Source organism: Lacticaseibacillus huelsenbergensis (assembly GCF_029726355.1).
GTDB lineage: Bacteria > Bacillota > Bacilli > Lactobacillales > Lactobacillaceae > Lacticaseibacillus > Lacticaseibacillus casei.
Window position 1 is genome coordinate 2306858 of sequence record NZ_CP120687.1, and the last position, 115343, is coordinate 2422200.

General features: G+C 47.7%; 105 protein-coding genes, 2 tRNA genes and 2 pseudogenes (2 of these 109 running past the window's edge). 51 read left to right on the forward strand and 58 right to left on the reverse strand.

The window, feature by feature from the left end; genetic code table 11:
* On the forward strand, nt 1-657 hold the 3' end of the coding sequence (locus tag LHUE1_RS10650) for a DUF2252 domain-containing protein (protein WP_049173034.1). Its footprint begins 720 nt before the window's first position; only the last 657 of its 1377 coding nucleotides appear in the window; its start codon lies beyond the left edge, outside the window; the stop codon is at nt 655-657.
* Nucleotides 658-792: 135 nt separating this feature from the next.
* Nucleotides 793-1794 (forward strand): YihY/virulence factor BrkB family protein, encoded by a 1002-nt coding sequence (locus LHUE1_RS10655; RefSeq protein ID WP_277848248.1) that lies wholly within the window; start codon nt 793-795, stop codon nt 1792-1794.
* A gap of 77 nt (nt 1795-1871) precedes the next feature.
* On the opposite strand, the gene LHUE1_RS10660 is transcribed toward LHUE1_RS10655, so the two are convergent.
* The gene (locus LHUE1_RS10660; protein ID WP_049173038.1) at nt 1872-2333 is read right to left on the reverse strand and encodes a flavodoxin; all 462 of its coding nucleotides are present in this window, start codon (nt 2331-2333) and stop codon (nt 1872-1874) included.
* A gap of 200 nt (nt 2334-2533) precedes the next feature.
* Here LHUE1_RS10660 and map point away from each other — a divergent pair, with 200 nt between their 5' ends.
* Together map and LHUE1_RS10670 are read left to right on the forward strand one after the other, a co-directional pair.
* A complete protein-coding gene (gene map / locus LHUE1_RS10665) occupies nt 2534-3358 on the forward strand; it encodes a type I methionyl aminopeptidase (protein ID WP_025013679.1) in 825 nt (274 codons plus the stop codon).
* A gap of 188 nt (nt 3359-3546) precedes the next feature.
* Nucleotides 3547-4593 (forward strand): glycosyltransferase family 2 protein, encoded by a 1047-nt coding sequence (locus tag LHUE1_RS10670; protein WP_049173040.1) that lies wholly within the window; start codon nt 3547-3549, stop codon nt 4591-4593.
* Nucleotides 4594-4901: 308 nt separating this feature from the next.
* Here the strand turns inward: LHUE1_RS10670 and LHUE1_RS10680 are convergent, their stop codons facing one another.
* Together LHUE1_RS10680 and LHUE1_RS10685 are read right to left on the reverse strand one after the other, a co-directional pair.
* Complete coding sequence (locus LHUE1_RS10680; RefSeq protein WP_010489103.1) at nt 4902-5135, reverse strand: DUF2922 domain-containing protein; 234 nt, start codon at nt 5133-5135, stop codon at nt 4902-4904.
* A gap of 20 nt (nt 5136-5155) precedes the next feature.
* The gene (locus tag LHUE1_RS10685; RefSeq protein ID WP_049173042.1) at nt 5156-5365 is read right to left on the reverse strand and encodes a DUF1659 domain-containing protein; all 210 of its coding nucleotides are present in this window, start codon (nt 5363-5365) and stop codon (nt 5156-5158) included.
* Nucleotides 5366-5575: 210 nt separating this feature from the next.
* Here LHUE1_RS10685 and LHUE1_RS10690 point away from each other — a divergent pair, with 210 nt between their 5' ends.
* The 8 genes from LHUE1_RS10690 to LHUE1_RS10725 all read left to right on the forward strand — a co-directional run bounded on the left by LHUE1_RS10690 (nt 5576) and on the right by LHUE1_RS10725 (nt 25273).
* Entirely contained in the window at nt 5576-6466 is an 891-nt protein-coding gene (locus LHUE1_RS10690; protein ID WP_049173044.1) for a glycosyltransferase, read from the forward strand.
* 202 nt (nt 6467-6668) lie between these two features.
* Nucleotides 6669-7742, forward strand: a complete 1074-nt coding sequence (locus tag LHUE1_RS10695; RefSeq protein ID WP_049173046.1) for a phosphomevalonate kinase — start codon at nt 6669-6671, stop codon at nt 7740-7742.
* Nucleotides 7743-7904: 162 nt separating this feature from the next.
* Entirely contained in the window at nt 7905-8819 is a 915-nt protein-coding gene (gene galU, locus LHUE1_RS10700) for a UTP--glucose-1-phosphate uridylyltransferase GalU (protein ID WP_049173056.1), read from the forward strand.
* Between the two features lie 559 nt (nt 8820-9378).
* Nucleotides 9379-10965 (forward strand): glycosyltransferase family 4 protein, encoded by a 1587-nt coding sequence (locus tag LHUE1_RS10705; protein ID WP_049173048.1) that lies wholly within the window; start codon nt 9379-9381, stop codon nt 10963-10965.
* A 10-nt stretch (nt 10966-10975) separates the two neighbouring features.
* Nucleotides 10976-12541: a glycosyltransferase gene (locus LHUE1_RS10710; RefSeq protein ID WP_049173050.1), complete on the forward strand. Its 1566-nt coding sequence runs from the start codon at nt 10976-10978 to the stop codon at nt 12539-12541.
* Nucleotides 12542-12544: 3 nt separating this feature from the next.
* Nucleotides 12545-21853, forward strand: coding sequence for an LPXTG cell wall anchor domain-containing protein (locus LHUE1_RS10715; protein WP_277848249.1), 9309 nt, complete (start codon nt 12545-12547; stop codon nt 21851-21853).
* A gap of 349 nt (nt 21854-22202) precedes the next feature.
* Complete coding sequence (locus LHUE1_RS10720) at nt 22203-23723, forward strand: glycosyltransferase (protein WP_049169417.1); 1521 nt, start codon at nt 22203-22205, stop codon at nt 23721-23723.
* Nucleotides 23720-25273: a glycosyltransferase gene (locus tag LHUE1_RS10725; RefSeq protein WP_049169418.1), complete on the forward strand. Its 1554-nt coding sequence runs from the start codon at nt 23720-23722 to the stop codon at nt 25271-25273. The genes LHUE1_RS10720 and LHUE1_RS10725 overlap by 4 nt, the downstream gene beginning before the upstream one ends.
* 59 nt (nt 25274-25332) lie before the next feature.
* Here LHUE1_RS10725 and LHUE1_RS10730 read toward each other — a convergent pair whose 3' ends face one another.
* The 4 genes from LHUE1_RS10730 to LHUE1_RS10745 form a co-directional block, all read right to left on the reverse strand.
* Nucleotides 25333-26238 (reverse strand): glycosyltransferase family 8 protein, encoded by a 906-nt coding sequence (locus tag LHUE1_RS10730; RefSeq protein ID WP_049169419.1) that lies wholly within the window; start codon nt 26236-26238, stop codon nt 25333-25335.
* A 30-nt stretch (nt 26239-26268) separates the two neighbouring features.
* A complete protein-coding gene (locus LHUE1_RS10735; protein WP_049169420.1) occupies nt 26269-27168 on the reverse strand; it encodes a glycosyltransferase family 8 protein in 900 nt (299 codons plus the stop codon).
* Nucleotides 27169-27257: 89 nt separating this feature from the next.
* Nucleotides 27258-28181, reverse strand: coding sequence for a glycosyltransferase family 8 protein (locus LHUE1_RS10740; RefSeq protein ID WP_049169421.1), 924 nt, complete (start codon nt 28179-28181; stop codon nt 27258-27260).
* Between the two features lie 103 nt (nt 28182-28284).
* The gene (locus tag LHUE1_RS10745) at nt 28285-28473 is read right to left on the reverse strand and encodes a hypothetical protein (RefSeq protein ID WP_049169422.1); all 189 of its coding nucleotides are present in this window, start codon (nt 28471-28473) and stop codon (nt 28285-28287) included.
* 88 nt (nt 28474-28561) lie between these two features.
* Between LHUE1_RS10745 and secA2 the strand changes: the two genes are divergently transcribed.
* The 8 genes and pseudogenes from secA2 to LHUE1_RS14390 form a co-directional block, all read left to right on the forward strand.
* The gene (secA2, locus tag LHUE1_RS10750) at nt 28562-30952 is read left to right on the forward strand and encodes an accessory Sec system translocase SecA2 (protein ID WP_049169423.1); all 2391 of its coding nucleotides are present in this window, start codon (nt 28562-28564) and stop codon (nt 30950-30952) included.
* 95 nt (nt 30953-31047) lie between these two features.
* Nucleotides 31048-32271 carry a preprotein translocase subunit SecY gene (locus LHUE1_RS10755; protein ID WP_049169424.1) on the forward strand — a complete coding sequence of 408 codons (1224 nt, stop codon included), beginning with the start codon at nt 31048-31050 and terminating at the stop codon, nt 32269-32271.
* Between the two features lie 13 nt (nt 32272-32284).
* The gene (gene asp1 / locus LHUE1_RS10760) at nt 32285-33922 is read left to right on the forward strand and encodes an accessory Sec system protein Asp1 (protein WP_049169425.1); all 1638 of its coding nucleotides are present in this window, start codon (nt 32285-32287) and stop codon (nt 33920-33922) included.
* Nucleotides 33912-35546 carry an accessory Sec system protein Asp2 gene (gene asp2, locus LHUE1_RS10765; protein ID WP_049169426.1) on the forward strand — a complete coding sequence of 545 codons (1635 nt, stop codon included), beginning with the start codon at nt 33912-33914 and terminating at the stop codon, nt 35544-35546. The genes asp1 and asp2 overlap by 11 nt, the downstream gene beginning before the upstream one ends.
* Before the next feature lie 15 nt (nt 35547-35561).
* Nucleotides 35562-36326, forward strand: a complete 765-nt coding sequence (gene asp3, locus LHUE1_RS10770; RefSeq protein WP_049169427.1) for an accessory Sec system protein Asp3 — start codon at nt 35562-35564, stop codon at nt 36324-36326.
* A 14-nt stretch (nt 36327-36340) separates the two neighbouring features.
* Nucleotides 36341-37783, forward strand: coding sequence for a glycosyltransferase (locus tag LHUE1_RS10775; RefSeq protein ID WP_217774578.1), 1443 nt, complete (start codon nt 36341-36343; stop codon nt 37781-37783).
* Nucleotides 37773-38633: a hypothetical protein gene (locus LHUE1_RS10780; protein WP_049169428.1), complete on the forward strand. Its 861-nt coding sequence runs from the start codon at nt 37773-37775 to the stop codon at nt 38631-38633. Before LHUE1_RS10775 ends, LHUE1_RS10780 begins: the two co-directional genes overlap by 11 nt.
* A gap of 494 nt (nt 38634-39127) precedes the next feature.
* A pseudogene (locus tag LHUE1_RS14390) lies at nt 39128-39283 on the forward strand (KxYKxGKxW signal peptide domain-containing protein); the annotation flags it as partial.
* A 71-nt stretch (nt 39284-39354) separates the two neighbouring features.
* Here LHUE1_RS14390 and LHUE1_RS10785 read toward each other — a convergent pair.
* The 29 genes from LHUE1_RS10785 to LHUE1_RS10925 form a co-directional block, all read right to left on the reverse strand.
* On the reverse strand, nt 39355-39558 hold the full coding sequence (locus tag LHUE1_RS10785; RefSeq protein ID WP_279280245.1) for a hypothetical protein: 204 nt from the start codon (nt 39556-39558) through the stop codon (nt 39355-39357).
* A 3831-nt stretch (nt 39559-43389) separates the two neighbouring features.
* Nucleotides 43390-43731: a hypothetical protein gene (locus LHUE1_RS10790; RefSeq protein ID WP_279280246.1), complete on the reverse strand. Its 342-nt coding sequence runs from the start codon at nt 43729-43731 to the stop codon at nt 43390-43392.
* Nucleotides 43732-43830: 99 nt separating this feature from the next.
* Nucleotides 43831-44184 (reverse strand): hypothetical protein, encoded by a 354-nt coding sequence (locus LHUE1_RS10795; RefSeq protein WP_279280247.1) that lies wholly within the window; start codon nt 44182-44184, stop codon nt 43831-43833.
* A gap of 33 nt (nt 44185-44217) precedes the next feature.
* Nucleotides 44218-45033, reverse strand: a complete 816-nt coding sequence (locus LHUE1_RS10800; RefSeq protein ID WP_279280248.1) for a hypothetical protein — start codon at nt 45031-45033, stop codon at nt 44218-44220.
* 6 nt (nt 45034-45039) lie between these two features.
* Nucleotides 45040-45318, reverse strand: a complete 279-nt coding sequence (locus LHUE1_RS10805) for a hypothetical protein (RefSeq protein WP_049169019.1) — start codon at nt 45316-45318, stop codon at nt 45040-45042.
* A 111-nt stretch (nt 45319-45429) separates the two neighbouring features.
* Nucleotides 45430-45858 (reverse strand): hypothetical protein, encoded by a 429-nt coding sequence (locus LHUE1_RS10810; protein ID WP_049169020.1) that lies wholly within the window; start codon nt 45856-45858, stop codon nt 45430-45432.
* Between the two features lie 255 nt (nt 45859-46113).
* Nucleotides 46114-46284, reverse strand: coding sequence for a hypothetical protein (locus LHUE1_RS10815; protein WP_217774574.1), 171 nt, complete (start codon nt 46282-46284; stop codon nt 46114-46116).
* 189 nt (nt 46285-46473) lie between these two features.
* Nucleotides 46474-46980: an MSCRAMM family adhesin SdrC gene (locus tag LHUE1_RS10820; RefSeq protein ID WP_217774573.1), complete on the reverse strand. Its 507-nt coding sequence runs from the start codon at nt 46978-46980 to the stop codon at nt 46474-46476.
* A 537-nt stretch (nt 46981-47517) separates the two neighbouring features.
* On the reverse strand, nt 47518-47862 hold the full coding sequence (locus tag LHUE1_RS10825; RefSeq protein ID WP_217774572.1) for an MSCRAMM family adhesin SdrC: 345 nt from the start codon (nt 47860-47862) through the stop codon (nt 47518-47520).
* Nucleotides 47863-47874: 12 nt separating this feature from the next.
* Nucleotides 47875-48144: a hypothetical protein gene (locus tag LHUE1_RS10830; protein WP_217774571.1), complete on the reverse strand. Its 270-nt coding sequence runs from the start codon at nt 48142-48144 to the stop codon at nt 47875-47877.
* A 27-nt stretch (nt 48145-48171) separates the two neighbouring features.
* Complete coding sequence (locus LHUE1_RS10835; protein WP_279280250.1) at nt 48172-48372, reverse strand: hypothetical protein; 201 nt, start codon at nt 48370-48372, stop codon at nt 48172-48174.
* Nucleotides 48373-48990: 618 nt separating this feature from the next.
* The gene (locus LHUE1_RS10840; protein WP_049169859.1) at nt 48991-49209 is read right to left on the reverse strand and encodes a hypothetical protein; all 219 of its coding nucleotides are present in this window, start codon (nt 49207-49209) and stop codon (nt 48991-48993) included.
* A 459-nt stretch (nt 49210-49668) separates the two neighbouring features.
* Nucleotides 49669-50013 carry an MSCRAMM family adhesin SdrC gene (locus LHUE1_RS10845; RefSeq protein WP_217774570.1) on the reverse strand — a complete coding sequence of 115 codons (345 nt, stop codon included), beginning with the start codon at nt 50011-50013 and terminating at the stop codon, nt 49669-49671.
* 339 nt (nt 50014-50352) lie between these two features.
* Complete coding sequence (locus LHUE1_RS10850; protein WP_160312079.1) at nt 50353-50523, reverse strand: hypothetical protein; 171 nt, start codon at nt 50521-50523, stop codon at nt 50353-50355.
* 285 nt (nt 50524-50808) lie between these two features.
* Nucleotides 50809-51261 (reverse strand): hypothetical protein, encoded by a 453-nt coding sequence (locus LHUE1_RS10855; protein WP_279280251.1) that lies wholly within the window; start codon nt 51259-51261, stop codon nt 50809-50811.
* A gap of 495 nt (nt 51262-51756) precedes the next feature.
* Nucleotides 51757-52101, reverse strand: a complete 345-nt coding sequence (locus LHUE1_RS10860) for a hypothetical protein (RefSeq protein WP_152902754.1) — start codon at nt 52099-52101, stop codon at nt 51757-51759.
* 12 nt (nt 52102-52113) lie between these two features.
* Nucleotides 52114-52305 carry a hypothetical protein gene (locus tag LHUE1_RS10865; RefSeq protein ID WP_049171004.1) on the reverse strand — a complete coding sequence of 64 codons (192 nt, stop codon included), beginning with the start codon at nt 52303-52305 and terminating at the stop codon, nt 52114-52116.
* Between the two features lie 135 nt (nt 52306-52440).
* The gene (locus LHUE1_RS10870; protein ID WP_217774568.1) at nt 52441-52611 is read right to left on the reverse strand and encodes a hypothetical protein; all 171 of its coding nucleotides are present in this window, start codon (nt 52609-52611) and stop codon (nt 52441-52443) included.
* 618 nt (nt 52612-53229) lie between these two features.
* Entirely contained in the window at nt 53230-53448 is a 219-nt protein-coding gene (locus LHUE1_RS10875) for a hypothetical protein (protein WP_049169579.1), read from the reverse strand.
* Between the two features lie 519 nt (nt 53449-53967).
* Nucleotides 53968-54435: a hypothetical protein gene (locus LHUE1_RS10880; protein WP_279280252.1), complete on the reverse strand. Its 468-nt coding sequence runs from the start codon at nt 54433-54435 to the stop codon at nt 53968-53970.
* Between the two features lie 540 nt (nt 54436-54975).
* Complete coding sequence (locus LHUE1_RS10885; protein WP_049172297.1) at nt 54976-55170, reverse strand: hypothetical protein; 195 nt, start codon at nt 55168-55170, stop codon at nt 54976-54978.
* 435 nt (nt 55171-55605) lie between these two features.
* Nucleotides 55606-55752: a hypothetical protein gene (locus LHUE1_RS10890; RefSeq protein ID WP_217774565.1), complete on the reverse strand. Its 147-nt coding sequence runs from the start codon at nt 55750-55752 to the stop codon at nt 55606-55608.
* Between the two features lie 1098 nt (nt 55753-56850).
* Nucleotides 56851-57021 (reverse strand): hypothetical protein, encoded by a 171-nt coding sequence (locus tag LHUE1_RS10895; protein ID WP_217774564.1) that lies wholly within the window; start codon nt 57019-57021, stop codon nt 56851-56853.
* Between the two features lie 492 nt (nt 57022-57513).
* A complete protein-coding gene (locus LHUE1_RS10900) occupies nt 57514-57693 on the reverse strand; it encodes a hypothetical protein (RefSeq protein WP_049172295.1) in 180 nt (59 codons plus the stop codon).
* Between the two features lie 9 nt (nt 57694-57702).
* Nucleotides 57703-57957, reverse strand: a complete 255-nt coding sequence (locus LHUE1_RS10905) for a hypothetical protein (protein WP_049172292.1) — start codon at nt 57955-57957, stop codon at nt 57703-57705.
* A gap of 861 nt (nt 57958-58818) precedes the next feature.
* Nucleotides 58819-58989 carry a hypothetical protein gene (locus LHUE1_RS10910; protein ID WP_217774562.1) on the reverse strand — a complete coding sequence of 57 codons (171 nt, stop codon included), beginning with the start codon at nt 58987-58989 and terminating at the stop codon, nt 58819-58821.
* A 141-nt stretch (nt 58990-59130) separates the two neighbouring features.
* Nucleotides 59131-59340, reverse strand: coding sequence for a hypothetical protein (locus LHUE1_RS10915; protein ID WP_049172289.1), 210 nt, complete (start codon nt 59338-59340; stop codon nt 59131-59133).
* 840 nt (nt 59341-60180) lie between these two features.
* Entirely contained in the window at nt 60181-60423 is a 243-nt protein-coding gene (locus tag LHUE1_RS10920; RefSeq protein ID WP_217774560.1) for a hypothetical protein, read from the reverse strand.
* Nucleotides 60424-60576: 153 nt separating this feature from the next.
* Nucleotides 60577-60927, reverse strand: coding sequence for a hypothetical protein (locus LHUE1_RS10925; protein ID WP_049172285.1), 351 nt, complete (start codon nt 60925-60927; stop codon nt 60577-60579).
* On the opposite strand from LHUE1_RS10925, the gene LHUE1_RS10930 reads away from it, so the two are divergent.
* Complete coding sequence (locus LHUE1_RS10930) at nt 60911-61132, forward strand: LPXTG cell wall anchor domain-containing protein (RefSeq protein ID WP_049172283.1); 222 nt, start codon at nt 60911-60913, stop codon at nt 61130-61132. The genes LHUE1_RS10925 and LHUE1_RS10930 overlap by 17 nt on opposite strands.
* Before the next feature lie 313 nt (nt 61133-61445).
* Here the strand turns inward: LHUE1_RS10930 and LHUE1_RS10935 are convergent, their stop codons facing one another.
* The 4 genes from LHUE1_RS10935 to LHUE1_RS10950 form a co-directional block, all read right to left on the reverse strand.
* Nucleotides 61446-62897: a glycoside hydrolase family 1 protein gene (locus tag LHUE1_RS10935; RefSeq protein ID WP_277848252.1), complete on the reverse strand. Its 1452-nt coding sequence runs from the start codon at nt 62895-62897 to the stop codon at nt 61446-61448.
* 14 nt (nt 62898-62911) lie between these two features.
* Nucleotides 62912-64759, reverse strand: coding sequence for a beta-glucoside-specific PTS transporter subunit IIABC (locus LHUE1_RS10940; RefSeq protein WP_049172280.1), 1848 nt, complete (start codon nt 64757-64759; stop codon nt 62912-62914).
* A gap of 41 nt (nt 64760-64800) precedes the next feature.
* Nucleotides 64801-65631 (reverse strand): PRD domain-containing protein, encoded by an 831-nt coding sequence (locus tag LHUE1_RS10945; protein ID WP_049172278.1) that lies wholly within the window; start codon nt 65629-65631, stop codon nt 64801-64803.
* Nucleotides 65632-66063: 432 nt separating this feature from the next.
* On the reverse strand, nt 66064-68703 hold the full coding sequence (locus LHUE1_RS10950) for a YfhO family protein (protein ID WP_049172277.1): 2640 nt from the start codon (nt 68701-68703) through the stop codon (nt 66064-66066).
* Nucleotides 68704-68969: 266 nt separating this feature from the next.
* On the opposite strand from LHUE1_RS10950, the gene LHUE1_RS10955 reads away from it, so the two are divergent.
* Nucleotides 68970-70709, forward strand: a complete 1740-nt coding sequence (locus LHUE1_RS10955) for a membrane protein (RefSeq protein ID WP_049172276.1) — start codon at nt 68970-68972, stop codon at nt 70707-70709.
* Between the two features lie 70 nt (nt 70710-70779).
* On the opposite strand, the gene LHUE1_RS10960 is transcribed toward LHUE1_RS10955, so the two are convergent.
* Nucleotides 70780-71709 (reverse strand): glycosyltransferase family 2 protein, encoded by a 930-nt coding sequence (locus LHUE1_RS10960; RefSeq protein WP_049172274.1) that lies wholly within the window; start codon nt 71707-71709, stop codon nt 70780-70782.
* Between the two features lie 47 nt (nt 71710-71756).
* The gene (locus LHUE1_RS10965) at nt 71757-72395 is read right to left on the reverse strand and encodes a YkyA family protein (protein ID WP_025013170.1); all 639 of its coding nucleotides are present in this window, start codon (nt 72393-72395) and stop codon (nt 71757-71759) included.
* A 135-nt stretch (nt 72396-72530) separates the two neighbouring features.
* Between LHUE1_RS10965 and LHUE1_RS10970 the strand changes: the two genes are divergently transcribed.
* The 8 genes from LHUE1_RS10970 to purB all read left to right on the forward strand — a co-directional run bounded on the left by LHUE1_RS10970 (nt 72531) and on the right by purB (nt 79891).
* Entirely contained in the window at nt 72531-73496 is a 966-nt protein-coding gene (locus LHUE1_RS10970; protein ID WP_010489006.1) for an aromatic acid exporter family protein, read from the forward strand.
* 164 nt (nt 73497-73660) lie between these two features.
* Nucleotides 73661-73861, forward strand: a complete 201-nt coding sequence (locus LHUE1_RS10975; RefSeq protein ID WP_003566521.1) for a cold-shock protein — start codon at nt 73661-73663, stop codon at nt 73859-73861.
* Nucleotides 73862-74118: 257 nt separating this feature from the next.
* Nucleotides 74119-74604, forward strand: coding sequence for a GNAT family N-acetyltransferase (locus LHUE1_RS10980; protein WP_217774557.1), 486 nt, complete (start codon nt 74119-74121; stop codon nt 74602-74604).
* 6 nt (nt 74605-74610) lie between these two features.
* Entirely contained in the window at nt 74611-75246 is a 636-nt protein-coding gene (locus LHUE1_RS10985) for a glycoside hydrolase family 73 protein (protein ID WP_049172267.1), read from the forward strand.
* Between the two features lie 190 nt (nt 75247-75436).
* On the forward strand, nt 75437-76015 hold the full coding sequence (locus LHUE1_RS10990) for a xanthine phosphoribosyltransferase (RefSeq protein WP_047106314.1): 579 nt from the start codon (nt 75437-75439) through the stop codon (nt 76013-76015).
* Between the two features lie 8 nt (nt 76016-76023).
* Nucleotides 76024-77352, forward strand: a complete 1329-nt coding sequence (locus LHUE1_RS10995; protein ID WP_049172265.1) for a nucleobase:cation symporter-2 family protein — start codon at nt 76024-76026, stop codon at nt 77350-77352.
* Between the two features lie 20 nt (nt 77353-77372).
* Entirely contained in the window at nt 77373-78482 is a 1110-nt protein-coding gene (locus LHUE1_RS11000) for an ATP-grasp domain-containing protein (protein WP_010488961.1), read from the forward strand.
* A gap of 113 nt (nt 78483-78595) precedes the next feature.
* Nucleotides 78596-79891, forward strand: a complete 1296-nt coding sequence (gene purB / locus LHUE1_RS11005) for an adenylosuccinate lyase (protein WP_049172263.1) — start codon at nt 78596-78598, stop codon at nt 79889-79891.
* Between the two features lie 106 nt (nt 79892-79997).
* Here the strand turns inward: purB and LHUE1_RS11010 are convergent, their stop codons facing one another.
* From LHUE1_RS11010 to LHUE1_RS11020, 3 genes are all read right to left on the reverse strand, one after another.
* Nucleotides 79998-80567: a hypothetical protein gene (locus tag LHUE1_RS11010; RefSeq protein ID WP_049172261.1), complete on the reverse strand. Its 570-nt coding sequence runs from the start codon at nt 80565-80567 to the stop codon at nt 79998-80000.
* Nucleotides 80568-80576: 9 nt separating this feature from the next.
* Complete coding sequence (locus tag LHUE1_RS11015) at nt 80577-81323, reverse strand: hypothetical protein (RefSeq protein WP_049172259.1); 747 nt, start codon at nt 81321-81323, stop codon at nt 80577-80579.
* A gap of 75 nt (nt 81324-81398) precedes the next feature.
* Nucleotides 81399-83657, reverse strand: a complete 2259-nt coding sequence (locus LHUE1_RS11020; RefSeq protein ID WP_049172257.1) for an LTA synthase family protein — start codon at nt 83655-83657, stop codon at nt 81399-81401.
* A 468-nt stretch (nt 83658-84125) separates the two neighbouring features.
* Here LHUE1_RS11020 and LHUE1_RS11025 point away from each other — a divergent pair, with 468 nt between their 5' ends.
* The 3 genes from LHUE1_RS11025 (at nt 84126) to LHUE1_RS11035 (ending at nt 87286) form a co-directional block, all read left to right on the forward strand.
* Nucleotides 84126-84731 (forward strand): VanZ family protein, encoded by a 606-nt coding sequence (locus tag LHUE1_RS11025; protein ID WP_049172256.1) that lies wholly within the window; start codon nt 84126-84128, stop codon nt 84729-84731.
* A gap of 162 nt (nt 84732-84893) precedes the next feature.
* Nucleotides 84894-85751, forward strand: coding sequence for a GRP family sugar transporter (locus LHUE1_RS11030; protein ID WP_049172254.1), 858 nt, complete (start codon nt 84894-84896; stop codon nt 85749-85751).
* A gap of 194 nt (nt 85752-85945) precedes the next feature.
* Nucleotides 85946-87286: a glucose-6-phosphate isomerase gene (locus LHUE1_RS11035; protein WP_049172252.1), complete on the forward strand. Its 1341-nt coding sequence runs from the start codon at nt 85946-85948 to the stop codon at nt 87284-87286.
* Nucleotides 87287-87426: 140 nt separating this feature from the next.
* Here LHUE1_RS11035 and LHUE1_RS11040 read toward each other — a convergent pair.
* A pseudogene (locus tag LHUE1_RS11040) lies at nt 87427-87723 on the reverse strand (tyrosine-type recombinase/integrase); the annotation flags it as partial.
* A 398-nt stretch (nt 87724-88121) separates the two neighbouring features.
* Here LHUE1_RS11040 and LHUE1_RS11045 point away from each other — a divergent pair.
* Together LHUE1_RS11045 and LHUE1_RS11050 are read left to right on the forward strand one after the other, a co-directional pair.
* Complete coding sequence (locus tag LHUE1_RS11045) at nt 88122-88784, forward strand: type II toxin-antitoxin system death-on-curing family toxin (RefSeq protein ID WP_049172250.1); 663 nt, start codon at nt 88122-88124, stop codon at nt 88782-88784.
* Between the two features lie 20 nt (nt 88785-88804).
* A complete protein-coding gene (locus LHUE1_RS11050; protein WP_160312076.1) occupies nt 88805-88978 on the forward strand; it encodes a hypothetical protein in 174 nt (57 codons plus the stop codon).
* Nucleotides 88979-89105: 127 nt separating this feature from the next.
* On the opposite strand, the gene LHUE1_RS11055 is transcribed toward LHUE1_RS11050, so the two are convergent.
* The 6 genes from LHUE1_RS11055 to LHUE1_RS11080 all read right to left on the reverse strand — a co-directional run bounded on the left by LHUE1_RS11055 (nt 89106) and on the right by LHUE1_RS11080 (nt 94359).
* Nucleotides 89106-89954 (reverse strand): toll/interleukin-1 receptor domain-containing protein, encoded by an 849-nt coding sequence (locus LHUE1_RS11055; RefSeq protein WP_049172248.1) that lies wholly within the window; start codon nt 89952-89954, stop codon nt 89106-89108.
* Nucleotides 89955-90047: 93 nt separating this feature from the next.
* On the reverse strand, nt 90048-90680 hold the full coding sequence (locus tag LHUE1_RS11060; RefSeq protein ID WP_049172247.1) for a hypothetical protein: 633 nt from the start codon (nt 90678-90680) through the stop codon (nt 90048-90050).
* Nucleotides 90681-90861: 181 nt separating this feature from the next.
* On the reverse strand, nt 90862-91149 hold the full coding sequence (locus tag LHUE1_RS11065; protein ID WP_049172245.1) for a putative quinol monooxygenase: 288 nt from the start codon (nt 91147-91149) through the stop codon (nt 90862-90864).
* A 277-nt stretch (nt 91150-91426) separates the two neighbouring features.
* Nucleotides 91427-92278 carry a DNA/RNA non-specific endonuclease gene (locus tag LHUE1_RS11070; protein WP_080978152.1) on the reverse strand — a complete coding sequence of 284 codons (852 nt, stop codon included), beginning with the start codon at nt 92276-92278 and terminating at the stop codon, nt 91427-91429.
* Entirely contained in the window at nt 92278-93042 is a 765-nt protein-coding gene (locus LHUE1_RS11075; protein ID WP_277848253.1) for a sunset domain-containing protein, read from the reverse strand. Before LHUE1_RS11075 ends, LHUE1_RS11070 begins: the two co-directional genes overlap by 1 nt.
* A 153-nt stretch (nt 93043-93195) precedes the next feature.
* Nucleotides 93196-94359: a glycosyltransferase family protein gene (locus tag LHUE1_RS11080; protein WP_049172239.1), complete on the reverse strand. Its 1164-nt coding sequence runs from the start codon at nt 94357-94359 to the stop codon at nt 93196-93198.
* 461 nt (nt 94360-94820) lie between these two features.
* Between LHUE1_RS11080 and LHUE1_RS11085 the strand changes: the two genes are divergently transcribed.
* From LHUE1_RS11085 to LHUE1_RS11100, 4 genes are all read left to right on the forward strand, one after another.
* The gene (locus tag LHUE1_RS11085) at nt 94821-95738 is read left to right on the forward strand and encodes a Gfo/Idh/MocA family protein (RefSeq protein WP_049172237.1); all 918 of its coding nucleotides are present in this window, start codon (nt 94821-94823) and stop codon (nt 95736-95738) included.
* Between the two features lie 97 nt (nt 95739-95835).
* The gene (locus tag LHUE1_RS11090) at nt 95836-96303 is read left to right on the forward strand and encodes a nucleoside deaminase (protein WP_047105942.1); all 468 of its coding nucleotides are present in this window, start codon (nt 95836-95838) and stop codon (nt 96301-96303) included.
* Nucleotides 96304-96503: 200 nt separating this feature from the next.
* Nucleotides 96504-96575 (forward strand) — tRNA-Glu (locus tag LHUE1_RS11095).
* Between the two features lie 285 nt (nt 96576-96860).
* Nucleotides 96861-96998, forward strand: coding sequence for a hypothetical protein (locus tag LHUE1_RS11100; protein WP_010488931.1), 138 nt, complete (start codon nt 96861-96863; stop codon nt 96996-96998).
* Nucleotides 96999-97084: 86 nt separating this feature from the next.
* On the opposite strand, the gene LHUE1_RS11105 is transcribed toward LHUE1_RS11100, so the two are convergent.
* Together LHUE1_RS11105 and LHUE1_RS11110 are read right to left on the reverse strand one after the other, a co-directional pair.
* Nucleotides 97085-98278 (reverse strand): MDR family MFS transporter, encoded by a 1194-nt coding sequence (locus LHUE1_RS11105; protein WP_049171510.1) that lies wholly within the window; start codon nt 98276-98278, stop codon nt 97085-97087.
* 256 nt (nt 98279-98534) lie between these two features.
* Nucleotides 98535-99965, reverse strand: coding sequence for a C69 family dipeptidase (locus LHUE1_RS11110; protein ID WP_049171513.1), 1431 nt, complete (start codon nt 99963-99965; stop codon nt 98535-98537).
* 126 nt (nt 99966-100091) lie between these two features.
* Here LHUE1_RS11110 and LHUE1_RS11115 point away from each other — a divergent pair.
* Nucleotides 100092-100162, forward strand: a tRNA-Gln gene (locus LHUE1_RS11115).
* 199 nt (nt 100163-100361) lie between these two features.
* On the opposite strand, the gene LHUE1_RS11120 is transcribed toward LHUE1_RS11115, so the two are convergent.
* Nucleotides 100362-100547, reverse strand: coding sequence for a hypothetical protein (locus LHUE1_RS11120; RefSeq protein WP_010488926.1), 186 nt, complete (start codon nt 100545-100547; stop codon nt 100362-100364).
* Nucleotides 100540-100875, reverse strand: coding sequence for a hypothetical protein (locus LHUE1_RS11125; RefSeq protein ID WP_025012650.1), 336 nt, complete (start codon nt 100873-100875; stop codon nt 100540-100542). Before LHUE1_RS11125 ends, LHUE1_RS11120 begins: the two co-directional genes overlap by 8 nt.
* A gap of 147 nt (nt 100876-101022) precedes the next feature.
* Here LHUE1_RS11125 and LHUE1_RS11130 point away from each other — a divergent pair, with 147 nt between their 5' ends.
* The 4 genes from LHUE1_RS11130 (at nt 101023) to LHUE1_RS11145 (ending at nt 106277) form a co-directional block, all read left to right on the forward strand.
* Nucleotides 101023-101739 (forward strand): histidine phosphatase family protein, encoded by a 717-nt coding sequence (locus LHUE1_RS11130; protein WP_049171518.1) that lies wholly within the window; start codon nt 101023-101025, stop codon nt 101737-101739.
* Between the two features lie 205 nt (nt 101740-101944).
* Entirely contained in the window at nt 101945-102601 is a 657-nt protein-coding gene (locus LHUE1_RS11135) for a TetR/AcrR family transcriptional regulator (protein WP_025012648.1), read from the forward strand.
* Between the two features lie 59 nt (nt 102602-102660).
* Nucleotides 102661-104391, forward strand: coding sequence for an ABC transporter ATP-binding protein (locus LHUE1_RS11140; RefSeq protein ID WP_049169611.1), 1731 nt, complete (start codon nt 102661-102663; stop codon nt 104389-104391).
* Entirely contained in the window at nt 104391-106277 is a 1887-nt protein-coding gene (locus tag LHUE1_RS11145) for an ABC transporter ATP-binding protein (protein WP_070651947.1), read from the forward strand. Before LHUE1_RS11140 ends, LHUE1_RS11145 begins: the two co-directional genes overlap by 1 nt.
* Nucleotides 106278-106402: 125 nt before the next feature.
* Here the strand turns inward: LHUE1_RS11145 and LHUE1_RS11150 are convergent, their stop codons facing one another.
* Entirely contained in the window at nt 106403-107161 is a 759-nt protein-coding gene (locus tag LHUE1_RS11150; RefSeq protein WP_049169608.1) for a flavodoxin family protein, read from the reverse strand.
* 378 nt (nt 107162-107539) lie between these two features.
* Here LHUE1_RS11150 and LHUE1_RS11155 point away from each other — a divergent pair, with 378 nt between their 5' ends.
* Together LHUE1_RS11155 and LHUE1_RS11160 are read left to right on the forward strand one after the other, a co-directional pair.
* Nucleotides 107540-108406 (forward strand): VOC family protein, encoded by an 867-nt coding sequence (locus tag LHUE1_RS11155; RefSeq protein WP_213291545.1) that lies wholly within the window; start codon nt 107540-107542, stop codon nt 108404-108406.
* A 35-nt stretch (nt 108407-108441) separates the two neighbouring features.
* A complete protein-coding gene (locus LHUE1_RS11160; protein ID WP_049169606.1) occupies nt 108442-109455 on the forward strand; it encodes a serine hydrolase domain-containing protein in 1014 nt (337 codons plus the stop codon).
* A 106-nt stretch (nt 109456-109561) separates the two neighbouring features.
* Here the strand turns inward: LHUE1_RS11160 and LHUE1_RS11165 are convergent, their stop codons facing one another.
* The gene (locus LHUE1_RS11165) at nt 109562-110914 is read right to left on the reverse strand and encodes a Mur ligase family protein (protein ID WP_049169605.1); all 1353 of its coding nucleotides are present in this window, start codon (nt 110912-110914) and stop codon (nt 109562-109564) included.
* 127 nt (nt 110915-111041) lie between these two features.
* On the opposite strand from LHUE1_RS11165, the gene LHUE1_RS11170 reads away from it, so the two are divergent.
* The 5 genes from LHUE1_RS11170 to glyA form a co-directional block, all read left to right on the forward strand.
* Entirely contained in the window at nt 111042-111632 is a 591-nt protein-coding gene (locus LHUE1_RS11170; RefSeq protein ID WP_049169604.1) for a thymidine kinase, read from the forward strand.
* Between the two features lie 167 nt (nt 111633-111799).
* The gene (prfA, locus tag LHUE1_RS11175; protein WP_049169603.1) at nt 111800-112879 is read left to right on the forward strand and encodes a peptide chain release factor 1; all 1080 of its coding nucleotides are present in this window, start codon (nt 111800-111802) and stop codon (nt 112877-112879) included.
* Entirely contained in the window at nt 112872-113702 is an 831-nt protein-coding gene (gene prmC / locus LHUE1_RS11180) for a peptide chain release factor N(5)-glutamine methyltransferase (protein WP_049169602.1), read from the forward strand. Before prfA ends, prmC begins: the two co-directional genes overlap by 8 nt.
* A gap of 81 nt (nt 113703-113783) precedes the next feature.
* Nucleotides 113784-114806 carry an L-threonylcarbamoyladenylate synthase gene (locus LHUE1_RS11185; protein ID WP_049169601.1) on the forward strand — a complete coding sequence of 341 codons (1023 nt, stop codon included), beginning with the start codon at nt 113784-113786 and terminating at the stop codon, nt 114804-114806.
* 165 nt (nt 114807-114971) lie between these two features.
* Nucleotides 114972-115343, forward strand: partial view of a serine hydroxymethyltransferase gene (gene glyA, locus LHUE1_RS11190; RefSeq protein ID WP_049169600.1) — the start only. It continues 861 nt past the right edge of the window; the window shows 372 of its 1233 coding nt (coding positions 1-372); its start codon is at nt 114972-114974; its stop codon lies beyond the right edge, outside the window.

A 115343-nucleotide genomic window follows, 5' to 3' on the forward strand; every position in this document is an offset into this window, starting at 1 on the left:
CGGTTCAAAGACGATCCGCCGAGTTCCGTGCGGCTTGACCAAGCAACTTACCAGGCGATTTATGATGGGTTTACCCAGTATCGCAAGACCGCGCGTTCGGATATTCTGGTTTTGTTAAGCCAGTATCGAATTACGGATATTATTCACCACAGCGTTGGTATTGGTAGTTTCGGGACGAACTGCTACTTAGTTTTGCTCAGCGGCTTAGGCGGCAGTCATTTAGTCCTGCAGGTCAAGGAAGCATTACCGCCACGGCCAGAATTATTACCGCACACCGAACGCATCACGTTGCAGCAGGAAGTTAGCCAAGGACAGCGAATCATTGCCGCGCAGATGATACTTCAAAAAGCCTCTGATCCCTTTTTAGGTTGGTTTAACGTCGGCGATAAAAGTTTTTACGTCCGCCAGTTTCGAGATATGAAAGGTTCGGTGGATCTGGAGGAACTTAGCTTTACTGAATTTCAGTATTATACCCAGATGACGGCGTATCTTTTGGCCATGGCACACGCCCAAACACCCCAAGCAGCAGTCGTCACTGGTTATTTGGACAAGCATTTCGACAGTGCGGTTCAGCGGTGGAGTAAGTGGTATGTGAACCAGGTTAAAGCCGATTATGCCGCTTTTCTGCGCGCAGTTGACTCACATCTTCTGGCATAAACGGCAATGCACCATTTCGAGTGCCGTTATTATTCGATTGATTGATGAATCAAAATAAGTTTTGCTTGTTTTTACTGGATTGACTCTGGCAAAATTAAAGAGAGCTTTAATCGTTAGTAGGAGGGAGGGTAAAGCATGGCACGGAAAAAGCATCGCCAAAAGCGACCGTTGCTTTCAGCGGAACAACAGGACATGATTCGTTCAGGCCAGATGGCGTTAGCAGAGATGAAGTTGCCGCGCCGGACCAAGTTTTGGGTCTTTGTCCGCTTGGCAATGAATCGTGTGGCTGAATCCAACATCGGCCAAAGCGCGGCGGCTATCGCCTACTATGCGTTATTATCGCTCTTTCCTTTGATCTTATTTGTTGCCAACGCCTTGCCATACCTGGGGCTGACTTACAGTAGTTTAGCAACTTATTTGACACAGGCGGTGCCTTCGAATGTGATGAAGTGGCTCGATCCGGTGATTGCCAATTTATTAAACACAAGTAGTGGCGGGTTATTGGGAATCGGTGCTGTCGCCACATTGTGGGCTGCTAGCCTAGGTGTGAATGGCCTGAAGATGGGCTTTAATCAGGTTTATGGCGTAGATGCCACGCAGAATTTCATTATTCAACGGTTGTTGTCGATGCTGATGACTTTTATGCTGATTATTGTGATGGGCACGATTTTAATTGCTTTTGCATTTGGCCGCCAATTTCTCGAGTGGTTGATTCCTTTGCTACGCTTGAACGATGATTGGCTAAAAACATTTAATACCTTACGTTGGCCGGTGACGGTTACGGCATTATTCATCATCATTATGTTTCTTGATTATTTTTTACCGAATGTCAAAATCAAGATATGGACGGTGCTGCCAGGCACTGCATTCACAGTGATTGGCTGGCTTCTGATTGCCCAAGCCTTTTCGTTGTATATGCATTATTTCGGCACCCGTTACCTGTCGTATGGCACTATCGGTACGTTCATTGCCATTATGTTGTGGCTGAATTTTTCGTCATTGGTTTTATTGTGGGGTGCGGTGATCAATGCGCTGACGGCAGAGTATTTCATCGGTCGGCTTCATCGCAGTAAGGGAAAAGTCCACGACTTTGTGAAGCGGCGGGTGAAAACGCCGCGGCCAAAAGAGAAATCATAATGAATTCAATTTGCCTTCAGCGGCACAATAAAAGGCTCGCGCGACAATCTGCGCGAGCCTTTTGGGTTCAGTTTATTTTATTGCATAGATTTGAATTTTTCGACTAACTGTTTGGTGAAGGCTTCCAGATGCTTGATGTCTTCTTCTTCAGGAGAAAGATCGATTTTAACATTCTCGGCTCCCTTGGTTGCGCCGGTTTTGGCGAACGCCTTGTCGAAATCATCGACAGACGTGGCGAAGTCGTCATAGAACCGGTCGCCGCTGCCGCAACAGCCATACACTTTACCAGTCAGGTCGAGATCCTGAAGCTCTTCATAAAAATCAACTGCTTCATCCGGTAACTCGCCGTCACCAACATCCGAATAGGTGTAAGTTGCCGTCACACAAATATCAACATCTTCAAAATCGCTAGCCAAGGCTTGTGAGACTTCCGTGGTCGTGACATCGACATTCAAATCTTCAAAAGCCTCTTCAACAATACTGGCGATGTCTTCATTGTTACCGGTTAGGCTGGCATATACAATTCTCGCGCTTGCCATTATTCTAGTCATCCTCCTAAAAAACAGCTCTCGATTTTCCGATGACGGCGAGGCTGTTGTGCTTGTTCATTCGCCTGATTATAGCATAGGGTGACAGCTTCTGGGCGATTCATTCATCACAATGGCTGCACTCGCGCTCTTTTCCAATTAATGCTACACTAATTGCGAGTTAAAATCGTATTGGAAAGCAGGCAAGAAGTTTGATTACCATCAAATCAGCACGTGAAATAAAAGGTATGGCCAAGTCAGGCGCTATTTTAGCAGCGATGCATGTTGGCTTGCGCGATATTATTAAACCGGGAATCTCAAGCTGGGAAATCGAAAAGTTCGCCAAAGAGTTTTTTGAGTCTCATGGCGCTAAAGCAGAACAAGTTGGTTTTGAAGGCTACAAGTATGTGACCTGCGTCAGCATTAATGATGAAGTTGCTCATGCCGTTCCGCGTAAGGGATTGAAATTAAAAGACGGCGATGTTGTGAGTGTCGATACAGTGATCAGTTGGCATGGCTATTTTAGCGATTCCTGCTGGACATATGGTGTCGGTAAGGTCTCGGAAGCTGACCAGAAGCTGATGGATGTGACCAAGAAGTCATTATATCTGGGGATTGATGAAGCGGTCGTCGGTAATCGAATCGGTGATATTGGCGCGGCGATTCAGACCTATACAGAAGACGACAACGGTTATGGGGATGTTCGTGAGCTTGTGGGTCATGGCATTCAGCCGACGATGCATGAAAGTCCGAATGTGCCGCATTATGGCGTTCCTGGTCACGGCTTGCGGCTCAAGGCAGGCATGACCATTACGATCGAACCGATGATCACGGAAGGTACCTGGAAGATTAAGGGCAAACAGGTGCCAGGCGATACATGGGAATACTATGTTACGGCTGATGGCAGTAAATGTGCCCAGTACGAGCATACCCTTGTGATTACGGATAACGGTCCGAAGATTCTGACCTCACAAGGTGATCCGATTGACGCCAAGTATCAGTTGACCGAAGACGATCTCAAGACGCTTCCGGAATAATGGGATTCGCCGTTAGCCAGACCAAGGCATGACGAACGGTTAATCAGAACCAGCCATCACGGAACCTGTAAGCAGGAAGCAGCCATTTGTTTCCTGCTTTTGTTGTTTTATTTGGCCAAGTATATCGCTTTTAGATACCGTGCTGGCGGATAATAGACATTGCAAGTACAAGAGAAAAGAGGGACGATATGGCAGCTCAGGAAGCATTGATCTCGGTCATCATGCCGGTCTATAATGCCGAAAAGTATCTGGCTCAGGCACTGGATAGTTTGCTGGCGCAGGATTATTCGAATTTTGAGATCATTTGCGTGGACGACGGGTCAGTGGATACCAGTAAGATTATTTTAGCAGCCTATGCCCGCCAGAATGCGCGAATTCATGTTGTTCGGGTTAAAAATGGTGGCCAGGCCCGCGCGCGGCAGGTTGGCATTGAACACGCCAAGGGCTCGTTCCTCGCTTTCATGGACAGCGATGATCTGGTTCACCCCCAGTGGTTATCAACTATGGCAGAAGGGATGCAAACGCCGCGGGTCGATATGACGGTGGTCAATTACTATAACTATATTGGCGGCACTAAAATTAAAGCCCGGTCGTTTCACGCGCCTGTATTTACAATCGAAGGTGATGACAAGTATCGGTATTGGCTTGAGGACCATGATCTGCGTGGCTATTTATGGAATAAAATGTTTCGCGCCGATTTGTTCAAGGAGCCAGTGCCGGTTGCCAACTTTAATTTACTTGAAGATGCTTATTTCATCGGCCAACTCTTGCCACGCATTGATCAAATTCATTTTGTCGATCAACCGCGATATTACTACCGATTTAACGCGACCAGTAGCGTTCATGCTAAATTTCAAAAGCGCGATCTGGAAGCCATTCACCAACTGGGTGCCGTTTTCCTGACGCTTGCGCGGAAAAAACCGGAACTGACTTCGTTGGCAGTACGCCGGTATGCGGCGTTGAGTTTGTTTGTGTTATCGAAAATGTCGCCGCGGCAGTTAGTGGCTAACTGGGGCTACGCGCAGCAGTTAGGAATGGTTTTAGCGCAGTATGCCCGCGAATTTCAAGGCATTATTTCGGCCGGGGATGCCAATGCATTGGCGGCAGACAAGCCGGGGAAAGCAAGCCTTTTAGGTAAGTTGCGCGCCTGGTCGCATTTGCTGGGATTACCAACATTTGATGACTTGAATAAGTTGGCCGGTCGTGAAAGCGATGAGGCTAAGAAGGAGTCGTGATAGGTCGTTCATGTTGTGGGAGAATTTGTTGTTTTGTTGGCAAATGTGAAATCGAATTTCCGCTTTCTATAACGCGCTCACCATAATGCGTTTCCCGGCGCAGGAGCCTGCGTGTAAGGACTTTGGTCGCAATGGCAAAGGACGCGCCATCACACCCAAGGCCGCTTACACTCCGGCTCCTAACCGCACCGGCTCACGCTCACCAAAAAAGCAGCCATCGCCCTCAAAAGAAGGCAATGGCTGCTTCATATCGATTATCATGGAAAATGGGGTGCCGTGTTGGGGAAGGTCAGTTTTGACCCTTTACTTTACGCGGGCTTTTTTTCGGTGGTGAAGAGGTCGGTGCTGTTGGTTTCGGTCACTTTAGCACTGACCGGTGTGGCATACAGATTCATGCCTTCCTTTTTGAAAGCCTGTGCCTGGGCAACGGCGTCGGCGAATTGCTGCGCCTGGTCGGCCGTGATCTCAGCGTCGTATTTGTTGATCCGAATGCTTGTGGCTTTACCAGCTTCGGACTTGAAACTAAAAATCAGTGTTTTCATTAATAATCCCTCCGGTTAACTTAGGCGACGACAGCAGCTTGTTGTTGCAAGACGGTGCTGGTCAGTGTTGCGTTTGGATAAAGCTTCGCAAACGCTTGACCGATTGCCAGCAATTCTTCGTCTTTGGCATTAGGGTCAACGTTGTTCATCCGCCGTACCTGCTTGAATGCTTCGTTCTCCGGGTCGGTCAGGGTATAAACAATCGTTTGGCTCGTGATATTGCGGCTCATGGTGATTCCTCCTTATAGTGAATGACTGGTTTGTTAACGACTCGGCCGATGTCGTTTAACAGTGGCTTGGTTTGTAAGGCGGTTGTTTTGCCTTACACTGATATAAATTGCTAAGGAGGATGATTTGACAACGCGGTGAGGGAAAATTTTAACGTACAGCAGCACTGAAGGTTTGCAATCTGTGACATGACAATTATCAGAGGAGATAGAATGATAAATCGAGCAGTCGTCTTTTGTGTAAAAGGTTTACATATTATGCTGACAGCTACGGCGATAACATCTTTAATCAAGCACTATAAATCAGCCAATCCGATGAAAATACTGGTGATAATGGAGGGTGGGTATCAAGAAGATATCGACTTCATTCGCCAGATGCCCCAGTTGTTTGGCAAAGAACAAGTATCGATTGACTTTTGGACGCCGCCTTACGATATGATGGAAAAAGTCTCGGATCATTTTGAAACAGGCACAAAATTGCCGAAAATGGTCCTTTGGCGGCTGTTGCTGCCTTATTATTTCCAGGCGTATGATCAGTTGGCTTATTTGGACAATGATGTGCTGGTCACAACCGATGTAAATGAACTGTTTGATCAGCTAACACCGGAGGACATCCTTGGTGGGGTTTTAGATTACGAAGATGCCACACACCCGAATCATAATCGGGCAAAGGAATTTTTCCTGCCTAGTACGGACCAATACATCAATGCGGGAGTATTTGTGGCTAATGCCCGCGCTTATCGGGCTTTTGCGCCGTTTGACAAGATGATGGCCGCTATCAATCGGCGTAATTACCCGTATGGTGACCAAAATATTATCAACATTGTCTTTTATCAGCACATTCATCTGTTGCCGTGGCGGTTTAATCTGCAATACGATGATCGGTTACTGAATAAGTATGAACATTTGGCACCGCAACGGGTCAATGAAATAAGAAGCCAGTTGGACCGGCCGGGGATCATTCATTTTGCCTCGAATGGCTATTTTCCCATGCCGTGGGATAAATTTACGCCAACCACGCGTTGGGAAAGAATGTGGTGGCAGACGTTTGCCGAGATTAAGGAGAAACAGTTAGCGTTTTTGGATCCTGGACAGCAAAAATGATAAGCGGCTTATTTCTCCATTTCTAAGTGCTCCTGCTCCCGCTCTTGCAGAAAGTCTAATGTCTGCTAAAATAATTAAGGTATTTCTTTAAAAAGGGTAAGGTTTTTGCTGACTAACATTTTTGTCACTTAAGGTCGGCTATACTTACAGTCGGATTCCTTCTGGGGTCCTTGATTAATGAAAATTGAAGGGTTCTGATTGTGTGATAACAGCGCAGGCGCCAGGCAAACTTTATGTTGCCGGTGAATACGCGGTGGTCGAAACCGGCTTCCCGGCAATCATTGTGGCATTGGATCAATTTGTCACTGTGACGGTCGAAGCCGCGAAGCATTTCGGCAGTATCGTGTCTGAACAGTATCAAGAAAACTCGTTATACTGGCAACGCCAAGGCGACGAAATGGTTTTTGATAACCGGGATAATCCATTTCATTACATTCTCTCGGCGATTAAATTAACAGAGCAGTATGCGCGTGAATTAAATAAACCGCTTGCTTTATACAAGCTTTATATTGATTCGCAACTGGATGCCAAAGACGGAAAGAAGTATGGTTTGGGGAGTTCCGCGGCGGTAACGGTTGCAACGATCAAAGCGCTCGCCAAGTTTTATGATTTGAAGATGTCCAAAGACCAGATTTATAAGCTTGCGGCCATTGCCCACCTCGATGTTCAGGGTAATGGCTCTTTAGGTGACATTGCTGCGTCGGTTTACGGCGGGTGGATCGCTTACCGCTCGTTTGACAAAGCATGGTTGGCGGCTGCCAGAAATCAGATGTCACTGGCAGATTTGATCAACGCTGACTGGCCGGACTTGTCGATTGAGTTGTTAACGGCGCCAGCAGATATGCAACTACTGGTTGGCTGGACCGGTTCGCCAGCATCGACATCACAATTAGTCGATAAAATCACCTTGGCTAAAGCCAAAAAGCCACAACTTTATCAACAGTTTTTGACGGCAAGTCGCGAGACACTTGAGAAACTCATTACCGGCTTTAGGGAACATTCGCTCAGTCATATTCAGGCTGGCATTCGCCGTAACCGTGAGTTGTTGGACGAGTTGGCACACTTTTCGGGGGTTGCGATTCAAACGCCGGCTTTGCGGCAATTAGTGACGCTGGCTGAAGAAGCAGGTGGTGCGGCTAAATCTTCAGGAGCAGGCGGTGGTGACTGTGGAATCGTTTTGATTGATTCCCATCAGGCCATTCAGCCGTTGCTGGCGGCTTGGCGAAAGCACCATATTGAACCGCTGAAGTTCAAAGTCCATGAAATTAATGATTAACAAAAATCCCGGTCATTTTGACAATAACCGAGATTTTTTTATTTTTTTGCGATGAAGTCATGAATTCTTTCTTAGAATTAGCGGAATCGTGTACTCTTCGCAAGCGGTTTCTAGTATAGTAGAGTAGGTAGTTAAATTAGTAGAGAAGGGACTTGTATGCGTGTGAAAGTTCGTAAAGCAGTCATTCCGGCAGCCGGGCTTGGGACCCGTTTTTTGCCGGCAACAAAAGCTTTAGCTAAGGAAATGTTGCCAATTGTTGACAAACCGACGATTCAATTCATCGTTGAAGAAGCTAAAGCCAGTGGTATTGAAGATATTCTGATTGTTGAGGGTAAACAAAAACGTTCCATCGAGGATCACTTCGATTCTGCTCCTGAATTGGAACAAAATCTAAAAGAAAAACATAAAGATGCCTTGTTGCAGCTTGTTCATTCAACCACCGATATCGGGGTTAACTTGTTCTTCGTGCGCCAGCCATATCCGCGTGGCCTTGGGGATGCCGTTCGGTTAGCTAAGTCGTTTGTAGGCGACGAGCCATTCGTTGTGATGCTTGGCGATGATTTGATGAACGACAAGGTTCCGTTAACCAAACAACTCATCAATGAGTACGATAAGACCCATGCCTCGATTCTTGCCGTTAAGAAAGTTCCACATGATGAGGTATCGGCTTACGGCGTCATTGATCCTGAAAAAGAAGTCTCCAAAGGCCTCTTCAACGTGAAGAAGTTCGTTGAAAAGCCAGCAGTCGCTGATGCACCAAGCGACTTGGCAATTATCGGCCGTTACTTATTGACACCGGAGATTTTCGACATTCTTGAAAACCAAAAGCCGGGTAAAGGAAACGAAATCCAGCTGACCGATGCCATTGACACACTGAATCAAACGCAACGGGTCTTCGCCCATGAGTTTACCGGCGATCGATATGATGTCGGCAACAAATTCGGTTATGTCAAAACCAATATCGAATATGGCTTAACCCATCCAGAAGTTAAGGATGAGCTGCGGGCTTATATTCTTGATTTAGCCGCGAAATTGCAGTCAGGCAAATCTGTTGGCAAACCGGCAAATAAAAAGTAATTTGATGTAAATGAATGTCGATGACACATGAGGAGCAAAAGGGACAAGGCAAGGCTATTCGTCTTACGATGAAGTGTCCTTCCTCATGGTTATGTCAGCGGCAGCTTAAATTTAGTTTTCTATATTAGCTTCATTTCAGTCAGGAACAAGTGGCTGAAATGAAGCTTTTTTTGTGGGCGATTCCAGCTGCCATTGGTGTTAAGTCATAGTGGATACAAAACCGGTTAATAAGCTGATTGGGTATATTAAATAACTTTTGAATTATGAATACGGCTTGTGTCAAATCATTCTTGCAAGCATTTTCAGTTGCCCTTTTTAATTTAACTATAAGTTATTGAAAACGTTGAAATGACGGAACTTATAAATGATTAAACTGAAAATTGACTTAAAAAATAAACCGAGGTAATAACTGTTAAAAATTAAAACTGTCAGATATAATATAACATAAGTTTGGTTAATCCAAACATCGAGGAGGGAGATGGTACCGGAAGTCACTGAAATTTGTGTTCGTTAATGGCCGTCTAATCCAGTGGAAGCGTTGCAGGAGGATTTTACAAGTATGAATTTCTTCATAAACGCATCAATGCCCAAACAAAAGTCGGGAATTGAACATGCGGAACTGGCTCGCTTTAGACTCTTTAATGCCCATCACGTTGAGTCGCGTATCGTGATTCGTGACTGGGATCCACAACTCCACGTTCATGCCAAAGAGGCTGGGATTGCGGATCGACAGCTGATTGGCATGTTTGACTATTTTCAGGAAGCGTTGGATGTCCCTTCCAAAAAGATTGTTACGTCAGAGCTTGATTTTGGGGTCATGAATACACACGTGCAACATGAGGAGAGGCGGGATCTGGTCTTCACGGCACGCGAGCAGCTGGTTGCACGGGTTAATTTGAATAACAATAGGACAGTTCAGTCGGTTGAACTCTTTGACGGTTTCAACAATCTTTTTCGGGTCGATCACTATGACAGTCGCGGTTTTGTATCACTAAGCCAATGGTATACACCAGACAACAAAATCGGCACGGAAACTTGGCAAACGCCTGCCGGGAAGACGGTCTTGGAAACTTTTAATAAGGATGACGCGGTTGGCAAGCGCCAAAAGTCAGGCTGGCGATTGATTGATCGGGATGGAACTGTTCGTCAATTTGATACGATTGAGCGTCTGACCAAACATTTTTTTGATTTACTTAACGAGACTTTTTGGTCAGAAACGACACCGAATATTTTTGTGCTTGATCGCTCACATTTAGGGGATTGGGGCTTGCTCCATTTGAAAAGGCCAGCTTATACAGTTTTTTATTTGCACAACTCACATGCTAGCGACTCACAAGATCCGATGAATGCTATTTTGAACAACTTTTATGAGTTTGGCATGCACGCCATGAACGGTTACGATGCCGTGGTTTCAGCGACTCACCGGCAAACTCGAGACGTCGAGGCACGGTTTTCGCCGCAGACAAAACTGTTTACCATTCCTGTGGGCATTATTCCTGATCGACAGCTAGCCGAACCACGAATTCCTGTAGCAAAGCGGCAGTTTGGCAAAATGGTCGTTTTTGCCCGTATCGCTTGGGAAAAGCGACTTGATGATCTGGTGCGGGCTATTGGTATTGTGCATCGCGCGATACCTGCTGTCAGCTTAGATTTATACGGGTATGCGGATCCTTCAGAAAACTTCAAGGCGCGGCGAGCGATTGAAGCGGTGATCAAGGAGGACCACCTGGAAGAGGTTGTGAAGTTTAAAGGTTACACCACTGATGTTGCAGAAGTTGAAAATCACGCCATGATGTATGGCCTCACGTCGCGGATGGAAGGATTTAACTTAGGTATCATGGAGGCCATTTCACACGGGTTGATCGGGTTCACGTACGATGTTAACTATGGACCCAATGAAATTATTGAAGACGGAATTAACGGTCGAATTGTGGCTAATGGCGATTACAAGGCGTTGGCAGCCGCCATACTTGATGTACTGCGCGATCCGGAACTGGCACAACAATATTCGACAGGTGCTTATGATTCGGCAAAGCGGTATTCAGAAACCAATGTATGGCAAGCTTGGCAAGCGCTGCTAAAGGATGCTCAGTCACAATGGCCTAGCAAGTTGCAGGCCATGCCAGCATTAGTACACAACCAATGAGGAAAAAAGCATGAATTATTTTATCGGCAACGATATTTTCGTCATGAACTCCGGTACCGAGTTTTCCCAAGCGCAACGGGTTCACCTTTTCAAAGATATGGGCCTTCGCGCGCAGTATGTGACACGCAACTACAATCCGTTGTTAGCCCATAATCGCCTTGATTTAGGGCTACAAGCAGAAGATGTGCTCAATATGTACGATTTTTTCCAAGGAACAGTGGATGTGCAGCGGCGCGAACAAAATTTACGCCTTCTGTCGCAGATTCCTCTGGATGAATATCATTTGATTGCACATGGCCCAAACGAAACGATGATTAACGAGGCTGGTCGGGAAATTGCCAAGATTCAAGTCATGCCGGGGACTGTCGGCTTGGTTCATAGCATCACGTATTTGGATCGCTTTAACAATCCAGCGGTTAGGGAAAACTTTGATTGGCGCGGCTTCAAGTCGTCAGTCGACTATTTCCATCCGGATGGCCAGCTTGCTGTCCAGAAATTTTTAAATCTGGCAGGTAAAACGGTTCTCGAAGTAACGCATATGAATATCGAGGGCAACGTTCAGCCAACGATGTGGAAACTTTTGGATTATAAAGGGCGTAACTTTCGGTTTAATCTCGAAGACCAACTGTTTTTATTTTTCCTGAATGAACTGACGGCTGCGCATCCGCATAGCCTGTTGATTTCTGATCGGCGCGATTTGGACTATGTCGTGGCAAGTGTCCAACAAGCTGGTAGTAAGTGGGCATACCTGCATGACGTGCCGTTGCGGCGGTCGGGCAAACGTGCTGACTGGCTGCCGGCTTATCAACCGTTACTTGAAGAGCACCGCGCAGATTTTGACGGGCTCATCGTTGCCACTGTGGCGGAACAAAAAGATTTGCGCGCACGTTTGCCGGATCTGCCAGTGATCGTTGCGCCAGATACCTATGTTCCGCGCGGCCTAAAACCAATCAACGAAGCAAAACGCGATCCGCATCTGATTTTGTTTGTAGGACGACTCTCGCCAGAAAAACGTCCTGATCAGGCGATCCGCGTTTTAGCCAAAGTTCACGAAACGCTTCCCGATGCCAAGCTTGAGTTTCGGGGTTATGCGATTGATCAAGACTATCTCGAGAAGCTCAAGGACTTAGCAAAAAAAGAAGGCGTACGCGAGCAGGTGGCCTTTGCTGATTATGTCACTGGCGATCAGTTAGCAAGCGTCTATGAAAAAGGAAGCGTCATCTTGCAGACTTCCCGAAATGAGGGCTTTGGGATGAACTTGCTAGAGGCAATGAGTTACGGTGTTCCAATCGTTGCTTACGATACTCCCTATGGTGCAAGCGCATTAGTTGCGGATGGCGTCAATGGCTATCTTGCTAAAAACGGCGCCATAACGGATATGGCAGCAAAAGTGACAAAGATTTTGTCGGATCGGAAACTATGGGAACAAATGCACACTGCCGCATTGGAAAAACGAGGAGATTTCTCGCAGGCAAATGCCGAAACGGCTTGGCAAAAGGCGATGAAAGACATCCGGGAAACGGTGGGTTCTGATCGTTCGGCATCGCTGACGTCCAAGGCGTTAGGGGGGAATTAGCACATGGCTTTCATTAATTTAAAGCGAAATAAAAATGTAAAAGAAACGAATTTTAAGATGTATAAAGATGGGAAGCATTGGGTTTTTGCTTCCATGTTCGTTCTTGCTTTGGGGTTTGGCAGTGCACAAGTGAGTCAGTCGCAGCAGGTTTTGGCTGATGACAGCGTTGCCACCAGCAGTCAGGTCGCCGCACCAAATACAAAGGACGCTACCGTATCGGCGGCCAGTCAAAATACAAGTTCAACCGCTAGCTCGGCAGCTGAATCATCCGCAGCAACGCCATCTCAGCCAACGGCAACTGTGCCAACAAGTACGGCATCGGTGGCAACTTCAAGCGAGGCGCCAAGCACCGTTGATCCGGAACTAGTTAAATCGGTTTCCGCTGAGTTAGCAACCGTATCTTCCTATGCTGCTATAGCTGAGAGTTATGCTAGTCGGGCAGCTGGCAATGCCAATGCCAGTGCCGCGGCAACCAAGGCAACCCAAGCTTATAACAGTGCACTTGATGTCCAGAAGCTCGTCAATCACTATGCAACGCTGGCATCGATGTATGCTGAACAAAAGAACAACGCAGCAGCATCAACCGCCACAACAAATGCAAAAAGTGCCGCCTCGTTAATTGGCAACTATGCCGGGCTGGCTTCAACGGCCGCTCATGATGCAGCTGTAGCAGCCATGCCGAGTATTTTAGCCGCGCAAAGCAGTGCGGCAGCGGCGACAGCATCAGTTGCCGACAGAGCTAGGGGACAAGCCAGTGCGGCCACACAAAAAGTGACATCCGCCTATACTGCGACCCAGTATGCTGCGGGTAACAACGATGTGAAGGCGGCTTATTTGGCTGCTTCTTCGGCTGCAGTTAGTGCTAGTCAGGCAGCAACCGCAGCCGCACAAGCAGCAGCATCTGCAGCCACACAATATCAGGCAGCAAGTTCGGCAGCCGCTAGTGGCAACTTCGATGCTGTTGTGGCAGGGGATGCTATTTTAGCCCAGTTTAAAACGCAGGCAGATACTGCTGATGTGCAGGCTATCACTCAGTACAATGCAGCTTCTTCAAGTGCTGAGGTGGCCAACTCTTTGGCGATTGCTGATTTTCGGGCTAAAACGACTTCATCCGCAAGCCTTGCTGCCAGCACTGCGGATAGTGCAGTAAGCCTTGCTTCATCAACCGCATCTGCTGCCAAAACAGTTCAGGCAACTAGTTATGCCGGACAGTCAACGAGCTTAGCCAACCAAGCTTCCAGCGCAGCGGCCGTGGCCAGCAGCAATGCCGCCATTCAACCTGCTAGCGTTCAAGTGGCGAACTCGTTAGCTGGCGTCAATAGCAGTGTCGCCGCAGCAGCGCTTTCCTATGCGGCCGCAGCGCAAAAGGCAGCCAGTTTGGCGGCACAGTTTAACAAGGATATTTCCGGAACGCAGTCAGCTGAAAAATCAGATACCCCGGAAGCGACGTTATCCTTAGTAACGTCGACGAATGCATTAACGTTAGGCGGTACCGCAAATTTAAGTACAACAATTGGCAACTTAGGACCGAACAACAAGGTTCAAGGTACCCCAACCTATAATTGGTACGAGTCAACTGACGGTAAGAATTGGCAGAAGATTAGCAATTCAGATGCTTCACTGGCGTTTAAACCAGACTTTGCTGGCACTTACTTCTTCCAAGTAGTCGCAAGTGGAACAAGAAGTGAGTGGGGGGTTTTCACGAAAACCTTCAGTGCTGCCTCTAACACCATCACGATTCTCGTTAGTGACCCTAAAGGTTCTTACACTGAGCAAGCCCAAGCGGCCAATAGCAAAGCTGCCAATTATGCATCAGCCGCGAACACTGCGGAGCAATCAGCTAGCCAAGCCATTACGGATCTGAAAAACAACGCTGATACAAGTGGCCAAGCGGCGGCTTATTTCGCCAGTCTGGCAAATTCCTATGCTGCTATAGCAAGTGCTGCGGCCACCACCGCAAATAGTCTAGCTAAAGCAACGAGTGAAGCCGCTGTGAGTGCGTCAACGGCAGAAAGCAGTGGTCAGTACGCATCTGCTGCTTCATACGCGGCATTGGCTTCTTCAGCCGCGGTTGCTCTCAGTTCGGCAGCAGCTGAAACAAGCAGTGCTGCTGCTAAAACCGAAGAATCAGTCAATTCTGCAATGGGTGCGGCTGCAGGTGATCCGTCAAGTGTTGAACACGATAAAACCGCTGAGTACCTGACATCTAGTTATGCCACTAAGGCAAGTGCTGCTGCTTCAGCGGCTAGTCAGGCCGCCTCTCTGGCAAGTTCCGAGTATGCGGCCCTCGCTAATGCGTTCGCAACGCTTGATCCTGCGCTGACTTCAAATGCCCAGACGTATCTTTCCCAAGCCAGTCAGGCGCTTTCGTTGGCGACTAGTTCGGCAAATGATGCCTCAAGCCAAGCAGCATTGGCTAAGTCAGCTGGGAGTGATTTTACCAAGGCATCTTTGGCTGCTTTAACAGCAAACACAACGATGAGCCAAGCGTATCAGCAAGCATCAGCAGCTACTAGCGTCCGCAGTGAAGGTATTGCGAAGATTTTTGCTAACCAATCTAAGGTTTATGTCGACCAGATAACCGCAGCTACCAGTGCCGCAACAGCTGCCGAGTCAACAGCTAATTCGGTCGCCGCGGTCGCGAGTTCCGCAAGCGCACTTAAGAACACATCGCTAGCCTATGCTTATGCGAGTGCTGCTTCGAGTTTTGCCCAACAAGTTGATCTCAATCGCGGCTCAGAGTTAATTGCCGCGACGCAAGCGGTGAATCAGTTGAGTTTGGCATCCAGCGCTGTGGCGGCTAACGATTTGCTTGCGGCGAGTTCCTATGCAACGGCAGCAAGTTCTGCTGCGGTCCAAGCATCAACCTTTGCCTCTATGGCCACAAGCAATGCAGCTACAGCGTCGTCACTGGCCGAACGGGTCAAGAACTATTCGCTTGATACCACTTCGACCAAAGGAGCGGTTTCCAGCGATGCCTGGGTTCCACTTGGTATTGTCGTAGCACAAGGGAAAGGTGTATCTCCGCAAAATGTCTCCACAGTGACTGGTGGTAAAACGGTAACGTTGGCGGCAAGTTACTATATAGGCTTCAGACCTTTCGACACCACTTGGGCCGTCACTTGGTATGTGTTTGTTCAAGGAAAATGGATATCTGTTGCGGATGCGAGCCAATATATTAAAGACTTTCATGTAACGAATGCAGTGGTTAATGGTAAAGACAGCTGGTTTAATCGTAATGCTTTAAGTACATTGACTTTTAAAACGACTGACTATGCTGGATCTCTACGTTTTCAGGCATCTTTTCAGGCAGCTAGTGGATTTAACGACACGGGGTACAGCGGCGTCGGCCAAGTCGATGTCTATGAAAATGACATTCATGCAAACAGAATAACGATTGTTAACGGTGATGATTATGTTCTTGAAGGTCAGAAAGGGTCGTATACGTACGCAACGGACCCGGACAACGCTACAGGGACTGTCACTTGGAGTAGTAGTGATCAGTCTGTTGCCACAATTGATAGTACTGGTAATTTAACGGCTCGTAAGACCGGACAAACGACGATTACTGTTACGATTACAAACAGTGATGGGTCGACCCATTCAGATTCTAAGACAGTCACGATTGGCAATGGCCTTACCGATCAAACGGCCAACGTCGGCACGGATATTACGTTTATCCCGCAGACGACGCTGGATTCTGGTGATATTAAATATCAATGGTATAAAGCTAATTCAGCCAACGATTCAGGAAGTGCCATTTCCGGTGCAACAAGCAATAGCTTGACGCTGAATAATGTTGAGTTAACAGATGGTGCTTATTATTATTTGGTCGTAAGTTATACGTCCAATAAAAAAACCCAGACAATTAAGCTTGGTCCGGCAAAACTGACGGTTAACAGTATCTATGCAACAGCTGCTTCAAGTGCGGCAGCGGCAGCTTCATCAAGTGCTCAAGAGGTAACGGACTTTGCTAATGTTGCATCGTCCTATGCCGAGGTTGCTAATTCGTACGCCTCAAACAGCAGTCTGCAATCCACTGCAGCAAGTTATGCCGCCAGTGCTGCTTCGGTTGCCCTTTCAGCAAGTTCTGAGGCCAATAGTTATGCTACCCTTGCCTCAAGTGCCGCGGCTCTTGCATCAAGTGCTGAAGTAGCTGGTTCAACGGCGACAGCTTCTTCTGCGGCAGCTACAGCGCTTTTAGCTGCCAGCAATGCTGCGGTTGCCAAGAAGAACGCGATCGATGCAGCAGCGACTGCTGAGGAATACGCCAAGAGAGCAACGGCTGAATATGCAAAAATTGCTTCCGAATCAGCTATTGATGCGGAAACGGCAGCGAAAAATGCATCAATTGCCGCAGATGCAGCAGCCAAGGCTGCAGCTAGTTGGCCAGATGATGCTGCTATCAGTTCGGCTGCTCAATCTGCAAGCACAGCAGCATCAAATGCGGCAAGTTACGCGGTCCAAGCTTCAAGTGCTGCGGTAGTTGCAACTTCAGCTAGCATAGAAGGAAACAACTCTGCAGCAAGTAGCGCTGCCGACGAGGCATCAACTGCAGCCAGTCTAGCTTCAAGCGAGGCAGCACTGGCTTCCGAGGCAAACAGCAAAGCGCAAGCAACGGCTGCAGCGAACACTGCTGCGAATAATCATGGCAGCGGCAACACGGGTTCGAACAACTCCGGAGACGACAACACTGGTAACGGTAATACTGGTTCGAACAATACCGGTGACAATAACACCGGTAACAGCAATTCGGGTTCGGACAATGCCGGTGACAATAACACCGGCAACAGTAACTCGGGTAACAACAATACCGGAGACAAGAATACCGGTAACAGTAATGCTGGTTCGAATAATACTGGCGACAACAACACCGGTAACAGCAATTCGGGCTCAAACAATACCGGAGACAATAACACGGGCAACAGTAACTCTGGTAACAACAATACAGGCGACGACAACACTGGTAACGGTAATAAGGGCTCGAATAATACTGGCGACAACAACACCGGTAACAGTAACTCGGGCTCGAACAATACCGGGGACAACAACTCCGGAGACAAGAATACCGGTAACAGTAATGCTGGTTCCAACAACTCGGGTAACAACAATACCGGGGATGACAACACTGGTAATGGAAATAAGGGCTCGAATAATTCTGGTGACGATAACAGTGGTAACAGCAATTCGGGCTCGAACAATACCGGAGACAACAACACTGGCAACAGTAACTCGGGCAACAACAATACCGGGGACGACAACACTGGTAATAGTAATTCGGGTTCGAACAACTCCGGAGACAATAACACTGGCAACAGTAATAAGGGATCGAACAACTCAGGCAACAATAACTCTGGCGACGGAAACACCGGTAACAGCAACTCAGGCTCGAACAATACTGGAGACAACAATACCGGCAACGACAACACTGGCAATGGAAATAAGGGCTCTAATAACTCTGGCGACAGCAACAGCGGTAACAGCAACTCGGGATCGAACAATACTGGAGACAACAATACCGGAGACAATAACACTGGCAACAGTAATAAGGGATCAAACAACACCGGTGACAGCAACAGCGGCAACAACAACGCTGGTTCGAACAACTCGGGTAACAATAATACCGGGGACGATAACACTGGTAATGGAAATAAGGGTTCGAATAACACTGGCGACAGCAACACCGGAAACAGTAACGCTGGTTCAAACAACACTGGCGACAACAACACCGGTAACAGCAATTCGGGCTCGAACAATACCGGGGACGACAACAGTGGTAATGGCAATAAGGGCTCGAACAATACCGGGGACGATAACACTGGTAATGGTAATAAGGGCTCGAATAATTCCGGTGACAGCAACAGCGGCAACAATAACGCTGGTTCAAACAACACTGGCGACAACAATATCGGTAACAGCAATTCGGGCTCGAACAATACCGGGGACGACAACAGTGGTAATGGCAATAAGGGCTCGAACAACACTGGAGACAGCAACACCGGTAACAGCAACTCAGGTTCAAACAACTCGGGCAACAGCAATACCGGGGACGACAACACTGGTAATGGTAATACGGGTTCGAATAATTCCGGTGACAGCAACAGCGGCAACAACAACGCTGGTTCGAACAACACGGGTAACAATAATACCGGCGATGACAACAGTGGTAATGGCAATAAGGGCTCGAACAATACTGGTGATAGCAACACTGGTAATGGCAATAAGGGCTCGAATAATACTGGCGAAAACAACACCGGTAATAGTAACTCGGGTAACAACAACTCCGGAGACAAGAATACCGGTAACAGTAATGCTGGTTCCAACAACTCGGGTAACAACAATACCGGGGATGACAACACTGGTAATGGAAATGAGGGCTCGAATAATTCCGGTGACAACAATACCGGGAATAACAACGCTGGTTCTAACAACTCCGGAGATAGCAACACTGGCAACGGTAATAAAGGCTCGAACAACTCAGGCAACAATAATACCGGGGACGACAACAGTGGTAATGGCAATAAGGGCTCGAACAACACTGGCGACAGCAACACCGGTAACGGCAACTCAGGTTCAAACAACTCGGGTGACAACAATACCGGCGACGATAACACTGGTAATGGTAATAAGGGCTCGAACAATTCTGGTGACAGCAACAGCGGCAACGGCAATACGGGTTCGAACAATACTGGGAATAACAATGCTGGTTCCAACAACTCGGGCAACAACAATACCGGGGACGATAACAGTGGTAATGGAAATAAGGGCTCGAATAATTCTGGCGACAACAACACCGGTAATAGCAACTCTGGTTCGGACAATACTGGTGACAACAATACCGGCAACAGTAACTCGGGTTCCAACAATACTGGTGACAACAATACCGGAAACAGCAATTCGGGCTTGAACAATGCCGGTGACAACAATACCGGAAACAGCAATTCGGGTAACAACAACTCCGGCGACAATAATACCGGAGACGACAACACTGGTAATGGAAATAAGGGTTCGAATAATTCTGGCGACAACAACACCGGTAACGGTAATAAAGGTTCAAGCAACTCAGGTGATCAAAACACCGGTAATAACAACTCGGGTTCCAATAATTTTGGCGACGGCAACACTGGTAACAATAATGCCGGCTCGGACAACACCGGCGACAACAACACCGGCAATAGTAACTCGGGTTCAAACAATACTGGGGACGCCAACACTGGCAACGGTAATAAAGGCTCGAACAATTCTGGTAACAACAATACCGGCGATGGTAACACCGGCAATAGTAACTCAGGTTCGAACAATACCGGCGACGCCAACACTGGCGATGGTAATAAGGGCTCGAATAATTCCGGTGACAACAACACCGGAAATAGCAATGCTGGTTCAAACAACACTGGCGATAACAACACCGGCAACAACAATTCGGGCCTGAATAATTCCGGTGACAACAATACCGGGAATAACAACGCTGGTTCTAACAACTCCGGAGATAGCAACACTGGCAACGGTAATAAAGGCTCGAACAACTCAGGCAACAATAACTCTGGCGACGGAAACATCGGAAATAGCAATACAGGCTCGAATAACACTGGTAATAGTAATAAGGGCTCGAACAATACTGGAGACAACAACACCGGCAACAGTAACGCTGGCTCCAACAACTCTGGCAACAGCAATACCGGTGACAACAATACTGGGAATAATAATGCTGGTTCCAACAACTCGGGCGACAACAACACTGGAAATAGCAATTTGGGATCAAACAATTCTGGCGACGGCAACACTGGCAATGCTAATAAGGGCTCGAATAATTCTGGTGACGGCAACACCGGCAACAGCAATTCGGGTTCGGACAATACCGGTGACAACAATACCGGGAACAGTAACTCGGGTAACAAGAATACCGGAGACGACAACACTGGTAATGGAAATAAGGGCTCGAATAATTCTGGTGACAACAATACCGGCAACAGTAACGCTGGTTCGAATAACTTTGGCGACAACAACACTGGAAATAGCAACTCGGGTTCAAACAACGCCGGTGACAACAACACCGGCAACAATAATGCTGGCTCGAATAATTCTGGTGACAATAACACTGGTAATGGTAATGAGGGCTCGAATAATTCAGGCGACAACAATACCGGTATCAGTAACATCGGTTCGAACAATTCGGGTGACAACAATACTGGTAACGATAATACCGGATCGAACAATTCCGGCGATAGCAACACTGGCAACAGTAATGCTGGCGCGAACAATTACGGCGACAACAATACTGGCAACAGTAATGCCGGTTTAAACAACTCAGGCGACAACAACACTGGTAACAGCAACGTGGGCTCGAATAACTCAGGTGACAACAACACCGGCAACAGCAATGCTGGTTCCGACAACTTCGGTGACCAAAACATTGGCCATAGTAATGTGGGATCCAATAATACTGGTAATAACAATCACGGCAACAACAATACCGGTAACGGTAACATCGGTTCTAACAACAACGGTAACAGCAACCAAGGCAACAATAATCAAGGGAGTGATAATGTCGGCTCGAACAATGTCGGAAATGGCAATATCGGGTCAAATAACCAAGGCAACAATAATTCAGGCAACAACCTGATCGGTGATAACTTGCGGAGTCCGGTCGTGGTGATTCATGACATTAACATTAACAACGATGCTGCCATCACTGCAGACACCATTAAGAGTATGATCACGAGCATCACGGACATTTACGGTCATTCGCTTGATCCAGCTTCACTCAAGTACGTTTTAGTTTCTGCATTCACGAAAGCACAGAACCAAACAGCGAGTGATAGCATTCCAGCCAATACGATCGAATTCATCCTGACCAAGTTGGCGGATCAATCGGGTTATAAGGTTGAGATTGCGTTTGGCACAAGATTTGTCAACGGTCATGATAGCGGAAGTGGCGCGGTTACCTACGCAACTGCTCAATTAATGTTTAACGGCAAAACCAGTCAGCACGAGTTACCAGGTACTGGTGGTGGCGAGTCTGACGAAAAGCCTAGCGATCATGTGACGAAGCCGAGTGATACGGCCAAAAAGCCTGAACCAAACGATCACAGGGTTGGCAATACGTCTAATAGTGATAAGAATCGGGTTGACACCAACACTCATTCTGGAAATAAGACTATTAATGGCAATGCTCGTAATGGCAATGCTCGCCGTCAGTTACCACAAACTGGCGATGAGCAGGCTACAAGTCTCTCGATTTGGGGATTGCTGCTGGCAGGCTTCTCACTGCTCCTTGGCGGCCTAAAGAAACGCAAGCGTTCCGACGATTGAGCATGAAAATTGCCTATCAGACAAGCGTTTCTGACACTTGAACCATAACGCGTTCGCCAGCCCAGAAACCTGCGTGTAAGGACCTCGGACGCGATGGCAAAGCCCAGCCATCACGCCCGAGGCCACTTACACTCCGGTTTCTAAGCGGGATGGCTCACGCTCTCCAAAAAAGCATCTTGTTTGATGAACGAGTCAAATTGTACATTCAAACGGGATGCTTTTTTATTGAAAACAGAGCCATTACGAATTAAAAAAACGTATATCTGTGCTAAAATTATGGATGTAATGAATTGTTCAGATTCGATTTTTATGCATAATCTTCATTGGCTTTTACGAGAAGGAGCTGCTTATGTTTTACTTCTTAACATCGGCAATTGATTATAATAACTCAGGCATCGAGAATGCTCAGATGAAGCGCTTGATCCTGTTTCAAAAGCACAATGTTCCGGCTAAAATCGCAACGTTCACTTATGCGCGGTATCAGTATTTGTATTTAACGCGCGAATCATTAATGCCCGACGATGTTGTTAATCTGTATGATTTTTTTCAAAGTCGCTTATTTTATCATGGTCCTCGAGAAAATATCGCGAATTTTAAAGTTGTGAATGCTGACGCAGAAGACAATGGAATGAACGTCATATATCGTCGCAAAGGCCAAAAAGTGATGCAGGTCTGGACGTTCACGGATTATACTTTTTATGAAAAGGGCCAGATCGAACGGGTTGAGTATTATGGCACAAATGGCAAACTGCAACGTAAGGATTTGTATGATGTCCGGGGCTTTTTGTCGAGTTCTATTTATTACGCTGCTTCAGGAGGGCATGACCGCCAAGTGTTTTATGATGCCGTGGGCGTGCCGGTCATTGTCAAGCAATTCCAGAACGTAAAAGGGGATCAGGCTGAACGAATCTGGTTGCGTTATTATGCGCGATCCTATTATTTTGATTCAGATGACGAGCTGACAGGGTTCTTTTATGATCAGTTAGTCAAGCAAGATGCGGAAGGGATGATCGCTGACCGTTCGTATGCGGTGGATCCGGGTATCTATCATATGCAGCAACATGTCTATACGATTTCATTTTGGCATAACGTGCATACTGCGGCTGATGCCCCATTAACCGGTGCGCTGAGTGAGACGCTTGGCGCAGAAATAAAGGAGGCGTCGCGGTTCCAGGGGCTGTTTACTTCAACGCATAAGCAGTCTTCGATGATTGCAAAGCGAGTTAAAAGCTTTCCGATTAAAACGGTCCCGGCTGGATTTGTTACTGATCAAACGTTGGCAGAAAAACACGTTCCCTTCGACAAGCGGCAATCGCATCATATTATCAGTGTCTCCAGGATTCATGAACAAAAGCGACTCGAGGACACGATCAGCGCCTTTGTTCAGATAAGACAGGCTGTTCCAGATGCAACGTTAAGCATTCATGGCTACATCAATGATCAAAAATTAATGGATCAGTTGCAAAAGCAAGTCAATGATGCACACTTGCACGATGCGGTTACGTTTGTTGCCTACACGCCGGATTTAACCAGTGTCTATAACAACGCGCAATTGATGCTGATTTCCAGCCGCTATGAAGGGTTTGGTTTAGCGCTGCTAGAGGCGCAGTCGCACGGTGTTCCCGCGATCAGTTACGATGTTAATTATGGCCCCAGTGACATCATTATAGATGGGAAAAGTGGTTATATCGTTAAGAATGGCGATATTCATGCATTGGCAGAAAAGGCGATTGCATTGTTCAAGGATGATCAGCTGCTTCGCCAATTGAGTGATGGGGCTTATACGAGTGCGGCGCGGTTCAGCGAGAACAAAGTGTGGCAGGCATGGCAGGATCAATTTATTCAACCAGCAAGGGAGCAGAATAAATGATTTATTTAATGACAGATGTGATCCGTTATGAATTCTCCGGCATTGATTATGCCATTCGCCAACGTTATCGCCTTTTTAAAGAAATGGGTGTGCCGGTTAAAATCATATCCACCATCTATAATCGGTTCAGTGATTTGAATCGCTTCAGAGCCGGCATTGTGGCGGAAGATTGCATCAATATGAATGACTTTTTTCAGCAAGCCGTTCTTTATCATGGCCCGCGGCGGACGCTGGCTGATCTTGATTTTGGTAATTTAGTCACGCCGGTTCGCCAAGCGCGACAGGTGCATTACTACAAAGGGCGTTATCGGGTCGTGACGGTGACTTTAGCTAAGCCGGACTCAGGGTATCCGTCTGCACCCGATCAGATTGATAAAATTGATTTCTTCGGGCACCGCGATCAATTACTGCAGACAGACTATTATGATGTGCGTGGGTTTTTATCGATGCGGCATATCTTTGATGAAGATGGCTATCTGACGACAGAACAGATGATGCGTCCAGATGGCAAGGTAGGTTATGAAAACACCTACCAAAAAGACGATGCCGGGCATAGTGTGTTGCAGGAAACTACCCTTCAAACGGATGATGGTCTCAGTATCTTCACGACGCGGCAGGAGCTGATAACCGCCTTCTTATCGCGTTTGCAGGCGATCGGCCAGCCTGCCTATTTCTTTGCTGACTGGCCGGAAATGGGGGACGCGCCGTTGTTTGCCCTTCCCACGCATCCAAAAGTCATTGCGGTTCGGCACTCCGCCCACACCCAAGACCCTAATGATCCGATGAAAAGTCCATACGTGGATCGCGTCCAGCAGGAAATCGATCATCCGGAAAGCGTCATCGGCTTTGTGACCGCCACCAAAAGCCAAGCAGCTGATTTACACCAACGTTCCGGCGTCAAAACCTGGGCCATTCCACCATCGTATAACGAGTCTACGCTTTTAGAAAAATCGCCTGTACCGCTAAACCACCGGAAAAAGCACACAATCATCAGCGTTGCCCGCATTCACCCGGAAAAGCAACTCGATCAACTCATTGAGGCGGTCCGGTCAATCCAACAGCGGGTCCCGGACGTTCAACTGGAAATTTATGGCTACGTCAACTACCAATCGTATTATCATAAGTTGCAAAAACAGGTTGCTGAAGCGCACCTGCAAGATCATGTGCGGTTTATGGGCTATGTGCCTGACTTAAGTAAACCGTTTGACCAAGGAACGGTTTTAGCCTTAACCGGTTATTATGAAGGCTTTAACCTCGCCTTGATGCAAAGCCTGGCTCACGGCATGCCTGCTGTGGCTTACGATGTGCATTACGGCATCAACGAGCAAATCAAAGATGGCCAAAATGGCTTCTTAGTGCCACTCAGTGATCGGACAACTTTGGCCAACCGTCTGACCCAGGTTTTGACCGATGCGGACTTGTGGCAGGCGCAGAGTGTGGCGGCTAAGAAACTGGCGCAGGTTTATTCAAAAGCTCATGTTGTAGCAAAGTGGCGGGCATTTTTGGATGATCTTCAGGTGCCGGTTGATGGCAAAATCCAAAATAAATAAAACAAAGAGGTTCAATCGTCAACGGCTACTGATGACTGAACCTCTTTGTTTTCTGGAAACTAGTCTTGACTGGGACGGCTTACCCGACTAGCTTTTTTGACTTTTTCAAGCAGACGCCAAAATTCCAGATCCCATTCATCGCTGACCTGAACGTGCTCGTAAGGTAATGCTAAAAATCCGCTGCCGGCAAAGTGGCGAATCACAATCCGCGCATAGTCGTCAATGATCTTTTGCACCAACTGCGGATCCCAGTGATAATCGGGATTGTGTAAGTAGGTGAGATCGTGTTGATAATTGAAGCGCCACGGCAAAAGCTGCACGTGGCCTTCCAGAAGAATATTGAGAATTGTCTGGTCGGCTAAATGCCAGTGGGTCGTGTTGATGGTTGTAATCAGCTTGTCGACCGGAATCATTTGGTTGAACTGAGCGGTGTTAATAATCATCATGCCATTATTGAAGTAGTGCCGCATGGATTTCATGCCGTAGAGTTCTTCGGCCGGATACTGATCCTCGTAGTAGTTTTTGGAAGCCGCAAACAAAAAATCGGGAACGGCTGCCAGAACATGGTGCTCGTCCAACAAGTCAAACAAACGGCTGACATCGGTTTTGACAATCACGTCATTATCTAAGTAAAGCAGCTTCTGATAGTTGGCAAAATAATTAGGGGTAAACAGCCGCCAAATTGCCATGGGCGGGACCGGCACACCTTCGCCAATTGTAAAGTCCGGCGATATTTGATCGACTTCGCTGGGTTTACTCCAAAAGTCGACGGTGACTTGCGGTAAACCAAACTTTTGGGGCAGGGTTTTAATATAGTCGATATCCGGTTGCTGGACATCCTCACAGACAACCAGAATCTGTAATGGTTGGGTATTTTGATAATTTTCCAAAATCGAAGTGATCGCCACAGCGGTTAATTGAAGATGAAGTCGGGTGACGCAGAAAACAACGGCATTTTCACTCATTCAGAAGCCTCCAGAATCTTTGCTGAAATATCATAATTGACTGGCCTTTGATGCCAGCAGCCTGACTTGATGCAGGGCCTGCCAAAAAGCTGCTTCCCACTCGTCATGGAGCGCGACATGCTGGTAGGGTGCCGAAACCGGACCTTCACCGGCGAAGTGACGAATGGCAATGTGTGGGTAAGCCGCCAGCATTGGTTGGATGCGCTCGGGATCCCAGTGATAAGGATCGGTGAAATATTTTTTGCTATGTTGATAATTATAACGATAAGGCAATAGCAACGTGCTTTCTTGAAACATGAGATTCATCAGCGTCTGATCTGCCAGGTTCCATGACGTGGTTTGAATGAGCTTAAGGATGTCTCCGGGTTGATAACTGGCATTATAACGCGCCACGTTCATGACAATGACCCCGCCATTAAAATAATGCTGCATATCGGCCATGCCATATAAATACATGGTATCAACCTTGGACGGCAACTCATAATCTTTGGAAGCTGCGAATAAAAAGTCAGGGACGGCCGCAAGCGTGTGCTGGTCATCTAACTGTTCGAACAACTTGGAAACATCCGTATTGACAATGATGTCATTATCCAAGTAAAGCAGTTTTTGATAGTTCGAAAAGTAAGCCGGCAAAAACATTCGCCAGAAAGCCATCGGTGGCGTCGAGCCGGTACGTCCGCGCATTTGATAAGGCTTCAGATCCTTAGCCCAAGCCGGTGGCGCCCAAAAATCAATCGACGCAGCCGGGCGGTTCAATTGTTGCGGGAATGACCGAATCAAATCAATATCTGCCTGGAGGACATGATCGCAGACGACTAAAATTTTTAAGGGTGTTTGTTGATGATAATGTTGTAACAATGTCGTGATGGCCACGGCCGTGAGTTGAATATGCGGGCCAGTAACGCAGAAGACAACCGCCTGCTGCTCCAAAAGAAAAACCTCCTGAACGTGAGCCGACGCGGTTAGAAGTCGGCGAACGCGTTAATATGCTGTTACGCTGCTGGAAATCAAAAACAAGGCTACTTGATTTCTGGTTGAATCGTATGAATCGGACTGATATTAAAACTCAGCCGCTTAACATTGATCAAGACGCGTAAGAATTCTTCTTCCCATTCATCGGCGAGACGAACATGTTGGTACGGACAGGTGAGCCGACCGGTACCGGCAAAATGGCGAATCAGAATGTGCGGATACTCATCTGTCACCGTTTTGACAAGTTGCGGATCCCAATCAACCTTGGGATTATCAAAGAATGCCAATGAGTGTTGGAAATTGTAACGATATGGCAAGTATTTAACGTGGCCAGCAGCCAGAATATTAATAATGGTCTGATCAGCTAAATACCAGTTCGATGTGTTGATAACGTGCAGCAAACGGGTTACCGGAATTAACCGATTGAATTTCGCCACATCAATCAACATGACGCCATTATTAAAGTAATGCCTCATGGAATCGATACCATAAGCTTCTTTGGCGTTAAAGTTGGCGGGACCGTAACCAACATCGGTCGCAAACAAAAAGTCCTTTACGGCCGCCAGAACATAGGGCTCATTCAGTTGGGCAAAGATATTGCTGACATCGGTTTCGATCATCGTGTCGTTGTCTAAGTAAAGCATGCGATCGTAATCATTGAAGTAATTAGGCATAAACAATCGCCAGATGGCCATCGGCGGCACCGGTACGCCACTGCCAATGGTGAAATCCGGTCTGATTTTGGAAATCTCTTGCGGGATGGACCAAAAATCGACCGTCACCATGGGTTTGCCATAGATCGCCGGCAATTGTTTGATAAAAGCGATGTCTGGTTGACGAACACCGCTGCAAACAATATTGATTTGTAAGTCTCGTTTGGCTTGATAGTGTTCAAGGATCGTGGCGATGGACACGGCGGTAAGTTGCAAGTGGGTCCCTGTGACGCAATAAACGATGACGTTTTTGCTCATGAAGACTTTAGACCTCCATCTGTTTCAAATTAACGCGCTTTCTGAGAAATTATGTACCAAGTGTTATAGTATCTTTATGACAAAAGGCACATCAAAGGACCGCTTATTGAAAGATCGAAATAAGCGGGTAAATGACACCAGCCACGGCAATAATGGCAATGACAACGGCGATGACTTTTTGTAAAGTTTGGCCGGGGTCTTTTTTAACAGGAGGATCAACCAGCTGTTTTTTTTCAGCCTTGAACCGGTCGTGTATTTCTTGATCCAGCGTATGTTTTTTTGGTTTTGACATGATAGGCTATATTATATTATAAAATGACTAATATTAATAGGTGGTTCTAGAAAGCCAGAACATGCTTAGCTGAAAAGGAGTTTGCTTTTTGAAACTAAGAGAGCATTTGGCATTACATAAATATGTTAAACTGGCGAAACAAGTTATCGCAAAACGGGATATTTATCGCGCGATGTCGGATAAGGAACTGAAGGCGCAGACCCTGCATTTTCGTGAAGCCTTGAAATCCGGAAAATCGTTGGCCAGCATTATGGTGCCGGCCTTTGCGGTTGTCCGCGAGGCAGATCGGCGGGTGCTGGGGATGGAGCCCTTTTATGAACAAGTCTTAGGCGCACTCGCTATGCAATTTGGCAATGTGGCAGAAATGAAAACGGGGGAAGGTAAGACGCTGACGGCGACGATGCCGATGTACCTCAACGGCTTGGCGGGTCCGGGGACTTTTTTGATTACGGCCAATGCTTATTTGGCAAATCGTGATGCTGAAGATATGGGCCGCGTCTATCGGTGGCTCGGTGTTTCAGTAACGGCCGGCGTTTCCAAAGAAGGCCAGGAAGATGAAGATCGGGATGTCGATGATATTTATCAGCACGACATTGTGTACACCACCAACAGTACGCTGGGCTTTGATTATTTATTAGACAACCTGTCCGGCCCTGAAAAGCCGAAGTATTTAACGCATTTTCGCTTTGCGTTACTTGATGAAATTGATGCGGTCTTGCTGGATATGGCCCAAACGCCGCTGGTGATTTCCGGCGCGCCACGCGTTCAGTCGAATTATTTCCTGTTGGCGGCCGAAGTGATCCCATTGTTACAAGCTGACCGTGACTATGTGCTCAGTGACGATAAGAAAAAGGTTTGGTTTACTGAGGCCGGCATCGCGTTGCTGGAAGTTTATTTTGGCGTTGACCATTTGTTGTCGGCTAAATGGCGGGATTTATACCGACACTTGGTGTTAGCTTTGAAAGCCCAGTTTTTATTCATTCGTAATCGCGATTATGTGGTTGTTGATCATGAGGTAAAATTGCTGGATATCACCAACGGGCGCGAGTTGCAGGGGATGCGCCTGGAAGCCGGCCAGCATCAGGCGATCGAGGCTAAAGAGCACCTGCCGATTTCGGACCAGACCCGCTCAATGGCGTCAATCACGTACCAGAATCTGTTTCGCATGTTTACCCATTTGTGTGGCATGACAGGAACAGCAAAAACAGACGCGGCCGAGTTTCGTGAGTCGTACCATTTGGACGTGGTCATTATTCCCACGCATAAACCGAATATTCGCCAAGACAAGCCGGATCGTCTTTTCCTCGATACGGAACATAAAATTTATGCCTCTGTTGACATGGTGAAACAGGCTTATGCGGAGAAACGCCCTGTGCTGATCGAAACCGGTTCCGTGACCATGTCGAATCTATACTCGCGGGTATTGCTAAAAGCCGGCATTCCGCACAACTTGTTAAACGCGCGCAGTGCTTCAAAAGAAGCCATGATTGTCAAAGAAGCTGGCCAACCGGGAACGATCACCGTGGCGACATCGATGGCCGGGCGCGGGACCGATATTCATTTAGGTAAAGGCGTGGTCGAAAAAGGCGGCTTACTCGTCATTGGCACCGAGCGTATGGACAATGCTCGGATTGACAATCAACTGCGGGGCCGCGCTGGGCGGCAAGGCGCGCCGGGCGAAACGGTGTTCTTTGCCTCGCTGGAAGACCGGATCTTGCTTGAACATGGCCCGAATTGGCTGAAAAAGTTTCGGCGAAAATACCGCGGTCATGCTGAAAAGCTGCCGCAACCTTTAACAGGACATCGGTTTCGTCGGCTCATTAATCATGCACAAGCGGCTTCGGAACGGTCAGGACGGGATTCACGCTTTCAAACGTTGGAGTTTTCCGAAGTCATGCGGATTCAACGGGAGACAATTTATCGGACGCGTGACGAAATACAGGCTAGTCAGAACTTAGAGGCGGCAGTTGACAAACTGTTGAATCGAACAATCGATGAATTTTTGGCGGATCATCATCAACTAAATGAAGATCAAATGATGGACTTTATTTTGAATGTCATCAGCGCCCAACTCATTACGGATAGCATGACCATTCCCGCTGTCGAGGGATTGCGACCGCGGCAGACTAAAAAAACGGTCAAGCCCTTTTTGCGTCAGCTAATGGATCAACAGTTACAGGCCCAACACCAATTGTTGCCATCGCAGGATCAGTTTGATTATTTCGAAAAGGTGTCACTGCTTAAGGCACTTGATACGGCGTGGATCGAGCAGGTCGATACTTTGCAGCAGTTGCGATCCACGGCTAATTCGCGCGCATCGGCGCAACATAATCCTTTCTTTGAATATCAAAAAGACGCGCGGGATGCGTTTCACCGCATGACTGGCGATTTTGCCCAGCGTGCGGTTAAAAACCTGATGTTATCGACCATTCACAAGAATCCCAATGGCAGTGTTCAAGTCGGTTTCCCGGAAGCTTAAGGGAAGTTGACAGCACGATTGCCGTGAGTAGACAGGTTGTCAGTGTGATTGCCGTTTTGCAGTCCGTGAACCCGTGGTTGAGGAGGCATTTTTTAGTGAGTAATAAGCACGACATGTTGATCCGCTCATTATGGACAGCATTAATTTTAGGTATCGTGGCTTTGGGTCAGCTGGTTTTATTGCCAGGCACGGACATTGCTTCAGCTAGCGAACAACTTAAATCAGTGCCGTTTTTGCAACTGGTTGCCGGTGCGACCGGTAGTCAGTTGCAGAATGCCACCATTCTATCTTTAGGCATGCGGCCATATATGACCGGCATGATTGTGTGGCAGGCCATTCAAATGCTGTTTGATGAGCAGGTGCAGCGCTGGACGCTGCGAAAATCCGGGATTGCCCAACGGTTCATCACGTTGTTCTTTGCCTTTATTCAAGGTTTTGAAATGGTTTATGTGATGCGCAGTGCCATTAAGCCGATCTATCTGCCCGGGTTCAGTTTTAATTTTGGTTTGGTGCTGGTTTGGATCATTTTGATTGGGGGCGCGATGTTTACCACCTGGCTGGCTGATTTGAATATGGCCAAAGGGGTGGGTAGCTCAGTGGCGTTGATTATTCCTTCGCTGGTATTTTCACTGCCTAATGTTTTAAACAGTGGTTTTTATCAACGCCGCCATCCGATTTCGGAACAGGAGTACATCATTGCGGGCATCGTTGTGTTGGTGTTCATTGTGGTGATGACGATCATCAACGAAGCTGAATTACATATTCCGATTGAGCGGCCTTTATTGGAAAACGAGTTAGCCAAGTCGTATTTGCCGATTCGGTTATTGGTGGCCGGGTCCATGCCGTTTATGTTTTCTTCGTCTTTGTTCACGTTGCCGACTTATTTTGTAAACCAAACCGTCGGACCCACCAGTGAGTGGCAACGACAAATTATTAAGTGGTTTTCGTATAACACGCCACAAGGGATCTTTTCGTATGCGATGGTCATGATTTTCTTGGGCTACGCATTTGGGTACATGAACATGCAGCCGAGTAAGTTGGCGAAAAATCTCAAGGAAAGCGGCGACTACATTATTGACCAGGTGCCGGGCGAAATGACCAACCGCTTCTTGCTACGCCATTTTTCACTCATGTCGGTTTGGGGCAATTCGATTCTTGTGGTGATTGCGATTACCCCGTTGATTATTGGGCTCAAATACCCACCTGTAGCGAATTATTCAGTGATGTTGGGGCAGATTTTGATCTTAGTCACCATCATGGACACGGTGGATTCACAAATGCGCGCCCTTTGGTATAAGAATCGTTACCAGGTTATCTGACAGGGAGGAAACTATGCTTTATTTGCTGCCGAATTGGCCTCAAACGCCAAAGCTGCTGGAGGAAGAGTCGATGGTTAACTTGGCACACTTGTTTAGTGCCCATGATCAACCGTTTGAATTGCTCTTTTTGCGGCCTGAACCTTGGCTGCGCCGAACTTTAAAAGAAAATGATCTTCTGTCTGAACGGTGGTGGTCAGTCTTTGATGCGATTCAGGACGTACCATTTCAAGCGGGCCAACCGGTTGATCTGGAAGATTTGGGCATGCCGGCAGATGTTGAGCGGATCTTTTCGCAAAGTCAGGTGACGCTCAATCGGCAGGATGAGTTGTATGCTGTGATCAAGACATTTAAGACCGGTTTTATTCTGAGCGTTGAATTTCCTGAAGGGAAAATCGGTAAAGAAGAGCGAGTTTATGATGATCGCGGTTTTTGGAGCTATAGTCGGTTTTTTGATGCTCAAGGCAAGGTCATTCGGCGCGTTTGGTATGACTTAACCGGGAGCATTGTGATGACCGAAGAAGCATCCGGTCAAGTCACGATTGGCACACAAGCAGCACGCCGATTCAAGCAGCACCAATATGCGAACCTGGATCAGGTTATTTTGGAAAAACTGAACCAGCATTTAGCCATGGCAGCCGATCCGCATATCGTTGCCATGGCAGGGATGGCGCAACCCATGTTAAAAGCCATTATGGCAGGTTATCCAGTGACCATGTTGGTGGAAGAACATCTAGCCAGGCAGGAACGGCAATCTGTCCGGGCGGTGGCGGAACAGGCAACGGAGATTATTTCGCCGACCGATCACTATGCCGAACAATTAAAGAAACAACTCGGCACCGGTGCTGACCAAAAGATTCAGGTCATCCCGCCTTACGCTACCACGCTGGCTTTAGGGGTCAGCAATGAAACCGATCAAACGAACGTGATGTGGTATGTCAATCAGCTCAATGCCGAACGTTTGGCAGTCGTTTTCCCGCAGTTATTGGCTATGTTGAGCCAGGAGAATCGGCGGCGATTGGTTGTGGTTGCTGACAATGATGATCAAGTGGCGCATCTGCAACAACTGGCCATTAACTTTTTCGCGAATCTCCAAGGCATTAGTCCTGACTCAGGCATATTTGCTGAAATTACCAAGGCGATCCAAAAGTGGCAGGACGACCAAGCGCATGCTGGCGACAATGTGACGGTTGAAAATGCCCAAATGCCGCTGCCACCGGCGCAAACCGATTCGGAAGCGGATCGAGCTGCTAATCAAAAAACCCTCAAGATTCAGCAAACGGCTTTTCAGGTTTTCCAAATGTTGACGCATCTTCATTACGCAGTCGATCCGGAAGTCGGTCAGTTGAAGCAATGGCTGCATAGCAGTCGGTTATTAGTTGATTTAGGCGATCAACCTAATTTGTTGCTGCAGATTGGCGCCATCAGTGTGGCAATTCCGCAGATTAATCGGCATGAGACCGGTTATGTCCAAGATGGCGTTAACGGCCGCATCATCGATCAGGATCGCGCGTTGGCTGACGCACTATCTGGTTATTTGGATCAATTGTCCGCTTGGAATCGCACAGTGGTGGCGAATGTCAAATTGATCGATCAGCATGATGATGACCAGTTGATGCGCTTATGGAAGAAGGTTTTGACTCATGGCAGATAATGCTTATCCCGTTTTACAGCTAGGGACGCAGGCAATACCATTGCAGGAACATCTCACGAAGGACTTTGCTTTTGAGTTTATTTCAAACGCTGCCTTTAATACTGCGCCGACCCCGCCAGCGACTCAGCCGGACAAAAGCGATTCGGAAGGTGAACCAGAGGAAAAAACCGACCAGCTACCCATTTCGTTGTGGCAGAATGCAGACATGACACGGTTACGTCGCGAATATGCGACAGCGTTGTTCATCATTACAGAAGGCGCAGCCGTGTTAAAGCAACCCGACCAACTGATCGGCCTGCCTGCCAATACCATTATGTATGATGAAACGTTATCGTTAACACCGGAAATCATTCACATTTTGGATTTAAAACAAGCTCACCCAATTTCGTTAGATCATTTAGACCAATTAGGCGAACAGATCGTTTTATTCTTTTATCCGGCGCAGTGGGGCATTCGGGTACCTTTTGGCCGTATCGAAATTGCCGATGGCTTTTCCGGAAGTGTTATGCAGCAAGGCAGTGTCGGGGTGACGTTAAAAGGCGATTTTGGCCGCGACTTGCAACCGGCTGTTTATTGGCGCGGCTCACTAGGGATTGGGCAAATGGAAGCCATTGCCATTTCAATTGAATGTGAGACCGTTGGGGATGTCGAAGTCTGGGCCAAACTGCAAATGGTGAACCCGCAAAACTTTCAGATCGCCCAAAAGAAACTCATTCCACTATCGGCATTTCGTGATGATACGATCTTAGACACGAAAGCCGGGTTCCGGTTTGTCAACATCACCTTGATGGCCAAAGGCAGTGGAACGGTCAAAATCAGGCAGGTTCACTTACGGCGCAGTCGCGGCAGTTATGGCACGATGTTTATCGGTGGCAAACGGTTGAAAGCTGTTAAGCCATTGGATGGTGAGCTGTTGAGTTACTTTGACGCCGGTGATTTGAAGCCGCCACTGTCGGTTTACTTTTCCGGTTATCGGTCGGCTGAAGGGTTTGAAGGTAACTTCATGATGAAAGCGATGCGTAATCCCTTCTTGCTGTTCAGCGATGCGCGGTTGGAAGGGGGAGCCTTTTATCTTGGTGATCCGCAGCTTGAGAATCAGGTTGTTGAAATGATTCAGGCGACCTTGAAGCGTTTGGGTTTTCGACCGGATCAGTTGATTCTGTCCGGGTTGTCGATGGGCACGCTTGGGGCGTTATATTATGGCGCCAAGTTAGATCCACGGGCGATTCTGGTTGGTAAACCGCTGATTAATCTAGGGACAATTGCCGAGAATGGCCGGGTGCGGCGCAGCGCCGATTTTGCGACTGCTTTTGATATGCTAATGATGTTTAATGGCAGCGCTACTCATGAAAGCGCCAAAAAAATTAACCAACGCATTTGGCAAACGATTTCTGGCGGTAAGTTTGATCACACGCTTTTTGCGATTGCCCATATGCTGGATGACGATTACGAACATCATGCGTTTGATGAAATCGTTAAGTGGCTGAATCGCCGCCAGCAGCATAATCGAGTGTTGCATATCGGGCTGCACGGCCGGCATAACGACAATACCAACGAGGTGAATGCCTGGTTCCTGCGGCAATATCATATGATTTTAACGCAGGAATTTGGACGCTCATTCTAGGGAAAAGAGGCAACAATGGAGACTGCTTATTTGTTTTTCTGGCGCCGGATGCTGGATACGACCTTTAACTATGGTGCGCAGGTGACATACATGGCAGATGGTACCGTCCAATTCGAAGCACCCATGATGCCACCGGGTAAAACCATTCACGCGTGGACGACTACTAAAGACTTTGAACATAATCTGCAACTGGCAGAATTGCCGGTTTTAACGCCTGGAGAAACTTATGCGCTGGCTCTCAACTGGGAAGTGAAGGAGGACAGTGTCTTTTGCCAGATTGTCTTTACCGACGCTTCCGGGTTGGAAGTCGGATCGGAAGTGTTGGAGGATGGCAAAGGTACTTTTACTTTTCCACTTACAGCGTATGCATATGAAATTCGCTTAAAAAATATGCGCCATGAACAGGTCGTTTTTCATTATGGTATGATTATCCCAGTATCTGTTTATAACCATTTTGATATAGCGGTGAATTTAAACCATGCGTTGGTGACTTTTCGTGCGCGTAAGCAAACCGATGAACCGCAAGTTTTGGGGATAACAGAGCGCAGCAGCCTGACCAAGCCGTTATGGTTGCCGCAAGCAGCGCGAACGATTTTTGTGGTAGCTGCCAATGCTAAACAATTGCTTGATCCGCAGTGGTGCCAGGAGACGGCTGCATTTTTAAAAGCTGAATTCGATCCGGCATTTGGTTCGTTAACCGTTGCATACCAGGTTGGCCGCCATCTCGGTCACTTGCGACAGGCATTACGAGCGGCATTTTCCAAAAAAATTGAAAAGTGAAGGGGTAAAGGTAAATGATTTTTTTCATGAATCGGGCCATGGGCATTGGCAATTCCGGTGTCGAGCATGCCGAATTTTATCGTGCCAAGTTATTTGACCGGTTAGGCATCGACTACCGGTTTGTCATGTTGGACGTGGTGCGCGAACTACGCGAGGCAATGGCAAAATGGCAGATTAAAAATCGCAAAATGATTAATATTTGGGAATATTTTACATTTGGCGACGATTATCTGCGTCATGGCATTGAAGATTTGATCACCCCAAAGGATCATACTTTGATCGATGGGACGAATACATATCGGATTCAGGAGTACATCACGAGTGGTGGCCTACGGATCGTCAATCACTTGGTTAAGTATCCCGACAAACACAAAAAGAGTAATGTCCTGCTCGTCAGTACCGGGCGCACCGAAATCTTCAACCAGCGCACTGGCGAAAAACGGGTGATGTTCTCTTACGTTGACGATCAGCATCGCGGGATGTTGATGAAAGACATCCATCTCTATAACCAAAACGGTCAGCATCTTTTCTTCGCCAATGAAGTGTTGATGATTCGTTATTTCATGAATAAGCTTAACGACTTCTTTGGGCATAACAGCACCTTCATCATTGATCGTGGTGAAGGGGTCGAGATGGCGATCGACTATCACCGCCCAGTTGGCAGTCACATTGTCAATATCGTTCACGCTGATCATCTGTCTGATCGGGATGATCCGGAGAATCCATTGTGGAACAACCACTACGAATACCTGTTAACCCGGCTGAATCGGGTCGATCGCGTGGTCGTCGCAACCAAACTACAACGGGAGGATCTCATCCATGATTTTCCTCAGTATGCGAAAAAGTTTGTCGCGATTCCGGTTGGCGGTGTGCGTGATCAGAAGACAGCACCGGTTAAAACAGCCTTGGGTGATCCGATTCGCTTAATTACGGCTTCTCGACTTGCCTCTGAAAAACATATTGACTTGATTATCCGAGCAGTTGCGGCTCTGAACAAAGACGGTGTTCACTACACGCTTGATATTTATGGCGGTGGTGGTGAAGAGATGAAGCTGAATCAGTTGATTGATAAACTACATGCCGGTGATTATGTCAAGATGAAAGGCCAGACCAATCAATTGGATAAGCTTTATCCTAAATACGATGCATTCGTGTCGGCCTCGTTCTCTGAAGGGTTTGGTTTAACATACATTGAATCGCTGAATGCCGGCCTGCCCGTCGTGACTTACAAGGCGCGTTTTGGCGCCATGGAATTAATCAAGGACAATGTCAACGGCTTTTTGCAGGACTTCAAGCGGGATGATACCCAGTACAATGTCAATCAAATGGTGACGGGTCTGAAGCGCTTGAAAGCAGCAGATTACCAGAAACTGTGCGGTCAGACGTTTAGCTCGGTCGCAGCCTTTCAGGATCACCGAATTGCAGGGGAATGGAGGAAGATGCTCGATGAACTATGAAATTGTCAATCAGCTGGAAGCCGGCCAACCTGGCTGGGATGCCCACAAGGCAGTACTTAAGCAAACCAATACCCAGTTGCTAGTCTTGGGCCCGCTGCCCGGTTTCTATGGGTTCTTAAAAGATGAACACCTCCAAGGCGTGGATTTAATTGACACGATTACCCAACGACGTTACATCGATCACAAGTATATGTTTTTTGACAAAGCACCGGTTCCTGAGGGCACGGCGGTTTACATGAACGAAGATGGTACCATTTCGCTTATCAGTGAAGGCGAAACGATTGGCTCGATGGTGACCTATGCCGGTACGCGCCGGGCAGTTAAAGAGTTGCGCTACCAGTACTTAGATGGTACTAAGGACTTGATTGAGGAATATTCGTTTGATGGCAATCATTACAGCAATCTTTTTTACTATAATGACGATATTCAGGAGATTCAGTTTTTAAATCGCGATGGAAAAGTCGTGATTCGGGAATTTTTCTATGAAGGTGCGATCAACCTTATTACCGTTGAGGATCCTTTGAGTGGGCATGAACTGCGTCGTTATGACGACATTGAGGCTTTTCGTGAAGGCGAAATCGCGCGCTTTCTGAAACCGGAGGACACGGCCATAACCCGTTACATGGGATTGGAAATGACGGCACTGCGACATGCAAAGTCGCATAACGTTTTACGACTGTCGGAATCGCCTTTTGACGAGAATTCCGAAGTGCGTGGCAATTTAATGGCTATTTTGACCAACGATATTGCTTATATTCACGAGGTACAAATGGATCAGGCAAGTTACAATGCATTAGCACTGAGAGATGTGCCGCTAGACAAGGCCAAAGTGGTCACGGAAGCGCGGTAACATTGTCAAAAAATAATCTGTGAGACCGATCAATTTACAACCCAGGCGCTCAGATCAAAAAAGCGATCTAAGCGTCTTTTTGTTGTGTAAAATATTATCGTGAGCTATTGCTGAGGATTAAAAACAGCTCCTTATCACGAATGCGTAGAAGCGAAGAAGCAGGATTGTCTGACATTTGTTAACCCCTTTAACAACGAAAGTATAGCTAAAAGGAATCTTGAGTACGATTTTAAGGCTTAAAAATGCCGTTTCAAGAAAGCGGTTACAATTTTTTAAAATTTGAAGTTCATAAATACCGCCATCTCTAAGGTGTTGGTAGATCAGTGGTTGTGACTGATATCGACAATTTTGAATAACGGCGAATCGATTAAAATATTGATATTAATTTAAATAAAAATCGTTATTTTGAAAAATTATATGTTACACTACAAACGTATGCTGAAATCATGAAGGAATAACCTAAGAATGATGAATCAGGAGGGAATGGGCGATTAATGAGTAGATTAAATCCTCAAAGACAGAAGCGGCTTTTTGAAACGAACAGTAAAAGCCGTTTTAGAATGTATAAAGCCGGCAAGCAATGGTTGGTTGCCGGTATCGCCACATTAAGCGGCTTATTTGGTATGGGGGCCGTCGCCAGTTCGCCGGTGCACGCAAGTACATCGAACACGGCTGGTGTCGGCAAAGAAGCCGGGAAACAGGATGTGCTGGCGACTCAAAATCAAGCGACCATTCCTGCGAGTTCCAACACAACATCGCAATCAACTTCGGAAAGTACTTCTACCAGTGCGTCCGAGAGCGTCTCGGCATCGCAGTCGGTTAGTGCTAGCGATTCAAAGAGCACTTCTGACTCAACCAAAAACAGCCAGAGCACCTCGACCAGCAGCTCTATTAGTGCGGCCAGCGCGTCAGTAAGTGAATCCATCTCCAAGTCTGAAAGCGCAGCGAAGAGTGGCTCCACCACTGAATCGCAAAGCAATAAGACCACACAATCAGAAAGCCAGAAGAAGTCAGAGAGTACCTCGAATCAGCCAGCTTCGAAGGAAACATCGGTTAGTGTATCTGAAAGCACTTCGACGAGCACGAACCCATCAAAGCAGGCTTCGACAAGCTCATCTGAAAGCACAACAGGCAAGCAGAGCACCAGTACCTCTGAAAGCCAATCTTTGAGTACTTCTCAGAGCACGTCACTTAGCATTTCCGAGCAATCGTTAAGCGACTTAGCTGCCAAGACTGGTGAGCTAGCAACAACTGATATTAACAAGCTCACCGCTATGATGGCGCAGGCCAAGACGGCAGCTGCTGATAGTGAATTCACCATCACGGATCAAAAAGACTTTAAGAGTGGTGAGTCTGCTGCCGAGTCTGATCTTAAGTCCATTATCAAGAATATTGACCTCAAAGGGTTTGGGGTTGCCTTTAACATTGGCAATGTTAAGGCTGCCGTTAATCAACTGGCTGCTTTGATCGATGACTATATTAAGAATCCAACGCTTTATACCAACACGACGATTACTGATAGTAAAACTGGCACCAATGCTTATGACCCAATTTGGAAACCGGATAACCGCAATGGCAGTGACTGGCCGGCTGCAGACAATTGGTTAGATCTTTCCACTTATGGTCACGGTTATAAAGTCAACAGTTCATTACCTTCATTTAACGCTGGTTATGTAACCTACCTTCGTTCATACGCAAAAGGCATTTTGGATGATTTAACTGCTGTCAAGAACCAATCAACGAACCCGGACGCAGCCAATTCTTTAATCAACAACACTACTTATCGTTCAGGGGACTTAAGTGGTTCTTCACTGGGCGGCGTTATTGCAAATGGACTAAGCTTTATCTGGAATTCATTCTGGAATAACTATAACGTTCCAAAAGTGCTGCAAGTATATACTGATTCAAGTGTTGCGGCATCAAATGTCAATACAACTGTTGGATACCTCAATAACTTAGTTGGCCTGGTTGCCCCTTATATCATCAACGGAATCGCTCATCAGGCTTTGTCTGATATTCGATCAATTGGCAATGCCAAAATGGGAGCAGATGGCAAGATTGACTATGCTCCTGATAAGTTTACCGATGCCGTTGCTCTGAATGGCAATATTAAGAGTTTTCTCGGACTGGTTGGCCTGGATGGGGTTATTAGTAGTACCCTCATGCAGCGTATTTATGATTCAATTAAAACCGTTGCTCAACAAGCCATCATGAACAACTGGGCAACTGGTGAGTATAAAGCCCTGCAGAACCTGATGAACAATGGTATCTATGATGACGGCTCAAATACGTATAAGGCCACTGGCTATGACGTTAATAATCCAGCCGCTGTCACCAATAGTAATCAGGCCAATTTAAGTGACACGACCCAAGCTGCTGCTTATGCATGGGCGATGAAAGTCTTCACGCCTTTGCTTCAAAAAGCAGCTTCCGATGCTTGGAGCGGCAGTCCAGCTGACAATATTGATGAACTGATTGATTCATTGAGTGTCTCCGACGCTGACAAGGCTCTACTGAAGACCGATAATGCACAAAACACGGCGTCCGGCCTTAAGAATTATGCTCGTAGCGCTGAAGGCGCCCGCGAGATGATCCAGCAGATCTACTCCAAAGAATATCAGGCGGTTGCTAAAGCACTGTATGACTTTAGAACCGATCCAACATATACGGACGCTCAGCTAGCACAACGGCAAAAAGATGCGGATCTTAATTTTGAACCAGTGGGTGATCCTGCACTCAATGGTGGCGGCGGTACAGCGACGACGCTCGAAGCGAATGATTACACCAGGACTTATCAGTTCTTACGTGACGCCATGTATCAAGGCCAAGCCAACGCTGATATCAAGTCTCATTCACAAAAAGACGGTAAAGTTGATCCTCTCAAGCCAGATCCAACTGAGTTTACAGCACAGAAGAGCATTTTAAGCTCGACCTTGACACCGTTGGTCGATGATTTGACCAACTTTGCTCGGCCTTACTATTCTTACGCTTATCAAGTAGAAGCAATTCGCGCCAATAATGCGTTTGCTGCTGGGTTGGCAAAAGCACATGAGGAAATTGCTGCGAACCCAGCGATGCCTGTGCCAGATGCAGGCGATGCCGGAAAGATCACGGTTGATGGCCAGGATTACAGTGCTAAAGACGATACTACTGCATCGATCTATACCACGGTAGCAAGTGCTGTTAATAAAAACGCACCGGCTGCAGGCCAAGCCTTCACTGATGGTTATCAGTCAATTTTGACCGAAGTTACCGTCACACTGCAGGCAAAATCAGGTGAAACTGGTTTTCCTGATGCCAAGACTTATACGGTTTGGGCACCAACTGACCAATTAACCAACATTGGAGCACCAACTGTCAAAGGTTGGATTCCTGAACCAGTAAATGCTGCCAACACCTTTACAGGTAAAACTGGGCAAATTACGTTTACCTATCACAAGGGTGCCAGCATTGATAACATCAGCATTACCAACCCAACTGATTCGCGTCAGTACAACGGTGAACTTTTAAATTATCCTGATATTGATCCAACTATCACGATTACTTGGAATGATGGGACGACCACGACAACCCAGTCACTCAAATTCTCCTCTATTTCTGGATTTGCTGGGGATATGCACGAATACTTTAACTTTGCCTATACCAGTGATGAAGGCAAATGGACTATTCAACTCAATCAAAATGGTGCAGATGCAGTCTTAAGCTGGATTAAAAATCAGCTTAAATATGACGGCACTTCATTTGAGGTACCTGATTCCGCCCTTGATTTATTACCACAGCAATTCACTTATAGCATCACCAAGCAAGTTGCTGTTACCAGCAAGAAGAATGTCAACTATATTATTGGTAATGACCTCCCGACAGCTAAAGACCTTTATGATTATGTCGTTGTCAATGGTGTTAAGTACGACGCCAGCCAGGTTAAGTGGAATGCTGACGGTAGCAAGGGCACGATTGATGGCGTCGGTACCATCACTCTGAACTGGAATAAGACCAAAGATGATTTGCAAACCGCTGGAACGTATACCGATGCCGCTGATCTTCAGCTGACATTGCAGGATGGCACAGTTGCTAAAGATGCTGTGAACGTCATCAGCTCGTCAGCGAAACACGATGTGACTGTTAACAATAATCGTACGATTGTTTATGTTATTGGTGGCGACAAACCTACTGCTAAAGAGGCTATGAATGGATCCGGCGCCTACATTGAAGTTGACGGCACGAAGTATACGACCGATGACATCAAGTGGAGTAGCGATGGTAACACCGGTACCATTACCACTAAGGATGGCAAGACCATCACCGTTACCTTGGAATGGTCTAAGGGTACCGAAGATGCTATTGAAACCGCTGGATTGCATTCAAATGCGGCTAATGTTGAGGTAACGCTATCCGATAAATACACAGCAGCAGGTGCGTTAAACGTCTATTCGACCACTAATGCGTCCACAGATGCGCAAGTCGATAGTAAAAAGAATATCGGCTACACCATTGGGCATGACCTTCCGACTGCAAAGGACGCCTTTGATGCCGTTGTTGTTAATGGCGTTGTTTACACGGCTGATCAGGTTACCTGGAATAATGACGGCACCGGGACGATTGACGGCGTTGGTACCTTCACGATTGATTGGTCCGATGACGCTCAGAAGACCCTTCAAACAGAAGGCATGCATAAAAATGCCGGCACGTTAGTCTTCACCCGTCAGTCAGACAAGAAACAATTTACTGACAGCTTCAACGTTTATTCAGCACCGGACTATTCTAAACAGTCAACGAGTGCTTCTGAATCTACATCAATGTCTGACTCTGAACGGACTTCGACTTCTGCCTCTGCAAGCACCTCGACAAGTACGTCTGCTTCATTGTCCGCCAGCGAGTCAGCAACCGAATCGAATTCAATTTCACAAAGTACATCTAAGATCCAATCAGAATCCGTTTCTGCATCAGATTCAAAGAGACAGTCGGAGTCTGCCCAATCGAGCCAATCAACCAGTGAGTCAACTTCAGTCTCAATGAGTGAATCGAGCCGGGCAGATACCTCAAACTCGGCAAGCACTTCAACAAGTCTGTCAGCTTCGACATCTGCGAAGGAATCCACGACAAAGAGTACGTCCAAAGATGTTTCTGAGTCGGATTCAGCAAGTCATTCGACAAGCATGTCAACTTCCACCTCGTCAAGTGAGTCGAGTCGGGCATCTCAGTCCGAATCGGCCAGTTTGTCGGGCAGTGTTTCTGCTTCTGAGTCGGCAAGTACCTCTGACAAAGATTCAACCAGTGCTTCAACAAGCGAATCACAATATGAAAGCACATCGTCGATTGCAAGCGGTTCTGATCGTAAGTCGGCTTCAACATCGGCCAGCGTTTCGACATCGGCTTCAGCTTCTGGTTCCACGAGTGAATCGGATGTTAAGTCAGAGTCTAACTCTGCTAGTGAGAGTCTCTCAGCTTCAGAAAGTGACTCGCGCAATGGCAACAACAGCGGTGCAAGCATTTCGCAGTCGGCAAGCACGTCAGCAAGTACGTCAGTTTCAGTTTCGACGAGTGAATCCACACGCAGTTCTGAATCTGTTTCAAAGAGCGATTCTCAGCGTGATGCCACCTCTAAGTCTGCAGATAACTCAAAGACAGCTTCCGAAAGCGGCTCAGTTAGCGCTTCAACTTCGGCATCTAAGAGTTTGTCAGAGCGTCGTGACGAGTCTAAGTCTGCATCAACATCAACATCACTTTCCGCATCGACTTCAACTCGTGAATCAAATTCTGCTTCGACATCTACGAAGGCTTCGACCAGTGAGTCGCAGTCTAGTTCGACGAGTAATTCTAAACAAAATTCAACATCCACATCGGCATCGGCATCTGAAGAGCAATCGACTTCTGACAACAAGAATGCATCAGTCAGCGAGTCGAACTCAACTTCGACCAGTGAGTCCGAACAGGCGTCCACTTCGGCCTCAGCTTCAACCTCGACAAGTAAGTCAAAGGCAGATTCGACGAGTGAATCAACCAGTCGGTCAAAAGAAGGCTCTGGCAGCACCAACAAAGATACTTCCGCATCCACTTCGGCAAGCCTGTCAACTAGCACGTCGGATTCAGCTTCCACCAGTGCTTCAGGCCATGCTTCGACATCCACGTCATTGAGTGTTTCCGAAAGTACTTCGGCATCACAGTCGGCGAGTGCTTCCAAGCGTGATTCACAGAGTACTTCGACCAGTGCTTCGACACAGACGTCACAGTCAGCTTCAACCAGTGACTCTGACCGTGATTCAACTTCCACATCGGCTAATGATTCCACGAGTGCATCGAAGTCAGAGTCTACAAGCCAGTCTGATCGGGCATCTAAGTCCGATTCAGCCAGCGATTCGACCTCGACTTCCGAGAGCAAGGGTGCCGGCAGTGAAAGCACCGCTAGTCAGTCAACTTCGGTAAGCACTTCGACCAGCGACTCTGCTTCTAAATCAGACAGTGAATCTAAAAAGGCGTCCAACTCAGCTTCGATGAGTGAATCGAAACAAGCTTCGACGTCTAGTTCAACGAGCACTTCGAAATCGGATTCCACATCAACTTCTAAGCGCGAATCGACCAGTGCTTCCACATCCACAGCAGATAGCACGTCAGCGCGGCAATCTGAATCGAATTCGGTAAGCACATCACAATCGGATTCTGCCTCGAAGTCGACCAGCGAGTCCAAGCAGACATCTACAAGTCAATCTGACTCAACCTCAACCAGTTACTCTGAATCGACATCGAAGTCCAAGTCAGAAATCCATTCAAGTTCCGATTCGGCAAGCAATTCGACAAGTCAATCAGCTTCAACGTCAACGAAGGCTTCGACCAGTGAGTCGCAGTCTAGTTCAACGAGCGATTCTGAACAAAATTCGACATCCGCTTCGGCTTCGACATCTGAAAAACAGTCGACTTCTGACAATAAGAATGCTTCGGTCAGTGAGTCGAATTCAACGTCGACTAGTGAGTCCGAACAGGCGTCAACTTCGGCATCGACTTCAACATCGACAAGTAAGTCGCAGTCACAGTCGACGAGTGAATCAACCAGTCGATCAAAAGAAGGCTCTGGCAGCACCAGCAAGGATACTTCCGAATCCACTTCGGCGAGTCTATCGACGAGCACCTCTGATTCAGCTTCCACGAGTGCTTCAGACCATGCTTCGACATCCACGTCGCTGAGTGTTTCAGAAAGTACTTCGGCATCGCAGTCGGCAAGTGCTTCCAAGCGTGACTCTCAAAGTGCTTCCTCCAGTGAATCAGCACGGACATCACAATCAGCTTCAACCAGTGACTCTGACCGCGATTCTGCTTCCACATCGACTAACGATTCCACGAGTGCATCGAAGTCAGCATCAACGAGTCAGTCAGATCAGGCATCCAAGTCTGATTCAGCAAGCGACTCAACCTCAACTTCTGAGAGCAAGGGCGCTGGCAGTGAAAGCACGGCTAGTCAATCCACGTCGGTAAGTACCTCAACCAGTCAATCTGCTTCAACTTCAGACAGTGAAGAGAACAAGAACTCTAAATCGACATCCACTAGCGAATCGAGGCAGGCGTCAACGTCAGCTTCCACAAGCACCTCGAAGTCGGATTCCACATCAACTTCTAAGCGCGAGTCGACCAGCGCTTCAGCATCTGAAGCAGATAGCACATCAACGCGTCACTCTGAATCGAATTCAGTAAGCACATCACAATCCGATTCAGCTTCGAAATCAACAAGCGAATCGAAACAGACTTCTAAGCATCAATCAGAATCAACTTCATCGAGCTACTCTAACTCTACTTCCAAGTCCCAGTCAGCAATCCATTCAAACTCTGATTCGGCAAGCAAGTCGGCCAGTCAATCAGCTTCGACTTCTACCAAGGCTTCGACCAGCGAGTCGCAGTCTAGTTCGACGAGCAATTCAGAGCAAAACTCGACATCCACTTCGGCGTCCGTATCTGAAGAACAATCGACTTCCGACAATAAGAACGCATCGGTCAGTGAATCGAATTCAACCTCGACCAGCGAGTCTGAACAGGCTTCAACTTCTGCATCGGCTTCGACATCAACGAGTAAGTCAAAGGCAGATTCGACGAGTGAATCAACCAGTCGGTCAAAAGAAGGCTCTGGCAGCACCAACAAAGATACTTCCGCATCCACTTCGGCAAGCCTGTCAACTAGCACGTCGAATTCAGCTTCCACGAGTGCTTCAGACCATGCTTCGGCATCCACATCAATGAGCATTTCGGAGAGCACTTCAGCTTCGAACTCAGCCAGTGCTTCTAAGCATGGTTCACAGAGTGCTTCGACCAGTGAATCAGCGCGGACCTCACAGTCAGCCTCGACCAGTGACTCTGACCACAATTCTGCCTCTACATCGGCTAATGCTTCTAACAGTGCATCGAAGTCAGCCTCGACCAGCCAGTCTGATCAGGCTTCTAAGTCCGATTCGGCTAGTGACTCGACGTCTACTTCCGAGAGCAAGGGTGCTGGCAGCGAAAGCACTGCTAGTCAATCTACATCGGTAAGCACCTCGACTAGTCAATCAGCTTCAACTTCAGACAGTGAAGCTGACAAGAACTCTAAATCAACGTCAACTAGCGAATCGAAGCAGGCTTCTGAGTCAGTTTCGACGAGTGAGTCGAAGTCTGATTCAAAGTCAACGTCTAATCGTGAATCAACAAGTGCTTCCGTATCTGAAGCAGACAGTACATCGACACGTCATTCTGAATCAGATTCAGCAAGTGCATCGCAATCGGATTCGACCTCGAAGTCATACAGTGAGTCGAAACGGACGTCTACCAGTCAGTCAGACTCGACTTCGACGAGCTATTCTGAGTCAACTTCAAAGTCCAAGTCAGAAATTCATTCAAGTTCTGACTCGGCAAGCAAGTCAGCAAGTCAATCAGCTTCAACGTCAACTAAGGCTTCGACCAGTGAGTCGCAGTCTAGTTCGACGAGCAATTCTGAGCGAAACTCAGCATCGGCATCAGCTTCAACTTCTGAACAGAAGTCGACTTCTGACGACAATAACGCATCGATCAGTGAGTCGAACTCAACATCGACCAGTGAATCCGAACAGGCGTCAACGTCAGCCTCAACTTCGACATCGACAAGCAAATCGAAGGCAGATTCGACGAGTGAATCAACCAGTCGGTCAAAAGAAGGCTCCGGCAGCACCAGCAAGGATATTTCTGAATCCACTTCGGCGAGTCTATCGACTAGCACCTCTAATTCAGCTTCCACTAGTGCTTCAGATCATGCTTCGGCATCCACATCAATGAGTATTTCGGAGAGTACGTCAGCTTCGAACTCAGCCAGTGCTTCCAAGCATGACTCACAAAGTGCTTCTACCAGTGAATCAGCACGGACCTCACAGTCAGCCTCGACCAGTGACTCTGAACACAATTCAGCTTCCACATCGACTAACGATTCCACGAGTGCATCGAAGTCAGCATCAACGAGCCAGTCTGATCGGGCTTCTAAGTCTGATTCGGCTAGCGACTCAACCTCGACTTCTGAGAGCAAGGGTGCTGGCAGTGAAAGTACTGCTAGTCAATCCACATCGGTAAGCACCTCGACCAGCCAATCTGCTTCAACTTCAGACAGTGAAGAGAACAAGAACTCTAAGTCGACATCCACTAGCGAATCGAAGCAGGCGTCAGCGTCAGCTTCAACAAGTACCTCGAAGTCGGATTCCACATCGACTTCTAAGCGTGAATCAACTAGTGCTTCCGCATCTGAAGCAGACAGCACGTCAACGCGTCACTCTGAATCGAATTCGGTAAGCACATCACAATCCGATTCAGCTTCGAAGTCTAATAGTGAATCCAAGCAGACGTCTACCAGTCAATCAGACTCAACCTCAACGAGCCACTCAGACTCTACTTCGAAGTCTAAGTCAGGAACCCAGTCGAGTTCTGACTCGGCAAGTAAGTCGGCTAGCCAGTCAGCATCGACATCTACTAGTCAATCAACGAGTGAATCGCAATCAACCTCTAAGCACACTTCAGAGAACGGTTCAGCTTCTGATTCAACCTCTGAATCAACTTCTACTAGCGCATCAGAACATGCTAGCGAATCGGTAAGTGCTTCGACGTCGGCTTCCAAGAGCACAACTGGCGCAGCTTCGGCTTCAACGTCGGCAAGCAATTCGACAAGCAAGTCAATTTCAAATTCACGGAGCGAATCGGCCAGTCGCTCGAATCAAAACTCAGAAAGTATCTCCAAGGAACGCTCACAATCAGCTTCAGCCAGCTTGTCTGACAGTAGCTCGAAGTCAGCTTCGACCAGCACGTCTGATCATGCTCCAACTTCTGGCTCCATGAGTGCTTCGACTAGCTCTTCTGAATCTCAGTCGGCTAGTGAGTCAAGTCAGGATTCGAAAGCAGCTTCCACCAGTGCATCCGAACGCGATTCGCGTTCAGCTTCAACGAGTGATTCCGAACGCAATTCGGCATCAGTATCGGCAAGTGATTCAACGAATGCTTCTAAGTCAGCTTCAACGAGCCAGTCTGATCGGGCTTCCAAGTCTGATTCGGCCAGCGACTCGACCTCGACTTCCGAAAGCAAGGGTGCTGGCAGTGAAAGCACGGCTAGTCAGTCGACTTCAGTAAGCACCTCGACCAGTCAGTCAGCTTCAACTTCAGATAGTGAAGAAAACAAGAACTCGAAATCAACTTCAACCAGCGAATCGAAGCAAGCTTCGGCGTCAACTTCAACAAGCGAATCGAAGTCTGATTCAAAGTCAACGTCTAATCGTGAATCAACGAGTGCTTCCGTATCTGAAGCAGACAGTACATCGACACGTCATTCTGAGTCGAATTCGGTAAGCACGTCACAATCAGATTCAACCTCGAAGTCGTATAGCGAATCTAAACAGACTTCTACCAGTCAATCCGACTCGACCTCGACCAGTTACTCTGAATCAACTTCACAGAGCCAAGCCTCTGAAAGCAGGTCCGAATCTGTCTCAGGCAGTCAGTCAGCATCAACCTCAACGTCTGCATCGGCAAACGAGTCGAATTCTGAATCAGCAAGCAAGTCAGCAAGTCAATCAGCTTCGACCTCTACCAAGGCTTCGACCAGTGAGTCGCAGTCTAGTTCGACGAGCAATTCTGAACAAAATTCAGCATCGGCATCGACTTCAACTTCTGAAAAGCAGTCAACTTCTGATGACAATAACGCCTCAGTCAGTGAATCGAATTCAACATCGACTAGTGAGTCCGAACAGGCATCGACTTCGGCATCAGCTTCAACATCGACGAGTAAGTCGCAGTCACAGTCAACGAGTGAATCAACCAGTCGGTCAAAAGAAGGCTCCGGTAGCACCAGCAAAGATAGTTCCGAGTCCACTTCAGCAAGTCTATCGACCAGCACCTCTGATTCAGCTTCCACCAGTGCTTCAGATCATGCTTCAACATCCACATCACTGAGTGTTTCGGGGAGCACGTCAACATCACAGTCGGCGAGTGCTTCCAAGCATGATTCACAGAGTGCTTCGATCAGTGAATCAGCGCGGACATCACAGTCAGCTTCGACCAGTAACTCTGACCGCGATTCAACCTCAACATCGGCTAATGATTCTACTAGTGCATCGAAATCAGCATCAACGAGTCAGTCTGATCAGGCTTCCAAGTCTGATTCGGCCAGCACCTCGGCTTCGAAGTCAACCAGTCGATCAATGGAAAGTGGCAGCGATGCAAGTGCTTCTGAATCGACCAGCACTTCTACTAGTCAATCAACCTCCACTTCAACGAGTGAATCGAAGCAAGCCTCGACTTCTACTTCTAAGAGTGTTTCCGAGCAAAATTCTGAATCAGTTTCGACCAGCACTTCAAAGTCAGATTCCACATCAACTTCTAAGCGCGAATCGACCAGTGCTTCAACATCCGAATCAGATAGCACGTCAACGCGTCATTCTGAATCGAATTCGGTAAGCACATCGCAATCTGATTCAACCTCGAAGTCGTACAGTGAATCCAATCAGACTTCAACGAGTCAATCAGATTCAACCTCAACGAGTTACTCCGAATCGACTTCGAAGTCCAAGTCAGAGATTCACTCAAGTTCTGATTCGGCAAGTAAGTCAGACAATCAATCTACTTCGACTTCGACCAGTCAGTCTATCAGTGAATCAAAGTCGAGCTGGAATAGTAACTCCACACAAAACTCTGTATCAGCTTCGGCATCTTATTCTGAAGAGAAATCGACTTCTGATAATAAGAATGCTTCGGTCAGCGAGTCGAATTCAACGTCTACTAGCGAATCCGAACAGGCTTCAACTTCAGCCTCGGCTTCAACATCGACAAGTAAATCACGGTCACAGTCGACCAGTGAATCAACGAGTCGGTCAAAGGAAGGCTCCGGCAGCACCAGCAAGGATACTTCCGAATCCACTTCGGCGAGTCTATCGACGAGCACCTCTGATTCAGCTTCCACGAGTGCTTCAGACCATGCTTCGGCATCCACATCAATGAGTATTTCGGAGAGTACGTCAGCTTCGAACTCAGCCAGTGCTTCCAAGCATGATTCACAGAACGCTTCTACAAGCGCTTCGACGCGGACATCACAGTCGGCATCGACGAGTGATTCCGAACGCAATTCGGCTTCGGTATCGGCAAGTGATTCAACAAATGCTTCCAAGTCAGCGTCAACGAGTCAGTCTGATCGGGCATCCAAGTCTGATTCGGCAAGCGATTCGACCTCGACTTCCGAGAGCAAGGGTGCTGGCAGTGAAAGCACCGCTAGTCAGTCGACTTCAGTAAGTACCTCAACCAGTCAATCCGCTTCGACTTCTGACAGTGAAGCGGATAGCCACTCGAAGTCAGACTCGACCAGTGAATCGAAACAGGCCTCAACGTCAGTTTCAACAAGCACCTCGAAATCGGATTCCACATCAACTTCTAAGCGCGACTCGACCAGTGCTTCAACATCCGAGTCGGATAGTACGTCAACACGTCATTCTGAATCGAATTCGGTAAGCACATCGCAATCTGATTCAACCTCGAAGTCATACAGTGAGTCCAAGCAGACGTCTACCAGTCAGTCCGGTTCAACCTCAACGAGCCACTCCGAATCGACTTCGAAGTCCAAGTCAGAGATTCACTCAAGTTCTGATTCGGCAAGTAAGTCAAACAATCAATCTACTTCTACTTCGACCAGCCAGTCTATCAGTGAATCCAAGTCGAGGTGGAACAGTAGCTCCAAGCAAAACTCGGTATCGGCCTCGAATTCAGCGTCTGAGGAGCAGTCAACTTCTGACAATAAGAGCGCTTCAGCCAGCGAATCGAACTCGACTTCGACGAGCGAGTCCGAACAGGCGTCAACTTCCGCATCAGCTTCGACCTCGACGAGTAAGTCACAGTCAGATTCGACCAGTGAATCAACCAGTCGGTCAAAGGAGGGCTCTGGCAGCACCAGCAAGGATACTTCTGAATCCACTTCGGCAAGTCTGTCAACCAGCACCTCTGATTCAGCTTCCACGAGTGCTTCAAATCATGCTTCGGCATCCACATCAATGAGTATTTCGGAGAGCACTTCAGCTTCGAACTCAGCAAGTAATGCCAAGCATGACTCACAAAGTGCTTCGACCAGTGAATCAGCGCGGACATCACAGTCGGCTTCGACGAGTGATTCCGAACACAATTCGGCATCAGTATCGGCAAGTGATTCAACGAATGCTTCCAAGTCAGCGTCAACCAGTCAGTCTGATCGGGCATCCAAGTCTGATTCGGCTAGCGATTCGACCTCGACTTCCGAAAGCAAGGGCGCTGGCAGTGAAAGCACGGCTAGTCAATCCACGTCGGTAAGTACCTCGACCAGTCAATCTGCTTCAACTTCAGACAGTGAAGAGAACAAGAACTCCAAGTCGACATCCACTAGCGAATCGAAGCAGGCGTCAGTGTCAGCTTCCACAAGCACCTCGAAGTCGGATTCCACATCAACTTCTAAGCGCGAGTCGACCAGCGCTTCAGCATCTGAAGCAGATAGCACATCAATGCGTCACTCTGAATCGAATTCAGTAAGCACATCACAATCCGATTCAACCTCGAAGTCGTACAGCGAGTCCAACCAGACGTCTACAAGTCAATCGGGTTCAACATCGACCAGTCACTCTGAATCGACTTCGAAGTCCCAGTCGGAAATTCATTCAAGTTCTGATTCGGCAAGCAAGTCGGCTAGTCAGTCAGCTTCAATGTCCACAAGTCAGTCTAAGAGTGAGTCGCAATCAACTTCTAAGCACAAGTCAGATAATGGCTCGGCTTCCGATTCAGTTTCGGAGTCAATTTCAACAAGCGCTTCGGCACATACCAGTGAATCAGTAAGTGCCTCGACATCGGCTTCCAAGAGTACGACTGGCGCAGATTCGGCTTCAACGTCGGCGAGTGATTCTACAAGCAAGTCAATTTCAAACTCACAGAGCGAATCAGCAAGTCGCTCGAATCAAAGTTCAGAAAGCATCTCTAAGGAACGCTCACAATCAGCTTCAGCCAGCCTGTCTGACAGCAGCTCCAAGTCAGCTTCAACCAGCACGTCTGATCATGCTTCGACTTCAGGTTCCTTGAGTACTTCAACCAACACTTCTGAATCACGATCAGCCAGTGAGTCAAGTCAGGATTCAAAAGCAGCTTCCACTAGTGCTTCTGAACGCGATTCGCAATCAGCTTCAACGAGTGATTCCGAACGCAATTCGGCATCGGTATCGGCGAGTGATTCAACGAATGTTTCCAAGTCAGCATCAACGAGCCAGTCAGATCGGGCATCCAAGTCTGATTCGGCTAGCGACTCGGCCTCGATTTCCGAAAGCAAGGGTGCTGGCAGTGAAAGCACCGCTAGTCAGTCCACGTCGGTAAGTACCTCGACCAGTCAATCAGCTTCAACTTCAGACAGTGAGGAGAACAAGAACTCTAAGTCGACATCCACTAGCGAATCGAGGCAGGCGTCAACGTCAGCTTCCACAAGCACTTCGAAGTCGGATTCCACATCAACTTCTAAGCGTGAGTCGACCAGTGCTTCCACGTCCGAATCAGACAGTACGTCAACGTGTCACTCTGAATCGAATTCGGTAAGCACATCGCACTCTGATTCAACCTCGAAGTCGTACAGTGAATCCAAGCAGACCTCCACAAGCCAGTCAGATTCAACTTCCAAGAGTCAATCCGAATCAACCTCACAAAGCCAAGCTTCTGAGAGTAAGTCTGAATCCGTCTCCGGCAGTCAGTCTGAATCAACTTCGAAGTCCAAGTCAGCGACCCAGTCAAGTTCTGAATCGGCAAGTAATTCGGCCAATCAATCTACTTCAACTTCTACCAGTCAGTCGATGAGTGAATCACAATCGACTTCGAACAGTTATTCCAAGCAAAACTCGGTATCGACGTCAACTTCAACTTCTGAAAAGCAGTCAACTTCTAACAACGCGAGTGCTTCTGTCAGTGAATCGAATTCAACGTCAACTAGCGAGTCTGAACAGGCTTCAACTTCAGCCTCAGCTTCGGCGTCCACGAGTAAGTCGCAATCGCAGTCGACAAGCGAGTCAACGAGTCGGTCGAAGGAAGGCTCCGGTAGCACCAGCAAAGATAGTTCCGAGTCCACTTCAGCAAGTCTATCGACCAGCACCTCTGATTCAGCTTCCACGAGTGCTTCAGACCATGCTTCGGCATCCACATCAATGAGTATTTCGGAGAGTACGTCAGCTTCGAACTCAGCGAGTGCTTCCAAGCATGACTCACAAAGTGCTTCGACCAGCGAGTCAGCGCGGACATCACAGTCGGCTTCGACAAGTGACTCTGAGCGCAATTCAGCTTCTGCCTCAGCCAAAGACTCGACCAGCACTTCCAAGTCAGATTCAACTAGCCGTTCCGATCAGGCTTCCAAGTCTGATTCGGCTAGCACCTCGGCTTCGAAGTCAACCAGGCGGTCAATGGAGAGTGGCAGTGATTCGAGTCAATCTGAATCGACCAGCACATCGGCTAGTCAATCAACGTCGACTTCAACGAGTGAATCAAAGCAAGCTTCGACATCTGCTTCTAAGAGCGAATCGAAGCGGAATTCTGAGTCAGCTTCAACAAGCACTTCCAAGTCGGATTCCACATCAACTTCTAAGCGCGAATCGACCAGTGCTTCAGTATCCGAGTCAGACAGTACGTCAACACGTCACTCTGAATCGAATTCGGTAAGTACATCGCAATCCGATTCAACCTCGAAGTCTTACAGCGAGTCTAATCAGACTTCAACGAGTCAATCAGATTCAACCTCGACCAGTCACTCCGAATCGACTTCGAAGTCCAAGTCAGAGATTCACTCAAGCTCTGATTCGGCAAGCAAGTCGGCTAGTCAGTCAGTTTCAACGTCCACAAGTCAGTCCAAGAGTGAGTCGCAATCAACTTCTAAGCACAAGTCAGATAATGGCTCAGCTTCCGATTCAGTTTCGGAGTCAATTTCAACAAGTGCTTCGGCACATACCAGTGAATCGGTAAGTGCATCGACATCTGCTTCCAAGAGCACAACTGGCGCAGCTTCGGCTTCAACGTCGGCAAGCACTTCGACAAGCAAGTCAATTTCAACTTCGCAAAGTGAATCGACTAGTCGATCAAATCAAGGTTCAGGAAGCATCTCTAAGGAACGTTCACAATCAGCTTCAGCCAGCTTATCTGACAGTGGCTCGAAGTCAGCTTCAACCAGCACGTCTGATCATGCTTCGACTTCTGGTTCCATGAGTACTTCAACCAGCACTTCTGAATCGCAATCAGCCAGTGAATCAAGTCAGGATTCGAAAGCAGCTTCCACTAGTGCTTCTGAACGTGATTCACGCTCGGCCTCAACGAGTGACTCCGAACATGATTCTGCTTCCGCATCGGCTAATGATTCCACCAGTGCATCGAAGTCAGCGTCAACGAGCCAGTCTGATCAGGCATCTAAGTCTGATTCGGCTAGTGACTCGGCCTCGATTTCCGAAAGCAAGGGTGCTGGCAGCGAAAGCACCGCTAGTCAGTCCACATCGGTAAGCACCTCGACTAGCCAGTCTGCTTCAACTTCGGACAGTGAAGCGGATAGCCATTCGAAGTCAAATTCGACTAGTGAATCGAAGCAGAATTCCGAGTCAGCATCAACGAGCACTTCGAAGTCAGATTCCACATCAACTTCTAAGCGCGAATCGACCAGTGCTTCAACATCCGAGTCGGACAGTACGTCAACGCGTCACTCTGAATCGAATTCGGTAAGTACCTCGCACTCAGATTCAACCTCGAAATCTTACAGTGAATCCAAGCAGACATCGACCAGCCAGTCAGATTCAACATCGAAGAGTCAATCCGAATCGACCTCACAGAGTCAATCCTCTGAGAGCAAGTCCGAATCCGTCTCTGGTAGTCGGTCTGAGTCAACGTCGAAATCCAAGTCAGCGACTCAGTCAAGCTCCGAGTCAGCAAGTAAATCGGATAGCGGTTCAGTTTCAACATCTACGAGTCATTCAATTAGCGAATCTCAATCCGTTTCTAAGAGTGAGTCGCAGCACGAATCGCAATCGAATTCTGCTTCTAAATCTAAGAGCAACTCTGGTTCATCAATTACCAGCGAGTCGATGAGTGCTTCCACATCTGCTTCGATCAGTGACTCTGACCGCGCATCGACATCTGTTTCGGTAAGTGTATCAACAAGTCAATCGGCTTCGACGTCAGCAAGTGAGTCGACTCCGAACAGCACCTCTAAAGATGCCTCTGCATCAACTTCTGCAAGTGCATCCACCAGCGGTTCTGCTTCTACGTCGTTAAGCGAGTCGAATAGTGCTTCGAAGTCGGTATCCACTAGTCAATCGGAGAGTACGTCAGCATCGTCATCAGCGAGTGCTTCCGACCACGATTCAACCAGTACCTCAACGAGTGAATCGCAGCAGGCATCACAATCTGGCTCAACGAGCGTTTCTGATCGTCAGTCAGCAAGTGCATCGGCAAGCGATTCTAAGAGTACTTCGATCTCAACTTCGACTAGTGAATCGGTTCGGGCTTCTAAGTCCGATTCGGCTAGTGATTCGGCTTCCATTTCCACGAGTAAGTCAATGGCAAGTGGTAGTGATTCGAGTCAATCTGAATCGACCAGCACTTCTGCTAGTCAATCTGCTTCGACTTCAACCAGTGAATCCAAGCACGCCTCTGAATCTGATTCGAAGAGTGAATCTAAGCGTGGTTCTGAATCTGCATCCGCAAGCACATCACGATCTGATTCAACTTCAACATCTCATGAGGAATCAAAGAGCGCGTCCGCTTCGACATCAAGAAGTGAATCTAAACGCAACTCTGGTTCTGAATCGATAAGTGCTTCTAAGTCTGATTCAACCAGCACGTCTACGAGTGAATCAGCTTCAACGTCCACGAGTTCTTCTAAGAGCCAATCGACGTCTGATTCCAAGCGTCAATCGGCATCTGATTCAACTCACGAATCGCAGAGTGCTTCAATGTCTGGCTCAACCAGTCAGTCACTCAGCACTTCGAAGTCAGCATCTGTCAGTGAATCCAAGCAGCAGTCCGAGTCTCAGGATCGCCACGATTCAGACACTGCATCAACATCCACTTCAACAAGTGAATCTGAGCATAATTCTGAATCGAAGTCGTCACATGATTCGAACAGTAATAGCGCCTCGCAATCCACCAGTGAATCGCAAAGTGCTTCGAGTTCGACTTCAACAAGCGAATCTGCTAATGGGTCTGCTTCCACTTCAGCGAGTGAATCTAGACACAACAGCGATTCGGCTTCAACCAGCGGCTCGATCAGTGTTTCGACTTCTACTTCGACGAGTCAGTCAGAGAAGACTTCTAAGTCTGATTCAAGCAGCAAGTCGGAGAGTCAGAGCGCATCGCAGTCGATTAGCGAGTCTAAGCGGGCATCGACATCGACATCTGATCAAGGTTCTAAGACTGAATCTGAGTCGGCATCAGCAAGCACTTCTACTAGCCAGTCGAATTCAACCTCAGCAAGTGAATCGATCAGTGCATCGGTTTCGGTTTCGCAAAGTTCCAAGCAGTCAACGTCTGACTCCTCTAATCCTAGCCAGTCAGCCAGTGCATCGGAATCCACTTCCACAAGTGAATCTCAACGTACCTCTGCATCAACTTCAGCAAGCACATCCGAGAGTATGAGCGCATCAACTTCAACGAGCGGATCAACCAGCTTCTCTGAATCCGTTTCGACAAGTGAGTCACAACATGGTTCTGCTTCGGCATCAGCCAGTGATTCGACTAGCGTTTCGACATCTGATTCTGCAAGTGCATCGAACAGTGCAGAGAAGTCGACATCTACCAGTGAATCGAAGGAGGCATCTGCATCTACCTCAGCAAGTCTATCCATTAGCGGTTCGACATCGACTTCAACGACAGAGTCAACGAGTGCTTCGGCTTCAACTTCAACAAGTGAGTCCGAGCATGCATCAGCGTCTGCCTCCGCAAGTCAGTCAACAACTAAATCGGCTTCGACTTCAACGAGCGAATCGCGGCATGCTTCACAGTCAAGTTCTAACAGTGCTTCAACCAGTACCTCAACGTCAGAATCTGCTTCGACATCAACCAGTCGTTCTGAATCAAAGGATGACAGCGCATCGGTAAGTGCCTCGACATCTGCTTCGACAAGTCAATCTGATCAGAGTTCGCTTTCTCATTCCGATTCCACAAGTGAATCCATCAGTACTTCGACAAGCAAATCGAAGAGCGCTTCAACCTCAGCATCAGCCAGTGTTTCGAATTCAGATTCAACCAGTCGTTCACAATATGAATCGACCCATCAATCTGAATCAGAATCGACAAGCAGATCGCAACAGGCTTCAACGTCTACTTCGATGAGTCAGTCATTGAGTACATCGGATTCCGCTTCGGCAAGCTCCTCCAAGCGTCAGTCAGAGTCTGGACAAGCAAGCATTTCAACAAGTGCTTCGACCTCAGCCTCGACAAGCGCATCGGGTCAGGTTTCACAATCTGATTCTTCGAAGAACTCGACCAGCACAAGCGTGTCAACATCAACAAGTGAATCGCAGCATGCATCGGCATCCACGTCGACGAGTGAGTCTGGACGTCATTCAACATCCGCATCTGTAAGCGGGTCGGAAAGCGACAGCCAGTCAACCTCCACAAGTGAGTCCGCGAGTGCTTCTCAGTCTAGTTCAGAGGCCGGATCAAAGACTGGTGCAGCTTCTGCATCGGCTAGTCAATCGGATAGTCAGTCAACTTCAACATCGGCTAGTCTGTCCGGTAGCGCCTCAATCTCGACATCGCAAAGTGAGTCAACTTCGAATTCAGGTTCGACGGATCCTGAGAAGTCAACCAGTGCTTCAACCTCGATGTCAACCAGTGCTTCCAAACGTACGTCTGAATCTGTTTCAGCAAGCACGTCGAAGAGCACGAGTACATCACAATCGGCGAGTGAATCGACGAGCTTCTCGACATCTGGTTCGATTAGTGAATCACAACGAGATGCTACCTCGGCATCAGCGAGCGTATCGACCAGCGATTCTGCTTCGGCTTCTGCAAGTCAATCAGCAGAAGACTCAGCATCTGTTTCCATGAGTGATTCGCAACAGGCTTCTGCATCGACTTCGGCCAGTGATTCAACGGTTAAGTCGGCATCGACGTCGACAAGTGAATCCAGACAGGCTTCACAATCGAGTTCTGACAGTGCTTCAACCAGCACCATTAAGTCTGAATCCGCGTCGACTTCGGATAGCCAGTCTGGATCGGCCATGGCCAGTGCTTCGGTTAGTGCTTCGACATCCGCATCTACCAGTGAATCTGCTCAAAATGCGGCTTCGGCATCAGCATCAGAAAGCCTTTCTCAGAGCACTTCCGAGAGTACCTCGACCAGTGCTTCCGAGAGCCTGTCAGTCAGTGCTTCGACGAATGCGTCAACCTCTGAGTCGTCGTATACGTCAACCAGCACGTCGGCATCCACTTCAGCAAGTGAATCAACGAGTGCTTCTGCATCGACTTCTGATCAAATTGCCTCGCAGTCATCGGCATCACAATCTGCTAGTCAGTCCAAGCAGGCATCGGCATCGACTTCCACGAGCGAATCAAAGCGTGCTTCAACATCAGCCTCGATGAGTGATTCAAAGCGGGATTCACAATCTGAATCCAGTCACGAGTCAAGCAGCGATAGCACGTCAACATCCACCAGTGAATCAACGAGTGCATCGGCATCCACATCAATGAGTGCTTCTGCTCAAGATGCCGAGTCGATTTCTGCCAGTGATTCAACCAGCACGAGTGCTTCTGAGTCGACCAGTGCGTCAGCGAGTGCTTCAACATCCGCTGCACATGATCAGTCAACAACCGAGTCGGAATCGACATCCGCAAGTGAATCCAGCAGCCGTTCGGCAAGTGAATCGACCAGCAGCTCAAAGGAGGCATCGACTTCAACCTCAACAAGCAAGTCTGAGTCTGCTTCGAGTCTGCCGAATCCTTCCAAGTCGACAAGTGCTTCCGTATCGACCTCGACCAGTGAATCGCAAGAGCATTCTGCATCGACTTCAGCAAGTGAATCTGCTGAAAATAGTGCAACGGCATCAGCCAGTGCTTCAACGAGCTATTCTGAATCGACTTCGACCAGTGAATCGCAAGCTGCTTCAACTTCAACATCAGCAAGCGTGTCAACCAGCGGATCAACCTCTGCTTCCGACAGCCGATCCAAGAGTGCTTCTAATTCGACAACCGGCAGCGAATCGCAACGGACTTCGGCATCAGTTTCTGCAAGTACCTCAACAAGCACTTCGCAGTCTGATTCAACCAAGGAGTCTACTAGTGCTTCGCAATCAACTTCTAATAGCAAGTCGGCGCATGATTCCAAGTCAACATCCGCAAGTGAATCGGATAGTCACTCAGCGTCACAGTCAACAAGTTATTCGATTAGCGAATCGGTAAGTACTTCTACGAGTGAGTCGCAGCAGACTTCGGCATCTGATTCAACGAGCAGCTCGACGAGTCAAAGTGCTTCGATCTCAACAAGCATTTCAACGGCACCGGCATCACGTTCAGCATCGACATCGGAATCTGTATCTGCATCGCAATCGGCTTCTGAGTCAAGCTCGACGTCAGCTGAGCAAAGCGTCTCGGCATCCGTCAGTGAATCTGAGTCGCATCGGCAGTTGCCGTCAACTAGTGGTTCAACGAGTGCAAGCACTTCGACTTCTGAAAGTGTCAGCGCAAGCGAGAGCCAGAGTACCAGTGCTTCTAATTCCAGTGCTTCAGCTTCTGCGAGTGCCTCGAATTCAGGTACTTCAACTTCCAACAGTTCGAGTGCAAGCGGAAGTGAGAGTATGAGTTCAAGCGCCAACACATCAACCTCTGGCAGCTTAAGCACAAGCGGTAGTATGAGCACCAGCGTTTCCGGCGCTTATAACCCAAGCATGCATAAGCAATTACCGCAAACCAGCGATGATGCAGGTTCAAGTTCAGTCGCCTCAATCGGCATGCTGCTCTTGACCCTCACGGCATTGATGGCGTTGAAGAAGAAGAAACGGCATGATGGAGCAAGATAGCTATCTGAAAGACACTCAGACGAAGACGTTTGAATGAATCTGAAGATGGCTAGGTTTTCGAACTCTCGTTGCTGTTAAGAAATACGGGTAGGTCATTTGATGATCTATCCGTATTTTTTTGATGCTGTGACCATTGCATGGCGGCTGCATATCGGCGCCAAAATGGTCATTCGTCGGCTATTTAGACCTCTCACAAGCAAAACTAGCTTTTGCTTACGTGGCTAGCTGCTGAATAAGTACTGAATATTATGATATATAAAAACCACCTGCAGCTTCAAAAGCGTCTACAGGTGGTTTTTGGTCACTTTAAAATTCACACAAGCCCATTATGCTGAATCACTTGCTGATACCAATAAAACGACTTCTTACGGTACCTAGCTAACGTCCCGGTGCCGTCATCATGTTTGTCGACATAGATATAACCGTACCGCTTGGCCATTTCACCGGTGCTGGCTGAGATGACGTCAATCGGTGCCCATGACGTATAGCCAACGAGATCAACGCCATCCCTGATCGCAGCACCCATCGCTTGAATGTGTGCTTTGAGATAGGCGATTCTGGCATCATCATTGACGGTTTTGACGCCATTTTGCTCAATGAGTTGGTCGCGGGTGCCGAAACCGTTTTCGACGACCATTAACGGCACTTGGTAGCGGTCATAGATTTGATTGAGCGCGGTTCTGAGGCCGCGGGGATCAATTTCCCAACCCCATTCGCTGCGTTCCAGATAAGGGTTCTTGACGCCGCTGAAGAAGTTGCCGCCGGTTTTTTCGCCTTCACCTGTGCAGGTCATGGTGCTGGATTGGTAATAGGAGAAGGTGTAAAAATCAACCGTCCCTGCAGCAAGCGTGGCTGCATCTTCCGGTGCCATGTCGATATGAAGATGATGATCGCGCCAGTAGCGGCGGGCGAAATAAGGGTAGTGGCCTTTAACTTGGACATCGCCACAATAAAAATTGTTGAATTCAGTGGCGCGTTGAACCATGGCGATGTCATCCGGATGGCTGGTGTACGGATACAGCATTCGGTACGCAAGCATACAACCGACTTGAAGCTGCGGATCCAGCTCGTGGGCGAATTTGGTCACCAAGGCGCTAGCGACAAACTGGTGGTGGAGCGCCTGCAAGCGCAACTGCTCGGAGTCGGTATCGGGACTGATGAATCGGTCCGAGTCGTCAACGTACATGCCGCCAGCCAGGTAAGCACCCATTGGTCGGGTGAGCATGTTGATCTCATTAAAAGTCAGCCAGTAGCGAACATCGTGATGGTAGCGGGTGATGATGGTTTCAGCAAAACGGGTATACGCGGCAATCATGTCACGCGAAGCCCATGCATTGAAGGCTTTGGTCAGACCAATCGGCGACTCAAAATGCGAAATCGTAACTAATGGTTCGATATCATGTCGCTTCAGCTCGGCGATCAGCTGATCATAAAAGGCTAAGCCGGCTTCGTTAGGTTCGGTTTCTAACCCAGTGGGGAAAATGCGGGTCCAGGCAATCGAGAATCGATAGACCTTGAAACCCATTTCCGCAAACAACGCGATATCTTCTTTAAACCGATGAAAGTGATCGATCGCGTCATGACTTGGATAAAATGCTCGCGGATCGACGGTGCGGGTGATTTTGCGCGGCACGTTGACACTGCCGCCTAAAAGTAAATCGCTGGTCGAAAGGCCTTTACCATCCCCATCATAGGCGCCTTCAAGTTGGTTGGCAGCTGTCGCACCGCCCCATAGGAAACCTTCTGGAAAATTAGTTTCTGTCATATTTTTGCTCCTTTTTAAGCCTCAGGCATTGGTTGACGAAGGGTGAGTAAAGCATCTTCGTTAGTGACGGTTGGTTGGTCGTGTACGTCAATCTGATGAGCAGCTGTGTTGATCAGTAAGACAATCACGGTTGGATCAAACCCTTCTTGACGAATCAAAGACAAATCCAGCTGCACCAGCGGTTGACCGGCTTTAACTTCCTGATTGTGTTCCACTAAAGTCTTGAAGCCGCGGCCTTTGAGGTTGACGGTGTTGATGCCAATGTGGATTAAAATTTCCTGACCATTGGCAGTTGTTAGCCCCATGGCATGACCGGTTGGGTAAACCATGGTCACTTTAGCATCGCATGGTGCCGTAATGGTGTCAGCCTCGGGGTCGATTGCCACCCCGTGACCTAGTGATCCGGAAGCGAAAACCTCGTCATCAAGCTGGCTAAGCGGAACAATCCGGCCGGCAACCACGCTTTTAAATTGTTGGGTAGTTGGTTTAGCGGTTGTGGCGACTGTTGAATCGGGTACTACTGCGAAAAAGTACGTCGTGATAAATGTCAGACCAAAAGCGATCGCCACGGTAATTAAGGCGTTGCGGAAGTTATCCGGGTTGGCACCAATGAAAACCGGTAACGTGAAAATGCCTGGCGAACCAAACGAATAACGGACAAGGCCGCTGATGCCGGCGAACAGCCCTGCCAAACCGCCAGACACGATAACACAGGCTAAAGCGCGTTTGTACTTGAGCGTCACGCCGTAAAGTGCTGGTTCGGTAATGCCGGATAAGGCGGTAACCGTAGCAGACAACGCAATCTGGCGCCCACGTGCTTTGCGTTCACGGACGGCAATCGCCGCGGAAGCACCAGCCTGGGCAATGTTGCTGGCCAACATGCCAGGGCCCATGATGGTTTCGGAACCGAATCGACCGATTGACAGGGTAGCCAGTGGTAGCAGCGATACATGCATGCCTACCATGACCAATAAAGGTGTGAAGGCACCGACGAGGGTTGGCACTAGCCAAGGAACATGTCGGTTCAACACGGAGATGGCGGCGTATAGGCCATCGCCCATCATGCTGCCGATCGGGCCAATGACGATTAAGGCAACCGGTGCCGTAATCAAGGCGACCAACAGTGGCTTAAGCATCGTTTTAATCATGTCCGGGGCGACTTTTTCCGCAAACCTTTCGACATAACTCATGAACCACACAATTAAAATGATCGGAATGACACTGCCGCCGTATGACGCAAGGCGAATTGGGGCGCCGAACAAAGCAATGGGCTTGCCAGCTGCCACCATTGCCGTGAAGTTAGGGTGCAGCAGGACACCAGCCATCATCATGGCCAGATAAGTGTTGGTGTTGAATTTTTTGGCTGCACTGACAGCTAACATGAAGGGGAGAAAATAAAACGCAGCGTCTGCCATGAAGCTCAAGGTCAAATAAGGCACGCTTTTGGGATCAAGTCCGCAAAGCGCCATAATGGCAATGACGACCTTGAATAAACCACCGGCAATTAAAACGGTGATGATGGGCGCCATGATATTGACAATGGCATTTAGGACTCGTTTTAGGAAATTCTTTTCGGAACTCGCGGCAGGGTTGGAAGTGGTATTGTTTTCGCGAATGGCGTAGTTTTTCATGATTTCGGCATAGTACTGGGTTACTTTGGCGCCAACGACGACTTGGGATTCGTCGCCTGAGCTGACGGCACTTAACACTTCGGGAATCTGTTCAAGCTGTTGGGTGTTGAACTTGGTTTTATCGATTAAGACAAAGCGCAAACGTGTCGCGCAGTGGCTGAGACTTTTAATGTTGTCAACGCCACCGACCGCCTGCATGATGCGATCGGTGATTTTTGGATGGTTAGTCATTAGTTCCTCCTTGGTGGGTTGTTTGAGTGCGTGACGATGGGTTAACCGATTAACACACGGTGGATGTGAATAATGAGATAAGCCAGTTCCTCTTTTGTCGGCGGTTTATTGTAAATAGCCATGATTGTTTTGTCGACTTTGAGGGCAATTTTGGCTGCTTCGGGGTACAGACTGTACACATTGACCAGTAACTGGCCGTCATCTTCCAGCATGGTGTTGCTCAGATAGCGTTCGGCGAAGAATTTCATGTGGGTGACGAACCGCTCATAGTGCAGGCTGGTGGTCGCAATGGTGCCGCCAGTGAGCGCGCGAACGGCTTGCAGGACGTTGTCAACGAGTTGGGTGACTTCCAAAACATTGGCTTTGGCGGTCGCAGCCGGTGTGGCATTAATAATATGAAAAGCGATATTGGCGGCTTCTTCCTTAGGTAATGTGACTTCTAAGGTATCGCGCACAACGGTTAAGCCGTATTCGCCAATGGTAAAAATGTCAGGGTAGTAGGTCTTCATCTCCCAGTAAATCCGATTACCCAATGCCTGTTGGGCGTGGTAGCGCTGAACCGAGAAATGAAGATGATCCGTTAAGGCGTAATAAATGCTGGGGAGCAGGGAAGCCTGCAGTTTTTCTTCGGCATAAGTGACAATCTGTGAGGTCATGCTGATGTAAACCGCGGGAATGCGATTAAGCGACTGGATCATTTCGCTTTTGCGGCTGTCATCTAGTGGCATGAACTTCTTGAACACCGCGGTATCGGGGATGGTGACACCGACTTTTTGATGGTAGCCGATGCCTTTACCAAAAGCGATATATTCATCTCCGTTTTGTTCTGCAAGCACCACGTTGACGTTGAGAACCTTTTTGATGCGAAACACACAACTCCTCCTTTCTTGAAGTTTGCCATTAAGCCTAACAACTGAGGGGCTTTGCTGGTGGTTAATGGGGTGACCAATTTTTGAAGCGAGAAAAATGCAGGCAAAATTAAGAAGATCGTTTGATGTCGAAACGATGATCAAAGTCTTGCCTGCATTACCAGTAACATACGCTTGTTTATTCAGTTGATAGTTGCATTTTAGCAATCAAATGATGAAAACGCAACCATGTAAACCAAAAGTTTTGTATGTTTTTTAGTTTGTTTACTACTTATTAATTTAAAAATAAATAGCAACCCATGGATTAATGAACAAAATCATGGGTTGCTATTATTTTTATTTAAATTAGGTATAGCTAGATTTATCAGATTGAAGTCGTTTCTAGCAAGGCAAAGGCAAAGCCTCTACGTTGTTCGATAAGCGAACTCACGACGATCAAATTCGTTTTGTCTGCTTCAAGTGTCGTCGTTTGCTCGGCCAATATTCGTAGACGGTGACACCAATAGCCACCAGAACGCCGATGATGGTCAGCCACCAGCCTTGGGTGATACCAGGCGTGTGATAGGTTAAGGTGAACGTCGAACGGCTAGTGGGGACTTTGAGGCCGATGAATCCGCGGTAGTTTTGCAAGGTGACGTTCTTAGAATTAACTTGCCAGCCTTTTTCGTAAGGAATGGTCAGCATGATATAACCACTGTTGTTTGCCTTGGTTGTCAGGGTAACTCGGCCATTTTGAATGCGTTGTTTCGGAGCTTTTTGCTTGGCCGTGGCAATCGTTTGTTTAAACGCGGTTCGATTGAGCGTGTATAACGCAAAGTGATCGAGATCAATTTGATTGAGGCCACGGTTAAACGTCAACGTGATCGTGGTTGGTTTGGTGCTGTTGATCGGCATTGAAACTGTTTTGCTGCCAGTATCGGGGTCATTTTTAACCGGAATGTTGTTGATACTGATCGCCATGTTCTTGCGCATGTTTTCGCCCATCACTAGATACTGCTGTTCGCTGGTGGGGTTAACCGTTAACGTAATTGAAGCAGCGTTTTTCTTATTGACTTTGGTCGCAACAGCGTTCGTCAGGGTCGTGAGCGGCTTGACATTGTCGACACTGATGCCGGAAAAGTCGCTGGTTGTCAGCATCGTCTGGTTGGCTTGAGGCGACAGCGTTTCAAAATACGCATTTTGCTGCAGCACTGGGTTGGCCTGAACCTGAGTTGGGATTTTCCGGTAAATCTGGGTGGCTACCGGCAGGGCATCGGGATTTTGGTAAATATTGAAGTAGTCATTGTGGCCCACGAGCTTATAAGCCGATAAGTCATAGCGCGGGTTGGAAATAATTCGGGAGGCAACTTGCTGATAAGCTTTTGTCCCGGTTTTCTTGCTTTGCGTGTTAACGATCAATAGCTGTTTGACGCCCAGCAGACTTTCCAGCGGCCAAGTGAGGTCGTTGTTTTTAACACGTCCGGCAGAACCGATCGCGCCCACATTGGTTAGGGTGTTGATGGTGCTGGTGTTGAGTACCGAAGAAAAGGTACTGATGCCGTTAAAATTATATTGATACGGGTCATCCATGGAGCGTTGGCTATCGGCATTCATTCGGTAAAAGCTGCCTGATCCGAGTTTTTTAGCATCGTCATAACCGGCTTGGAGAACCTTGCTGGTGACGGTAAAGTCTGCTGCAGGCACGAAGCTAATCGCTTTTAGACTCGTGAATGCATTGGTGCCCATGTCTAAAACAAGCAGGACCACGATGCCGCTGACCAGCCATTTTTGCGGTAGCAGCCGACTGCGGATGCTATAAAGCAGGAGTGCGGCAACTAGCAAAAAGACGCCGCCAAGGGTGAGGTTGAGCACGGTGACGTATTTGTGGGTGGCCATTCTTAGAATCGTCGGGATCAGTAGGCAGCCTGCCGTCGTAATGCTGGCCATACCGAGGCGGAAGCGGGAGACGGATGGTAGATGGGCTAATCCACGCAGACTCAGCACAAGCAGCCAGAAGATTACGATGAACGAATGGCGGTAAAGATACCAGACTGGGGCCCGGAAGCCTTGCCAGATCAGCACAAGCGGATTCAGCCAAATCGACAGAATCAGAAGCAAGGTCAAGCCGCCAGAGATGAGTCGTTCGCGAACCGGGATAGATGCCGCTAAAAAGTAGAACACCGCTCCCAGCAGCGCGATCATGCCCATGTAAAGATTGGGTAAGCCGTTGGAAAGTTGGTCGAAATTAAAACTCCCGGGGATGAACTTGGAAGGCAGATCGAGCAGCGAATAAAGTGCCTTCACACTAAAATCAGCGCCAGCACTTGATAGCCGGGAAGCAGCTAAGGCAAAGTAAGTCGGAATTAACACCACAGCCGCAAGCATACCGCTTAGTAACGAACCGCCAGCAAATAATCCGATTTTGCGGAGCAGGTGAGTTTGATGGTGGATCGCCCAGCGCCAACCGAAATATAAAACCGCAAAAATTGCGATCATGAAACCAATGTAATAATTCGTTATGAAACTAAGACTGAGTGGCAAGACGTACGGCATGATCCGATGCGTTTCAAACAGCCGATCAATGCCTAAGACCACTAATGGCAGTAGAATTACGCCGTCCATCCACATGATGTTAAGAAAGTTGGCCACTAAAAAGCCAGACAAGCCGTAACTGATACTGAAGACCAACGTGTACCAACGGGCGCCGGCATGATGACTGGCATAGCACTGAGCCGTCACCGCTGCAGCACTGTATTTAAGTGCCGTCACAAACAACATGGCAACCGGCAACGCATGCCGTGATACAAGAACAAAGATCAGGTTAAACGGACTCAGTAAGTAGTAAGTCCAGTTAGCATACATACCGCCGCCAAGACTGTTCGAAAAGGAATACGCCTTGCCTGCAGTTCCTGCTAACGCGTGTTTGAGATAAGTAAAAAAGTCGATGTATTGCACTGCCGAATCATTGGCGAGAATGGACGATGAGCCAAATGGCGCCATTTTTAAAGCGGCAAAAACGCAGAGACTGATGATAAAGGTCAGCGCAAAACTCACAAGCAGTAGCGGCCAGGTTTTGGCTTTTTTGAAATGCAACATATCCGGGCAAGACTCCTTTGAAAAGCAATCGGTTAGTCGTTAATAATTAATATGATAGCAAAAACCGCGCTGAATAAAAAATAAGCTAAGTTTAAATATTAACTTAATCATAACGCGGGATTGCCCAGGTGCAGCACCCGGGGCAGCATGAAAACGTTTTAAGTTGCAAGTCTTGATGTTTCTTTAAAAATCACTTCGCCCGTCACTGTCGTTATTGTTACAATATTAAGAGAACGTGCGCGATGATCATCGTTTGGAGGGCTTTTATGGCGATACAAACAAAAAGTTCAGACATCAAGGAATTTTTAAAAACAAATGCGATCTGGCTGCTGCCGATGTTGGCAGTTGCTTTGGTGTTATTGGTACAGTGGCCGCAGCTGCATCTATCCTATATTTTCCACCAAGACGACACGATGCCGCAATTGCGCCGCATGGAAAGTTACGTTACCAGTGTCCAGCATGGCGCGTATTTTCCGAAGGTTTTTCCTGAAGAAGTTCGCCATTTTGGCTATTCTTTTGATGCCTTTTATCCGTCCTTGATGCTGCTCCCGTATGTTTGGCTGCGGTTAGCCGGACTCGGGGTTGTCAGCGCCTACTATGGTTATCAAACGCTGATTTTGGTGGTAACGGTGCTGGCGGCCTACGCCAGTTTTCTGAAAATTCGCCGCCGTCCGCTTGCGGCATTCGTTTTCAGCGTCGTGTATACAACCGCGGTCTATCGGATGCTGGATGCCTTTGTTCGCGGGGCGCTTGGTGAAAATCTTGCCTTTATTTTTTTGCCGATCATTACAGCCGGAATGTACCTGATCTATATAAAGCAGTCGGACAACTGGTTCTTATTGGCCTTTGGCGTGACCGGCTTGATGTACGCGCACATGTTGTCGCTCGTAATGGTGCTCGAGTTTCTGGTTGGCGGGTTTCTTGTGTTGGTGGCATTAAGACGCGTTTCGTGGCGGATGGTGCGGTATACGGCATATGCGGCGATCAGCTCCCTATTGATGGGGGTGGGCAGCTACCTGCCTATGTTGGAGATTTCGCAACATTTGCCGCTTAAACTTGCCGAATCCGCAACCATTTGGCTCAATTACCTGCAATATAGCCTAGGCGACTTGTTTCAAAATTCATTGAGTATGTATGCCTCCACCAGCAACATGCAAAACGTGAATCAGACCTTCCGTCCGGGGATGGGCGTTTTGATGCTGGGTATCGCGATCGGATTGGCGCTGTGGTGGCCTAAGTTAAGCCGTTCTGTCAAAGTAGCGGCAGGACTGGGTTTTGTCACCATTTTCTTAAGCACTAATCTTTTTCCATGGTCACTGTTTCGGAAGACCGTTTTAGGCACGATTCAGTTTCCGTGGCGATACTTGGAGCTAACGACTTTATTCCTGAGTCTGGCTGTGGCTTTGTTGGTGGCAGAAAAAGTGCGTCCGCAACGTTTCGCATGGGGGATGGTCTTGGCGGCCTGCGTGGTTGGGTTTAGCTATGCCGCGACGATTAATACGACCATGACGAACGCCAATACTTATCGGGTGACAGACAAAAATGCTGCCGGCTACTATGGCGATGCGACTGGCGGCGGATCGGAGTATGCGCCGAAGGAGTTTGATCCCACCACCTTTTTCAAGAAAGATCAAGCCGTGGTTTTGCCGTCACATAAACTTCAACGCTTGACCCCGTTGACCCAGCATTATAACGATTTACGCTTTGGCTACACCAGCCCGCGATCGGTTGTCTTGCAATTACCTAAGTTTGCCTATGTCGGCTATAACGTCACCGTCGATGGGAAAGTCGTTCCGTATCGTGCCCAAGGTAAAAATGCCCGCCTGACCATCACGGCGCCGGCTGGCAGTCACCGGGTGCGGGTCGTCTACACTGGCACGCGGTTGCAACATGTCACTGGATGGCTTTCCTTGGCGGCTGCCATTATATTTTTCCTGAGCTGGATCTTTGTCGCGATTCGCAATTTTGATCCAGAAAAAAGCACCACTTCCGAAGATCCGAAGTAGTGCGTTATGGTCAATGTACCGGTGTGTCAGACTTTTGCGCTTAACTAGCTGAAAAGTCGACATGCCGGTTTTATTTGATTTTACGAGCAATAAAAATCGGACGCTGCTTGGTTTCGATATAGATTCGGCCGATATAACGACCCACAATCCCCAACGCGAACAGTTGAATGCCGCCGATCATGAGGAAAATCGAGACCATGGACGGCCAGCCTGCTGTCGGATCGCCATAAAGGGCCGCCCGAATGACGATAAATATCAGTGCCGCAAACGCGCCTAAGAAGCTGATAATGCCGATCATCGAAACGAAAGTCAGCGGAGCATCGGAAAAATCAATAATCCCATCAATGGCGTAACGCAAAAGGCTAGTAAACGACCAACTGGTTTCACCATGTTGACGTTCGATATTCTGGTAGGGAAGGTACTTGGTTTTAAAGCCAACCCAACTGAAAAGCCCCTTTGAAAACCGATTACGCTCGGTCATATGTACAATCGCATCAACCACTTGGCGCGTCATGAGCCGAAAATCGCGGGCGCCGGGAACAATCTGGGTCTGGGAGACACGATTGATGAACTTATAGAAGAGATTGGAAAAGAATGACCGCACTGGCGCTTCACCGGAACGATCTGTCCGCTGGGCGCCGGCCATGTCATAACCTTCCTGAAGGGCAGCGTACATATCCGGCAACATGGCTGGCGGATCTTGCAGGTCAGCGTCCATCACGGCATAATAATCAGCTTTTGCTGTGACCAAACCGGCGTACATGGCAGCTTCCTTACCAAATGACCGCGATAAATCAATGTAGTGCACTTGCGCATCGCTTTCTTGCAGGTGCTGGACTTGAGCAAGCGTGTCGTCGGTTGAGCCATCGTTGACATACCAGATTTGCGGCTCCAACTGAGTCAGGTCGGTTTGAAAAGTTTTCATTAAAGCTTGGTAGATCAAGGGAACATTTTCGGATTCATTATGACAGGGAATAATAATTGCCACGCTTTGCGGCATGAAGAAGCCTCCTCGGAAAGTGAATGCGTTATGGTGATGTGTCAACATCAGTCGTGCATCGTTTTGACCGCCTTAGTTAACTTGGCATTCTGACTCGTCACTGTTGTCAGGTTAGCGGTCATGACATCAATTTGTTGATTCAGTGAACTGTAATATTGATTAAGTTGTGAGATTTGGGTTTCCAAATCCGCCTGCGAGACGTCACTACCAGCCGTGGCCGCGAAAAAATCGTCCTCGGCACTCAACATTTCCCGATAATAACTAACCAGGGTTTTGTGATCGAGTTTGGCCAGCTTGAGACTGGTGAGTACCTTGCTCAACGGCGCTTGGGGCATGTCTTCAGACGGTTGGTTATTGAGTTTGGTCAAGGTATTATTGGCATCAGTCAGCGCTGTGTTCGCCGCTTCCAATGATTTAAACGCTGCGGCGCGCTTATCCAACAATTTCTTGACGGCACCATCGTCATTTTTTAGATCTGCCGACGGGTCATCTTGGTATGCCTTCTCAAAGGTGGACGGAAAATCATTCACCGTCGAGCCAATGACTTGCAACGCTTGCTGTTCCTGCTGCACTTGAGTTTGCACAGTCTGCGTTGTCGTCAGTAATTGCTTTTTTTGATTTAAAGTGGCCGAACACCCAACAAAAAGAAAGGCTAGCACGGCTAATAATGGCAGTAATTTTTTCATGTCTTAGTCCTCTTTTTCTATGGTAGCGTAACAACAAAAGAATTACTAGAGGCTACATGGTGAGCGGGCTTAGAAGCAATCACGCTAATAACAAAACAACGTATGATAAACTAAAGGCAAATGGAGGAATTGCTTATGCATATCGGTATGCGAACGGTTAAAACAGCGGTGGGAACAGCGGTTGCGATGCTCATTGCTTATGCCTTACATCTTGAATATTGGACAGCTGCCGGTATCATTACGATTCTGTCGGTTCAGAATACCACCAAAGCATCGTTCAGGCTGGTTGCCTACCGACTGCTGGCAACTGTGTTGGGCTTTGTCATTGCGATCGGGGCATTCTTGGTTCTGGGGTACAATGCGCTGGCGTTTGGCGTTTTCCTTTTAATCTTCATCCCACTAACCAACGTATTTGAAGTGCAAAGCGGCATTGTGATGACGGCCGTGTTGGTCACGCATTTTATGATGGCCAAAAGCTGCAGTTGGTTCTGGATTCGCAATGAGCTTTTGTTGCTGGCGGTCGGTGCCGGCGTCGCCCTTGTGGCAAATTTGTTTATGCCGAGTCTGGAAGCCAAAATCACGGAATTTCAGGCGCAGGTCGAAGCGGAAATGCGGGAAATCATCGATCATATGAGTCAACAGTTGGGGCCGGAGCATCTTAAAAGTGCCGATAACTGGGCGAATTTATCGGATTTGAAAATGACGCTGGATGCAGCAGTGGCTTGGGCAAATCGGCACAGTGACAATCAATTGTGGTCGGAAAATGACTATTACCAAGCTTACTTCGAGATGCGAGCCAATCAATATGAACTGTTACGCCAAATGCAGGATAGCCTGGATCGAATCGAAACGCCGGTTTTGCAGGCGGCTGTGATCAGCGATGCCTTGTCGATGACAGCTAGTGTGTTGAATGAAGATAATCCGGCGACGCAACTAGTTACGATGGTTAAAAAGATTCAGCGCAACTTCGCGGCTTCACCGCTGCCGACTGATCGGGCGTCATTTGAAAGCCGCGCCCGTTTATTTTATTTTCTGGAAGACTTCTCCCGCTTGTTACAGTTAAAGCGCAATTTCAATCACATTATTTCCTCGCAAAATTGATTTCTGAAAGTGCTGACACTTGCGACGATTTTACCGTGATGGTAGACTAAACATGTACTTTTTGAATGGTCGTGGTTGCATGGTTTCAGAACTTTCTTCCACTTGTACCAAACAGAAATACACGATATTATCATGCGTCAAATGACGCAAGGAGGAATGTTCTCATGGAACACGGCACAGTTAAATGGTTCAACGCTGAAAAGGGTTACGGCTTTATCACACGGGAAGATGGCAGCGATGTTTTCGTTCACTTCTCAGCTATCCAAGGCGACGGTTACAAGACGCTCGAAGAAGGCCAAGCGGTAACGTTTGAAGTCGAAGACAGCGATCGTGGCCCACAAGCGGTTAACGTTAACAAAGACTAATTAAAGAAACCATTGACCGACTGCATTTGATGCAGCCGGTTTTTATTTGTTGAGCGCGAACAGGAGCGCTTAGAAATCGGAGTGTAAGTGGCCTTGGGCGCAGGTTTCTGGGCTGGCGAACGCGTTATGGCCTGAGATGATTCTCTAGCTTTTCGTAAAAAAACAATGTTTCGTAGCATCAGAGCCATTGGTCCATGGTAAACTAATCTATAACAAAATCATCATCTTTGGATAGGGCTAATGGAGGCTGGGGCGCGATGTTAAAATTTGAAGAAGTGGCACCTGAGGCAAGGATTCAGTATTTAGATCTCCTATTGGTGGGGGATGAAGATCCCGCCATGCTTAGTCGCTATTTAAGTACAGGGACACTTTTTGCCGCGCTTGATGATCAGGTGCCCGTCGGCGTCGCGATGGTTGTTCCAGTCGATGAGCAGACGGTTGAATTGAAAAATCTCGCGGTCGCGTCTGCGCGCCGCCGCCAAGGCATTGCGTCCGGCTTATTGCGGCACGTGGGCTTGGTGTATGCCACTCAGCAGTATCAGGAGATTTTGGTGGGCACCGGCGATGTTGATTTTGATAATCTCCGCTTCTATATGCGACGCGGGTTTCGGTTGGATTCGATTCGGAAACATTTCTTTGACCAATACAGCCAGCCTGTCTATGCTGACGGATTGAAGTTACAGGATATGCTGGTTTTGCGGCGCAAGTTGTTACTGACACGTGAAAATGAGACGAAGGAGTAAAGGCTATTGGCGAAAAAGCGCCGACGTTTTACATTGAAAAAGATTCCGCTGGCTGCTTGGCTCGTTCTGGCGTTTTTTGCAGTCGGGGCAACGTTGGTGGTCGGTTCATATTGGTCACAGCGTCAAGCGGAAGTTTCACAACAGCAGGCCAGTATCGATAAAAAAGCCGCTGAAAAGGCGAAGAAAGAGGCTTTTATCAGACGACTGGCACCGACTGCACAGGCCATGCAGAAACAGTATGGCGTTTTGACCAGTATTACGTTGGCACAGGCTATTCTCGAATCCAACTGGGGAACAAGCACATTGGCCAAAGATTATCACAATCTGTTCGGCATTAAAGGAACGGATCCTGCGAACACCAAGGTGCTACGAACCAAAGAATATGTCAATGATAAGTGGATTACGGTTGATGGCCGGTTTCGGGTATACAGCGATGATACGGCATCAATCCGTGATCACGCGCTATTATTTGTTAACGGCACTGACTGGAATCCGCAACAATACGCGACCGTGCGCGCGGCCAAGGATTACAAATCGGCAGCATCGGCTCTGCAGACAGATGGGTATGCGACCGATCCTGATTATCCGCAAAAGTTGATTCATCTGATTGAAACTTGGAATCTGACGCAATATGACAGCTGAATGTTCGTATTTTAATGATGACACAATCCCTGTTGTTTGGCTTTAATAACCCCAAATCACAGGGGTTTTGTTCTCTTATGGTCGTGAAAGCGGCTACTTGTCTCGTTCGGGAATCGCTGAAGCTGTATTGTTCCACAGCGTTTTTTATGGTAAGCTTGTTGAAAATTTACAAATAGAAGGAGTGCTTGTGGTGAAATTACTGGAAGACCGGATCAAAAAGGATGGCCAAGTTATCGGAACAGATGTGTTGAAGGTGGATAACTTCCTGAATCATCAAGTCGATCCTGATTTAATGGCCGATCTGGGTAAGGAATTTTACCGGCGTTTCAGCAATGAGCCGATCACCAAAATCCTTACTGTTGAAAGTTCCGGCATTGCCCCTGCGATTGCAACGGCGATGGAGTTTCACAAGCCGCTTGTGTTTGCCCGCAAGCACAAGAGTCTGACCTTAAAGGATCATCTATACACTGCCACGGTTTATTCATTTACCAAAAAGACTTCCAATGAAATTGCGATTTCCCGCAAGTTCCTTTCCGCGGACGACAATGTGCTGATTATTGATGATTTTTTGGCGAATGGCCAAGCGGTTGAAGGGTTGATGGAGATCATTGCCCAAGCCGGCGCAACGTTGAGCGGTGTCGGAATTGTCATCGAAAAGACCTTCCAGAAGGGCCGCAAGTTGTTGGATGACAAACATGTTCGGGTTGAATCTTTGGCAAGGATCAGTGCGTTTGAAGATGGTCACGTCATTTTTGCACCGGAGGACTAAGCGCAAACATGAAAAGTAAAAGCATTTCCAATCCAAAAGCGGCGGCACTGGGGCTGCAACATCTGTTAGCCATGTATTCGGGGTCGGTGCTGGTGCCGATTCTGATCGGTGCCTCTTTGCACTTTACTTCAGAGCAGATGACCTACCTGGTTTCGATTGATATTTTTATGTGTGGCATTGCCACTGCTTTACAGGTATTTGGCAATAAATATTTTGGTATTAAATTACCGGTTGTTTTAGGCTGTGCGGTGCAAGCCGTGGCACCGTTAATTATGATCGGACAGAAATTCAATTTTCAAACCATGTACGGTGCCATTATCGTCGCTGGTTTGTTTGTCTTTCTGATCGGCGGGGCGTTTTCAAAACTGCGCTTTTTGTTTCCGCCGCTCGTGACCGGCTCACTGATTACGGTCATCGGATTATCGTTAATTCCGGTCGCCTTCCAGAATCTTGGGGGCGGCTCCACAACAGCTAAAGATTTCGGCAATATGACGAATCTTCTGGTCGGTACGTTCACGGTGTTGCTGATTCTGGCCATTAATGTTTGGGGCAGAGGCTTTTTGCACTCTATTGCCATTCTGGTCGGCTTGATTGCCGGTACAGTGTTAGCCGGTTTTTTCGGGTTGGTAAGTTTCCAGCCGGTCGTCGAGGCTAGTTGGTTTCATGTGCCGACGCCATTTTATTTTGGGGTACCGCATTTTGAATGGAGTTCGATCGTCACGATGATTTTGATTTCGATGACGTCGATGGTTGAGAGTACTGGCGTTTTCTTTGCTTTAGGGGATATTGTCGGGCGTAAAATTGAAGCGGATGATTTGAAACGTGGCTATCGCGCGGAGGGCTTGGCAGTCATGTTAGGCGGTTTGTTTAACACCTTCCCATACACGACCTTCTCGCAAAACGTCGGCTTAGTGCAGCTTTCGGGCATTAAAACGCGAAAACCAGTCATCTATTCGGCAATTTTCCTGGTTATTTTGGGCTTATTGCCAAAAATTGGTGCCTTGGCCACCATCATTCCGGCTCCGGTTCTGGGTGGCGCGATGCTAGTGATGTTTGGCATGGTGGCGGTACAAGGAATTCGGATGTTGCAACAGGTTGATTTTGAAAATGATAAGAATCTGCTGGTTGCCGCGATCTCGATTGGCCTGGGTTTAGGGGTGACTGTTCAGCCGCATATCGTCCAGTTTTTACCGAAGACCATTCAACTGCTTTTCGGGTCGGGGATTTTGATGACCAGCTTGAGTGCCGTGTTGTTGAACTGGATTTTCAATTCACCCAGTCGGACACTGGAAATGCCGATTGATCGCGGTTTAAACGAAAATGATTCAGATAAATAAAGTCAAAGCGAGGAACAAATGTGACGCAATTTATTAGTCCAGGAGCCACTATTGGCATCATCGGCGGCGGAGTTTCAGCTTTTCGCATGGCTGATACCGCCAGTCTGATGGGCATGCGTACAGTGGTTTTGGCACCCACGCAAACCGATATTGCGCTTGAAAAAGCCGATATTCCCTTGGTAGGTAAGTCGGATGACCGCACTGCGTTAAAAGAATTGACGCAAATGAGTACGGTGATGACGTTTACCGACGAGAATGTGGACGGCGCGATCTTAGCGGAGTTAGCAACCGCGAGTCAATTGCCTTCAGGAAGCGACATTTTGACGGTAACGCAGGATCGTTATCTGGAAAAAGTCTTTCTTGACGATCTCAACATGAATATTTTGCCTTATACCCAGGTGATCACGCCTGGCGATATTAATGAAGCGATTGATACGATTGGCTATCCCGCCTTATTGAAGCCAATTCAAAAAGGGATGGGGGTCGATCAGCAGTTATTGTTGTCGACACCGGATGATGTGGATCGCGCTAAGCAACTGTTGCAACAACGTCCTTATATTTTGGAAGCCTATTTGCAAAATATCAAAGAGGTGGCCGTGATGGTGGCAAAAGCCGGCACGACCATTCGAATCGGTCCGGTCATTCAAAATTATTTTGACCACCATCAGCTCAAAGCTTCATCGGTGCGCGCTGACGTTGATCCGGCCGTTATTGTGGAGATCCGGCGCATTGCCGAAAAAATTGCCAAGAAACTTGACTACACCGGCATTTTCAGCCTTGAGTTCTTCTTGGCGACTAATGGCACGTTGTACGTCAAGCGAGTTTACCCGGGGCCGAAGTTATACGGTCATCTTATGCAGAGCACCAGCGACATTTCCGAATACGAGTTACATCTGCGGGCCATTCTTGGTTGGCCGTTACCGGAATTGGAACTGGCTGAGGACGGGGTTGGTATTCCGCTCCGGCAAAAAGATATGGATGCGGTGTTGACGCAAATTCAAATCAAGCCTGACTGGCGCTTCGCTTTCTATCCGAACGGTGGCGAGTTAGTCGGTGAAATTGAAATCGTTGGCGATTTGAAGGCCATCAAAGACAGTATTAACGCAACCGGACATTTTGTTATTCAGTAACGTTTTTATCAAGCTATAAGTTTTCGGATCGGTCAGTTAGTGGTTATTAATTGGATGGATCTGAACCTCATGGATCTTAAAAGTCGTGCTCACCTTAGAGGAGGAAAAAACCTGTGATTCCGCGTTATAGTCGCCCTGAGATGGCGGCAATTTGGTCAGAAAAGAACCGGTACGCTGCTTGGCTGGAAGTTGAAATTTTGGCGGCCGAAGCTTGGTCTAAGTTAGGAGAAATCCCGGCCAGCGACGTCAAGGCCTTGCGTGCCAATGCAAAATTCGATGTTGATCGGATTCATGAAATCGAAGCCGTGACCCATCATGATGTGGTCGCCTTTACCCGCGATGTTTCCGAAAGCCTTGGACCGGAGAAAAAGTGGGTTCATTTTGGCTTAACCAGTACCGATGTGGTCGATACGGCGCAAGGATACTTATTAAAGCAGGCTAATCAGATTCTGCGTTCGGATCTGGATGCCTTAAAAGCGAGCTTGGCAAAATTAGCGAAGGCGCACAAGGATACGGTGATGATGGGGCGGACGCATGGTGTCCACGCTGAGCCGACGACATTCGGTCTCGTGGTTGCGACGTGGTACTCCGAGCTTAATCGGGATATTCGGCGATTTGAAGATGCCGCAAATGATGTTGAAGCAGGTAAGATTAGCGGTGCCGTGGGAACGTTTGCCAATACGCCGCCAGCGGTTGAAGCCTATGTGACCAAGCAACTGGGCATTCGGGCACAGGAAATCTCAACGCAGGTGCTGCCACGTGATCTGCACGCACATTACATTCAGACGCTTGGATTGATTGCGACCTCGGTTGAACGGTTTGCCTTGCAAATCCGCCATATGCAGCGTACGGAGGTTCATGAGGTCGAAGAGCACTTTAACAAAGGCCAAAAAGGTTCCAGTGCGATGCCGCATAAGCGTAATCCGATCGGTTCAGAGAATGTCTCAGGGTTAGCCCGTGTCATCCGCGGTTACGAAACGCCAGCATTAGAAGACGTTTTACTGTGGCATGAGCGCGATATTTCACATTCCAGTGCCGAACGGATCATGTTGCCGGACGCCACCGGCCTGCTGGATTATATCCTGCACCGCTTTACCAGCATCCTTGATCACTTGGACGTCTTCCCAGAACGGATGAAGGCAAACATGAATCTGACACACGGTTTGATTTATAGTCAGCGGGTTATGCTCAAACTCATCGAAAGTGGTCTGAGTCGTGAGCAAGCCTACGATCTGGTTCAGCCAAAAACAGCAGTTGCCTGGGATGAACATCGTGATTTTCGGCCGTTGCTCGAGGCAGATCCTGAAATCATGGGTCGGCTGTCCAGGGCCGATTTGGATGACGCCTTTGACTATCATTATCACCTCAAGCATGTTGACGAAATATTCAAGCGTGTTGGGTTAGCATAACTTACCCGCTGCACGTTTTGGTAAGTGAAGACCAAAAAACCGGTTCTAGACATCAATTTGTCTAGAGCCGGTTTTTGCTTAAAGTGTAAGATTTAAATGAGTCAGGTTATTTGGCAATAGCGTTTAAAGATAATACCGGTGGCTGTTCCCACGCATTTTGGGGATTGGCGCTTAATAGTGATTGATCTGTCGTCAAGACAAGCAGGCAGCTGTCGGTTTGCTGCAAGGCGCGACTGGCTTCGGTTAAAAAGGAACGGGTGACTTGTGGGTCAAACACTTCAGCACGGCCGCTTAGCAGCAAATAACGTTTTTTACCCACTAAGCCACGATAAAATTGCAGGTATAGCCGTTGCATGGTGTCCAATGTAGCAGCTGGCTGATCGAGGATTGGCGAGTTGTTATTCAGCCATTCCGGCAAAAAGTCCGTGTTCTTGCTGTGCCCATTGATGTACAGATTATTGCGGACACTGAGATAATCCAAAATGCCAGTGTCGCGGCTGCTGATAAAAGCAAGCTGTTTCATCAAACCGCCGCTCGCAAAATTCTTAATATACTGATCACGGAGGTCGTTCAGTGCTTCCTCGTCTGGCACATACAGATACTGAATCGTTTTGGGTGCGAAGAGCTTCGCAAGATTTTCACGATACACATCAAGTTGTTTTGACCGAAATAACATAGCAATCTCCTAACGCGGCATGACTCGCCGCTTGCGAATCATTGAAAGCGGGGTCACTAATCCCAGAGTGGTGATGAAAATCACGGCCATCCCATTACCTAAAGTTGTTAAAAAGCCGGTTGGTTGGGTGATTTCATCCGTTCTACCGCCGTAATAAAATAAAGTTTCTCGAGTAAATCCGGTTAGGTGACGGGCAAATAATTGCCGAAAAGCCCGGTTCATATCCACACTTTGATAGCCTTCCTGCAGCAGATGGCCAAAAACGGAGCGGTTGGCGCTGGTTAGAAACTGGATCAATTGGTCATTAAACAGAATGATCAAAAAGACAGTGATCATAAAGCTGATCCAGAAACTAAAGAAAGCTTCAAAAGCATACTGCAAGCCAATTGACATACTGCTTTTGCCCACTAAATAAAGCGCATCGGTTTCAGAGCGGCGGTGATACCATAGCCAAGCCGTTCCGATCAGCCAGCAGATAGCATTGAAAATCATAACCCGATTCACCAATGATTGTGCGGACTGAACCATTTTGATATGTGCCTGACCAACCTGCGTACTTAGCAGAATGGCTTCTTTATTTTGATCGCCAAAAGAATTAAGACGCTGCAGAAATGCCCCCTGTGCGGATTGGTCGATCATTTCACTCGTCATCAGCATGATGCTGATCAAGCAGAACGCAACCGACAGCAGCATCATCACAATGTAATAACGGCGATGATAACGGAAACCCGAGAACGTTCGCTCAAAGAAATGCATCTACCCGTTCACCTCATAAGCAGTATAAGCAAAGAATTTGAACAAAGTGTGAACTTAAAGCGAGCATTCACTATGTTATTTGATTTGTTTGGTTCGAATGTCGACTGTTTCGGAGCTGCTAGATTCGGATTCGCTTGCAGACGAATCGGTTTGTGCCTGGACTTTTTCAGGGAAATCGGTGATTGGCTGGGTGTCATCGGCTAATTCAGGAGCATCGGTTTGATAGAGGTTTGTGGTTGATTGGTCATTATTTTTACTGTAGAGACTGGTACTCTTGCTGCCGCGACTGTGTTCGAGCGACAAGACCTTGCTAAGACTCTGGTTGTAGTCATACTGGCCCGGATTAACCGGTTTGAACCCCAACGGCACATAGAAACGTAACAAATTACGATTGGCCACATCGTCAGAGAGGCTTAACCGCGTATCAACCGATTTCTGGTCTTTGGTGATGGCCGCCTGCAAAGTAGGGGTCATGGTCACAAGTTTACCGGTTGTGTTGTCATAAACCTTGCTGCCTAAAACAGTGTATTTCGGTGTTACAAAATTATGGTTTCGAAATGCAACAACATCATCATGCTGGCTCGAAAGCAGATCCGTGCCAAACTGAACATAGCGTTTACTGCTGATGCCCAGCAAGTGCAATAATGTCGGCAAAACATCAATTTCACCGCCATACGTATTGTTGATACCGCCTTTGAGGCCTGGCATGTGGAAGATTAACGGAACACGCTGTAACTGCGCATTATCAAACGCTGTCCACTTGCTGGGATCTTTGCCTAATAACGGCGCCAAGGTCGTGTTACGGTCGTTGCTAATCCCAAAATGATCCCCGTAAAGCATGACCAGTGAATTCTTTTCCAAACCGCTGGCTTTCAGGTAATTGAAGAACTCGCGTAACGCCTCATCCAGATAATGAGCCGTTTTAAAATAGCCATTAATCGTTGCGTCATCGGTCCCAGCATCTGGAAAGTCGGAATCTGCTTGCGTAATATAAAACGGATTATGATTGCTGGTCGTAATGATCTTCGTGTAAAACGGCTGTTGTAGATGCTCCAAATATTTCGGCGTTTCAGCCAGCATCAATTTATCTTTAATGCCGTATTCCGTTGCGGCCTTTTCGTCATGATTATAAAAGTTACCGGAAAAGTAATCATCGTAGCCAAGGCTTTTATAAACATTGTCTCGGTTCCAGAAAGAAGCAGAACCACCATGAAAGACTGCGCTTGTATAACCCGCGCGTTGTTTAAGAATGGCCGGGGCACCTTCAAAGGTATTTTCCGTGCCAAGACTGCTGAACAGCGAGCCATTGGCAATCCCGAACGTGCTGGTTTCCAACATGTTTTCTGCATCACTGGTTTTACCTAGACCGACTTGGTGGAAGAAGTTGTTGAAACTGAGCGTGTCCTTTTCCTTGATCAATGAATTGAGAAACGGCGTGACTTCCTGGCCGTCAATTTTCTGGCCGATCAGAAACTGCTGGAAACTTTCAAGGTGAATGATAATGACATTCTTGCCCTTGGCTGCCCCGTAATAACTGGCATTGGGCGCGGCGTAATGAGAGCGAGTGTATTGCAAAACCGGATCAAGGTTGGCACTGTCTGCCTGGGCGCGAACCTGGTTGTTCTGGGCGGTTTTCGCCGCATCATAAACCGTAAAAGGTGCCAACCCTAAGTATTTGACAATGTAATTGCGGTCAAAAGTTCGGGTCAGGAGCTGCGGGCGATTCATTTCACTGGTAGCAGTGAGCAAGGCAAAAAAGGCCACGCCAAACACCGTTACTGCTTGCGGTAAGTGGTAAGGCATGCGGCTGGTATCAAGCGATAAGCCAAAATGCGGCCATTTCAGTGGTTGATTGTGAATATAGCGCCAGATGTTCCAAATGCTATAACCCAGATAAGTTAACGCAACCAGGGCAATATCCAGTACATAAATGATGTCATGTGGCTTCACCATGCTTAGTGAACTGGCACCAAGTCCCTGGCTGACCTTTGAAACGCCTAGGATGGTGGTCACCGTCAGAAAATCGGTGAACTCACGATAGTAAAGGACGTTAGCGAGCAATAATAAGTTACTTAATATGTAGACAATGATGCCAACCAGATAACCACGCCGCGCATGTTTTGGATAAAGCCCTAACGAGAGCAAAATGATGCCAGTGCCTAAGGGGTTGAGGATGAGTAAGGTATATTGAAGCGGGTCGTTCAGGCCTAGCGAGAAATCAAAAAAATAGCCAAAAAGCGTTTTAGCCCACAGTAAAAAAAGCAGGAGCGCCAAAAAGCCGATCCGGGTATTGCGAAGCCACAATAAAAGGCGATTGAGTCGTAACCGTTTCAAAGCGGTAACTCCTTTCCACTTTGTTCTTTGTCATTGTACCCGCAAATAGGCAATTGCACAAAGAGCGCGAGCGGGGCCGGTTAGAAACCGGAGCATAAGTGGCCTTGATCGTAATGGCCGGGCTTTGGCCATTACGATCAAGGTCCTTATGTGCAGGTTTCTGGCCACGCGAACGCGTTTAAGTCAGAGCGTGAGCGGGGCCGGTTAGAAACCGGAGTGTAAGTGGCCTCGGGCGTGATGGCCGGGCTTTGGCCATTACGCCCGAGGTCCTTACATGCAAGCTTTTGCGCCAGTGAACGCGTTTGATTTTTTCAGCCAACATTTCCGCACCGAAACAGCATACCGCAACTAGGTCAAATCCAGTCAAGACTGGCTGATTCTTATGGAGTCTTTAAAAGTTATTGAAATCCAGATGTACGGTGGGTATCCGGTAGGTGGTTTGCTACAATGACTACTGGAGGTAACGCGATGCTTTTTTTGGGGCCATTCTACAATTGGATTAACAGCACATCATTAAGCCGGGTGAACCATTTTCCCTTGGTGCGGCTGGTGGTTTATAGCCTAGACAAAACGATCCTTTACCTATTAATATTTGCGGCATTACGGTGCTTCTGGTTGTTGACGACCCACCGGCGCACGTCATTTGGCCATGAGCTTAAACTGGGCCTGTTTGTGGGCTATCTAATCTTACTGTTTGCGTTGACAGTTTTCCGTGATGTTTATTACCCATGGCAGTTGACGTTTCATTGGGATCGACCGCTATCGGTAATTAACTTACAGCCGCTCGTTGAGACGCTGAAATTGCGACAGGCAGCGAGTCATTTTGATTTGTGGTATCAGTCACTTGGCAACGTTGCCTGGTTTATGCCATTAGGATTTGGCATTCCCTGGATCAGCACACATCGGCGGCGACTTGGTTCAGCAATCGCGATCGGACTGGTGACCTCGTTAAGCATTGAAACGCTGCAATTCTTGCTGATCAGCGGGGTGGCCGATATTGACGATGTGATTTTTAATTTGATTGGCGCCATCCTGGGTTACGGTTTTTACCGCATGTGGCATCTACATCGCTAACCGGTGTCGAAAAGATTTTTGCGTGCCGAGTATCGATTAAACCAAAAGTTCTCTTAGTTTTCTAACTGATTTTTTGGTTGTTTTGCTACTGGAAAACCGATAGAATACTAGCCTGTATTCTATTTTTAGCTTAACGATACGATATATAGAAAGAGGCGCGTTATGGTAATTTTACTTGCGCTGATCCCGATGTTTGCCTGGGGCTCCATTGGTTTGGTCAGTGGAAAACTTGGAGGCAATGCGTATCAGCAAACTTTGGGAATGACGTTTGGCGCGCTGGTTTTCGGCGTTGGAACCTTGCTCGTCATGCACCCGGCGCTAGATAGCAAAACCTGGCTGCTTGGCATTATTTCCGGGCTTTTTTGGGCGTTGGGCCAAGGCCAGCAGTTTCAATCAATGAAGTATATGGGTGTCTCGATGACCATGCCCATCTCCACCGGCATGCAACTCATTGCGACCACACTGGCTGGCGCGCTGTTGTTTCACGAATGGCATAATGGCAGGGATGTAACGCTTGGCATTTTGGCGTTGGCATTGCTGATTATTGGTGCCACGTTAACGTCACGACGCGAACAAAACGATGATGTCACTTCTGCGTCTGGCGTGTCCAAAGGCATCCGGACCTTGCTGATTTCTACAGCGGGATATGCCGGGTACACCATCATCGTCAATGCAGGGCAATTAGGGGCACTGGCAGTCGTCATGCCGCAATCTGTGGGGATGATTATTGGCGCCTTATTGATGAGCATTGGTCATCAGCCTTTTGCCAAGGCAACTGTGAAGAATATTTTGACAGGTCTGCTTTGGGGCACTGGGAATGTCTTCATGCTCTTATCCATGGCGAAAGTCGGGTTGGCAGTTTCTTACTCGCTCTCGCAAATGGGCATTGTCATTTCGACATTTGGCTCCATTTACTTACTCGGCGAACGCAAGACGCACAAGGAAATGGTCTGGGTCAGCTGGGGTTCGGCACTCGTTATTCTCGGCGGCGTTGTGCTGGGCATCATGAAAGCAAAGTAATCTGATGAGAAGTTGCCGGATTGCTTGCTTTTTTACAAATTCAATTTTAAAGTTAACTTGTTAGAGTGTGAATTTGAACAGCGCCTTTTGCTGGTTAAAATTTTGTTTGGAAGCGGTGCCGCAACCTTTTTATGGTGGCGGTCAAAGCAAAAGTTTTGTCAGCAATTGACGTATTTAGAGGAGGAACGCACACGATGTCGTACATCAAATTTGATTCATCTAAGCTGGACAAGTTCGTTCATGCCAATGAGCTTGAACAGATGCAGCCGTTGGTAACTGCAGCTGACAAGGAATTGCGTGAAGGAACCGGTGCCGGTAAGGAATTTCGCGGTTTTCTTGACTTGCCGGTTAATTATGATAAAGATGAGTTTGCCCGGATCAAGGCAGCAGCCAAGAAGATTCAGGGTAACTCACAGGTCTTCGTTGCGATCGGGATTGGCGGTTCTTATTTAGGCGCACGGATGGCCGTTGATTTTCTTTCCCAGACCTTCCGCAACCTTGATCCTGATTTGAAGTTCCCAGAAGTTTATTTTGCAGGTAACTCAATCTCCGGTACTTATCTGGCTGACTTGCTCGACATCATTGGTGATCGCGACTTCTCGATCAATGTCATCAGCAAGTCCGGTACGACAACTGAACCTTCAATTGCTTTCCGCATTTTGAAGGCCAAGTTAATTGAAAAGTATGGCAAGGAAGGCGCCAAGGAACGGATCTATGCCACAACCGATCGGGCCAAGGGTGCTTTGAAGCAAGAAGCTGACGCTGAAGGCTACGAAGAATTCGTTGTGCCGGATGATGTTGGTGGCCGCTTCTCCGTTATGTCTGCCGTGGGTCTGTTACCAATTGCCGTAGCTGGCGGCGACATCGATGAAATGATGCGCGGACTCGGCGATGGTCGCAAAGCCTATGCATCAGCTGACTTGAAGGAAAACGAAGCCTATCAATACGCTGCTTTGCGGAACATCCTGTATCGCAAAGGCTACACCACCGAATTGCTGGAAAATTACGAACCAACGCTTCAGTATCTGGGCGAATGGTGGAAACAACTGATGGGTGAATCTGAAGGTAAAGACCAAAAGGGGATCTATCCTTCAAGCGCCAACTTCAGTACCGACCTTCACAGTCTCGGCCAGTACATCCAAGAAGGTTTGCGCAATTTAATGGAAACCGTTGTTTGGGTTGAAGAACCTAATCGCGATCTGACCATTCCAGACGACGCCCAGAACCTCGACGGCCTCGGCTATCTTGCCGGCAAGAAGATGTCCTTTGTCAACCGCAAAGCCTATGAAGGCGTTGTTTTGGCACACACGGATGGCGGCGTACCGGTTATGACCGTCTCCATTCCTAAACAAGATGCTTACACCTTGGGTTATCTGATCTACTTCTTTGAAGCAGCCGTTTCAATCTCCGGTTACTTGAATGGCATCAACCCATTCAACCAGCCAGGCGTTGAAGCTTATAAGAAGAACATGTTCGCATTGCTCGGTCGTCCTGGGTATGAGGATATGACCAAGGAATTGAATGCGCGGCTGTAGTCGTGAGGGTTTGTGCGTTTTGAAATAGTTTAGAATAGAAGCCTCAAAATTGGGTTGTAAATGTTCGTGGCTGAATTTTGGCTGAATAGCCAAAGTTAGCCGTGCATTTCTATCACCATTTTTGAGGCTTTTTTGCGTATTCATTCATTGAGGTATTTTTCAAATCGCCGATGATTTTCCTGTTTTTTGGCAGGAGAGATCTCCGCATATATCTGCGTAGTTGAAACATTTTTTGCCCTAAGTCATCTTTAATGTCATCAAGACTCAATCCTGCTTCACGCATTAAAACAGCATGGGTGTGCCTTAGATCGTGAATTCGAATGTGGGGAAGATTTGCTCGTTTGGTGATGCGATTGAATGCGCCTGTCGTCGCGCGCGGGTATAGGTTCACCGAATTTTGCCTTAGTCGAATATGTGAAGACAAAACCTTGGTTATGTGGGCAATTTGGCATCATCCATGATGACGCCGAGATCTTTTAGTCCTGCAACTACTGGAATGGTATTCAAGCTAACACTGCCATTATATAGTGTGATGTGACAGTTCACACCACCAACAACAAGTCCATTAGTAATAGGCTGCGATATTATGAATTATGGCATAAGGTTGGTTCGGCTCCATCTGCCACCGGCTGGAGGCCTTATCAGCAAGTGTATTACCGAACTCAAACCGCGAACTGAGCAAACTTGGTTAGATAGCTGCAACAATGTCACAACAGTCGCATTGTACGACGGCTGTGCTGGCGTGCCTGGTAAGCTACTTGACTGTTTGCAAAAAGCAGCCCATTCTTGATTTAGTTTGTAAATATGCTAATATTGCTTCATGGAAAAGAAGTATGTGTTAGTTAGCTTTATGTCTAAGCAGTCTCTAATAGATGTCGCCCAGGTGGCTTTAAATGGTTCCACCTATGAATTAAAAGGAACCGAGATCCTTAACGTTTATAAAGACAATGATAATTGGGTCTTCGAAATCAAAAACGATAAGAAAATTATAAAGTCATTTTTTATTGTACCCAAAAGTGGTGGGGGCTTTCTAGATATTTCGGCTTTGGAACGGGTTAATAGTCAGGCTGAATCCATGTTTCGCGAGGATTCCTTGTATGGTATTAAAGATAGACCTGGATTAGATAGAATTGTTAACTCGATTTTTAACGGATTTGGTGGAGAAGAGTTTTATCCAGGTGTTTTGCGTAAAGCCACCGCCTATTGGTATAAACTTGCAACCACACAAATGTTTTATAATGGGAATAAGCGCACTGCTTTACTTGCAGCTTTGGAAATGCTAGTAAGTAATGGATATGTGTTGAACAACTTGAGCGGTAAGGAGCTGTACGATATAACTCTTGCGATAGCGGCTAAGGAACTTAGCAAAGAATCATTGTGGGAATATGTGTTGAAGAATAGCTCTCTGCAATATTTTAATACTCGAAGTGAAGCTTTAAATTCTGACCGTTGGGTACAACTCAATTTTAAAGTTGACGAAAATGCCGATCTGGATTAGAAGGAAGGAAGAGAACAAGTATGGAAACGAAGTTTGTTATTCATGATGCTAATGGCATTATAAAAAGTACGTTAAAGGATGCCAATCAAAAGTCCCTTCGTAAAATTAACACCACCCAAATTGACGCTAATCTCAATGAACTATTAAAGAATCCGCAAATCAAATTGGCTGTGGAACGATTAGCACAGAGTTGATAAAAAATAAGTCTTCTGCTCGCTGACACGGGTGGTAGACTTATTTTTGTGCAATCGTGTAGCAAATAGCAACTTGTGTATGCCCTGTCGCGGATAAATGGAAAATCAGAGCTTTATATTTAACAAACTATATCTTTTTTAACGCTCGTTTAATGGCGCTTACAATATCTTTATTAGGCACTATTGCTGCATTCATAGCCATGATATCGCCTAAGCTAAAGTTATAGTCTGATACTTCATCTGCGGTGATATTTAGGTAAATTGGTAAAATCGTCTCATCTTTTCTTTTACTCTCTTTGACAAATGCGGCGCGTAATTCCTGTTGTGTCCAAAACCTGGTAAAGTAATCTTTTGATAGCACCAGAATTGTGAAACGTGAGTTCTGAAAGCCCTTGTTTATTGATTCTACAAGACTACTTCCCCAAACAATCTCATCACTGTCAATCCAGACTTTTATGTCCGCCTCTTCTAGATCTTCACGTAAACGGGTCACATATCCGCTATCAGAATGCGCATACGAAATAAAAACGTCATACTTTCTTTGAACTTGTTCTGCATCGTTTGCAGAAGACAATTGTTCGTTCAAAATAGAGATTTGCTGGTTTCTTAATTGGTTCAGTTGATTTTGATAATCTCGTTGAATCTTAGCCGCAGACTTGTTTTGTTCTGCTTGCATCTCTTTTGAAAGTTGAGTTTGAAGGACACCAAGTTTTTCGTTTTTCCTCTGCAGCTCCTTTGAAATTGATGCTTGATTTTTGGCTTCTTTGGCTTGGGCTGATTGTCCATTGATAATATCTTTGTTTAAGCTGCTTATGCGGGATGAAGACAAGTTTCCTCGACCCAGTTTTTCGCTAGCAGAAGCGACTTTTGCTGCTTCTTTGGCAGACTTTTGACGCGAGTGAGTCAACTTTTCGTTTAAACGGTTTAAATCTCGTTGTAATGAAATAATAGAGTTTTGGATAGAACTAACACTCATTGACGCATTCGCTTCCTTTTAGACATTCTTTTCTGCGAGGCTATTTAATGAAAACAGGCTTCTGAGCATCAAGCATTAATTAAATTTAGTTGTTTAGTCAGTGCCAAATTTATCCATATATGAGGCAATAATATTACCATCATCAGCTTTCATCAAATTACTGTTTGGTCTTCGATTTTTGGAATCTTTAACAAAGTCTGACATCAGATAGTAACCAGTTGCTTCATTATAGAAGCTCTTGGGATTCTTATAGACGATTTGACCCCAAGAACTGAAAGAAAGTTGATTAAGAGTATTTGAGTTAAAGAAAAAGCTGAATTCCATAAGATTTTTCTTTTTGCCACTAGCATTTCGATATTCATTTTGTTGAACGATTCCAATACCTTTGAAGGTCATTGGAGTTTTTTTAGCATTTCCGATTATTTGAGCCATATATTCATAAAAGACTGGCTTGTTAAGACTTGTAACATCATTAACGATAATTGTTGGTACTCCACTAACGGTCTTGACCGTTTGTACTAAATAACCCGCATTTTTAGTGGTTTTGAGATACTTTGCAAGTTTTTTATTGGTTGTAGCTTGTTTTGCACTGACTTTGGTTTTGGATGCTTTTTTCTTTTTTGAAGCCTGAACTACTGCATAGTTTGTCGGCAGTGTCGTCTCTGCAACAGCAGTAGTCGGAATTCCGAGTGTGATAACAGCAACTAAAAGGGAAACTTTTTTCATGGCTTCTCCTCCAAAAGAACGAGATCTTCGACGGCTTTTAATACTGATAAGTATATATTCGCAGTTTAACGATTTTTCCTATTGTGGTATACCTAAAAAATCTGGTTACACGAAACTAAAGCTTACAAAACCACCTAAGGAAAAGGCAAAAAGTTTAAAAGTTCATGTTTAAACTGTAGAACTATTCCGTATAATCCATCCGCACAATCTCAAGTGGTTCTGCCAAAAAGTCATCAATCCCCGCCAGAAACTTTTGAAAATGTGCCGTTTGGTTATGTAGTTCGACAGCTGCGGCGTCTTGCCAATGCTCGATGATTTCATATTTGTTGGGGTCGGTGAGGCTTTGGAAGTGATCGTAGCTAAGATTGCCAGCCTCGGCACGTGATCCTTCGACCAGCAGACTGATGAAGTGACGATACTTGTCCGTCAGTTCCGGTTTTACCTTTAGCGTGACATTAATGACTTTCATTTGAATCCTCCTAAGGGGTTTAGGTTTGTTGTGGCGTAATGTATTGACAAAGGCGTTTAAGAAGCCGCCTTAACATAATTTCATTATACCCGATTACTAGCAATTTACCGCGTCATAATTGTTGCAAGCGGGTGTGATCATAGCTGAATGATGGGGCTGTGCCAAAAGTGATTTGGAACATCACGAACGAACCCACTTCAACAATTGTAAATGGCCGAAGAAAAAAGCCGTGCCGACAAATGTCGTCTAACGGCTTTCTGTAAAGAATTCTTGTGTTTTAATTTTTGGTACTGGTACCATCTGCGTAATTGATGGTGTAACCCGGCTCAACATTGAAGATATAAACGTTGAACCGAACTGTGTCATCGCCAACGCTTTGCGCCCGCATTTGGACGCCACGGGCAACGAGCTCATTGCCGCGGAAGATTGGCTTGACTTCATAACGTACGTAATGCTGGCTGTTTTGTTTAAGGTAGTAGGCGATATCCATCTCATGGGCTAACATGAGTGGACTGTTAAGTGTTTGGGTTCCCGTCATCAGGTTCTTAGGATTGTTATTTTCGCCAGTCAGCTGGTAACCGATCAGATGGCTACGATTGTAGAGCCATCCGCGTGCTGTCTTTTTGTTGTGCCAGCCGGTTGGATTCCAGGTGAGGGGTTCCCGTTTGGCTGAGGGCATCAGCGATTTATTCAAAAGTGCATTCGCATCGGTGACGCGATTTTGGCTGTCTAAATCGCTGTAAGTTGCCCAGGCACCCTTTGCTGTGGAAAGGTCACTTTTGTTAAAAGCGGGGTCATTGTTGTTGACGGTTATTTCTTGTTGGCCGGTGTAGTCAAGGTTAGCTAAGTTGCTGGTATCCGGAGAACTACTCGGGGCCTCCGATGCTTTTGCTTCTGGTTCCTGCTTATTTAAGGCTGTTTTGAGCTTGCTGACCTGTTCACGTTTGTCAGTGATTGCATCGTCAAGGCTGCTGATGGCTGACGCGGTTTTCTTGTTAAGCTTGGTCTGACTAGCCACTGGATCGGCCACTGTTTTGGCTGATTTCGAGCTGCTTTCAGAACTGCAGCCGACTAACAGGACACCCAGAACAACTAAGGGGGTGAGGAACTTCATTATCTTTCTTTTCATCATTGCAGCGCCTTTCGATAACCTGCCGCTTGTGCTTCGGCTTCAGTGTTGAAATAAACAGCATTAGCAGAATTCATACGATATCCAGCCTGGCCGGGAACATGATAGATCTTGCTACGGCTATTGCCGACAATCGTTCCCTGATCGCCTGTATTCATATCGCCTTGATTGGTAGGTGGTGCTTGCTGCTGGGTTGTGGCAGCTTGTTGTTGCTGCTGCTGTTGTTGCTGTTGTGCGGCAGATTTCTTTGCTTCTTCTGCCTGCTGTTTAGCTGCCGCAGCGGCTGCGGCGGCTTGGGATGAAGAAGCTGCCTGCGCAGATGACGCCGCGACTTTGCTGGCTGATGCTTCCCGGGACGCTGATTCTGAAGCTGCCGAGGATGCTGATTCTTCAACGGCTCGTGATGACGAGGCACGTGCGTCAAGTTGGTCTTCCAGCTTGGTTTGTTCCTTCTTCAGAGCCTTTAATTCTGAAGACTTCTTAGCTTTGGCTGCTAACAAAACCTTGCCACGTGCTTTTTCCGACTTTAAAAGGCTTTTCTGCTTTGCGGTCAGTTTCTTGGTGGTCGTTTGCGCTGATGAAGCTGTTGATGGTTGTGTGTCGACCATCGGACTGCCCACAAACATGAGCACAATGCCGCCGATCAATATAATAAGGTTGAAACGTTTCGTTAATGGATGCTTGCGTTGCCGCACCAAACGAATCGTGCCCCAGACTGTACCAATCAGTCCGAGCATGACAAATAAATTGCCCAGTGTTGACATTTTTCTCCTCCAAATTCCCTAGTGACAATTGTACGAATATTGCGATTAAAAAATATTCGTATGAACTTATTTCTAAAGTTTATTTTCCCAGAAAAAAAGCCCAACGGCAAGCGTCGGACTTAATTTTTGACTTATGACTGCGTCGGATTCAATTTATGACTTTACAACGTCAACATTGGCATAAAGATTGGCGATAATTGCCAGCATGTCTTTTTCGGTTCGTTCCCAGCTGATTGTTTTTAGATAAGCTTGGGCTTTTTCAATATGCTGTGTGATCGTGTCAGGATTTGCACATGCTGCCTGAAGCGTTTTGGCAAGATCACGCTCGTCAAGATGACAAGAGAAGTAGGTATTGTCTTTCAAGAAGTAACTGCCAGTACCTTCTTTGAAATCAATCAAGGGAAGACCGGCGCTCATCATTTCGTAAGGAACCAAGGAGAAATTAGTCATCGAGGTTGCGATGCCGAAATCAGCTTCATGATAAAGCTGGTTAAGCTCTGGCGGTGTTAGCTTTCCGAGATTCTCACCATTGATAAAGCGCTTGCTACGCCCCGTACCGAAGTATTTGATTTTTAGATCAATGCCCCTAGCACGCAGGATGTGGCGGCAATTTTCAAGAACAATTTGAATCGTGACCGGCGCCCGTCGCGGACTGCTCCATTTGGTGTAAACAGCTAACTTAATTTGCTGCTTTTTTTGATACGGAGCAGTGTCACGTTCTTTAAATGGATATCGAGCAACATCGACTGGGAAATTGATGACGTCAATTGGACTGTTGACTTGGCAATGCGTTGTGATCATATGGGCGCACCATGGACCAAGCGTCACCATGTGCAGGCCGAGGCTATACGTACGTCGCGCCATCTGGTAGCGGTCACCATAAGGGTAGAAATACGGTTCGTAATCCTGGACAAAGTACATCTTATAGCCGGGTTTGTTTTTAATGATGTAAACCGATTCCCATAAAGTAGCGATCCAGATGTCAGATTGGTGCGATTCGAGTTCGCCCATAGGCAAGCATGTGCCTTTATAGCCAGGGTAATTAAATTCGGCGTTTTGAATCATTTCGTCTTGGCTTTGCGGGACATAGCTGAGGTAATAAACGTCATAACCCGCGTCGGCCAGAAGCGTGCCTAAGTGCAACATGGTTGTTTGGCCGCCATCATAACCGATGATTCCGGTTGAGACAAACGTTATTCGATTACCACGCGGCTTAGTCTGATCGGCCGGCCGGTCATTGAAATATTTAAGTATCTGATTATACTGATGAATGCTGCCATCAGGGGCATCATTAAATTTAGTTTTTGCAGGTTTCACAGCCGTTCCTCCTATCAATTGGCATACTGAGCATGTAGGCCACAAGCAGAAAAATGGGTAGAAAAAAGAGGCCTGGTGCCACTGTTGTTTTTACAGCAGCAGTACCCGTTTAATGAAAAGATTCTGCGAAGACCTAATGTTTAATTTAGTTTACATAATAACCGTAAGCCAAATATTAAAAATTTTCAAGTTTGCCCGGAACAGAGTGCGTGACTGAGCGCGGTTATAAGTCGGTCTGGAGAGAGCTCGACCATTGCGACAGAGGCTTCTACATGCTGACTTTCGCGCGGACAATCGTATTTCAGAGCTGTATGATTAAAAAGTCTAAAGACATTATGAGGGTTATACAGAAAACTTAGAAGATAGCCAATATAAAAATCCTAATAAATGCTTATCTTTACCCTTGGAGAGGCCTGTGCTAGTGTGAGAGTATCCATATCAATGAAAGAACAGGTGAAGTTATGTTAACGATTGGTGTCATGGGCTTGGGCACAATTGCCCAAAAAGCATATTTACCGGTTTATGCACAAATGCAAGATCAAGTGCAGTGGCTGTTGAGCACCCGCGATGAAGATAAATTACAACAACTATCAAAGCAGTATGGACTGGCTGCGGCGGGAAATTCGTTGGAAGCGTTAGACGCAAAGCAGCTTGATGCCGTCATGATTCACACGCCGACAGAAACTCACTATCAATATGTCAAACATTTTTTGGAAAAGGGTATTCATGTTTTTGTTGATAAACCATTGGCAACTGACATGGGGCAGGTTAATGAACTTTATGACTTGGCTGATTCCCAGCATGTGATGTTGACAGTCGGGTTTAATCGTCGGTTTGCCCCAATGATTCAGGATCTGGCTCAGGTGGCAGATAAGACCGGTGTGCGCGTCGATAAGAACAGAATTGACGCACTTGATGACACAAAACATGCTTTGTGGGATCTCTTCATTCATCCAGTGGACACTGCGCTCATGTTAGCGGGCTATCCTGAAAAACCAAACACGCGGTATGCCTTGCATACAACTTCAGACGGCCAGCTGCAACAGGCAAGCGTGACTTTCACGGCACCTGGCATTCGGGGGGAAGCCGGTATTGACTTACAGGCCGGCACCAATCTTGAAGAAGCGCAAGTTGCGTCTCCGAGTGGCGTCCAAAGAGTGCAGAATTTAGATCAGCTGGTTGTTTATGGTCGTGGCGGTGCGTCACAAACATTTGCCCCGAATTGGCAGCCAATGCTGGAGACACGTGGCTTCGCTTCAATGGTCCAAGCCTTTGTGCAAGCCGTGGCCGATCCCGATGGCAAAAATCCGGTATCGCCTGCGACCAGTCAGTTGGCACATGCGGTTGTCGCAGATCTGGTTAATCAGATTCAAGAATGATCGCTATTTTCATGGATTGCTAGCTGAGAGACTTTTAAAATAGAGCCAACTAGCAGGTGTCCACTCTACTTAGTTTGTCATGGGGGAAACAAGATATATGTATCAAAAATCGTTTATGGAAATTGCCAATGAAGAGGCGCGTGCCAATGTTAATGGATCAGATGGCGGTCCTTTTGGGTGCGTTATCGTCAAGGATGGGAAGATCGTGAGTCGCGCTCATAATCAGGTTTTGGTCGACCATGATCCGACTGCACACGGTGAAATTACTGCCATCAGAAAAGCTGGGCAAGCGCTGGGAACTCATGATCTGTCCGGTTGCGAGCTTTATACTTCGGCGATGCCTTGTCCGATGTGTCTTAGTGCGATCATCTGGGCCAATATCAAACAGGTTTATTATGGCAACACGGCGGATGATGCTGCAGCGATCGGATTTCGGGACGCGGCCATTTATGACTTCATTAATGATGGCCTGAAAGGGAAGATGCTTACATTGAGCCAACATGATCGGGACATGACGATTGGTGCCTTTAAAGCGTATCAAACAGCCCAAAAGAAATTGTATTAGTTGCGAGTGATGCCATTTATTTGAAAATGCGGCGCGAACGATGTACCAGGCTACGGATGGCTTTGTGTTGGTCGACAAATGGCTTTGCATTGGCCAAAATGGCTTTGCATTGGCCAAAATGGCTTTGCATTGGCCAAAATACAGTTGACTTTTCCAAGGTTTCCTGTAGAATAGTTTGGGTACGATAAAGCGCCACTCATTGCCCGTTGGTCAAGGGGTTAAGACGCCGCGTTCTCAGCGCGGAAACACGGGTTCGAATCCCGTACGGGTGAGAAATAGAAGCAACCAGATAAAACGGAATCCTCAAAATGCCTTTATAACGGCGTTTTGGGGTTCTTTTTTATTTGGTAGCAAAAGTCGCGATGCTTTTTCGGCACAGACACTGCCCTCTGCTAATCCAATGCTTGCTCATGGAGACCTCTGAACTTGATCTATCGTTACAGAGTAAATGGTAGCGATGAGAAGACGATCTCCTTGACAACTGTTCTATCATAGACAATGTAGGGTTCTCGTATAATATACAGAACCAAACGATTGAAAATGGAGGCGACGGCATCATGCAATATCGAATTCAACTCGATACTAAAAACCAGTTGTTTGTGGCGATTGATGCGCATGACCAGAATCATTTTGGAACTGGTCGAACGATTGAACAAGCCATTCATAATTTAAAAGCGACAAACAAAGCCGCATAATAAAACCCCATCCGTCGTCGGCATGAACTTAACTGCCAATGGTGCGGATGGGGGCTTTTTTGTAGTCGATACTGAAAATTAGAACCTTACTGATAGCGAACCAAGTCGTGGCGAGTTTTTAACCAGATAGAGAGGAGAATAGCGACAAGAGTGAAGACGCCGATGGCTGCGATGATGAAGAGATTGCGGTAGCTGAGCCAGTCGATGACAAGGCCACCAAAAAGCGGTCCGAGTGCACGGCCAACGGATCCCCAGGAGTTTACGAAGCCTTGATAACGGCCTTTGATAGCGCGCGGCGTCAGATCATTGACCAAAGCGGGGATAGCAGGAGAAGCGGTGGCTTCACCGGTGGTTAGCGCGATCATGGCGATGACGAAGAAGCTATATGTTCGCGCAGTGATGAGGATGAGGAAGGATATGGCGACCATCACCAGGCCAAACAGGATTTGGTAGATAATGCGAATCCCATTCACGTGTTCATTGAACCAATTCAAAAAGAGTTGAATGACCACAATTAGCGCAGCGTTGAGCGTCCATAAGAAGCTGTAGTTGCGCAGTGGAATGCCGAGGCTTGTCATGTAAACCGATAAGTTTGAAGACCATTGCTGGTACATCAACCAAAAAACCAATAGCGCAAAGAAGAAAGTCGTCAGCATCAATTTGTTTGCGGCTGGTAAAGATGGCTTCTCTGCTGTTGTGGTAACTTCTTTTGGCTGGTCTTGGGGTATTTTTGCAGCTGGACGAAACTTTGTGAGCACGACTGTGAAGAATAATGAATATAAAATGACAGCGATTAAAAACAGTAAGGTTACGCTGATATCATAGACAAATCCGACCAAAGCCGTTCCGATCACAACGCCGACATTTTGGGCGAAATATAACATGGTAAAAACGTAGCGGCCGTCTTTTGAACGTAAACTGGTTCCAAGCGAATTGACCATGGTGATGTTCCAACCGGATCCGATACCGAGGAGGGTTAGCCAGATGCAGTAGGCAGGCCAACCATGCCAAAAAGTCAGGCCAATGAGTACAAGTCCGGTGAGGCCGACGCCAAAAAGGGTTAACCGGTATGGATCCCCTTGATCGTACAGCCGTCCGCCAACAATGCTGCCGATGACGCTACCCAGTGAGTTCAGTAACAAGACAATCCCGATGACCGTTAACGAGATCCCGAGCCGATTATGTAGATAAATACTGGTTAGTGGCCAGATGAAACTCATCCCGATGCTACTTAACAGTGCTCCTGTAAGCAGCCAGCGTAACCTGATTTCGTGCACCATCAACATTGCCTCCTTACCTGATTAATTATGGCCACTGCCGAATTTGACAATAACGCAATAATCTCATGGTACGTCAAGCCTTGGCATGGGGTCAATTGCGTTTTTACGAAAAGTAGCGTTTTGCACTAACAGAGAAAATAGCCAATATGGAACGATAAAAAAACATCCTCGCGCACAAAAACGGCAAGGATGTTTTCTAATTGACGGATTCAAAAATCATTGAGTGCGTGGTACCTATTTTGCTTAACAAACGTGACTAAAGATTCTTGTCCATGTTGAAGGTGAGCTTTGATAACTTCAGGCTTTCCATGACATAATCGTTAATTAACGCCTTAGTCGCTGCCTTAGTGTGGGCAACGATTTTATAGTTGGCTTCGGTTAGATACTGGGTCAATTCTTTGGCGCCCAATTCTTTGGCGCCTTCGTCAAAGGATTGAAGCATTTCGCGATAATCGCGATTGAGTGCTGTCAGATAATCGCGATCAGCCTGAATGAACTGGGGGTAATGCGCTTCTACCAGGACATCGAGCAGGCGATGCAGCCAGTACGCGGAGTCAGCGTCGAGATCGAAGGCTTTCGGCGTTTTCGAATAGCTGGGATCCGTGTCATTGGCGTTGCAGTAAAACGGTACATATGGACTGAAGGTCGGCATGCCGATTGCCAGCCACATGATCGCCGCCAAGCCTTCCTGAACGTCACTGCGTAGTTGCAAGATGTGGGAATTTTGGGTGCGATTTAAGCCGATCGGACGATAGCGGAAGCGGTCGGCATCCGCACCGTGGCCATAAGGATCAAAAGGCGTCTCGTTGTAATGACTACCAAGAATCTGGGCAATATCTTCACGAGTGATCAGATGGTCGGTCCGCATGATAAACGGTAAGTCAGCTGATTCAGGATCTGCCGCGATTTCCGGATTGAGCAGCTTGTGACCGTACCAAACCCGCGGCGTGTTATAGTGGCGATCTTTTTCATTCATCGTGCCGAAAATGTGGCGGAAGTTCCAGCCTTCTTTGTCGGTATTGAGATGATGGTCTTCAACAAATTCCTGAATGCCTTCGCTCCAGGCAAAATTGTCGGTGTCTTCAAAGTCGACCTGCTGAATGGCAACTTGATTGGCCGCAATGGCATAAGCGTCGTCAGGGATACGCTGAGCGACCCAGTGATGGCCAGTGACGATTTCCATGTACCAGACACTGTCTTTGTCAGAGAACAGGACAGAATTACCTGCGGGCGAACCGTATTGTTTGATCAGCTGGCCGAGGTATTCAACGCCATGGCGCGCGGATTCGATGAATGGCAGCACCATGTTAACGATCAGATCTTCATCAAGACCGTCTTTGACAAGCGGATCGAAGCCCAGCGCCCGTTCATTACCGTAAGTACTTTCGGTTGCGGACATCGCGACATTGCGCTCGTTGATACCACTTTCTTCGTAATCGCCGAGCTTATCGTTTTCGACATTGGGAACGGCATTATAGCGATAACCATTTTCCGGCAAGTCTGCTTCAAACCCATTAAGCGGTGACTTGACGTGTAATGATTTTTCGCCTTTCCATCCAGCGTGCATATAGAACCGTTGCGGTGTCAGGGGACTAAACGTATCATCGTTACGAGCGATCATCGTTGAACCGTCGATACTGGCCTTCTTACCAACCAGAATCGAAGTGCATGCAGATTCAATTTTCATTCTTGCGCCTCACTTCTTAAGTATTGGTAACAGTTTACGACAGAATCAATTTTTTTGCACCTCCGTAAAAAAAGTCGTTGACAACCGCGCAAATCTTTTTTAAGATATTATTCGTTGTTAAGTTACTGGGTAGTAGCGAAGTGGTAACGCAGTGGACTCTGAATCCATAATCATAGGTTCGATCCCTATCTACCCAATCCTGGATACGACAATCGCTTATCGATAAGAGCAGAAGCCTTGATAAAAAGGTTTCTGTTTTTTTCGTTTACCGTAAACAAGGATTTATTTCAGGAAATTGAGACATGATTGAGACAAGCTTCATGCTCCTGAAAATGCTGTTAGGAGCCGGTGAGCACGTCATGGTGATGTTGCAAGTCGCGGATATACTCACTTTTATCAAAGCCGCTGCGTCCATGCCAAAAAGCCGGCATAAGCAAAGCAAATGCAGGCATAGATTAAAAAAGCCGCAATCATAAACGCTAACCATGGCCAGGTTAGAAACGCTCTGGCGATGAATAAGAAGAAAGCCATCAACACCGCGCGTAATCCGCGGGTAAAGACGGCTTTGACGGCGCTATTCAAATGATACCTCGATCAGTAGGCGCTTAGCCTTTGTCAGATGGCTGGTGGTCATCCACATCTGGTTAGTAGACGGGGTTTCAACGTCTTCGCCTAGTTCAGGTAGTAGACTCAATAGCCAGGCGCTAAGCTCGGGGTTATTGAAGGAAAAGTGTTCCGGCAACCGGATGACCCGTAACCGATTCGGCGGGAAGAAGAGTTGTTGACTAGGAAAGATCACGCGGTCGTCGAGCAGAATGCTGGCGACGTTTTGATACGGGACTTGGCGGACGTGATAGCTTTGCGGATGGTCGTGGGCATATGCCAGGATCATGATGGCTGCGTCAATCAAAAAAAGGCCTCCATTCAAAGATGCTTACGCTTTTCATGATAACATGGATGAAGATAGCACGTGAGCCGGTCTATTTTCAAACTGGCGAAATATCTGGCGCTGGACCGGCTTGAAACAACAATGACGCAAATTTATAGGAGTGTCAAAATGACCAAAAGGCTATATTTAGTCAGACATGGTGAAACGCCGATGAACGCGGCGCGGCTACTGCAAGGAATTACGAATGCCAATTTGACTGCAAAAGGGCGAGATGCAGCCGATCGGTTGGGTGAGTTATTGCAACCGGTGCCGTTTGCCAAAGCCTTTTCGAGTGATCGAACGCGGACGTTGGAAACGGCCAAACGGATTCTTGCCGGGCATGAACCGAAGCCGCCGTTAGTGGCGTTGTCTGCCTTGCGCGAATATTATTTCGGCGGGTTAGAAGGTGATCCAGGCAATGCCATTATGGCACGGACGATTCGTCGTTATGGGCTGACAACGGCGTGGCGGGCTTGGGTCGGATCAAAACGTTTTCCGGGATTAGTCCGGTCGATTCGCAACGCTGATCCGACCCATCAAGCGGAAGATTTCCCTGATTTGTTAGCGCGCGCCCGCCAAGCCTTTGAGCAGGTGGATGCGCAGAGCCCGGATGACAGCGATATTTTGGTTGTCTCGCACGGCTTGCTTTTAAGTGCTTTGATTTATCAGCTGGCACCTGATCAGTTGCCGTTCAGTTTGTTGAAAAATACCAGCGTGACGCGAATTGATATTGTGAATCAGAAAATGCACGTCCGTGGCGTGAATCTGACGCGAGAACAGGACATTTTGGCCTTGCGCCATGATGAGCCGGAAACTGATGATGCCGCTAAAAATGAAGCGAAATGACGTCAAGTTTGCTGGACGATTTTGATTCCGGTCTGATTTAAAATGTAAGACGAAACGGTAATTTCGGACCTTTGACTGAAATTATCGTTTTTTGATTGCTTTTTTGCGCGGCTCCGTCTATAATGACACCTTGTCATATGACGGATTGTCACAACCGAGTCACAGTTAGTCGGGCTGAGAAACTCGGAGCAGAAAGGGGGTCGCCATGCCGAAAGCAACATTCTTCCGCTTGCCGGAAGCAAAACAACAGCGGTTAATGGATGCGGCGTATCAAGAATTTGCCCGCGCCCCATTTAATGAAACCAGTATTAGTAATATTATTAAGCATGCCGGCATTCCGCGCGGTAGTTACTATCAATATTTCGATGACAAGGCGGATCTGTATTTTTATTTATTGGAAACCGTGCGGCAACGGACCGTTTTGACTTTGCAACAGGTCATGACGAAGCATCACGGCGATCTGTTTCCTGCCATGTCGGAATTTTTCGGCAAAACCATCACGGCACTGGCACATGGGCCGCATGCGGCTTTGTATCGGAACGTTTTTTTACACATGGATTTTCATAGCGCCGCCAAAATGGCCGGATCTAAGGCGCCGTTTTTAAAGCCGCATCATGGTCATCAAGAAATCCATGATTTCTTATTGACTAGCATTGATCGCAGTCGGCTTCGTATTCAGACAGATGATGAGGTCAGTTTACTGATTCGTCAGATTGTCGGTATGTTCATGCAGACGATCGCCTATTATTATTCAAACCAGGCTGAAGGTAAGCCGATTACGGTCGCTGAACTCAAACGACGCAGCGATCAGCTTCTTGACTGGTTGCAATTTGGCGTTGCCCGTGATAAGAAACATCATTAGGCCGCGCACAACACCGGACTGCCTGTATGGGTCCGAAAAGCATCTGTTAGGAGGAAATTATGCTTAAACTTGCAAAAAAGCGCATGTCTGGCATAGCCGTTATTGGCGCTATTTTGTTCATGATTGTTCAGGTGATGAGCAATTTATATTTGCCGAATCTGACGGCCGATATCGTTAACAACGGGGTTGCCAAAGGTGATATTGATTACATCTGGGCAACCGGTATGAAAATGATTTTGTTTGCTTTACTCAGCATTCTCGCTAGTGTGGGGAACGTTTTTTTGGCGTCGCGCACATCGCAAAAGCTGGGCCAAAAGTTACGGTCGGACATTTATCGCAAAGTCATTAACTATTCCCATGATGAAATGGATAAGGTTGGGACGAGCTCACTGATTACGCGAACGACCAATGACGTAACGCAGATCCAAAACGTCTGGATGATGATCTTGCGGATGATGATTATGGCGCCGATTATGTTAATTGGTGCCAGTTTCCTTGCCTACCAAAAGAGTCACACCCTGACCATGGTTTTTCTGATCAGCTTGCCATTGCTGGCGTTTTTCTTGCTGATCATCATGTATTTTGCGGTGCCGTTGTTTAAGGCGATGCAGAAGAAAACCGATAATATTAATCTGGTGTTCCGTGAAGGACTCACCGGTGTACGGGTCATTCGGGCTTTTCGGCAGGATGATTTTGAACAAAATCGGTTCGAAGGCGTCAACCAAGACTATACGCATAATGCGGTCAAAGTCTTCTCGATTATTGCGGCGGTTTTCCCTGTGATGACGTTGATTATGAGCGGTACGAATATCGGGATTACTTGGTGGGGTGGTAATTTAATCGCCCAGCAAGCACTGGAAACCGGGAACCTGATTGCATTTATGACTTATGCGATGCAGATCTTGATGAGCTTCATGATGCTGTCCATGATTTTTGTTTTCATTCCCCGGGCGCAGGCTTCAGCAGCCCGTCTGAATGACGTTTTGGCCCAGGAAAGTCGGATCACCACACCGGCATCACCGAAGACGTTGGATATCGCTAATCCTGACTTGGCATTCGACCATGTCCAATTTCGCTATCATCACGCTGAAGAACCGGCGTTGCGCGATATTGACGTTCATGTTAAAGGTGGCCAGACAATGGCGATCATCGGCGGTACCGGGAGCGGTAAAACCACGATGGTCAACCTCATCCCGCGCTTTTACGATGCTGAAAAAGGGGCGGTCCGAGTCGATGGCGAAGATGTTAAAAACGTCGACTTGAAGAAGCTGCATGAAGCGGTTGCGTTTGTGCCGCAAAAAGCCAATCTATTTACCGGAACCGTTCGTGACAACATGAAATACGGAAATGAAAACGCGACGGACGAGAATATCTGGCATGCGCTGGATATTGCCCAAGCCCGCGATTTCATCGAAAGCAATCCTGAAGGTCTGGATTACCAGGTGGAACAAGGCGGCGGCAACTTCTCCGGTGGTCAGCGCCAACGGTTGGCCATCGCGCGTGCTTTGGTGAAGGATGCTTCGATCTACGTCTTTGATGATTCCTTTTCGGCCTTGGACTTCAAAACCGATGCCAATTTACGGGCAGCGTTAAAAGCCGACAAGAAAATTCAAACCAAAGTCGTTGTGATTGTTGGCCAGCGGGTTTCCACGGTCGCCGATGCGGACACGATTGTTGTCTTGGACGAAGGTAAAATGGTCGGTAGAGGCACTCACGCTGAGTTGAAAGCCTCCAACCCAACTTATCAGGAAATTATCAAGTCACAGATTCGGGAAGGAGACGAGAAATAATGGCAGACAATCAAAAATCCGCAACCAAGCGGCCATCATCCGGTCCACGAATGAGGCCAGGTGGTCGAGCCGGTCTCGTTGAAAAGCCGAAAAACTTCTGGAAAACGACCGGGCGGCTATTTGGGTATATGCGTAACCGCCTGATCGGTATTATCGCCGTGCTGGTTCTAGCCATTGCCTCAACGGTTTTTCAGATTCGTACGCCGAAGATTTTAGGTGAAGCAACGACCGAAATCTTTAAAGGTGTCATGAAGGGCCAGGCGGAGCAAAAAGCCGGGATAGCGGTCGGCAGTTACCCGATCGATTTTGACAAGATCAAGCACATTATTCTGATCGTGTTGATCCTTTATCTGGGCAGCGCCTTATTCAGCTTCTTGCAGCAGTTCATCATGACGCGAATTTCGCAGAACACGGTTTACCAGCTGCGAAAAGATCTGAAATACAAGATGAAAACTGTTCCGATCAAGTATTATGATACCCACAGCAATGGGGACATTATGTCACGGGCGATCAACGATATGGATAATATCGCATCGACTTTGCAACAGAGCCTCACGCAAATGGTCACGAGTGCCGTTATGTTTGTCGGAACCATTTGGATGATGCTCACCATTTCCTGGAAACTGACCTTGATCGCACTGGTGACGATCCCGCTTGGGTTAATTGTTGTCGGCATCGTTGCTCCGAAGTCACAGCGCTTCTTTGCTGCTCAGCAAAAGGCACTGGGGTTATTGAACAACCAAGTTGAAGAGACTTACGGCGGCCAGGTCATTATTAAGAGTTTCAACCGTGAAGATGATGAGGTTCGCGACTTTGAAGGCCAAAACCAGGCGTTTTACGACGCAGCATGGAAGGCTCAGTTTGTTTCCGGGATCATCATGCCTTTGATGATTTTCCTTAATAACATTGGTTACGTTTTTGTGGCGATCATGGGCGGGATCGAAGTTTCCAACGGGACCATCACCTTGGGGAATGTTCAAGCCTTCTTGCAATATATGCAACAGTTCTCCCAGCCAATCTCACAACTGGCTAATTTGGCGAATACGATTCAGTCGACCATTGCCAGTGCAGAACGGATTTTCGCCGTGTTGGACGAAGAAGATATGCAGGACAATCCGTCCGGTGTGCCGGCAGTGCCGAATGATCCGAACAAATTGGTCATGGATCATGTCCAGTTTGGCTATACACCGGATACGCTGTTATTGAAGGATTATAATCTGCAAGTGAAGCCTGGGCAGATGGTGGCGATTGTCGGGCCAACCGGTGCCGGGAAAACGACGATTATCAACCTGTTGGAACGCTTCTACGATATCAGCGGCGGTTCAATCCGGCTGAATGGGACGGATACCCGTGACATGAAACGGGAAGATGTTCGGTCGCATTTTGCCATGGTGCTTCAGGATACCTGGCTGTTTACCGGCACGATTTGGGATAATCTGAAATACGGTCGCGAAGATGCCACGGATGATGAAGTGCTTGCCGCAGCCAAGGCAGCGCATGTTGATAACTTTGTGCGCCAGTTGCCGGATGGGTACAATACGATCCTGAATGAAGAAGCCTCCAACATTTCCCAAGGGCAGCGGCAGTTATTGACGATTGCCCGGGCGTTTGTCGCAGATCCGGAAATTCTGATTCTGGACGAAGCAACGAGTTCTGTCGACACGCGAACCGAAATTCATATTCAACACGCGATGAATCGCTTGCTGACCGACCGAACCAGTTTCGTTGTTGCCCACCGGCTATCGACCATTCGTGACGCCGACAATATCATCGTGATGAATCACGGCTCGATTGTTGAAACCGGCAACCACGACGAATTGATGGCGAAGAATGGCTTCTATGCGGACTTGTACAACAGCCAATTCAGTGGCAACGTTGCAATTTAGTTTTCTTATGAATCGTGATTGTGCTGCAGGTTAAAGTTTAACTGGATGCGATTAAAAAAATAGCCTCAGAGAGACGAACATGATCTCCCTGAGGTTATTTTTGTACATAATCGTGGCTGTGCTGATTAACGCCGCTTGTGACGCATGAAGGTCGCATAATGCAGCAAACAAGCGAGTAGGACGAAGAAGATCACGACAAAACTGACATAGCGCCACCAGAAATTAGTCGCCACTCCCGGTAAAACTTGCTGAATGCCCATGGTGGCCAAGGCCATGATCGCAATCATGCCAAACAATAATATGTAACGTTTCAAAGTCTCATCATCCTTCTTTTTAAAAGTCGCGAGTTTCGTGCCCAGTGCGTGCGCCTGATTGATTTTGGCTTCCGGTAAGGTCGTCATGCCCCAAGTATGCGGGAGTACCAATTCGGCAATCTTATGGACACCAGCCGCCGTCATTGCCTTGTCAATCGCCACCAAAGTAGCGTCGGTTTGATGCGTAAACGTGTTATCCAGACCGGTTGCGAAACAGCTGGTCACACTGACATAATGCTTATCCTTGAAAATGCCGGGCAGCGTATCGCCTTCTTTGGTCATGCGTGTCATCCGGTGACGCATGCAGTCGAGCAGTTGCTTGAACTGACCGGCGACCGTACCGAAGTAGGTTGGGGTGCCTAAAACCCACACATCGGCGCTTTTTAGCTTGGCTTCAAGTTCGTCCAGTGTCGGGTTGGCCTGATCAGAAACGTCCGGCCGAATCTGGTATTGATTTAAATCAACAAATTCAGTGGTGGCAGGCGCAGTCACGCTCGATAAGACGGCTTTAACCAAACTTGCCGTCAGCCCTTTGGCATCCTGTCCACCGTATATACCTAATATTTTCATGTAAAACAAACCTCCCGAGCGTGAACCGGCGTGGGTAGAAGCCGGAGTGTAAGTGGCCTTGGGCGTGATGGTCGGTCTTTGACCAATGCGACCAAGGTCCTTACGCGCAGGCTTCTGCGCCGGTGAACGCGTTATGATGGAGCGTGAACCCGTTTCTTCACCGCTTTTTCGCGCATCCCCACCATCTATAACTGTAAGAAAAATAACAAGACTTGGCAAGCGCATTTATTAGTCATAACCAGCAAGGAAACCACCGTTGTTTCAAATCACAAGCTTTTTGTTGGCAAAAAATGACCTGACTCATTATGCTGTTGGCAACAGGCCGAATTGGGAAGCTGGAACTCAATCGGTGCTTAAACAGACAAGGAGCGGATGAACATGGCAGGGATTGCATTGCCAGAAGAAACGCGTGTGGATTTTATTGCACTTAAAGTTGCTAATTTGGCCAAGGTGAGCCAATGGTATCAGCAGGTCGCCAGATTGGATTTGTTGCGCCAAAATGGCGATACGATTTATTTGGGAACCCGACTTAATCAACAGGTTTTAGTCGTCTTGCATCAAATTAAGGGACTCTCACCGCAGAAACCGGTGACGGGATTGGATCATTTTGCGATTTTGCTGCCGAATCCAGGGGCATTGGGAGCGGCGTATCGAATCGTGAAACAAGGTCAGCCAGTGACGAAGGCCTTTCAAACCGGTTATCAGCAAGGCTTTTTGGCTAAGGATCCGGAAGGCAATGGCGTTGCGTTTACGATTGATCGCGCGATTGAGCAGTATCAAGAGGAACGACAGTACAATTGGGAAGATGAAACCGAAGAAGCCATTGATCCGGCTGAAATCGGGAAGCATGCGGCGCGGGATTACGATCGATTGCCTTCCGGGACGACCATTGGTTACGTTCAGTTTCGGGTGGCGGACTTGGCCAGCACCAGTCACTATCTGGAAGACGGACTCGGTTTTCGGGAAAAGCCTAGCCCCAATACCGGCGAAGTCTTTTTGGCCGCAGGTGATTACCGCCATCACATTGGTATTAATTTGCGGCTAGAAGCGACGTTATTACTGCCGACGCCTGATATGTACGGGTTGGATTATGTGAGTTTTATTTTGCCAGACAAAATGGCGATGGAGAATATCTTGATGAACCTTGATGCAGCCGGGTTAACGGACTACGATTATCATCATGAGAATCAATTTTTGATGATTGCCGGTCCCAATCGGCTCACGCTGTGGTTCCGCGTGGCGTAGTATGGTCGTGACTCGGCGTCGGGAAGAAGGCCAGAATGGATTTTCAAGCGATCACGGCGGAGCTGCAGGCGTGGGTGACCGGGCGGATCATACCCGGATTTAGTGTGGCGCTTATGACGGGAAAAGATGTGCAAAGCCAGGTGAGCGGCGATGCGCAGTGGCAACCCACGCCAGCGCCGTTGCGGCCGGGGATGCTTTATGATGTGGCGTCCCTGACGAAGGTTATCGGCACCACCACCGTCTTTTTACAGGCCTGGGATCAGAAACTGGTTGCGCCGGAGATGCCGTTGAAACGGTTTTTGCCGGCGTTTCCGCATGCCACTACATTTCGGCAGGCATTGACGCATACGTCTGGGTTGGAAGGGTATATTCCGCATCGTGATGACTTGCCGGCGCCAGCGTTGAAACGCGCCCTCATGACGCAATTGGCCGTCACAGATGAAGTCGATGCTAAAGTGGTTTATCGGGATGTGAATTTGTTGCTGGTCGGTTGGGCCTTGGAACAGATCTATCACCAACCGATTCAAACACTTATCACGCAACAGGTTCTGCGTCCGCTTGGTTTGCCCAAAGCAACGTTTCAACCGGATCCGGAACAATGTGTGCCAACGACTTACGATCCGGTTGCCGGCTTGCGGCGCGGGGTCGTGCATGATCCCAAAAGTGCCATCCTCGGTCAGCATAGCGGTGCGGCCGGCTTGTTTGCGAGCCTAGCCGACTTGGAGATGTTCACGCAATACTTCTTTGGGCAAAAGCAGGCGTCGGCGTGGCCCGATCATGCCCGGCAGCTAACCCGTGACTGGACGACCCATCAGCTCGGTCGCAGCCTTGGCTGGGATCTTCGGCATGATGGCCAGGGACGGCTGTGGCTGTACCATACGGGCTATACTGGTACTTTCTGGCTCATTCAGCCGCAAAGTCAACTGGCACTGATCGTGTTGACAAACCGCGTCCATCCGCAGCCTAATCGCGAGTTTCTGGGCAAACGCGACCAACTCGTGCAACGCTTTTTGGCGGATCAGCCAGATACAGGGACAGCCGAGTCCTGAACGAAGGAAGAATAACTGGCCAATCGTGGCAAAGCAGCAAAAAAACAGGACCCTTTGACAGTCAGGTCCTGTTTTTTGATACAACGATGCGGCTTGTAGATTCAACTTAAAATCCCGCCTTAATATAACCGCCTTCACTCAACTTCTTGCGCAACTGTAACATTGCCGTATAAGTTGACAAAACGTAAAGTTGCTTCTGCGGCATTTTTTGCAGCTCCGTGATGACGTCGCTAAGGTCCGGTTGAGTCATGAGCTTGGCTTCCGGAACGCCGGCGACTGTCAGCCGCAATGCAATATCTTTGTAGCGCTCGCCGCCGACCAGATATGTCGCGGCTTTTTTGCTGGCAACAAAATCTTCGAAGTTCCCATCCCAAATCCAACTGGTATCGATACCATCTGCATAATTGGCATTCAGCAGCATGGCAAACCCAAAAGGCTGCTTCGCCGTTTCGATCATACTGAGCACCTGATTCAAGCCGACAGGATTTTTGACCAGAATCAAGGTTAATTTTTTATCGCCAAGTTGAATGACTTCCTGGCGGCCGAAAACTTTCTCGTCATAGGCGAACGCCTGGCTGATTTGTTCAGGACTGACGCCAAAAGTCCGACCAACGGCAAAAGCGGCCAAGGCGTTGTAAATGTTGTACGTGCCGCCGATATCAATGTGGCAAGGCTGACCGTCAATGACGAAATCGCTGCTTTGCGGCGTCATTTTGGTCACGGTGTTCACCTGATACTTCAGTTGTGGCCGTTTGAAGCCGCAGTTAGGGCAGAAATAATTGCCGAGGTTAGCGTAAGTGATGGCGTGATAATGTAAGATATGTTGACAGACCGGGCACAAGACGCCATCCGTATTCGGCGGGGCTTTGTGATCACCTGCGTCAGTCAACGTAAAGCCGTAATAGTGAACCGGATTCGGCAACTTACGGGAACTGAAGATCGGCGCATCCCCGTTAGCCAGCACAACAGCTTTAGGATCAAGGGTGACGCCGTCCAGAATTTTTTGATAGGTCGTGTAGAATTCACCATAACGATCCATCTGGTCACGGAAGATATTGGTCAGTACAAAAGCTTTTGGCTTTAACTGGGCAGCTACCGAGGCAACGTTAGCCTCGTCGACTTCCAGGACCGCAATGCCTCGGCCATGTCCGTGTTTGGGTTGCGCCAAGAAAGCGGTGGTGATGCCTTGCAGCATGTTCGAGCCGGTGGGATTGGTCAAAACTTCCTGATATTTTTGCTTGAGTACTTTGACGATCAAGCTCGTCGTCAGGGTTTTCCCATTGGTACCGGTCACCACGATGACATCATAGTCACGACCTAGCGCCTGCAAAACGCGCGGATCGATTTTATTGGCGAGTTTGCCGGGGAGGCTTGACCCGCCTTTTAAAAATGTGTGTAAGAACCAGTAGCTGCTGCGACCAATGGCAGTTGCCAGACTGGCTTTTGCTGAAAATGCCACGGCGTTCTTCCTCTCAACTTAATGGGACTATTTTAGCATAAACGACAAGCAAACCGGCAGTCACGGTGTTCTTTGCGAAAAAAATCCGTTATACTGTGAGCTGTGAGATTTTAGATGGAGGCGGCACATGGCCCAGCTTTTCTTTCGATACGGTGCGATGAACTCAGGTAAAAGTATTGAAATCCTGAAAGTCGCGCATAATTATGAGGAACAAAATAAACGGGTGATTCTGATGACCAGCGCCTTGGATGATCGAGCCGGCGTTGGTATGATTGCGAGTCGCATTGGTTTTGAACGGACAGCGATTCCGGTTAAGCATGAAACCGACTTGTATGAAACGATCAAGGAAACTGATCCGCACGCGGCCTGCGTGCTGATTGACGAAGCCCAATTTTTACAAAAACATCACATTTTTGAGGCTGCGCGGGTTGTCGATGAATTGCATATTCCGGTGATGGCATTTGGCTTAAAGAATGACTTTCGCAATGAGCTATTTGAAGGTTCTAAATACTTGCTGCTGTATGCAGATAAAATTGAAGAAATGAAAACGATTTGCTGGTTTTGCGCCAAAAAGGCAATCATGAACTTGCGGATTCATGATGGGAAGCCGGTTTATGAAGGTGAGCAGGTTTTGATTGGCGGTAACGAGTCGTATTACCCCGTTTGCCGGCATCATTATTTTCACCCGCCGTTAGATAAGATCGAGCATCAGGATTAGTGAGTAGTTGCTGGCGTTGCACCAGCTCACGCTCGGCTATAACGCGTTCACCGGCGCAGAAGTCTGCGTGTAAGGGCCCTGGTCGCAATGGCCAAGACCGCCATCACGCCCAAGGCCATTTACACTCCGACTTCTAACCGCGCCAGTTCACGCTCAGGAGGATTTTTATGGATAAGATTTTTGAACAACTCGACGGTCTTTTGGATCGTTATGATGAATTAGAAGAATTAATGTCGGATCCCGAGGTTATTAGCGACACGAAGCGGTATCTGGCTTTGTCGAAAGAAGAAGGCGGGATGCGGGATGTCGTGGCTGCCTACAAAAGGTACAAGCAGGTTTTGTCCGATATCAAGGAAAGCGAAGAAGTGCTTCGTGAGAGTAAAGACGAGGACATGGAAGCGCTAGCTAAAGAAGACCTTGACGATCTGCAAAAGCAAAAAGCCAACCTTGAAGATAAGATCAAGGTATTGATGCTGCCTAAGGATCCTAACGATGACAAGAACATCATCATGGAAATCCGTGGGGCTGCCGGTGGCGATGAGGCCAGCCTGTTTGCCGGTGACTTATTGAATATGTATATGCACTACGCTGAACGGCAAGGCTGGAAAGCAGAAATCATTGATTCGACGCCGACTGAAGTGGGTGGCTACAAAGAAGTTGTCGTCATGATTACTGGTGACAATGTTTATTCCAAACTGAAGTATGAAAACGGGGCGCACCGGGTACAGCGGGTGCCTGTGACGGAAAGTGCCGGCCGGGTTCATACCAGCACGGCAACCGTTGGCGTCATGCCTGAATATGATGAAGTGGATCTAAAAATCGACCCTAAAGATATTCGGACAGACGTTTACCGCTCGTCAGGTGCCGGTGGTCAGCACGTCAATAAAACCAGTTCGGCGGTGCGAATGACCCACATTCCAACCGGGATTGTTGTGTCAATGCAGGATGAACGCAGCCAGCAGGAAAACCGGGCGCGCGCGTTACAGATTCTGCGCTCGCGGGTTTACGACTATTACGAAACTGAAAATCAGGAAAAGTACGATCAGACGCGTAAAAATGCCATCGGGACCGGCGATCGTTCCGAGCGAATCCGCACTTACAATTATCCGCAAAACCGGGTTACGGATCATCGGATCGGCTTGACGCTGAATAAATTGGATCGCATCATGAACGGTGATCTTGACGAAATTATCGATGCCTTGATCGTTCACGATCAGGCCCAGAAGATGGAATCGCTTAATGTCTAAAACATACGCTGAGGCGCTCAAATGGGCGTCTTTGTTATTGACGGAACACCATGTTGATCCTGATGGGGCGCGGTATGTCATGATGACCCGGGCAAACTGGACCCCGAGTCAATTAATTTTGCATCGGCAAGACGTGATGCCCGATGCATCATGGCAGCAATTTCAAGCAGATGTCGCCCGGCTAGCAAAATTTGAACCGGCGCAATATATCACCGGTGTGGCGCCGTTTTTTGGTGCGATGTTTAAAGTAACTCCGGCAGTGTTGATTCCGCGATTTGAAACAGAAGAGCTGGTTGATTGGGTCGCAAAAGAGCAGACCGCCGCCCGAACCGGTTTAGATTTGGGAACCGGTAGCGGTGCGATCGGCATTACCTTGGCTCGCCAGTTGCCACAAGTCGCGATGACGCTAAGTGACGTGTCCGAAGCAGCGCTAGCAGTTGCCGAGCAGAATGCCCAGGCGCAACACGTGCAGGCACGATTTGTGACGAGTGATTTATTTAGTCACTTGCTGGGCCGTTTTGATTTTGTGGTCAGCAACTTGCCATATATCGCACCTGAAGAAACACCCGTGATGGATCAAAGTACATTGCGTTATGAGCCTAAGTTAGCCTTGTTTGCCGATCATCATGGGCTAGCACTTTTTGAACGGTTTGTCGCAGCATTGCCGGCTCATCTGAATGACCATGGAGCCGCTTATTTAGAGTTCGGTTACCGGCAACAACCGGCACTGCAGAAGTTATTTGCGGAAAAAGTACCACAAGCGCAGGTGACTTTTAGGCAGGATATGGCCGGTCACCCGCGTATGGCCAAGCTGCAATTTTAGGCGTTTTCCGATAAGGATTTGGAGCGAAAGCGATTCTTTGGGCGTTACGCAGCAACAGACAAAATATGGAGGCAGGAAAATTTGTCAAAACGTTATCATGAATCTGATATTCCGGAAGCCGCCGCTGCTTTAAAGCGCGGCGAGTTAGTCGCGTTTCCCACTGAAACGGTGTATGGCTTGGGTGCTGATGCGACCAATGTGGATGCAGTGGGCAAAGTCTATGCAGCAAAGGGTCGGCCTTCAGATAATCCACTAATTGTGACGGTGGCGGATGCGGCGATGGTCGGGCAATATGCGACGATTACCCCTGCAGCAGCTAAACTAATGGCGACGTTTTGGCCGGGGCCGTTGACGATGATTCTGAATATTTTGCCTGGGCGCTTGTCCATGAAAGTGACAGGGAGCTTGCAGACGGCGGCTTTCCGCAACCCGGATAACGCCTTGACGCGTAAGTTGATTGCGACTGCCGGCGTGCCGATTGTCGGTCCGTCAGCCAATACTTCCGGCAAACCCAGCCCGACCACAGCGGATCACGTGCTGCATGATTTGGCAGGCAAAATCGCCGGCGTGCTCGATGACGGGCCAACCCGGGTCGGCGTGGAATCCACGATTGTTGATTTAACCGTCACCCCGCCAGCAATTCTGCGGCCGGGTGCAATTGGCCCTGACGAGTTGGAGCCGATTTTAGGACCAGTCGATTCAGCGATTCATCACGTCGGTAAAAATGAAGCGCCCAAAGCACCGGGGATGAAGTACAAGCACTATGCGCCGTCTGCTCAAGTGGTGGTTGTCGATGATCCGGGCCAGTTTCCCGAAGCAGTCGAATGGGCTAAAAAGACCGGACAGACTTTTGGCATTTTGGCGACTGATCCGATTCTTGCCAAATTCTCGGCGGTACCGGGTTATTCGTTGGGGCAGGACATTAAAAGTGCGACTCATGACTTGTTTGCCGGGTTGCGTTGGTTCGATCTTCATCCGGATGTCACACTTGTGTTGGCGCAGGCATTTTCCCATAGTGAATTAAGCATGGCTTACATGAATCGTCTGCTTAAATCTGCCGGTAATGTCCACTATCAACCAAATATGCCTACAGATTCGTTTTGATTTGCTATAATAAGGCCAACTGACCAGTGAGTGTCAGTTGGCCTTATTTGGATTCGTGACGTTAAGCCTTGTACAATGAGGTTTTTACGGCGTACACGATTGCAAAAGGGGCAGGTCGTAAGTTGGGTACTAGGAATGAATGCATTCAAGAGGAGAGTGGTAGACATGGATTTCATGGCACAAGACCCAGAAGTCTTCGGCGCAATTCATCATGAAGAAGAGCGTCAGGAGCATAATATCGAACTCATCGCCTCGGAGAACATTGTTTCACCGGCAGTTCGCGCTGCTCAGGGGTCGGTTTTGACTAACAAGTATTCCGAAGGCTATCCTGGCCATCGGTATTATGGCGGTAATCAATACATAGACGTGGTCGAAAATCTGGCTATTGATCGGGCGAAAAAACTTTTTGGGGCAGAGTTTGCCAATGTGCAGCCGCATTCCGGGTCACAGGCCAATATGGCAGCCTATCGTGCCTTCTTGGAAGATGGCGATAAAGTTTTAGCGATGGACTTGACCGATGGCGGACATCTCACCCAT

Excerpts from the sequence above, each read along its gene's own strand:
- prfA (WP_049169603.1), top strand. The coding sequence starts at position 111,800 with ATGGATAAGATTTTTGAACAACTCGACGGTCTTTTGGATCGTTATGAT.
- LHUE1_RS11060 (WP_049172247.1), bottom strand. The coding sequence starts at position 90,680 with ATGAAAAAAGTTTCCCTTTTAGTTGCTGTTATCACACTCGGAATTCCG.
- LHUE1_RS11025 (WP_049172256.1), top strand. The coding sequence starts at position 84,126 with ATGCTTTTTTTGGGGCCATTCTACAATTGGATTAACAGCACATCATTA.
- LHUE1_RS11130 (WP_049171518.1), top strand. The coding sequence starts at position 101,023 with ATGACCAAAAGGCTATATTTAGTCAGACATGGTGAAACGCCGATGAAC.
- LHUE1_RS11070 (WP_080978152.1), bottom strand. The coding sequence starts at position 92,278 with ATGAAAAGAAAGATAATGAAGTTCCTCACCCCCTTAGTTGTTCTGGGT.
- LHUE1_RS11160 (WP_049169606.1), top strand. The coding sequence starts at position 108,442 with ATGGATTTTCAAGCGATCACGGCGGAGCTGCAGGCGTGGGTGACCGGG.
- LHUE1_RS11135 (WP_025012648.1), top strand. The coding sequence starts at position 101,945 with ATGCCGAAAGCAACATTCTTCCGCTTGCCGGAAGCAAAACAACAGCGG.
- LHUE1_RS10960 (WP_049172274.1), bottom strand. The coding sequence starts at position 71,709 with ATGCCGCAAAGCGTGGCAATTATTATTCCCTGTCATAATGAATCCGAA.
- prmC (WP_049169602.1), top strand. The coding sequence starts at position 112,872 with ATGTCTAAAACATACGCTGAGGCGCTCAAATGGGCGTCTTTGTTATTG.
- asp3 (WP_049169427.1), top strand. The coding sequence starts at position 35,562 with ATGGAGACTGCTTATTTGTTTTTCTGGCGCCGGATGCTGGATACGACC.
- LHUE1_RS10690 (WP_049173044.1), top strand. The coding sequence starts at position 5,576 with ATGATAAATCGAGCAGTCGTCTTTTGTGTAAAAGGTTTACATATTATG.
- LHUE1_RS11170 (WP_049169604.1), top strand. The coding sequence starts at position 111,042 with ATGGCCCAGCTTTTCTTTCGATACGGTGCGATGAACTCAGGTAAAAGT.
- LHUE1_RS11090 (WP_047105942.1), top strand. The coding sequence starts at position 95,836 with ATGTATCAAAAATCGTTTATGGAAATTGCCAATGAAGAGGCGCGTGCC.
- LHUE1_RS11015 (WP_049172259.1), bottom strand. The coding sequence starts at position 81,323 with ATGCATTTCTTTGAGCGAACGTTCTCGGGTTTCCGTTATCATCGCCGT.
- LHUE1_RS10965 (WP_025013170.1), bottom strand. The coding sequence starts at position 72,395 with ATGAAAAAATTACTGCCATTATTAGCCGTGCTAGCCTTTCTTTTTGTT.
- LHUE1_RS10725 (WP_049169418.1), top strand. The coding sequence starts at position 23,720 with ATGATTTATTTAATGACAGATGTGATCCGTTATGAATTCTCCGGCATT.
- LHUE1_RS11105 (WP_049171510.1), bottom strand. The coding sequence starts at position 98,278 with ATGGTGCACGAAATCAGGTTACGCTGGCTGCTTACAGGAGCACTGTTA.
- LHUE1_RS10715 (WP_277848249.1), top strand. The coding sequence starts at position 12,545 with ATGGCTTTCATTAATTTAAAGCGAAATAAAAATGTAAAAGAAACGAAT.
- LHUE1_RS10685 (WP_049173042.1), bottom strand. The coding sequence starts at position 5,365 with ATGAGCCGCAATATCACGAGCCAAACGATTGTTTATACCCTGACCGAC.
- LHUE1_RS10950 (WP_049172277.1), bottom strand. The coding sequence starts at position 68,703 with ATGTTGCATTTCAAAAAAGCCAAAACCTGGCCGCTACTGCTTGTGAGT.
- LHUE1_RS10935 (WP_277848252.1), bottom strand. The coding sequence starts at position 62,897 with ATGACAGAAACTAATTTTCCAGAAGGTTTCCTATGGGGCGGTGCGACA.
- LHUE1_RS10905 (WP_049172292.1), bottom strand. The coding sequence starts at position 57,957 with ATGGATAGACTTGCTGAGGTAGATGCAGATGCCTCCTTCGATTCACTG.
- LHUE1_RS10745 (WP_049169422.1), bottom strand. The coding sequence starts at position 28,473 with ATGTCAAAACCAAAAAAACATACGCTGGATCAAGAAATACACGACCGG.
- LHUE1_RS11145 (WP_070651947.1), top strand. The coding sequence starts at position 104,391 with ATGGCAGACAATCAAAAATCCGCAACCAAGCGGCCATCATCCGGTCCA.
- LHUE1_RS11085 (WP_049172237.1), top strand. The coding sequence starts at position 94,821 with ATGTTAACGATTGGTGTCATGGGCTTGGGCACAATTGCCCAAAAAGCA.
- LHUE1_RS10930 (WP_049172283.1), top strand. The coding sequence starts at position 60,911 with ATGAGTTCAAGCGCCAACACATCAACCTCTGGCAGCTTAAGCACAAGC.
- LHUE1_RS10940 (WP_049172280.1), bottom strand. The coding sequence starts at position 64,759 with ATGACTAACCATCCAAAAATCACCGATCGCATCATGCAGGCGGTCGGT.
- LHUE1_RS10670 (WP_049173040.1), top strand. The coding sequence starts at position 3,547 with ATGGCAGCTCAGGAAGCATTGATCTCGGTCATCATGCCGGTCTATAAT.
- LHUE1_RS10785 (WP_279280245.1), bottom strand. The coding sequence starts at position 39,558 with ATGGATTCACTTACTGACGCGCTGGCCGCACTAATAGAGCTGCTGGTC.
- LHUE1_RS11150 (WP_049169608.1), bottom strand. The coding sequence starts at position 107,161 with ATGAAAATATTAGGTATATACGGTGGACAGGATGCCAAAGGGCTGACG.
- LHUE1_RS11030 (WP_049172254.1), top strand. The coding sequence starts at position 84,894 with ATGGTAATTTTACTTGCGCTGATCCCGATGTTTGCCTGGGGCTCCATT.
- LHUE1_RS11050 (WP_160312076.1), top strand. The coding sequence starts at position 88,805 with ATGGAAACGAAGTTTGTTATTCATGATGCTAATGGCATTATAAAAAGT.
- LHUE1_RS10710 (WP_049173050.1), top strand. The coding sequence starts at position 10,976 with ATGAATTATTTTATCGGCAACGATATTTTCGTCATGAACTCCGGTACC.
- LHUE1_RS10970 (WP_010489006.1), top strand. The coding sequence starts at position 72,531 with ATGCATATCGGTATGCGAACGGTTAAAACAGCGGTGGGAACAGCGGTT.
- LHUE1_RS10995 (WP_049172265.1), top strand. The coding sequence starts at position 76,024 with ATGAAAAGTAAAAGCATTTCCAATCCAAAAGCGGCGGCACTGGGGCTG.
- LHUE1_RS10660 (WP_049173038.1), bottom strand. The coding sequence starts at position 2,333 with ATGGCAAGCGCGAGAATTGTATATGCCAGCCTAACCGGTAACAATGAA.
- LHUE1_RS10730 (WP_049169419.1), bottom strand. The coding sequence starts at position 26,238 with ATGAGTGAAAATGCCGTTGTTTTCTGCGTCACCCGACTTCATCTTCAA.
- LHUE1_RS11065 (WP_049172245.1), bottom strand. The coding sequence starts at position 91,149 with ATGAAAGTCATTAATGTCACGCTAAAGGTAAAACCGGAACTGACGGAC.
- LHUE1_RS10775 (WP_217774578.1), top strand. The coding sequence starts at position 36,341 with ATGATTTTTTTCATGAATCGGGCCATGGGCATTGGCAATTCCGGTGTC.
- LHUE1_RS11075 (WP_277848253.1), bottom strand. The coding sequence starts at position 93,042 with ATGTCAACACTGGGCAATTTATTTGTCATGCTCGGACTGATTGGTACA.
- LHUE1_RS10740 (WP_049169421.1), bottom strand. The coding sequence starts at position 28,181 with ATGAGCAAAAACGTCATCGTTTATTGCGTCACAGGGACCCACTTGCAA.
- LHUE1_RS10975 (WP_003566521.1), top strand. The coding sequence starts at position 73,661 with ATGGAACACGGCACAGTTAAATGGTTCAACGCTGAAAAGGGTTACGGC.
- asp1 (WP_049169425.1), top strand. The coding sequence starts at position 32,285 with ATGCTTTATTTGCTGCCGAATTGGCCTCAAACGCCAAAGCTGCTGGAG.
- LHUE1_RS10955 (WP_049172276.1), top strand. The coding sequence starts at position 68,970 with ATGGCGATACAAACAAAAAGTTCAGACATCAAGGAATTTTTAAAAACA.
- LHUE1_RS11140 (WP_049169611.1), top strand. The coding sequence starts at position 102,661 with ATGCTTAAACTTGCAAAAAAGCGCATGTCTGGCATAGCCGTTATTGGC.
- LHUE1_RS11110 (WP_049171513.1), bottom strand. The coding sequence starts at position 99,965 with ATGAAAATTGAATCTGCATGCACTTCGATTCTGGTTGGTAAGAAGGCC.
- LHUE1_RS10915 (WP_049172289.1), bottom strand. The coding sequence starts at position 59,340 with ATGGCCGATCCAGACTGGCTATCCGAAGTCGACGCGGATTCAGACTTA.
- LHUE1_RS10720 (WP_049169417.1), top strand. The coding sequence starts at position 22,203 with ATGTTTTACTTCTTAACATCGGCAATTGATTATAATAACTCAGGCATC.
- LHUE1_RS11155 (WP_213291545.1), top strand. The coding sequence starts at position 107,540 with ATGGCAGGGATTGCATTGCCAGAAGAAACGCGTGTGGATTTTATTGCA.
- asp2 (WP_049169426.1), top strand. The coding sequence starts at position 33,912 with ATGGCAGATAATGCTTATCCCGTTTTACAGCTAGGGACGCAGGCAATA.
- LHUE1_RS10680 (WP_010489103.1), bottom strand. The coding sequence starts at position 5,135 with ATGAAAACACTGATTTTTAGTTTCAAGTCCGAAGCTGGTAAAGCCACA.
- LHUE1_RS11055 (WP_049172248.1), bottom strand. The coding sequence starts at position 89,954 with ATGAGTGTTAGTTCTATCCAAAACTCTATTATTTCATTACAACGAGAT.
- LHUE1_RS10655 (WP_277848248.1), top strand. The coding sequence starts at position 793 with ATGGCACGGAAAAAGCATCGCCAAAAGCGACCGTTGCTTTCAGCGGAA.
- LHUE1_RS11035 (WP_049172252.1), top strand. The coding sequence starts at position 85,946 with ATGTCGTACATCAAATTTGATTCATCTAAGCTGGACAAGTTCGTTCAT.
- LHUE1_RS11100 (WP_010488931.1), top strand. The coding sequence starts at position 96,861 with ATGCAATATCGAATTCAACTCGATACTAAAAACCAGTTGTTTGTGGCG.
- LHUE1_RS10705 (WP_049173048.1), top strand. The coding sequence starts at position 9,379 with ATGAATTTCTTCATAAACGCATCAATGCCCAAACAAAAGTCGGGAATT.
- LHUE1_RS10780 (WP_049169428.1), top strand. The coding sequence starts at position 37,773 with ATGAACTATGAAATTGTCAATCAGCTGGAAGCCGGCCAACCTGGCTGG.
- LHUE1_RS11010 (WP_049172261.1), bottom strand. The coding sequence starts at position 80,567 with ATGTTATTTCGGTCAAAACAACTTGATGTGTATCGTGAAAATCTTGCG.
- LHUE1_RS10980 (WP_217774557.1), top strand. The coding sequence starts at position 74,119 with ATGTTAAAATTTGAAGAAGTGGCACCTGAGGCAAGGATTCAGTATTTA.